Origin of the sequence: Pseudomonas sp. 008 (assembly GCF_016861935.1) — a bacterium.
In the GTDB taxonomy this organism is placed as follows: Bacteria; Pseudomonadota; Gammaproteobacteria; order Pseudomonadales; family Pseudomonadaceae; genus Aquipseudomonas.
Genome location: NZ_BOMA01000015.1, coordinates 1 through 115,343, shown reverse-complemented (window position 1 = coordinate 115,343; position 115,343 = coordinate 1). Strand labels below are relative to the sequence as shown.

106 protein-coding genes (1 of these 106 running past the window's edge) are annotated in these 115,343 nt (G+C 59.0%); 32 read left to right on the top strand and 74 right to left on the bottom strand.

The features are described from left to right. From JUI81_RS25960 to JUI81_RS25950, 3 genes are all read right to left on the bottom strand, one after another. Positions 1–423, bottom strand: partial view of a hypothetical protein gene (locus JUI81_RS25960; protein WP_204125314.1) — the 5' portion only. Its footprint begins 162 nt before the window's first position; only the first 423 of its 585 coding nucleotides appear in the window; its start codon is at positions 421–423; the stop codon falls past the left edge of the window. A 128-nt stretch (positions 424–551) separates the two neighbouring features. Further along, entirely contained in the window at positions 552–899 is a 348-nt protein-coding gene (locus tag JUI81_RS25955; protein ID WP_019581003.1) for a phage holin family protein, read from the bottom strand. Between the two features lie 520 nt (positions 900–1,419). Then, positions 1,420–2,154, bottom strand: coding sequence for an XRE family transcriptional regulator (locus JUI81_RS25950; protein ID WP_026331839.1), 735 nt, complete (start codon positions 2,152–2,154; stop codon positions 1,420–1,422). Positions 2,155–2,353: 199 nt separating this feature from the next. Here JUI81_RS25950 and mutS point away from each other — a divergent pair, with 199 nt between their 5' ends. After that, the gene (mutS, locus tag JUI81_RS25945; RefSeq protein WP_026345675.1) at positions 2,354–4,933 is read left to right on the top strand and encodes a DNA mismatch repair protein MutS; all 2,580 of its coding nucleotides are present in this window, start codon (positions 2,354–2,356) and stop codon (positions 4,931–4,933) included. A 142-nt stretch (positions 4,934–5,075) separates the two neighbouring features. After that, complete coding sequence (fdxA, locus tag JUI81_RS25940) at positions 5,076–5,399, top strand: ferredoxin FdxA (RefSeq protein WP_007940535.1); 324 nt, start codon at positions 5,076–5,078, stop codon at positions 5,397–5,399. 485 nt (positions 5,400–5,884) lie between these two features. On the opposite strand, the gene rpoS is transcribed toward fdxA, so the two are convergent. From rpoS to JUI81_RS25900, 8 genes are all read right to left on the bottom strand, one after another. Continuing rightward, positions 5,885–6,892 carry an RNA polymerase sigma factor RpoS gene (gene rpoS, locus JUI81_RS25935; protein ID WP_007940534.1) on the bottom strand — a complete coding sequence of 336 codons (1,008 nt, stop codon included), beginning with the start codon at positions 6,890–6,892 and terminating at the stop codon, positions 5,885–5,887. 107 nt (positions 6,893–6,999) lie between these two features. Beyond that, positions 7,000–7,857 (bottom strand): peptidoglycan DD-metalloendopeptidase family protein, encoded by an 858-nt coding sequence (locus JUI81_RS25930; RefSeq protein ID WP_026331840.1) that lies wholly within the window; start codon positions 7,855–7,857, stop codon positions 7,000–7,002. A gap of 211 nt (positions 7,858–8,068) precedes the next feature. Beyond that, positions 8,069–8,704, bottom strand: a complete 636-nt coding sequence (locus tag JUI81_RS25925) for a protein-L-isoaspartate(D-aspartate) O-methyltransferase (protein ID WP_172901226.1) — start codon at positions 8,702–8,704, stop codon at positions 8,069–8,071. Between the two features lie 41 nt (positions 8,705–8,745). After that, positions 8,746–9,495, bottom strand: a complete 750-nt coding sequence (gene surE, locus JUI81_RS25920; protein ID WP_018926998.1) for a 5'/3'-nucleotidase SurE — start codon at positions 9,493–9,495, stop codon at positions 8,746–8,748. Then, positions 9,483–10,541, bottom strand: a complete 1,059-nt coding sequence (gene truD / locus JUI81_RS25915) for a tRNA pseudouridine(13) synthase TruD (protein ID WP_019581008.1) — start codon at positions 10,539–10,541, stop codon at positions 9,483–9,485. The genes surE and truD overlap by 13 nt, the downstream gene beginning before the upstream one ends. After that, positions 10,538–11,011 carry a 2-C-methyl-D-erythritol 2,4-cyclodiphosphate synthase gene (ispF, locus tag JUI81_RS25910; protein ID WP_019581009.1) on the bottom strand — a complete coding sequence of 158 codons (474 nt, stop codon included), beginning with the start codon at positions 11,009–11,011 and terminating at the stop codon, positions 10,538–10,540. Before ispF ends, truD begins: the two co-directional genes overlap by 4 nt. A gap of 43 nt (positions 11,012–11,054) precedes the next feature. Beyond that, the gene (fghA, locus tag JUI81_RS25905) at positions 11,055–11,900 is read right to left on the bottom strand and encodes an S-formylglutathione hydrolase (protein WP_019581010.1); all 846 of its coding nucleotides are present in this window, start codon (positions 11,898–11,900) and stop codon (positions 11,055–11,057) included. Between the two features lie 8 nt (positions 11,901–11,908). After that, positions 11,909–13,021 carry an S-(hydroxymethyl)glutathione dehydrogenase/class III alcohol dehydrogenase gene (locus JUI81_RS25900; RefSeq protein WP_018927002.1) on the bottom strand — a complete coding sequence of 371 codons (1,113 nt, stop codon included), beginning with the start codon at positions 13,019–13,021 and terminating at the stop codon, positions 11,909–11,911. Between the two features lie 106 nt (positions 13,022–13,127). On the opposite strand from JUI81_RS25900, the gene JUI81_RS25895 reads away from it, so the two are divergent. Beyond that, positions 13,128–14,024, top strand: a complete 897-nt coding sequence (locus JUI81_RS25895) for a LysR substrate-binding domain-containing protein (RefSeq protein WP_007907183.1) — start codon at positions 13,128–13,130, stop codon at positions 14,022–14,024. A 36-nt stretch (positions 14,025–14,060) separates the two neighbouring features. Here the strand turns inward: JUI81_RS25895 and ispD are convergent, their stop codons facing one another. The 23 genes from ispD to rpsB all read right to left on the bottom strand — a co-directional run bounded on the left by ispD (position 14,061) and on the right by rpsB (position 40,218). Then, positions 14,061–14,768: a 2-C-methyl-D-erythritol 4-phosphate cytidylyltransferase gene (gene ispD, locus JUI81_RS25890; protein ID WP_019581012.1), complete on the bottom strand. Its 708-nt coding sequence runs from the start codon at positions 14,766–14,768 to the stop codon at positions 14,061–14,063. Further along, positions 14,765–15,043, bottom strand: coding sequence for a cell division protein FtsB (gene ftsB / locus JUI81_RS25885; protein WP_007907178.1), 279 nt, complete (start codon positions 15,041–15,043; stop codon positions 14,765–14,767). The genes ispD and ftsB overlap by 4 nt, the downstream gene beginning before the upstream one ends. 170 nt (positions 15,044–15,213) lie before the next feature. Continuing rightward, the gene (eno, locus tag JUI81_RS25880; RefSeq protein WP_007940523.1) at positions 15,214–16,503 is read right to left on the bottom strand and encodes a phosphopyruvate hydratase; all 1,290 of its coding nucleotides are present in this window, start codon (positions 16,501–16,503) and stop codon (positions 15,214–15,216) included. Between the two features lie 157 nt (positions 16,504–16,660). Beyond that, the gene (gene kdsA / locus JUI81_RS25875) at positions 16,661–17,506 is read right to left on the bottom strand and encodes a 3-deoxy-8-phosphooctulonate synthase (RefSeq protein WP_015093773.1); all 846 of its coding nucleotides are present in this window, start codon (positions 17,504–17,506) and stop codon (positions 16,661–16,663) included. A 5-nt stretch (positions 17,507–17,511) separates the two neighbouring features. After that, positions 17,512–19,143: a CTP synthase gene (locus JUI81_RS25870; RefSeq protein ID WP_019581014.1), complete on the bottom strand. Its 1,632-nt coding sequence runs from the start codon at positions 19,141–19,143 to the stop codon at positions 17,512–17,514. 274 nt (positions 19,144–19,417) lie between these two features. Continuing rightward, positions 19,418–20,746, bottom strand: a complete 1,329-nt coding sequence (gene tilS / locus JUI81_RS25865; protein WP_204125313.1) for a tRNA lysidine(34) synthetase TilS — start codon at positions 20,744–20,746, stop codon at positions 19,418–19,420. A gap of 150 nt (positions 20,747–20,896) precedes the next feature. Beyond that, a complete protein-coding gene (locus JUI81_RS25860) occupies positions 20,897–21,844 on the bottom strand; it encodes an acetyl-CoA carboxylase carboxyltransferase subunit alpha (RefSeq protein ID WP_019581016.1) in 948 nt (315 codons plus the stop codon). 150 nt (positions 21,845–21,994) lie between these two features. Continuing rightward, the gene (gene dnaE, locus JUI81_RS25855) at positions 21,995–25,516 is read right to left on the bottom strand and encodes a DNA polymerase III subunit alpha (RefSeq protein WP_204125312.1); all 3,522 of its coding nucleotides are present in this window, start codon (positions 25,514–25,516) and stop codon (positions 21,995–21,997) included. Between the two features lie 82 nt (positions 25,517–25,598). Then, the gene (rnhB, locus tag JUI81_RS25850) at positions 25,599–26,240 is read right to left on the bottom strand and encodes a ribonuclease HII (RefSeq protein WP_019581018.1); all 642 of its coding nucleotides are present in this window, start codon (positions 26,238–26,240) and stop codon (positions 25,599–25,601) included. After that, entirely contained in the window at positions 26,240–27,367 is a 1,128-nt protein-coding gene (gene lpxB, locus JUI81_RS25845) for a lipid-A-disaccharide synthase (RefSeq protein ID WP_019581019.1), read from the bottom strand. The genes rnhB and lpxB overlap by 1 nt, the downstream gene beginning before the upstream one ends. A gap of 2 nt (positions 27,368–27,369) precedes the next feature. Next, a complete protein-coding gene (gene lpxA / locus JUI81_RS25840) occupies positions 27,370–28,146 on the bottom strand; it encodes an acyl-ACP--UDP-N-acetylglucosamine O-acyltransferase (protein ID WP_018927011.1) in 777 nt (258 codons plus the stop codon). After that, complete coding sequence (gene fabZ, locus JUI81_RS25835) at positions 28,143–28,583, bottom strand: 3-hydroxyacyl-ACP dehydratase FabZ (RefSeq protein WP_007940511.1); 441 nt, start codon at positions 28,581–28,583, stop codon at positions 28,143–28,145. Before fabZ ends, lpxA begins: the two co-directional genes overlap by 4 nt. 109 nt (positions 28,584–28,692) lie before the next feature. Beyond that, the gene (lpxD, locus tag JUI81_RS25830) at positions 28,693–29,748 is read right to left on the bottom strand and encodes a UDP-3-O-(3-hydroxymyristoyl)glucosamine N-acyltransferase (RefSeq protein ID WP_028939208.1); all 1,056 of its coding nucleotides are present in this window, start codon (positions 29,746–29,748) and stop codon (positions 28,693–28,695) included. Between the two features lie 3 nt (positions 29,749–29,751). Next, complete coding sequence (locus JUI81_RS25825) at positions 29,752–30,255, bottom strand: OmpH family outer membrane protein (protein WP_007940508.1); 504 nt, start codon at positions 30,253–30,255, stop codon at positions 29,752–29,754. Between the two features lie 45 nt (positions 30,256–30,300). Beyond that, entirely contained in the window at positions 30,301–32,679 is a 2,379-nt protein-coding gene (gene bamA, locus JUI81_RS25820; RefSeq protein WP_019581021.1) for an outer membrane protein assembly factor BamA, read from the bottom strand. Positions 32,680–32,751: 72 nt separating this feature from the next. Further along, positions 32,752–34,104, bottom strand: a complete 1,353-nt coding sequence (rseP, locus tag JUI81_RS25815) for a sigma E protease regulator RseP (protein ID WP_019581022.1) — start codon at positions 34,102–34,104, stop codon at positions 32,752–32,754. A gap of 51 nt (positions 34,105–34,155) precedes the next feature. Continuing rightward, positions 34,156–35,346, bottom strand: coding sequence for a 1-deoxy-D-xylulose-5-phosphate reductoisomerase (ispC, locus tag JUI81_RS25810; protein ID WP_019581023.1), 1,191 nt, complete (start codon positions 35,344–35,346; stop codon positions 34,156–34,158). Further along, positions 35,343–36,149 (bottom strand): phosphatidate cytidylyltransferase, encoded by an 807-nt coding sequence (locus JUI81_RS25805; RefSeq protein WP_028939206.1) that lies wholly within the window; start codon positions 36,147–36,149, stop codon positions 35,343–35,345. The genes ispC and JUI81_RS25805 overlap by 4 nt, the downstream gene beginning before the upstream one ends. Then, on the bottom strand, positions 36,149–36,904 hold the full coding sequence (uppS, locus tag JUI81_RS25800; RefSeq protein ID WP_007940503.1) for a polyprenyl diphosphate synthase: 756 nt from the start codon (positions 36,902–36,904) through the stop codon (positions 36,149–36,151). Before uppS ends, JUI81_RS25805 begins: the two co-directional genes overlap by 1 nt. Positions 36,905–36,918: 14 nt before the next feature. Beyond that, complete coding sequence (frr, locus tag JUI81_RS25795) at positions 36,919–37,476, bottom strand: ribosome recycling factor (RefSeq protein ID WP_007940501.1); 558 nt, start codon at positions 37,474–37,476, stop codon at positions 36,919–36,921. Beyond that, complete coding sequence (gene pyrH, locus JUI81_RS25790; RefSeq protein ID WP_003198235.1) at positions 37,473–38,216, bottom strand: UMP kinase; 744 nt, start codon at positions 38,214–38,216, stop codon at positions 37,473–37,475. Before pyrH ends, frr begins: the two co-directional genes overlap by 4 nt. A 210-nt stretch (positions 38,217–38,426) precedes the next feature. Beyond that, entirely contained in the window at positions 38,427–39,290 is an 864-nt protein-coding gene (gene tsf, locus JUI81_RS25785) for a translation elongation factor Ts (RefSeq protein WP_018927018.1), read from the bottom strand. Between the two features lie 190 nt (positions 39,291–39,480). Beyond that, positions 39,481–40,218, bottom strand: coding sequence for a 30S ribosomal protein S2 (gene rpsB / locus JUI81_RS25780; protein WP_018927019.1), 738 nt, complete (start codon positions 40,216–40,218; stop codon positions 39,481–39,483). A gap of 372 nt (positions 40,219–40,590) precedes the next feature. Here rpsB and map point away from each other — a divergent pair, with 372 nt between their 5' ends. The 7 genes from map (at position 40,591) to JUI81_RS25745 (ending at position 48,970) form a co-directional block, all read left to right on the top strand. Then, positions 40,591–41,373 carry a type I methionyl aminopeptidase gene (map, locus tag JUI81_RS25775; protein ID WP_018927020.1) on the top strand — a complete coding sequence of 261 codons (783 nt, stop codon included), beginning with the start codon at positions 40,591–40,593 and terminating at the stop codon, positions 41,371–41,373. A 45-nt stretch (positions 41,374–41,418) separates the two neighbouring features. After that, entirely contained in the window at positions 41,419–44,121 is a 2,703-nt protein-coding gene (locus JUI81_RS25770) for a [protein-PII] uridylyltransferase (protein ID WP_019581026.1), read from the top strand. Between the two features lie 227 nt (positions 44,122–44,348). Further along, complete coding sequence (dapC, locus tag JUI81_RS25765) at positions 44,349–45,548, top strand: succinyldiaminopimelate transaminase (RefSeq protein ID WP_018927022.1); 1,200 nt, start codon at positions 44,349–44,351, stop codon at positions 45,546–45,548. A gap of 290 nt (positions 45,549–45,838) precedes the next feature. Next, positions 45,839–46,201, top strand: a complete 363-nt coding sequence (locus JUI81_RS25760; protein ID WP_018927023.1) for an ArsC family reductase — start codon at positions 45,839–45,841, stop codon at positions 46,199–46,201. 33 nt (positions 46,202–46,234) lie between these two features. Beyond that, the gene (gene dapD / locus JUI81_RS25755) at positions 46,235–47,269 is read left to right on the top strand and encodes a 2,3,4,5-tetrahydropyridine-2,6-dicarboxylate N-succinyltransferase (protein ID WP_204125311.1); all 1,035 of its coding nucleotides are present in this window, start codon (positions 46,235–46,237) and stop codon (positions 47,267–47,269) included. Between the two features lie 94 nt (positions 47,270–47,363). Further along, positions 47,364–48,569: an aminotransferase class V-fold PLP-dependent enzyme gene (locus JUI81_RS25750; RefSeq protein WP_204125310.1), complete on the top strand. Its 1,206-nt coding sequence runs from the start codon at positions 47,364–47,366 to the stop codon at positions 48,567–48,569. After that, a complete protein-coding gene (locus JUI81_RS25745) occupies positions 48,566–48,970 on the top strand; it encodes a SufE family protein (protein ID WP_019581029.1) in 405 nt (134 codons plus the stop codon). The genes JUI81_RS25750 and JUI81_RS25745 overlap by 4 nt, the downstream gene beginning before the upstream one ends. A gap of 121 nt (positions 48,971–49,091) precedes the next feature. On the opposite strand, the gene tcdA is transcribed toward JUI81_RS25745, so the two are convergent. Beyond that, a complete protein-coding gene (tcdA, locus tag JUI81_RS25740; protein WP_371929203.1) occupies positions 49,092–49,904 on the bottom strand; it encodes a tRNA cyclic N6-threonylcarbamoyladenosine(37) synthase TcdA in 813 nt (270 codons plus the stop codon). A 287-nt stretch (positions 49,905–50,191) separates the two neighbouring features. Here tcdA and JUI81_RS25735 point away from each other — a divergent pair, with 287 nt between their 5' ends. The 4 genes from JUI81_RS25735 to JUI81_RS25720 all read left to right on the top strand — a co-directional run bounded on the left by JUI81_RS25735 (position 50,192) and on the right by JUI81_RS25720 (position 55,356). Further along, a complete protein-coding gene (locus tag JUI81_RS25735; protein ID WP_204125309.1) occupies positions 50,192–52,780 on the top strand; it encodes a glycosyltransferase in 2,589 nt (862 codons plus the stop codon). Positions 52,781–52,922: 142 nt separating this feature from the next. Further along, positions 52,923–54,074, top strand: coding sequence for a succinyl-diaminopimelate desuccinylase (gene dapE / locus JUI81_RS25730; RefSeq protein ID WP_028939204.1), 1,152 nt, complete (start codon positions 52,923–52,925; stop codon positions 54,072–54,074). Next, entirely contained in the window at positions 54,074–54,883 is an 810-nt protein-coding gene (locus JUI81_RS25725) for a putative RNA methyltransferase (protein ID WP_018927030.1), read from the top strand. The genes dapE and JUI81_RS25725 overlap by 1 nt, the downstream gene beginning before the upstream one ends. Before the next feature lie 95 nt (positions 54,884–54,978). Continuing rightward, positions 54,979–55,356, top strand: coding sequence for a hypothetical protein (locus JUI81_RS25720; RefSeq protein WP_018927031.1), 378 nt, complete (start codon positions 54,979–54,981; stop codon positions 55,354–55,356). Positions 55,357–55,476: 120 nt separating this feature from the next. Here the strand turns inward: JUI81_RS25720 and JUI81_RS25715 are convergent, their stop codons facing one another. Further along, positions 55,477–55,686, bottom strand: a complete 210-nt coding sequence (locus JUI81_RS25715) for a cold shock domain-containing protein (protein ID WP_007940478.1) — start codon at positions 55,684–55,686, stop codon at positions 55,477–55,479. A gap of 238 nt (positions 55,687–55,924) precedes the next feature. On the opposite strand from JUI81_RS25715, the gene plsB reads away from it, so the two are divergent. From plsB to cmoB, 9 genes are all read left to right on the top strand, one after another. Continuing rightward, a complete protein-coding gene (gene plsB / locus JUI81_RS25710) occupies positions 55,925–58,420 on the top strand; it encodes a glycerol-3-phosphate 1-O-acyltransferase PlsB (protein ID WP_096479595.1) in 2,496 nt (831 codons plus the stop codon). 175 nt (positions 58,421–58,595) lie between these two features. Beyond that, positions 58,596–58,988, top strand: a complete 393-nt coding sequence (locus JUI81_RS25705; RefSeq protein ID WP_204125308.1) for a hypothetical protein — start codon at positions 58,596–58,598, stop codon at positions 58,986–58,988. A 102-nt stretch (positions 58,989–59,090) separates the two neighbouring features. Next, positions 59,091–59,489, top strand: coding sequence for a YbaY family lipoprotein (locus JUI81_RS25700; RefSeq protein ID WP_018927034.1), 399 nt, complete (start codon positions 59,091–59,093; stop codon positions 59,487–59,489). Positions 59,490–59,544: 55 nt separating this feature from the next. Then, entirely contained in the window at positions 59,545–60,234 is a 690-nt protein-coding gene (locus tag JUI81_RS25695) for a DUF4197 domain-containing protein (RefSeq protein ID WP_007940472.1), read from the top strand. A 273-nt stretch (positions 60,235–60,507) separates the two neighbouring features. Next, positions 60,508–60,918: a hypothetical protein gene (locus JUI81_RS25690; RefSeq protein ID WP_204125307.1), complete on the top strand. Its 411-nt coding sequence runs from the start codon at positions 60,508–60,510 to the stop codon at positions 60,916–60,918. Between the two features lie 165 nt (positions 60,919–61,083). Next, entirely contained in the window at positions 61,084–61,476 is a 393-nt protein-coding gene (locus tag JUI81_RS25685) for a protease inhibitor I42 family protein (protein WP_018927036.1), read from the top strand. Between the two features lie 2 nt (positions 61,477–61,478). Beyond that, on the top strand, positions 61,479–62,114 hold the full coding sequence (locus JUI81_RS25680; protein ID WP_204125306.1) for a lysoplasmalogenase: 636 nt from the start codon (positions 61,479–61,481) through the stop codon (positions 62,112–62,114). Between the two features lie 231 nt (positions 62,115–62,345). Then, positions 62,346–63,125, top strand: a complete 780-nt coding sequence (cmoA, locus tag JUI81_RS25675; RefSeq protein ID WP_018927038.1) for a carboxy-S-adenosyl-L-methionine synthase CmoA — start codon at positions 62,346–62,348, stop codon at positions 63,123–63,125. Continuing rightward, a complete protein-coding gene (gene cmoB, locus JUI81_RS25670; protein ID WP_096479592.1) occupies positions 63,122–64,078 on the top strand; it encodes a tRNA 5-methoxyuridine(34)/uridine 5-oxyacetic acid(34) synthase CmoB in 957 nt (318 codons plus the stop codon). Before cmoA ends, cmoB begins: the two co-directional genes overlap by 4 nt. A 66-nt stretch (positions 64,079–64,144) precedes the next feature. On the opposite strand, the gene tadA is transcribed toward cmoB, so the two are convergent. From tadA to treP, 7 genes are all read right to left on the bottom strand, one after another. Next, positions 64,145–64,642 carry a tRNA adenosine(34) deaminase TadA gene (gene tadA / locus JUI81_RS25665; RefSeq protein WP_019581038.1) on the bottom strand — a complete coding sequence of 166 codons (498 nt, stop codon included), beginning with the start codon at positions 64,640–64,642 and terminating at the stop codon, positions 64,145–64,147. Continuing rightward, a complete protein-coding gene (locus JUI81_RS25660; protein WP_204125305.1) occupies positions 64,642–66,018 on the bottom strand; it encodes a multicopper oxidase family protein in 1,377 nt (458 codons plus the stop codon). Before JUI81_RS25660 ends, tadA begins: the two co-directional genes overlap by 1 nt. A gap of 273 nt (positions 66,019–66,291) precedes the next feature. Then, positions 66,292–66,582, bottom strand: a complete 291-nt coding sequence (locus JUI81_RS25655) for a PTS transporter subunit EIIB (protein WP_019581040.1) — start codon at positions 66,580–66,582, stop codon at positions 66,292–66,294. A gap of 2 nt (positions 66,583–66,584) precedes the next feature. After that, entirely contained in the window at positions 66,585–69,113 is a 2,529-nt protein-coding gene (gene ptsP / locus JUI81_RS25650; RefSeq protein ID WP_204125304.1) for a phosphoenolpyruvate--protein phosphotransferase, read from the bottom strand. A 62-nt stretch (positions 69,114–69,175) separates the two neighbouring features. Next, positions 69,176–70,399 carry a carbohydrate porin gene (locus JUI81_RS25645; protein ID WP_026331842.1) on the bottom strand — a complete coding sequence of 408 codons (1,224 nt, stop codon included), beginning with the start codon at positions 70,397–70,399 and terminating at the stop codon, positions 69,176–69,178. 93 nt (positions 70,400–70,492) lie between these two features. Beyond that, positions 70,493–72,142 carry an alpha,alpha-phosphotrehalase gene (gene treC / locus JUI81_RS25640; RefSeq protein ID WP_204125303.1) on the bottom strand — a complete coding sequence of 550 codons (1,650 nt, stop codon included), beginning with the start codon at positions 72,140–72,142 and terminating at the stop codon, positions 70,493–70,495. A gap of 41 nt (positions 72,143–72,183) precedes the next feature. Then, the gene (gene treP / locus JUI81_RS25635) at positions 72,184–73,626 is read right to left on the bottom strand and encodes a PTS system trehalose-specific EIIBC component (RefSeq protein ID WP_028939197.1); all 1,443 of its coding nucleotides are present in this window, start codon (positions 73,624–73,626) and stop codon (positions 72,184–72,186) included. A gap of 237 nt (positions 73,627–73,863) precedes the next feature. Here treP and treR point away from each other — a divergent pair, with 237 nt between their 5' ends. After that, positions 73,864–74,568 carry a trehalose operon repressor gene (gene treR, locus JUI81_RS25630; protein ID WP_019581045.1) on the top strand — a complete coding sequence of 235 codons (705 nt, stop codon included), beginning with the start codon at positions 73,864–73,866 and terminating at the stop codon, positions 74,566–74,568. A 117-nt stretch (positions 74,569–74,685) separates the two neighbouring features. Here treR and JUI81_RS25625 read toward each other — a convergent pair whose 3' ends face one another. From JUI81_RS25625 to JUI81_RS25605, 5 genes are all read right to left on the bottom strand, one after another. Continuing rightward, positions 74,686–77,406 carry an AAA domain-containing protein gene (locus tag JUI81_RS25625; RefSeq protein ID WP_204125302.1) on the bottom strand — a complete coding sequence of 907 codons (2,721 nt, stop codon included), beginning with the start codon at positions 77,404–77,406 and terminating at the stop codon, positions 74,686–74,688. 200 nt (positions 77,407–77,606) lie between these two features. Continuing rightward, on the bottom strand, positions 77,607–79,184 hold the full coding sequence (gene guaA, locus JUI81_RS25620; protein ID WP_204125301.1) for a glutamine-hydrolyzing GMP synthase: 1,578 nt from the start codon (positions 79,182–79,184) through the stop codon (positions 77,607–77,609). 99 nt (positions 79,185–79,283) lie between these two features. Then, the gene (guaB, locus tag JUI81_RS25615) at positions 79,284–80,753 is read right to left on the bottom strand and encodes an IMP dehydrogenase (RefSeq protein WP_018927050.1); all 1,470 of its coding nucleotides are present in this window, start codon (positions 80,751–80,753) and stop codon (positions 79,284–79,286) included. Between the two features lie 141 nt (positions 80,754–80,894). Next, positions 80,895–81,443: a hypothetical protein gene (locus JUI81_RS25610; RefSeq protein ID WP_018927051.1), complete on the bottom strand. Its 549-nt coding sequence runs from the start codon at positions 81,441–81,443 to the stop codon at positions 80,895–80,897. Between the two features lie 86 nt (positions 81,444–81,529). Then, complete coding sequence (locus tag JUI81_RS25605) at positions 81,530–82,297, bottom strand: sulfite exporter TauE/SafE family protein (protein ID WP_028939195.1); 768 nt, start codon at positions 82,295–82,297, stop codon at positions 81,530–81,532. Between the two features lie 100 nt (positions 82,298–82,397). On the opposite strand from JUI81_RS25605, the gene JUI81_RS25600 reads away from it, so the two are divergent. The 4 genes from JUI81_RS25600 (at position 82,398) to leuA (ending at position 87,631) form a co-directional block, all read left to right on the top strand. Further along, complete coding sequence (locus JUI81_RS25600) at positions 82,398–83,294, top strand: LysR family transcriptional regulator (RefSeq protein WP_028939194.1); 897 nt, start codon at positions 82,398–82,400, stop codon at positions 83,292–83,294. A 73-nt stretch (positions 83,295–83,367) separates the two neighbouring features. Next, complete coding sequence (gene xseA, locus JUI81_RS25595) at positions 83,368–84,747, top strand: exodeoxyribonuclease VII large subunit (protein WP_204125300.1); 1,380 nt, start codon at positions 83,368–83,370, stop codon at positions 84,745–84,747. A gap of 3 nt (positions 84,748–84,750) precedes the next feature. Further along, positions 84,751–85,572, top strand: coding sequence for a peptidoglycan DD-metalloendopeptidase family protein (locus JUI81_RS25590; RefSeq protein WP_204125299.1), 822 nt, complete (start codon positions 84,751–84,753; stop codon positions 85,570–85,572). 379 nt (positions 85,573–85,951) lie between these two features. After that, entirely contained in the window at positions 85,952–87,631 is a 1,680-nt protein-coding gene (leuA, locus tag JUI81_RS25585) for a 2-isopropylmalate synthase (RefSeq protein WP_204125298.1), read from the top strand. Positions 87,632–87,699: 68 nt separating this feature from the next. Here the strand turns inward: leuA and JUI81_RS25580 are convergent, their stop codons facing one another. From JUI81_RS25580 to trmJ, 21 genes are all read right to left on the bottom strand, one after another. Further along, positions 87,700–88,491 (bottom strand): amidohydrolase, encoded by a 792-nt coding sequence (locus JUI81_RS25580; RefSeq protein ID WP_019581054.1) that lies wholly within the window; start codon positions 88,489–88,491, stop codon positions 87,700–87,702. Then, on the bottom strand, positions 88,479–89,627 hold the full coding sequence (locus tag JUI81_RS25575) for a pyridoxal phosphate-dependent aminotransferase (protein WP_019581055.1): 1,149 nt from the start codon (positions 89,625–89,627) through the stop codon (positions 88,479–88,481). The genes JUI81_RS25580 and JUI81_RS25575 overlap by 13 nt, the downstream gene beginning before the upstream one ends. A 186-nt stretch (positions 89,628–89,813) precedes the next feature. Continuing rightward, the gene (der, locus tag JUI81_RS25570) at positions 89,814–91,286 is read right to left on the bottom strand and encodes a ribosome biogenesis GTPase Der (protein WP_018927059.1); all 1,473 of its coding nucleotides are present in this window, start codon (positions 91,284–91,286) and stop codon (positions 89,814–89,816) included. 135 nt (positions 91,287–91,421) lie between these two features. Next, on the bottom strand, positions 91,422–92,573 hold the full coding sequence (gene bamB / locus JUI81_RS25565; RefSeq protein ID WP_019581056.1) for an outer membrane protein assembly factor BamB: 1,152 nt from the start codon (positions 92,571–92,573) through the stop codon (positions 91,422–91,424). Next, positions 92,566–93,207: a tetratricopeptide repeat protein gene (locus JUI81_RS25560; RefSeq protein WP_018927061.1), complete on the bottom strand. Its 642-nt coding sequence runs from the start codon at positions 93,205–93,207 to the stop codon at positions 92,566–92,568. The genes bamB and JUI81_RS25560 overlap by 8 nt, the downstream gene beginning before the upstream one ends. Positions 93,208–93,247: 40 nt before the next feature. Continuing rightward, positions 93,248–94,537 carry a histidine--tRNA ligase gene (hisS, locus tag JUI81_RS25555; RefSeq protein WP_018927062.1) on the bottom strand — a complete coding sequence of 430 codons (1,290 nt, stop codon included), beginning with the start codon at positions 94,535–94,537 and terminating at the stop codon, positions 93,248–93,250. A gap of 37 nt (positions 94,538–94,574) precedes the next feature. Further along, complete coding sequence (ispG, locus tag JUI81_RS25550; RefSeq protein WP_003185136.1) at positions 94,575–95,684, bottom strand: flavodoxin-dependent (E)-4-hydroxy-3-methylbut-2-enyl-diphosphate synthase; 1,110 nt, start codon at positions 95,682–95,684, stop codon at positions 94,575–94,577. Between the two features lie 3 nt (positions 95,685–95,687). Further along, positions 95,688–96,707 carry a RodZ family helix-turn-helix domain-containing protein gene (locus JUI81_RS25545; RefSeq protein WP_019581057.1) on the bottom strand — a complete coding sequence of 340 codons (1,020 nt, stop codon included), beginning with the start codon at positions 96,705–96,707 and terminating at the stop codon, positions 95,688–95,690. Further along, the gene (gene pilW, locus JUI81_RS25540) at positions 96,707–97,465 is read right to left on the bottom strand and encodes a type IV pilus biogenesis/stability protein PilW (RefSeq protein WP_018927064.1); all 759 of its coding nucleotides are present in this window, start codon (positions 97,463–97,465) and stop codon (positions 96,707–96,709) included. The genes JUI81_RS25545 and pilW overlap by 1 nt, the downstream gene beginning before the upstream one ends. A gap of 12 nt (positions 97,466–97,477) precedes the next feature. Further along, positions 97,478–98,626, bottom strand: a complete 1,149-nt coding sequence (gene rlmN, locus JUI81_RS25535; protein WP_028939188.1) for a 23S rRNA (adenine(2503)-C(2))-methyltransferase RlmN — start codon at positions 98,624–98,626, stop codon at positions 97,478–97,480. 28 nt (positions 98,627–98,654) lie between these two features. Then, on the bottom strand, positions 98,655–99,080 hold the full coding sequence (gene ndk / locus JUI81_RS25530; protein WP_018927065.1) for a nucleoside-diphosphate kinase: 426 nt from the start codon (positions 99,078–99,080) through the stop codon (positions 98,655–98,657). Positions 99,081–99,172: 92 nt separating this feature from the next. Next, positions 99,173–99,373 carry a Fe-S cluster assembly protein IscX gene (gene iscX, locus JUI81_RS25525; protein ID WP_007941386.1) on the bottom strand — a complete coding sequence of 67 codons (201 nt, stop codon included), beginning with the start codon at positions 99,371–99,373 and terminating at the stop codon, positions 99,173–99,175. A gap of 14 nt (positions 99,374–99,387) precedes the next feature. Next, positions 99,388–99,729, bottom strand: a complete 342-nt coding sequence (fdx, locus tag JUI81_RS25520; protein WP_018927066.1) for an ISC system 2Fe-2S type ferredoxin — start codon at positions 99,727–99,729, stop codon at positions 99,388–99,390. A gap of 3 nt (positions 99,730–99,732) precedes the next feature. Continuing rightward, positions 99,733–101,595 (bottom strand): Fe-S protein assembly chaperone HscA, encoded by a 1,863-nt coding sequence (gene hscA, locus JUI81_RS25515; RefSeq protein WP_019647769.1) that lies wholly within the window; start codon positions 101,593–101,595, stop codon positions 99,733–99,735. Between the two features lie 51 nt (positions 101,596–101,646). After that, on the bottom strand, positions 101,647–102,168 hold the full coding sequence (hscB, locus tag JUI81_RS25510; RefSeq protein WP_018927068.1) for a co-chaperone HscB: 522 nt from the start codon (positions 102,166–102,168) through the stop codon (positions 101,647–101,649). Between the two features lie 8 nt (positions 102,169–102,176). Further along, positions 102,177–102,500, bottom strand: a complete 324-nt coding sequence (iscA, locus tag JUI81_RS25505; protein WP_007941391.1) for an iron-sulfur cluster assembly protein IscA — start codon at positions 102,498–102,500, stop codon at positions 102,177–102,179. Between the two features lie 34 nt (positions 102,501–102,534). Next, on the bottom strand, positions 102,535–102,921 hold the full coding sequence (iscU, locus tag JUI81_RS25500) for a Fe-S cluster assembly scaffold IscU (protein ID WP_003443374.1): 387 nt from the start codon (positions 102,919–102,921) through the stop codon (positions 102,535–102,537). An 85-nt stretch (positions 102,922–103,006) separates the two neighbouring features. Then, positions 103,007–104,221: an IscS subfamily cysteine desulfurase gene (locus JUI81_RS25495; protein ID WP_007941393.1), complete on the bottom strand. Its 1,215-nt coding sequence runs from the start codon at positions 104,219–104,221 to the stop codon at positions 103,007–103,009. A 50-nt stretch (positions 104,222–104,271) separates the two neighbouring features. After that, a complete protein-coding gene (gene iscR, locus JUI81_RS25490; RefSeq protein ID WP_003227911.1) occupies positions 104,272–104,763 on the bottom strand; it encodes a Fe-S cluster assembly transcriptional regulator IscR in 492 nt (163 codons plus the stop codon). A 184-nt stretch (positions 104,764–104,947) separates the two neighbouring features. Next, entirely contained in the window at positions 104,948–105,724 is a 777-nt protein-coding gene (gene cysE / locus JUI81_RS25485) for a serine O-acetyltransferase (RefSeq protein WP_028939187.1), read from the bottom strand. Positions 105,725–105,726: 2 nt separating this feature from the next. Then, a complete protein-coding gene (gene trmJ / locus JUI81_RS25480) occupies positions 105,727–106,497 on the bottom strand; it encodes a tRNA (cytosine(32)/uridine(32)-2'-O)-methyltransferase TrmJ (RefSeq protein WP_018927071.1) in 771 nt (256 codons plus the stop codon). 146 nt (positions 106,498–106,643) lie between these two features. Here trmJ and suhB point away from each other — a divergent pair, with 146 nt between their 5' ends. Next, positions 106,644–107,462, top strand: coding sequence for an inositol-phosphate phosphatase (gene suhB, locus JUI81_RS25475; protein ID WP_007941397.1), 819 nt, complete (start codon positions 106,644–106,646; stop codon positions 107,460–107,462). Between the two features lie 405 nt (positions 107,463–107,867). Here suhB and rplS read toward each other — a convergent pair whose 3' ends face one another. The 5 genes from rplS to ffh all read right to left on the bottom strand — a co-directional run bounded on the left by rplS (position 107,868) and on the right by ffh (position 111,439). Beyond that, positions 107,868–108,218, bottom strand: a complete 351-nt coding sequence (gene rplS / locus JUI81_RS25470) for a 50S ribosomal protein L19 (RefSeq protein WP_003175895.1) — start codon at positions 108,216–108,218, stop codon at positions 107,868–107,870. A 45-nt stretch (positions 108,219–108,263) separates the two neighbouring features. Beyond that, complete coding sequence (gene trmD / locus JUI81_RS25465; RefSeq protein ID WP_172901170.1) at positions 108,264–109,037, bottom strand: tRNA (guanosine(37)-N1)-methyltransferase TrmD; 774 nt, start codon at positions 109,035–109,037, stop codon at positions 108,264–108,266. Further along, positions 109,019–109,555, bottom strand: coding sequence for a ribosome maturation factor RimM (gene rimM, locus JUI81_RS25460; RefSeq protein WP_019581061.1), 537 nt, complete (start codon positions 109,553–109,555; stop codon positions 109,019–109,021). Before rimM ends, trmD begins: the two co-directional genes overlap by 19 nt. 5 nt (positions 109,556–109,560) lie before the next feature. Beyond that, positions 109,561–109,812: a 30S ribosomal protein S16 gene (gene rpsP / locus JUI81_RS25455; protein WP_003198088.1), complete on the bottom strand. Its 252-nt coding sequence runs from the start codon at positions 109,810–109,812 to the stop codon at positions 109,561–109,563. Between the two features lie 250 nt (positions 109,813–110,062). Further along, positions 110,063–111,439 (bottom strand): signal recognition particle protein, encoded by a 1,377-nt coding sequence (gene ffh / locus JUI81_RS25450; RefSeq protein ID WP_007941401.1) that lies wholly within the window; start codon positions 111,437–111,439, stop codon positions 110,063–110,065. A 210-nt stretch (positions 111,440–111,649) separates the two neighbouring features. Here ffh and JUI81_RS25445 point away from each other — a divergent pair, with 210 nt between their 5' ends. From JUI81_RS25445 to JUI81_RS25435, 3 genes are all read left to right on the top strand, one after another. Then, positions 111,650–112,462 (top strand): inner membrane protein YpjD, encoded by an 813-nt coding sequence (locus tag JUI81_RS25445; RefSeq protein WP_018927074.1) that lies wholly within the window; start codon positions 111,650–111,652, stop codon positions 112,460–112,462. Between the two features lie 12 nt (positions 112,463–112,474). Continuing rightward, a complete protein-coding gene (locus JUI81_RS25440; RefSeq protein WP_204125297.1) occupies positions 112,475–113,707 on the top strand; it encodes a transporter associated domain-containing protein in 1,233 nt (410 codons plus the stop codon). Between the two features lie 252 nt (positions 113,708–113,959). Further along, positions 113,960–115,276, top strand: a complete 1,317-nt coding sequence (locus JUI81_RS25435) for an MFS transporter (protein WP_019581065.1) — start codon at positions 113,960–113,962, stop codon at positions 115,274–115,276. The last annotated feature ends 67 nt before the right edge of the window (positions 115,277–115,343 follow it).

The window sequence follows — 115,343 nt, the reverse complement described above, 5'->3', positions numbered from 1 at the left end:
CCCCGGCAGATTGCGGCCGAGCTGGAATTCGGAAAAAAAGCGCAGGCGGTAGAGCACGCGGCTGCTGTTGATGGAAACCAGTTCGCCGCCGTCGTAGGCGATGACGCTGTAGTCACTGCCGGGCTTGAAACCCACCAGTGCGCGCCACAGTTCGGCGCGCAGGTCGTGCAGTTGATCCAGCGCTGCAGCGGCGTCCGTGGTGTCGAGCACCAGGGTGACTTCGACGCGGTCGCGGATCGGTTGCAGCATCAGGTTTTGCGCCACGCTTTTGCTCGCCACATCGGCGATGGGGACGACGTAGGCGCAAGGCGTGGCGAGCGGGTTGTTGGCTTGCAGGGTGGCGAGGTCGATGCCCGCGGCCACACGATTGGCCAGGGTCGGGCATTGCGCACGCAGTTGCGTGATCAGGGCTGTGATCTTCATGGTTCTTCACCGGGCAATAAAAAACCCGCCGCGGCGGGTTTGAGTGAACGGTACTGGCCGTGGTAAACCCGCGTCCTTGCGGGTCAGTGCGGTATGCACTGTGGATGAAGCTCCTTAAGATTGAGGGCTCAATGATCCTGAGACGGATCGCGCGGTGGCACTTCACAAACGCCAATCCGCTTGGCGGCCCAGCGTTCGTAAAGCCCGATGGCCACGTCCGCCCCGGCCATCGCCGTAAGGCAGCCAAAGGCGCCGGCGGCCCAGATCGACAGGCCCGCGGCGTACAACAGCATGATCGCCGAGACGCCGCAGATCATGCAGGCCCCGGACCGCAGGGCCAGGCGCCGCAGCAGTGACCAGCCCCGGGCGCCCTCCTTGTCGGCGCGCCACATTTCGCCGGACACCCCGCCCGCTACCGCGAGGAGGATGACCAGCCAGATCGGCATGTCCAGCAACGCTTGTTGCTCGTTTGTCATGTCACGCCTCCTGGTGTGATTGATGAGTGATGTGTGTTGGATTCAATCGATGTCTCTTGAGGTAGGCATTCCAAAAAGCCCGGAGCATTCCGGGCTTTTCAGTAATGCGCTCCTTCGCCTTCCTTTAATCCTGTGTCAAAAAGGAAGCTGACTTTTCGGTGCTACTGGCACGGTACGAGTCCATTCAAATTGTTTTTCCGACCGCGGTCCCTGCCCGCCGGATAACTGCTTCTGGTGCTTTACGCTGCACACCCGGGTCAGTTGCCAACCCTCTGAACCGTTGAGGCCGGTTCATCGCTGCCTTTGTGGTGGAACTAAAGAGCTTCGTTTCGAGCCGCTTTGTTGAGCGGCTTGAGACAAAGAATATGCATGGATGCATATACAGTCAATGCATAAATGCATTTATTTATGCACAAGAAATGCACAGGCGCATGAAAGCCCCACAAACAAAGGCGTTGGCGGTTTCCGGCAGGCGAAAAAAAACCCGTCGGGCGACGGGTTTTATCTGACAGCGGTGAGGTTAGCGGGCGTACATGCCCCACCAGAAGACGTGACCAAGGATGACGATTTGCTCTTCCTGGATTTCCTGGAAGCTGTAGTCCTCGTCCGGATGCTCATCGCGATTGAAGCTGCGCAGGCGAATCCCGGTCGGCAGGCGATAAAGCTGTTTCACCCGCAACTGGCCGTTGTGGTTGATGGCGTACAGGTCGCCGTCGATGATGTCGCCAATCCCGCATTTACCGGCATTCACCCCCACCGTGGCACCATCGCGCAGCACTGGCAACATGCTGTTGCCGCGCACGGTCACGCATTTGGCCTGGTCGAACTGCACACCGTTATGTCGCAAACTGCGCTTGCCGAAGCGCAGGCTAGAGCGCTCGCTCTCTTCGATGACGAATCTTCCTGATCCAGCAGCCAATTCAACCTCGCGAAGAAAGGGGACCGACACCTCGTCGTCATCGACAGGCGTATCGTCGTCCCACAGGCTTATGTCCTTGAGTTCCGAATGCAATTGATCGCGCCCGGCGCTGGCGGCCGGCGCGACATCCGCGCGGCCCCGCAATTGATCGGTGCTCACAGCAAAGTATTCGGCAATCTTCGAGATATGTTTATCCGAAGGATCGACGATCTTCCCGCTGAGGATGCGCGAGAGAGTGGATTGAGGCACGCCGGTGCGACGGTGAAGCTCCGTGGGGGAGATCCCGTGCTGATCGAGCAGCGCTCTTAAGACGGTAGAAACATTGCGTTTTTGCATAACGCGAATAGTGCTTGATCTTTTTTCGGAAGACAAATGCCAAATTGCATAATTTGTGCATAGACCCACGAAAAATAGCCTTGAGGCTTTCATGCCTGCGTCGGGCGGACCGCCCATGGTAACCTTGCGCCCATCGCGGAAAAGCCGGGCCGATGCCCCTCCTTTGCCCCACACCTTTCAACGAATTTGCCTATATCCGATGAATAAAGCCGTCTCCGATCTGTCCTCCCACACACCAATGATGCAGCAATACTGGCGCCTGAAGAATCAGCACCCCGACCAGCTGATGTTCTATCGCATGGGCGACTTCTACGAGATATTCTATGAAGATGCGAAGAAGGCCGCCAAGTTGCTGGACATCACCCTGACCGCTCGTGGGCAATCGGCAGGTCAGGCGATTCCGATGTGTGGGATTCCTTACCACGCTGCGGAAGGTTACCTGGCGAAACTGGTGAAGCTCGGCGAATCGGTGGTGATCTGTGAGCAGGTCGGCGACCCGGCCACCAGCAAAGGTCCGGTGGATCGTCAGGTGGTGCGCATTATCACGCCCGGCACGGTCAGCGATGAAGCGCTGCTGGATGAGCGTCGGGACAACCTGATCGCGGCGGTGCTGGGTGACGAGCGTCTGTTCGGTCTGGCGGTGCTGGACATCACCAGCGGCAACTTCACCGTGCTGGAGATCAAGGGCTGGGAAAACCTGCTGGCGGAACTGGAGCGGGTCAACCCGGTTGAACTGATGATCCCGGATGACTGGCCGAAGGATTTGCCGGCGGAAAAACGCCGTGGGGTTCGTCGCCGTGCGCCGTGGGATTTCGAGCGCGACTCGGCGTTGAAAAGTCTTTGCCAGCAGTTCTCCACCCAGGACCTGAAAGGTTTCGGCTGCGAGAACCTGACCCTGGCCATCGGCGCTGCTGGCTGCCTGCTCAGCTACGCCAAGGAAACCCAGCGCACCGCCCTGCCGCACTTGCGCAGCCTGCGTCATGAACGCCTGGACGACACCGTGGTGCTGGACGGCGCCAGCCGGCGCAACCTGGAACTGGATACCAACCTGGCCGGTGGTCGCGACAACACGTTGCAATCGGTGGTCGACCGCTGCCAGACCGCCATGGGCAGCCGTTTGCTGACCCGCTGGCTGAACCGTCCGCTGCGGGATTTGACCGTACTGCTGGCACGCCAGACGTCGATCACCTGCCTGCTGGACCGTTATCGTTTCGAGAAACTGCAACCGCAGCTCAAGGAAATCGGTGACATCGAGCGGATTCTGGCGCGGATCGGACTGCGCAATGCCCGTCCTCGTGACCTGGCGCGTCTGCGCGATGCCCTCGGCGCACTGCCAGAGTTGCAGGTGGCGATGGCCGAGCTTGAAGCTCCGCACATCATTCAACTGGCGACGACCACCAGCACCTATCCAGAACTCGCGGCGCTGCTGGAGAAAGCCATCATCGACAACCCGCCGGCGGTGATCCGTGACGGCGGCGTGTTGAAAACCGGTTACGACAGCGAACTCGACGAGCTGCAATCGCTCAGCGAAAACGCCGGGCAGTTCCTGATCGATCTGGAAGCCCGGGAGAAGGCCCGCACCGGCCTGGCCAACCTGAAAGTCGGTTACAACCGCATTCACGGTTACTTCATTGAGCTGCCCAGCAAGCAGGCCGAATCGGCACCCGCAGACTATATCCGTCGCCAGACCCTCAAGGGTGCCGAGCGCTTCATCACCCCGGAACTGAAAGCGTTCGAAGACAAGGCGCTGTCAGCCAAGAGCCGCGCCCTGGCGCGCGAGAAGATGCTCTACGAAGCACTGCTCGAAGACCTGATCGCCCAATTGCCGCCCTTGCAGGACACCGCTGCCGCACTGGCCGAGCTGGACGTGCTGAGCAACCTCGCCGAGCGCGCACTGAATCTGGACTTGAACTGCCCGCGCTTCGTCAGCGAGCCATGCATGCGTATCAGCCAGGGTCGTCACCCGGTGGTCGAACAAGTACTCACCACACCCTTCGTGGCCAACGACCTGAGCCTCGATGACAGCACCCGCATGCTGGTGATCACCGGTCCGAACATGGGCGGTAAATCCACCTACATGCGCCAGACCGCGTTGATCGTGCTGCTGGCGCACATCGGTAGCTTCGTGCCGGCGGCCAGTTGCGAATTGTCCCTGGTCGACCGGATCTTCACCCGGATCGGTTCCAGCGACGACCTGGCGGGCGGACGTTCGACCTTCATGGTCGAAATGAGCGAAACCGCGAACATCCTGCACAACGCCACCGAGCGCAGCCTGGTGCTGATGGACGAAGTCGGTCGCGGCACCAGCACCTTCGACGGCCTGTCCCTGGCGTGGGCCGCGGCCGAGCGTCTGGCGCAACTGCGAGCCTATACACTGTTCGCCACTCACTATTTCGAGCTGACGGTGCTGCCGGAAGCCCAACCGCTAGTAGCCAACGTGCACCTCAATGCCACCGAGCACAACGAACGTATCGTGTTCTTGCACCACGTGCTGCCTGGGCCTGCCAGCCAGAGCTATGGCCTGGCGGTTGCACAGTTGGCCGGGGTGCCGAGCGAAGTGATCGTGCGTGCCCGTGAACACTTGAGCCGGCTGGAATCCACGGCGCTGCCCCATGAAGTGCCGACGCCGGCCAAAGGCAAATCCGTTGCGCCGCAGCAGAGCGACATGTTCGCCAGCCTGCCGCACCCGGTGCTGGATGAACTGGCCAAACTTGATCTGGATGACCTGACACCGCGCAGGGCTTTGGAAATGCTCTATACATTAAAGACACGGATCTAACGCACTTGCCTGCAAGCTGTTAGAATCTCGCGCGGTTTGGGATGCTGCAGGCTCATAGCCTGGCCTGCAGACTATCGCTCCCGAACCTGGCGACCCCGTCCTGAAGGGGCTCCGCTGCCGCCGCCTGAGGAGAAAATTAGAAATGACCTTCGTCGTCACCGACAACTGCATCAAGTGCAAGTACACCGACTGCGTAGAAGTCTGTCCGGTGGACTGCTTTTACGAAGGCCCGAACTTCCTGGTGATTCACCCGGATGAGTGCATCGACTGCGCACTGTGCGAACCAGAATGCCCTGCCGTGGCCATCTTCTCTGAAGATGAAGTTCCCGCCGGTATGGAAAACTTCATTCAGCTGAACATGGAATTGGCCGAGGTATGGCCGAACATCACTGAACGGAAAGATCCATTGCCCGATTCCGCTGAATGGGATGGCAAGCCAGGCAAGATCGAACACCTCGAACGCTGATTTCCCTCGCGTTCCCGAAAAGGCCCCTTGCGGGCCTTTTTGCTTTTCTGCAGGCAAAAAAAGGGGCGGTTTGACCCGCCCACATTTTTTCCCTATTCCATGTATTCCTTTTCATCGTCCTGATGAATCGCATCCTGCGATGTCCATTCCCCTCTTCCTTGAAGGGCGTGTCTATCCGTCGACACAGTTCAAATACTAGAGGATTCCCCACCAAGAGCAATCGGCCTCCATGGCTGAAATCATCTGTAATATGCTGTTAACTTAATAAAATAAGCATACAAATCAATAGCTTATAAATACAGCATCCTTCGAATAGACAACTACCAGGGTGTAAAAATAATGAACACTTACGAAAGAGTAAGCAAAGACTTACACCACGAGACTACAAACCTGAGGTGGCGCCAATACCAACACACCTTTCATCTTCCCGACAGCAAAAAGCCCCGAACCAGTCGGGGCTCTTTGTTGCCGGTTGAGCGAATGGCTTATTGGAACAGCGACTCACTCGACAGGCCGTTTTTCTCGAGAATCTCCCGAAGACGCTTGAGGCCTTCAACCTGGATTTGCCTGACCCGCTCCCGGGTAAGGCCGATTTCCAGGCCGACATCTTCAAGCGTACTGCTCTCGTGACCTCGCAAGCCGAAGCGGCGTACGACCACCTCGCGTTGCTTGTCGGTCAGCTCCGAGAGCCATTGATCGATGCTCTGCGACAGGTCGTCATCCTGCAACAGTTCACATGGATCGGTCGGGCGGTCGTCGGTCAAGGTGTCCAGCAGGGTTTTATCCGAATCAGGACCCAGCGAGACGTCGACCGAAGAAACCCGCTCGTTCAGGCCAAGCATGCGCTTGACCTCGCCTACCGGTTTCTCCAGCAGGTTGGCAATTTCTTCGGGTGAGGGTTCATGGTCGAGCTTTTGAGTCAGCTCCCGTGCAGCCCGCAAGTACACGTTGAGCTCTTTGACCACATGAATAGGTAGCCGGATGGTCCGGGTCTGATTCATGATCGCGCGTTCGATGGTCTGACGAATCCACCAAGTGGCGTAGGTCGAAAAGCGGAAGCCGCGTTCTGGATCGAACTTTTCCACTGCCCGGATCAGGCCGAGGTTACCCTCTTCGATCAGGTCCAGCAGCGACAGCCCACGATTGACGTAACGCCGGGCGATTTTCACCACCAGCCGCAGGTTGCTTTCAATCATGCGCTTGCGTCCGGCCGGATCACCACTTTGCGACAGGCGCGCAAAATGTACTTCTTCTTCCGGGGAGAGCAATGGGGAAAAGCCGATTTCATTGAGGTACAGCTGCGTGGCATCGAGTGCCCGGGTGTAGTCGATGTACTTGTGTTGCTTTAACGAAGCGGAGTGTCTGGATTTGGCACGAACGGAAGGTGGTGCATCCCCTTCATCATTCGACATCGAATCCATAGCGATGCCGGTCTCCATAAGGAGAACCTCATCGTCGATGTCAAACTCCGGCACTTCTTTACTGAGAGCCATTGTTATAGTCCTTTGGTGAGTTCGACCTCAAGCTCAAGCGGCGCCTTGATCCCTGGCAACGCTGGAGCCTGTTCCCTCTACGTGACGGAACAGGCTTGGCTAACAAATCAACGACGTGGCAGGAACTGCAGCGGATCTACAGGTTTACCTTGTCGGCGAATCTCAAAATGCAGTTTCACCCGGTCTGTACCCGTTGACCCCATTTCGGCAATTGTCTGTCCGACTTTGACCTGCTGCCCCTCCCGAACCAACAGCCTGCGGTTGTGACCGTAGGCACTGACGTAGGTATCGCTGTGTTTGATGATGACTAATTCGCCGTAGCCCCTTAAGCCACTCCCGGCGTATACCACCGTCCCATCAGACGCAGCTAAAACAGGCTGTCCCAAATCTCCGGCGATATCAATTCCTTTATTCAAACTACCGTTTGAAGAGAATTTTCCAATGAGAATGCCACTAGAAGGCCACCCCCAGCCCGTCGGGGCCGGACCGGCAGGAGGCAGTGGAGCGGGTGCCGGTTTGCTGGCGACGGACGGTGCGAGCACCGTTGTACTGGTTGTTGTGCCATTTGCCTGGCGCCGAATTACCGTGGTTTTGCTCGACGACGAAGGCGAGGAACTGGACGAACTCACCACCGCTGTAGGCGTTGAATCGTTGCGACCGTCGAAGCGAATCGTCTGACCCGGATGGATCGTGTAAGGCGTAGGAATGTTGTTCCTTGCCGCGAGGGCTTTGTAGTCCCAGCCGTAGCGAAAGGCGATGGAAAACAACGTGTCCTTGGGTCGAACAACGTACTGGCCGGTGGTTACGGCCGGACGCTGGGCGACCGCATTGTTGCGTTCGACAACTCCCACGCTACTCGATTTGGTGCTGGAGCAACCGACCAGCAAGGTACTCAAGACAAGACCAGTCACCAGACGCTGAAAGCTCGTTATACCCATTCGCTGCGCAACGACTGTGAGACTCACCCGCCGCTCCCTTTGTGGTGGCTGAAAATATGAATTGCCGTGTTTCGGCACGAAATGTCGCAAGTATAACGGGCCGAACAGGCTTTACCTTTAATGAAGCGGATTCGCTTCACGCACATGTTTGCTGCCTGACGATGAATTCCGTTTAACCCATCGATGCCGCTGTAAGACCCGGGCAATCGAAGAGAATTCAGCGCGCTGAAACAAATGCTCAGGCCAGCGGCCCGTTGAGCAGTGGCACAAAACGCACCGCCCCCAGAACACGCCTGGAAAAGCCCTGTTCTTCACGGATGATCAGCATCAATTGTTGAACTTCACCAGAGCCGACCGGAATCACCAGTCGCCCGCCCGGTGCCAATTGATCGAGCAGCGCCTGAGGCACGTCGGTGGCTACGGCGGTAACAATGATGCCGTTGTAAGGCGCCAGCGCCGGCCAGCCTTCCCAGCCATCGCCCCAGCGAAATACCACATTGCGCAGATTCAGCTCCACCAGGCGCTCCTTGGCTCGATCTTGCAGAACCTTGATGCGCTCGACGGAAAAAACCCGCTCGACCAGTTGCGATAGCACTGCTGTCTGGTAACCCGAACCGGTGCCGATCTCCATCACCTTGTCCAACGGACCGGCTTCCAGCAGCAGCTCGCTCATGCGCGCCACCATATAAGGCTGGGAGATGGTCTGGTTATGGCCAATCGGTAGCGCCGTATCTTCATAAGCGCGGTGGGCCAGCGCCTCATCGACGAACAGGTGACGCGGTGTGCGGCGGATGACTTCCAGCACCTTGGCGTTGGACACCCCTTCTTCATAGAGGCGCTGAATCAGACGCTCACGGGTCCGCTGGGAGGTCATCCCGATGCCGCGGTGCAGAATATCGTCTTGTTCACGAGCCATTAGCGCAGCCCCTCCAGCCAGCCATCGAGACTTCTGAAGGCATCATTAAAGGTGCGATCCAGTTGCAGTGGCGTGATTGAAACATAGCCTTGCATCACCGCATGGAAATCGGTGCCCGGGCCGCCATCCTCGGCGTCCCCCGCCGCAGCGATCCAGTAACCGGATTTACCACGCGGATCGACCACTTTTATCGGCGCAGCGGCGCGGGCGCGATGGCCCAGGCGGGTCAGCTGGATACCGCGGATATGCTCCAGCGGCAAGTTGGGAATGTTCACGTTCAGTACCGTGCGCGGTGGTAGATCGAGGTCCGCGTGGGCCTCTACCAGTTTGCGCGCAAAATAGGCCGCCGTGGGAAGGTTCTCCACTTGCCGTGAGACAAACGAAAAGGCAAACGAAGGACGCTCCAGGAAACGTCCCTCAAGGGCCGCCGCCACAGTACCGGAATACAGCACGTCGTCCCCCAGGTTAGCACCCAGGTTAATACCGGAAACCACCATGTCCGGTTCAAACTCCAGCAAGCCGTTAAGGCCCAGGTGCACGCAATCGGTAGGCGTTCCGTTGAGGCTGATAAAGCCATTGGCCAAGGTATGCGGGTGCAACGGACGGTCGAGCGTCAGCGAGCTGCTGGCGCCGCTTTTGTCCTGGTCCGGGGCGATAACCACGCATTCGGTGTAATCCGCCAGCGCAGCATAAAGCGCGGCGAGACCGGGTGCGGTTACCCCATCGTCGTTAGAAATCAGAATACGCATGGGCTGTCCGTCTGCCCCACCGGCACCAGATCGACGAGTTCACGCACCAATACGGTGGCGAAGCATCCGGCCGGGAGGACGAATTCCAGTTGCAGAATGTCAGGCTCGGGATAATGCCACGTCAACCCGCCAATGGGCAGCCGCAGGATGCGACGTTCGTGGCTCATTCCAGCGTTAATCAACCAATCGCGCAGGTCCGCTTCGCGCGCAGCGATTGCCTGCTCCAGTTCATGGACAGCGCCTGACGCCGGCGAGTCACCTTCGCCCCACTGCGGGCCGGTCGGGTGCAAGTCGAGAATCGCCAGACGCGGGTCACTGCACTCGGCTTCACCTGCCGGGAAGAAACTGCGGCTGTCAGTGAACGCCAGCAGATCGCCAACCTGAGCATGCTGCCAGGTACCATCGGCGACGCGTGCCGCCAGCACCTGATTAAACAGAAAACTACGCGCGGTTGAGAGCAGGCGCGAACGCACATTGCGTTGTTCCGGCAGGGCCTTGCGCGCTGCCCAGGCACGGGCGTCGACGACGTTGCCGCCGTCATGCCCGAAACGCTGGGCGCCGAAATAATTGGGAATACCTTGCCTGGCGATCAGTTGCAGACGCTCTTCGATCGCTGCCTTGTCGCCAGCGAACTGGGTCAGGCGCAACGTGAAGCCGTTGGCCGAATGGGCACCGCGTTGCAGCTTGCGTCTGTGCCGACCGGTCTTGAGAATCTTCAGCGTGTCGTTTTCCGCTGCCGACAGGTCTGGATCAGCCTTGCCGGGCAGTTGCACGCTGAACCACTGGCGAGTCAACGCCTGACGGTCCTTGAGGCCCGCGTAGCTGACAGTACGCAATGGCACGCCCGCAGCCTTGGCAATCCGCCGTGCCGCTTCTTCGGTATTCAGACCGCGCTTTTCCACCCAGATCCATAGGTGTTCGCCGTCGCCGCTCAGGGGAATATCGAGGACTTCATCGACCTGGAAATCTTCCGCCGTGGCTTTCAGCACCGCGCTGCCGAGAGCGTCACCATAGGCCCGCGGGCCGAGCAATTGCGCCTCGTTCATGCGCGCAGCAACAAGGCAACGGAGTGCACGGCAATACCTTCTTCGCGACCGACAAAGCCAAGCTTTTCGGTGGTGGTAGCTTTCACGTTCACTTGATCCAACTCAATTTGAAGATCCGCGGCAATCAGCGCGCGCATCGATTCGATATGCGGGGCCATTTTCGGGGCCTGGGCGACGATGGTGTTATCGACGTTGCCGACTTTCCAGCCCTTGGCGTGGATCAGTGCGACGACATGACGCAACAGCGCACGGCTGTCGGCGCCCTTGAATTGCGGGTCGGTATCCGGAAAATGCTTGCCTATATCACCCAGCGCGGCAGCGCCGAGCAACGCATCGCTCAAGGCGTGCAGCAGGACATCACCGTCGGAATGGGCAAGCAGCCCGAAGCTGTGTGCAATCCGCACACCGCCCAGCGTGATGAAATCGCCTTCACCGAAACGGTGCACATCATAGCCGTGGCCAATACGCATAAAAAAACGCCCCGATTTTTGTCAGGGCGTGATTCTACCTGCATTAGGCGCTTAGAGCGCGCGCGTGATGCTGTAAGTGGTCGTCGATGAAACTGGCGATGAAGAAATAGCTGTGGTCGTAGCCCGGTTGCAAGCGCAACGTCAGCGGATGACCAGCCTGTTTGGTCGCCTGTTGCAGGGCTTCAGGCTTAAGCTGGGTGGCGAGAAAATCGTCGCGATCACCCTGATCCACCAGCAGCGGCAGTTTCTCGTCGGCTTCGGCGATCAATGCACAGGCGTCCCACTCGCGCCATTTCGACCGGTCTTCACCCAAGTAACGGGAAAAGGCTTTCTGTCCCCATGGGCAATCGATCGGATTGTTGATCGGCGAGAACGCCGACACCGACTGATAACGCCCCGGATTGCGCAAGGCGCAGACCAGCGCACCGTGGCCACCCATGGAGTGGCCGCTGATGCCACGCTTTTCCGATGCCGGGAAATGCGCCTCGACCAATGCCGGCAATTCCTGCACGACATAGTCATGCATCCGATAGTGCCGCGACCACGGTTCCTGCGTGGCATTCAGATAAAACCCGGCACCGAGACCGAAGTCCCAGGCACCATCCGGATCGCCCGGCACTTCGGGACCGCGTGGGCTGGTGTCCGGTGCGACGATAATCAGCCCCAGCTCGGCGGCCATGCGCATGGCACCGGCCTTCTGCATGAAGTTCTCATCGGTACAGGTCAGGCCAGACAACCAGTACAACACCGGCAGCTTGCCGCCCTGCTCCGCTTGCGGCGGCAGGTACACGGCAAACACCATGTCGCAGCCGAGCACGTCGGAGCGGTGCCGGTAGCGCTTGTGCCAGCCGCCGAAGCTTTTCTGGCAGGAGATATTTTCCAGGCTCATGACCGACCTCAGAAATGGATGACGCTACGGATGCTTTTGCCTTCATGCATCAGGTCAAACGCCTTGTTGATATCTTCCAGGCCCATAGTGTGGGTGATGAAGGTATCCAGCGGGATCTCGCCGGTCTGGGCCATTTCGACATAGCTTGGCAACTCGGTACGGCCACGCACGCCACCGAACGCCGAACCGCGCCAGACACGACCGGTGACCAACTGGAACGGACGGGTGGAGATTTCCTGGCCGGCGCCAGCCACACCGATGATGACCGACTCGCCCCAACCTTTATGGCAGCACTCAAGTGCGGCACGCATCAACTGAACATTGCCGATGCATTCGAACGAGAAGTCGACGCCGCCATCGGTCATGTCGACGATCACTTCCTGAATCGGACGATCGAAGTCTTTCGGGTTCACGCAGTCGGTGGCGCCCAATTGCCTGGCGATTTCGAACTTGGCCGGGTTGATGTCGATGGCGATGATCCGGCCAGCCTTGGCTTTGACCGCGCCGATCACGGCAGACAGTCCGATGCCGCCCAGACCGAAGATGGCGACGGTGTCACCCGGTTTGACCTTGGCAGTGTTGATCACTGCACCGATGCCGGTGGTGACGCCACAGCCCAGCAGGCAGACTTTTTCCAGCGGTGCTTCTTTAGGAATTTTGGCGACAGAAATTTCCGGCAGTACGGTGTACTCGGAAAACGTCGAAGTGCCCATGTAGTGGAAAATAGTTTCGCCCTTGTAGGAAAAGCGCGAAGTGCCGTCCGGCATCAGGCCTTTACCCTGGGTTGCACGAATCGCCTGGCAGAGGTTGGTTTTGCCCGACAGACAGAATTTGCACTTGCCACATTCCGGGGTGTACAGCGGGATCACATGATCGCCCACGGCAACCGAAGTCACACCCTCGCCGATCGCTTCGACCACCGCGCCACCTTCGTGGCCCAGGATCGACGGGAAGATACCTTCCGGGTCTGCGCCCGAGAGGGTGTAGGCATCGGTATGGCAGACACCGGAAGCGACGACGCGCAGCAGGACTTCGCCCGCCTTGGGCATGGCGACATCGACTTCAACGATCTCGAGGGGCTTCTTGGCCTCGAAGGCAACAGCGGCGCGCGACTTGATCATGCTGACTCTCCAGTGAATAAAAACGAGACAAGGAGTGTAATACAGCTGCATACGATGAATAATCGGGACAAAAGCAAAACATTATTGCCATGCAGGGATAATCCTGATGTCCGAAAACCGCTGGGAAGGCATCGACGAGTTCGTCGCCGTGGCCGAGTGCAGCCAATTCACCGCCGCGGCTGAACGCCTTGGAGTGTCTTCCTCCCACATCAGTCGCCAAATCGTAAGACTGGAAGAGCGACTGCAAACCCGCTTGCTCTATCGCAGCACCCGCCGGGTCACGCTGACCGAAGCCGGGCAAACCTTTCTGCAACATTGCCAACGTTTGCAGGACGGCCGCGAAGAAGCGTTGCGCGCTGTCGGCGACCTGACCAGCGAACCCAAGGGCATGCTGCGCATGACCTGTGCCGTGGCCTACGGCGAACGATTCATTGTGCCACTGGTGACTCGCTTCATGGGGCTGTATCCGCAACTGCGTGTCGACATCGAACTGAGCAACCGCCCGCTCGATCTGGTGCACGAAGGGCTGGACCTGGCCATCCGCCTCGGCCGCCTGCAGGATTCAAGATTGGTCGCGACTCGTTTGGCACCACGGCGCATGTATCTGTGCGCCTCGCCGTCCTACCTGGAACGGTATGGTCGTCCACACAGTTTGTCGGAACTGAGTCGCCACAACTGCCTCATCGGCAGCTCGGATATCTGGCAACTGGAACAGAACGGGCGGGAATTTTCCCAGCGAGTACAGGGGAACTGGCGCTGCAACAGTGGGCAGGCGGTGCTGGATGCCGCGCTACAAGGGGTTGGGTTGTGTCAGTTGCCGGACTACTACGTGCTGGAGCACCTGAAAAACGGCGAGTTGATTTCACTGCTGGAAGCCCATCAACCGCCGAACACAGCGGTTTGGGCGCTTTATCCGCAGCAGCGGCATCTGTCGCCGAAGGTGCGCAAGTTGGTGGATTATTTGAAGGAAGGGTTGGCCGAACGGCCGGAGTATCGGGTTTAAGAGCAAAAGATCACAGCCTGCATAGGCTGCGATCTTTTAACGGCGGTTAGCCCAACGCTGGCGCAACCACTCAAGGTCTTCGGGGCGAGTGACTTTGATGTTATCGGATCGACCTTCGATCAAACGGGGTGCCATACCTGCCCACTCCATCGCCGAGGCTTCATCGGTGATGACAGCATCCGCCACCAGGCTATCCGCCAACGCCCGATGCAATGCTCCAAGGCGAAACATCTGCGGTGTATAAGCCTGCCAGATCACACTGCGATCCACTGTTTCCAGCACACGCCCGTGCTTGTCGACCCGTTTGAGGGTGTCGCGCGCAGGCACCGCCAATAGGCCGCCCACCGGGTCGTCAGCCAGTTCACTGAGCAATTTATCAAGATCATCGCGCGCCAGATTCGGTCGCGCGGCATCGTGAACCAACACCCAATCCTCATCGTCAGCACCCTGGGCATGCAGATGCAGCAAGGCGTTGAGCACTGATCCGGAACGCTCGGCGCCGCCTTCAACCCGCTGAATACGCGGATCGGCAGCACAGGCCAGGTTCGGCCAGTAAGGATCGTCGATGGCAAGACTGACCACCAACCCCTTCAGGGCAGGATGATCGAGGAAACAGCCAAGGCTGTGTTCGAGAATAGTGCGCCCACCCAATTGCAAGTATTGCTTGGGACGGTCCGCGGCCATACGGGCACCGACGCCCGCGGCAGGAATCACGGCCCAGAAGGCCGGTAGCGACTCAATCATTGGGCCAACTGGTAAAGGGTTTCACCATCCTTGACCATGCCCAACTCATGGCGAGCCCGCTCTTCAACGGTCTCCATGCCCTTTTTCAACTCACTGACTTCGGCGTCCATCACTCGGTTGCGCTCCAGCAACGCCTCGTTCTCGGCGTGTTGATCCGCAATCTGCTGCTTCAGCTCGGCCACTTGCGCCAGACTGCCATTACCCACCCACAGGCGGTACTGCAGGCCGGCCAGCAGCAAGAGCAAGACGAGGAACAACCAATTGGGACTGCGCATCGAATATCAGGTATCCAGTGAAAAAAGACAGCCATGCCAAACTTTGAAGCTTCTGATAGCACGAAGCCTGGAAGAACCAGGCTTGTGCTCTTAAGGCATCAGATTAGTGGCAAATCCGTCGCTGTCGCGATTTTTCCGACACAATCCGGTGTCTTTTTATCGTTTACCACTCAGCCGCGGAATTCGCTACGGCCGTTGTACTTGGCTTTGCCATTCAACTGCTCTTCGATACGCAGCAGTTGGTTGTACTTGGAAACGCGGTCGGAACGGCACAGCGAACCGGTCTTGATCTGGCCAGCCGAGGTGCCCACGGCCAGGTCGGCAATGGTCGAATCTTCGGTTTCGCCGGAGCGGTGCGAGATCACGGCGGTGTAACCAGCGGCCTTGGCCATCTGGATGGCTTCCAAGGTTTCGGTCAGGGTGCCGATCTGGTTGAACTTGATCAGGATCGAGTTGGCGATCTTTTTGTCGATGCCTTCTTTCAGGATCTTGGTGTTGGTCACGAACAGGTCGTCGCCTACCAGCTGAGTCTTCTCGCCGATCTTGTCGGTGAGGATTTTCCAGCCAGCCCAGTCGGACTCGTCCAGACCGTCTTCGATGGAGATGATCGGGTAACGCTCGGTCAGACCTTTCAGGTAGTCGGCGAAACCTTCAGCAGTGAACACCTGGCCTTCGCCGGACAGGTTGTACTTGCCATCTTCGTAAAATTCGCTGGCCGCGCAGTCCAGGGCCAGGGTCACGTCGGTGCCCAGCTTGTAACCGGCGTTGGCCACGGCTTCGGAGATCACTTTCAAAGCGTCTTCGTTGGAAGCCAGGTTCGGCGCGAAACCACCTTCGTCACCGACGGCAGTGCTCAGGCCACGAGCCTTCAGAACGGCTTTGAGATGATGGAAAATCTCGGTGCCCATGCGCAGACCTTCCGAGAAAGACTTGGCGCCAACCGGCTGAACCATGAATTCCTGGATGTCGACGTTGTTATCGGCGTGCTCGCCACCGTTGATGATGTTCATCATCGGAACCGGCATCGAGTAGACACCCGGAGTGCCGTTCAGGTTGGCAATGTGAGCGTACAGCGGCAGGTCCTGGTCCTGTGCTGCTGCCTTGGCCGCGGCCAGGGAAACGGCGAGGATTGCGTTGGCGCCCAGAGTTGCTTTGTTCTCAGTGCCATCGAGCTTGATCATCGCGTGATCCAGCGCTTTCTGGTCGCTTGGGTCTTTGCCCAGCAACAGGTCGCGGATCGGACCGTTGATGTTGGCTACGGCCTTGAGCACGCCTTTACCCAGATAACGGCTCTTGTCGCCATCACGCAGCTCGAGCGCTTCACGCGAGCCAGTGGAAGCACCGGATGGCGCGCATGCGCTGCCGATGATGCCGTTATCGAGAAGCACGTCTGCTTCCACAGTGGGATTGCCACGGGAGTCGAGAACTTCACGACCTTTGATGTCGACGATTTTTGCCATTGTTGTAAACACTCCAAAGTTGACGAAAACGACGCAGCTGAAGGAAATCTTTTATCGTCGGCAAGTGACAGAAAGCGGGCAGGCTTGCGGACGATAAGGCTCAAGCCCGAGGGCCTGAGCATTTAAACCGTGCGGTACTTTACCGGAGAATTGAGGTTTACGCGGTTTCTACCGTCGGAAAACTCTTCACCAGTTCGTCCAGTGCTTTGAGCTGGGCCAGGAATGGCTCCAGTTTGTCCAGACGCAGGGCGCAAGGGCCGTCGCATTTGGCGTTGTCCGGGTCCGGGTGGGCTTCAAGGAACAGCCCGGCCAGCGACTGGCTCATGCCGGCCTTGGCCAGGTCAGTGACCTGGGCACGACGACCGCCGGCGGAATCGGAGCGACCGCCGGGCATTTGCAGCGCGTGGGTCACGTCGAAGAATACCGGATATTCGAACTGCTTCATGATGCCGAAGCCGAGCATGTCGACCACGAGATTGTTGTAGCCGAAGCTCGAACCACGCTCGCAGAGAATCAACTGATCGTTACCGGCTTCCACGCATTTGTTCAGGATGTGTTTCATTTCCTGGGGCGCGAGGAACTGGGCTTTCTTGATGTTGATCACCGCGCCGGTCTTGGCCATCGCGACCACAAGGTCGGTCTGGCGCGACAGGAAGGCCGGCAACTGGATGATGTCGCAGACCTCAGCGACGACCGCAGCCTGGTCAGGCTCGTGGACGTCGGTGATGATCGGTACGCCAAAGGCTTGCTTGATGTCCTGGAAAATCCGCATGCCCTCTTCCAGGCCAGGGCCACGGTAAGAGGTCACAGAAGAACGGTTCGCCTTGTCGAAACTGGCCTTGAACACGTAAGGGATACCGAGTTTTTCGGTGACCTTTACGTACTCTTCGCAGACCTGCATCGCCATGTCACGGCTTTCCAGCACGTTCATGCCACCGAACAGCACCATTGGCTTGTCGTTGGCAATCTCGATATCGCCTACGCGGATGATCTTCTGCGCCATAAGGTTTACGCCTTCTTCTGGTGTTGAGCCAAAGCGGCTTTAACGAAACCGCTGAACAACGGGTGACCGTCGCGTGGCGTCGAGGTGAACTCTGGGTGGAACTGGCAAGCGACGAACCATGGGTGATCCGGTGCTTCAACCACTTCAACCAGCGCGCCATCACCGGAGCGACCGGAGATTTTCAGGCCGGCATCGATGATTTGCGGCAGCAGGTTGTTGTTCACTTCGTAGCGATGACGGTGACGCTCGACGATCACATCCTTGGCGTAGCAATCGTGCACCAGGGAACCTGGCTCAAGCAGACAGTCCTGAGCGCCAAGGCGCATGGTGCCGCCCAGATCGGACGATTCGGTACGGGTTTCGACGGCGCCGGTGGCATCTTCCCACTCGGTGATCAGACCGACCACCGGGTGACCGCTGGTGCGATCGAACTCAGTGGAGTTGGCATCTTTCCAGCCCATGACGTTACGAGCGAACTCGATAACGGCCACTTGCATGCCCAGGCAGATACCCAGGTATGGAACCTTGTTTTCGCGAGCGTATTGAACGGCAGTGATCTTGCCTTCAACACCACGCAGACCGAAGCCGCCCGGTACCAGAATCGCGTCGACGCCTTCCAGCAGAGCAGTGCCCTGGTTTTCGATGTCTTCGGAATCGATGTAGCGCAGGTTGACCTTGGTGCGGTTGCTGATGCCGGCGTGACTCATCGCTTCGATCAGCGACTTGTAGGCGTCCAGCAGTTCCATGTACTTGCCGACCATGGCGATGGTGACTTCGTGCTCCGGGTTCAGCTTGGCATCAACCACCGCTTCCCACTCGGACAGATCGGCGCTGTCGCATTGCAGGCCGAAACGCTCAACGACAAAATCATCCAGGCCCTGGGAGTGCAGAATGCCCGGGATCTTGTAGATGGTGTCGGCGTCTTCCAGTGCAATCACCGCACGTTCTTCAACGTTGGTGAACTGCGCGATCTTGCGACGCGAAGAAATGTCGATCGGGTGATCGGAGCGGCACACCAGCACGTCAGGCTGCAGGCCGATGGAACGCAGTTCCTTGACCGAGTGCTGGGTTGGCTTGGTTTTGGTTTCGCCGGCAGTGGCGATGTACGGCACCAGTGTCAGGTGCATCAGCATCGCGCGCTTGGCGCCGACTTCGAAACGCAATTGACGGATCGCTTCGAGGAACGGTTGCGACTCGATGTCACCCACGGTGCCACCGATCTCGACCATGGCCACGTCGGCATCGCCGGCGCCCTTGATGATCCGGCGCTTGATTTCGTCGGTGATGTGCGGGATCACCTGAATGGTTGCGCCCAGGTAATCACCACGGCGCTCTTTGCGCAGGACGTGTTCGTAGACACGGCCAGTGGTGAAGTTGTTGTTCTGGGTCATGGTCGTGCGGATGAACCGCTCGTAGTGGCCCAGGTCCAGGTCGGTCTCGGCGCCGTCGTGGGTGACGAACACTTCACCGTGCTGGAACGGGCTCATGGTGCCCGGGTCAACGTTGATGTACGGGTCCAGCTTCAGCATGGTGACCTTAAGTCCCCGCGCCTCCAGGATGGCCGCCAATGAAGCCGAGGCAATGCCTTTCCCCAATGAAGAAACAACACCGCCCGTGACGAATATGTAGCGCGTCATGAAAAACCCTAGAAGTCTGCGTTAAAGCGGTCCGAGCCGCCGGGGAAAGCGAAAGAAGGCCGAAGCCCCCGATCACCTGCATTAATCACAGTGCACCTTTCAAAAAAACCGCCGCGTTGGGACAGACCGGAAGATGAAACACCGGTAGGTTGCTCGCTACACATTTTTTGGAATCGCCCAGCAAAGACTGCTTGGTAATCGGCAACTGCTGCGATTCAGGCGAATCCACAGAAGTTGTATCAAGAAGGGAGCGTAGTCTACCGGAAAGCCCCTTTCAGCTCAAACCTTGATCTTCGATCGGCGGCTGCCAATGCAAATACCAGCCACTGCGCTCACTGCCATTCAGCCCCCGCAGGTTCGCCACCGCCAGCAATTGCTGGTCCCTGTAGACCAGCGGCAATCTGCCACGGGCGAAGCCCGGCACGCCGCTTTCGTTGAGCAAACGCTTCAAGTCACGGTGACCGCGATCGGGCAAATTCATGACTTCTCCGCCCTCACGATAGCGGATCTGCAACGGGCCATCGGGGATCTGTCCGGTGAGTGTGAGCACGCCATTATCCGGTAACGCCAGCAATACCGCGGGATCAGCCCAGGACACAGGGGATGGCGGAGTGCGCAACCATCCACCTGACAACCACCAGAGACGCCCACCAGCGCGATGCAGTTCGCCCGCCGCCAATCGCCAGACCGGACGTGCATCGCCAGTCGCATCGCGCAAATCCTGCCAACCCGACCAATGGTCACTATCCGGCAAAGACGTCAGTGGTTTGAGCCAATGACTCAGGGCATTGCGCTGGCGTGCATCAGAGAGCTTTTCCAGGGGCGCCAGCTCCAGCGACGGCAACCCCAGCCAATCGAAATCACTGACGGTGCCGGCCTGGGCCAGATCAATTTGCGCCAGGTCGTCGAGCAACCCCTGCGCCTCACTCAGATGCGCAGCGCTGCGAGCCATGGTCGCCACTGCTTGAGGCCAGCGCGCGGTCAACACCGGGAACACCTGATGACGCAGGTAATTGCGCGAGAACTGCCGGTCCTGATTCGACGGATCTTCGATCCAGTTCAGCTGATATTCAGTGGCATAGGCCTCAAGCTCGGCGCGAGTGACATCAAGCAGTGGTCGCAGCAGATGCCCATGCCCCAAAGGACGCTCACTCGGCATCCCCGACAAACCTCTCACCCCTGCCCCGCGCATCAGCCGAAACAACAGGGTTTCCGCTTGATCGTCACGGTGCTGACCTGTGAGCAGTACTTCACCGGCACGAGTCGCCGCGATGAAGGCGCCGTAACGCGCATCCCGCGCCGCACGCTCAAGGCTCGCGCCGCGCTCAACCTGAACACGCACAACCTCCAGCGGCACACCCAACGCATCACAGACCGACTGACAATGTTCCGGCCACGCATCAGCCGCAGCCTGCAGGCCGTGGTGGACGTGAATGGCGGTCAACGCCGGCAAGGATTCGGTTTTTGCGAGGTGTGCGAGAAGGTGCAGCAGGACGGTGGAATCGAGACCACCGGAGAAGGCGATGCGCCAGGTCGTGGCGTTGCGCCACGGAGCCAGCCCCTGGAGAAGCCTGGCTGGCAGATCAATCGTCTTAGGGCTCATAGACGTCAGTCGCTTCACATAGACCCATTGTGGGAGCGAGCCTACTCGCGAAGGCTGCTTAACATTCAACATATTTGTTGATTGTTATACCGCAATCGCGAGCAGACGAACGTCGCCCGGCTCTTCCCACATGGCTATAGCGCGATCAGATCAGAGACCGTAGCTCATCAGACGCTCGTAACGACGGGCCAGCAGCGCGTCGTTGTCGAACTTCTTCAGCATCGCCAGTTGCGAGCTCAGCTCGGCGCGGATCGAGGCAGCGGCAGCGGCCGGATCACGATGAGCACCGCCCAACGGCTCGCCGATCACTTTATCGACAATGCCCAGGCCCTTCAGACGCTCGGCAGTGATGCCCATCGCTTCAGCGGCATCCGGGGCTTTCTCGGAAGTTTTCCACAGAATCGAGGCGCAACCTTCCGGCGAAATCACAGCGTAGGTCGAATATTGCAGCATGTTCAGCTGATCGCAGACGCCAATGGCCAGCGCACCACCGGAACCACCCTCACCGATCACGGTGGCGATGATTGGGGTTTTCAGGCGAGCCATGACGCGCAGGTTCCAGGCAATCGCTTCGCTCTGGTTGCGCTCTTCGGCGTCGATGCCAGGGTAAGCGCCCGGGGTGTCGATGAAGGTCAGGATCGGCATTTTGAAACGCTCGGCCATTTCCATCAGGCGGCACGCCTTGCGGTAGCCCTCAGGGCGCGGCATACCGAAGTTGCGGCGAACCTTCTCGCGCACTTCACGGCCTTTCTGGTGACCGATAACCATCACCGGCTTATCGTCCAGACGGGCAACACCGCCAACGATGGCAGCGTCGTCAGAGAAGTGACGGTCGCCGTGCAACTCATCGAACTCGGTGAAGATGTGTTCGATGTAGTCCAGGGTGTACGGACGTTTCGGGTGACGCGCCAGACGCGCGATCTGCCAGCTGGTCAGCTTGCCGAAGATGTCTTCGGTCAGCGTGCTGCTCTTGTCCTGTAGGCGGGAGATCTCATCGCCGATATTCAGCGAATTGTCATTACCGACCAAGCGCAACTCTTCGATCTTGGCTTGCAGGTCGGCGATCGGCTGTTCGAAATCTAGAAAATTCGGGTTCATAGGCGTCCGTCTAGGGTCGCGTCCAAGGGAGCTTGGGCCGGCCGGTTGTCTATTCGCGCCCTACCTTAAGGGACAGGCGCGTTCAGGTCGAGATTAAAAATTCGGGTCGGGATCAGGCGCGTTCCCATGGTAAGGAATGACGCCTGACCGTCAACGGTATTGGAGGAAGACGTTGTCTCGCCCGAACTGGTCACGCAGGGCTTGAATCAAGGCATCCGCCGGGTCGATCCGCCAGGTCTCGCCAAACTGCAACAAGGCCTTCGCATCGGGGCTGGTGTAGTCCATGGTGATCGGGCACGCACCGCGATGACGCTTCAACAACTCGCCCAGCCAGCGTAGCTGATCGCCCTTGAGGTCCTTGGCATGCAACTTCAGGCGCAGGCTTTCGGCCAGGTTGGTGCGCGCATCTTCCATGCTCATCACCCGCTTGACCCGCAACCGCAGGCCACCGGAGAAGTCGTCGTTGCTGACTTCGCCTTCGACCACCACCATCGCATCGGTCTGCAACAGCGACTGCGCGGAATGGAACGCATCGGCGAACAACGAGGCTTCGATCCGACCGGAGCGGTCGTCGAGGGTGATGAAGCCCATCTTGTCGCCCTTTTTGTTCTTCATTACTCGCAGGGCGATGATCATGCCCGCGACCGTTTGCGTGTCGCGAGCCGGTTTCAGGTCGATGATGCGCTGACGGGCGAAGCGACGGATCTCGCCTTCGTATTCGTCGATCGGGTGGCCGGTGAGGTACAGGCCCAAGGTGTCTTTCTCGCCTTTCAGGCGTTCCTTGAGGGTCAGTTCCTTGGCCTTGCGGTGATTGGCGTAGACGTCGGCGTCTTCTTCAACGAACAGACCGCCAAACAGATCGGCATGCCCACTGTCGTGGGTACGAGCGGTTTGTTCGGCAGCCTTGATCGCCTCTTCCATGGCCGTCAACAACACCGCGCGGTTGCGGTCGATGTTGGCCTGATAGGCTTTCTGCTCATCGTGGAAATACGGGCCAAGGCGGTCCAGGGCACCACTGCGGATCAAGCCGTCGAGGGTGCGTTTGTTGATGCGCTTGAGGTCGACCCGCGCGCAAAAATCGAACAGGTCCTTGAACGGCCCGTCTTGCCGCGCCTCGGTAATCGCTTCGACCGGGCCTTCGCCCACGCCCTTGATCGCGCCCAGACCGTAAATGATGCGGCCTTCGTCGTTCACCGTGAACTTGAACTCCGAGGTGTTCACGTCCGGCGCGTCGAGGCGCAGCTTCATGGTCCGCACTTCTTCGATCAAGGTCACGACCTTGTCGGTGTTGTGCATATCCGCCGACAGTACCGCGGCCATGAACGGCGCCGGATAGTGGGCTTTCAGCCACGCGGTCTGGTACGACACCAGGCCGTAGGCAGCGGAGTGGGATTTGTTGAAGCCGTAACCGGCGAATTTTTCTACCAGGTCGAAAATGTTACCGGCAAGGTCAGCATCGATATTGTTGGTGGCGCAACCTTCAATGAAACCGCCGCGCTGCTTGGCCATTTCTTCGGGTTTTTTCTTACCCATGGCTCGACGCAACATGTCCGCGCCGCCAAGGGTGTAACCAGCCATGACCTGGGCAATCTGCATCACCTGTTCCTGATACAGGATGATGCCGTAAGTCGGCGCCAATACCGGCTTGAGGCCGTCGTACTGGTAGTCCGAGTGCGGGTACGCGAGTTCGGCGCGACCGTGCTTACGGTTGATGAAGTCGTCCACCATGCCCGATTGCAGCGGGCCCGGACGGAACAGGGCCACCAGTGCGATCAAGTCTTCCAGGCAGTCGGGCTTGAGCTTTTTGATCAGCTCTTTCATGCCGCGCGACTCGAGCTGGAACACCGCGGTGGTTTCGGCTTTTTGCAGTAGCGTGTAAGTCGGTTTGTCATCCAGCGGGATGAACGCGATGTCCAGCGGCGGTTCGTTGACCTTGGCGCGGTCGCGGTTGATGGTTTTCAGCGCCCAGTCGATGATCGTCAGGGTCCGAAGCCCCAGGAAGTCGAACTTCACCAGACCGGCAGCCTCAACGTCATCCTTGTCGAACTGGGTTACCAGACCGTCGCCCGCTTCGTCGCAATAGATCGGCGAGAAGTCGGTCAGCTTGGTCGGCGCAATCACCACACCACCGGCGTGTTTACCGACGTTACGCACAACGCCTTCGAGCTTGCGCGCCATTTCCCAGATTTCCGCGGCTTCTTCATCGACCTTGATGAAGTCGCGCAGGATTTCTTCCTGTTCGTAGGCTTTTTCCAGGGTCATGCCGACTTCGAACGGAATCATCTTCGACAGACGATCCGCCAGTCCGTAGGACTTGCCCTGCACCCGCGCCACGTCACGGACCACAGCCTTGGCCGCCATGGAACCGAAGGTGATGATCTGGCTTACCGCATTACGGCCGTATTTCTCGGCCACGTATTCGATCACGCGGTCGCGACCGTCCATGCAGAAGTCGACGTCGAAGTCGGGCATGGAAACCCGTTCCGGGTTAAGGAACCGTTCGAACAGCAGGTCATATTCCAGCGGGTCAAGGTCAGTGATCTTCTGCACATAGGCCACCAGCGACCCGGCACCCGACCCACGGCCAGGCCCCACCGGTACGCCGTTGTTCTTGGCCCACTGGATAAAGTCCATCACGATCAGGAAGTAACCGGGGAACCCCATCTGGATGATGATATCCAGCTCGAAATTCAGCCGGTCGACATAAACCTGACGCTTGGCTTCGTAGTCTTCGGTGGTGTCCTTGGGCAGCAGAACGGTGAGGCGCTCTTCCAGACCGTCGAAGGAAACCTTGCGGAAATACTCGTCGATGGTCATGCCATCGGGAATCGGGAAGTTGGGCAGGAAGTGCTTGCCCAGCTTCACTTCGATGTTGCAGCGCTTGGCGATCTCGACTGTGTTCTCCAGCGCCTCAGGCAGGTCGCTGAACAGCTCGGCCATTTCCTCGGCGCTTTTGAGGTATTGCTGATCGCTGTAATTCTTCGAACGCCGCGGATCGTCGAGGGCGCGGCCTTCACCGATGCAAACGCGGGTTTCGTGGGCTTCGAAGTCTTCCTGCTTGATGAAGCGCACGTCGTTGGTCGCCACCAGCGGCGCGCCGATTTTCTCGGCCAGGGCCACTGCACCGTGCAGCTGCTCTTCGTCGTTGGGGCGGTTGGTGCGCTGGATTTCCAGGTAGAAACGATCCGGGAACACCGCCATCCACTCGCGAGCCAGGGTTTCGGCTTCGTCCGGGTTGCCGCCGAGCATCGCCAGACCGATTTCACCTTCTTTCGCCGCCGACAGCATGATCAAGCCTTCGCTGGCTTCGGCCACCCACTCGCGCTCGATGATGATCGAACCATTGCGCTGGCCGTCGATGAAACCACGGGAGATCAGTTCGGTGAGGTTGCGATACCCCGTGGCGTTCATCGCCAGCAGGCTGATCCGGCTCAAGGGGTTGTCCGGATCCTTGTTCGACAGCCACAGGTCGGCGCCACAGATCGGCTTGATCCCGGCGCCCATGGCGGCTTTATAGAATTTGACGAGGGAACACATGTTGTTCTGGTCAGTGACCGCCACGGCAGGCATGTTCATGCCGACCAGGGTCTTGACCAGCGGTTTGATCCGCACCAGACCGTCGACCAGGGAATATTCAGTGTGCAGGCGTAGATGAACGAATGAAGCCGGCATAGTGATCCTGTCTAGAAACTAGAAACGTGAAGACAACAAGGCCCGGATTGTACCGGGCCTTGAGTAAAACATCAGCCTGCGACTAACCCTCGATCAGGTTTTCCCGCGCTTCATACGCCAGGCGTACCGGGGCGAACGAGCGGCGGTGAATCGGTGTCGGCCCCAGACGCGTCAGCGCTTCCAGATGAACGGGCGTCGGGTAGCCTTTGTGGCCACCGATGCCGTAACCCGGGTAAATCAGCTCGAACGCCGCCATTTCACGATCACGGCTGACCTTGGCCAGAATTGACGCCGCCGCAATGGCCGGGACCTTGCCATCACCCTGGATCACCGCTTCGGCGCGCATCGAAAGCTTCGGGCACCGGTTGCCATCAATCATCGCCAGTTTCGGCTGAATGTGTAGCCCTTCGACCGCACGCTGCATAGCCAGCATGGTGGCATGGAGAATGTTCAACTCGTCGATTTCTTCGACTTCGGCACGAGCGATGCACCAGCTCAGGGCTTTTTCGCAGATTTCATCGTAAAGCGCTTCGCGACGGGCTTCGGTGAGTTTCTTCGAATCATTGAGACCAAGGATCGGCCGGCTTGGGTCGAGGATCACCGCCGCCGTCACCACGGCACCGCACAGCGGGCCGCGACCGACTTCATCAACACCTGCCACCAGATCTTCAACTTCATCGACCAGCATAAAATCCAGGCCCAGTTGCTTGCTTGCTTTGCTCATTATGCTCTGCCAATCAGGTTCAGTACCGCGTCCGCTGCCTGATTGGAGGCGTCCAGTCGCAGGGTTCGGTGGATTTCGTCAAAGCCTCGGGTCTGCTCCTCGCCACCTTCGATCAGCGGCGACAGAGTCTGGGCCAGGGCTTCGACTGTCGCATCGTCCTGCAACAACTCTGGCACCAGCAGGCGCTGGGCCAGCAAATTCGGCAACGAGACGTAGGGACTCTTCACCATCCGTTTGAGAATCCAGAACGTCAGCGGTGCCAGGCGATAAGCGACCACCATCGGCCGCTTGTACAGCAATGCTTCCAGGGTGGCGGTGCCCGAAGCGATCAACACCGCGTCGCACGCCGCCAGCGCCAGATGGGATTTGCCGTCGAGCAAAGTCAGCGGCAGATCGCGACCAGCCAGCAGCTCTTCCAACTGGGCCCGACGCTCCGGACTGGCGCACGGCATGACGAATCGCACGCCCGGACGCATGGCCCGCAGGCGCTGAGCAGTGTCGAGGAACAACGCACCGAGGCGCCCGACTTCACCGCCACGACTGCCCGGCATCAGGGCAACCAACGGCCCGTCCGGCAAACCGAGTTCGGCCCGCGCGGCGGCGCGATCGGCCTCCAGCGGGATCGCATCGGCCAGGGAATGCCCGACAAACCGTACCGGCACGCCCTTCTCTTCATAAAATTTAGCTTCGAACGGGAACAGCGTCAGCATCAGGTCGCAACCTTCGCGAATCTTCAGCACCCGCTTCTGTCGCCAGGCCCAGACCGACGGGCTGACGTAATGCACGGTCTTGATCCCGGCCTGACGCAGCTTGAGTTCGATATTGAGGTTGAAGTCCGGGGCATCGATACCGATGAACACGTCCGGCTTCTCGGCGATCAGGTCCGCAACCAGTTTCTTGCGACGGGCCAACAGCTCGCGCAAACGGCCCAGCACTTCCACCAGCCCCATGACAGAAAGGCGTTCCATCGGGAAATACGAGGTCAGGCCTTCGGCCTGCATCAGCGGACCGCCGACACCAATGAACTCGACCGCCGGATGCTGTGCCTTGAGCGCACGCATGAGACCCGCACCCAGAATGTCACCGGAAGCCTCACCCGCCACCAGCGCAATACGCAGATTGGCCATGATTAGCGGGTGATGCCGCGGGTCGAAGACTGGATGGAGTCACGGAACACCGCGACCTCCGGGAACTGCAGCGAGGGTTCGGCCAGCTCGGCGAGCGCTTGCTCGACTGTCAGGCCCTGGCGGTAAACCACCTTGTAGGCACGACGCAGCGCGTGGATCGCCTCTTCGCTGAAGCCGCGACGGCGCATGCCTTCGAAGTTCATGCTGCGAGCTTCAGCGGGGTTGCCGAATACCGTGACGTACGCTGGAACGTCTTTGCCAATGGCAGTGCCCATGCCGGAAAAGCTGTGGGCGCCAATGTGGCAATACTGGTGAACCAGGGTGAAGCCGGACAGGATCGCCCAGTCTTCAACGTGCACATGCCCCGCCAACGCGGTGTTGTTGACCAGGATGCAATGATTGCCGATAACGCTGTCGTGACCGATGTGGGCATAGGCCATGATCAGGTTGTGATCACCCAGGGTCGTTTCCGAACGGTCCTGAATGGTCCCGCGGTGAATCGTCACGCCTTCACGGATGACGTTGTGGTCACCGATGACCAGACGGGTTTCCTCGCCCTTGTATTTCAGATCGGGCGTGTCCTCACCTACCGAAGAAAACTGGTAGATGCGGTTGTGCTTACCGATTCGGGTCGGGCCCTTGAGAATCACATGCGGCCCGATCACTGTCCCCTCGCCGATTTCCACACCTGCGCCGACAATCGACCAAGGGCCGACTTCGACGTCGTCGGCCAGGATGGCCGTCGGATCGATGATTGCGCGAGGGTCAATCAAACTCATAGTTTGCGTTCCGCACAGATGATTTCAGCGGAGCAGACTGGCTTGCCATCGACCGAAGCCTGGCATTCGAACTTCCAGATCTGACGCTTGCAGCTGATGAACTTGGCTTCAAGGATCAATTGATCGCCCGGCAGCACCGGCTGACGGAAGCGCAGTTTGTCGGAGCCGACGAAGTAGTAAAGCGTGCCATCGGCCGGTTTCACGTCGAGCATTTTGAAACCAAGGATCCCGGCAGCCTGAGCCATTGCTTCGATGATCAGTACGCCCGGCATGATTGGATGCGCAGGGAAGTGACCATTGAAGAACGGTTCGTTGATGCTGACATTCTTGTAGGCGCGAATGCGCTTGCCTTCCACATCCAGATCCACGACCCGGTCCACCAGCAGGAACGGGTAACGGTGAGGCAGGTATTCGCGAATCTCGTTGATGTCCATCATTTCGGGGGGAAGCCTATGTAAAGATTGGGAGCGCGCGACTGACGCGCACTCCTCTAGCAAATCAAGGGAGGCAGTCTAGCGGCTGTGCACACTTGATATGGAAATGGTATCAGCCATCTGATGAAGCATTACCGTCAGGGGTCACGTCCCCTACACGCTTTTCCAGCTGTCGCAGACGTCGCGCGATGTCATCGAGCTGACGGATACGTGCCGCGCTTTTGCGCCATTCGGCTGCCGGTTGCATCGCCGTACCGGAAGAATAGGAACCCGGCTCGGTAATCGAGTGGGTCACCATGGTCATCCCGGTCAGGAAAACGTTGTCGCAAATGTCGATATGCCCCACCAGCCCTACGCCACCGGCGAGCATGCAATGCTTGCCGATTTTGGTGCTGCCGGAAATTCCCACGCACGCGGCCATGGCAGTGTGGTCACCAACCTGGACGTTGTGGGCAATCTGAATCTGGTTGTCGAGCTTCACACCATTACCAATGACGGTATCGGCCAGCGCGCCACGATCGATAGCGGTATTTACGCCTATTTCCACGTCGTCTCCGATCGAGACGCCGCCGATCTGGGCAATTTTCTGCCAGATACCTTTCTCGTTGGCAAAACCGAAGCCTTCACCACCGAGCACGGCACCGGATTGAATCACCACCCGTTTGCCGATGCGCACGTCGTGATACAGCGTGACGCGCGGGGCCAACCAGCCACCCTCGCCAATTTCGCAGCGTGCACCGATGAAGCAATGCGCACCAACGGTCACACCGGCGCCAATACGCGCTGCACTTTCGATGACCGCAAAGGCACCGATGCTCGCCGCCGGATCGACCACCGCATCCGCCGCCACTACCGCTGTCGGATGAATACCGGCCGGCGCCTTGGGCTTGGGATCGAACAGATGGGAAATGCGCGCATAGGCCACATATGGATCTGCCACCACCAGCGCATCACCGGCAAAACCTTCAGCATCAGCGGCCTTCAGCAGCACGGCTGCGGCCTGACTGTCAGCCAGGTATTTACGGTATTGAGGATTTGCCAGAAAGCTCAACTGAGCTGGGCCAGCCTCTTGCAAAGTGGCCAGCCCAGTAATTTCTTTCTCCGGGTCGCCACGTAAGGTGGCGCCGAGGAACTCGGCCAGCTGGCCGAGCTTTATAGTCGCTGTCATGGGTTACTTCAGCTGATTCATGCGCTCGATAACCTGGCGAGTGATGTCGTACTGAGGCTTGACATCAATCACTGCGCCACGCTCGAAGACCAGGTCATAAGCACCTTTCTTGATGACTTCTTCCACAGCGCTGTCCAGTTTCGGCTTGAGCTGCTTCAGCATTTCACGGTCGGCAACGGCTTTGGCTTCGTTCAGCTCCTTGGACTGGAACTGGAAATCACGGGCCTTTTGCTTGAACTCGAGCTCCAGACGTTCACGCTCGCCTTGCTGCATCTTGTCGCCACCGGCCATCAGACGGTCCTGGATACCCTTGGCGCTGCTTTCCAGGCTCTTGAGCTTGGTCAGTTGCGGGCCGAATTTTTTCTCGGCATCCACGGCGTATTTCTTCGCCGCATCGGATTCCAGCAGTGCCATCTGATAGTTCAGAACGGCGATTTTCATGTCGGCAAAAGCCGGACCTGCAACCAGCACGGTCGCCAGGAGAACCAATTGAGTCAACTTACGCACGATGCACTCCTACAAAATCCATTGTCATTATCTTGGGTCAGACGCTTAGAACGTCTGGCCGAGGGAGAATTGGAACACTTGAGTCTCGGCATTGCTGTCCGGTTTTTTGACTGGCATCGCCAAGGCGAAGCTCAACGGACCAAGGGCGGTAACCCATGTCACACCGACACCCACCGAACTGGCCATATTGCTCAGGCTGACGTCGTTACACTGAGTGTTGGACTTGGAACCATCGGCGTTGGTGCTCTGCTTGCAAGTCGAATCGAACACATTACCCACGTCCCAGAATACCGAAGTGCGCAAGGAACGCTGATCTTTCACGAACGGCAGAGGGAACAGAACTTCTACACCACCCTGAATCAGGACGTTACCACCAAACGGTAGTGGATCCTGGTCCGGATCGGTTGCGGTGCCCGGGTTCACGCCCCGGCTCGGCGTACTACGAGGCCCGAGGGTGCTGTCCTTGAAGCCACGAACCGAGTTGAAACCACCTGCATAATAGTTTTCATAGAACGGCAAGCCGTCGGTCGAACCATAGCCATCGCCATAGCCCAGCTCGGTGTGGAGGCGCATGGTGTAGTTTTCAGACAACGGCTGGAACAATTGACCGCGATAATCGAGCTTGAAGAACGACAAGTCGCTGCCCGGTGTCGTGGCTTCCGCGGTCAAGCTCTGGGAGTGACCACGGGTCGCCAGTACCCCTTTGTTCAAGGTGGATTCAGACCAACCGGCCGACGCCTTGAAGTTGAGGTACTGATCACCTTCCTTGTTAACGAAGTCGAAGATTTCGTCGACGGTGTAAAGACCCGTCTTGATCTTGTCTTGTTGTGCAGACAAACCAAACGTCAGACGCGAAGTCTCGCTGATCGGGTAACCAACGCTGACACCTGCACCCAGGCTGTCTACGGCGTAGCTGGCTACGTTGACATCGAGGTCTTTGTAGTCGGTCGTACGATAGAAAGCGTTGTAACCCAGGCTCACACCGTCAGCTGTCCAGTAGGGGTCGACATAACCGAAGTTATAACGGCTTTGGTACTGACTGCGAGTCAAGCCGATGCTGACCTTGTTACCGGTACCCAGGAAGTTGTTCTGAGTGATCGAACCACCAAGGATCAGACCGGCGCTCTGGGCGAAACCGACGCTGGCGGTAATCGAACCGGAAGCCTGCTCTTCAACGCTGTAGTTCACGTCAACCTGATCATCGACACCCGGCACGGCCGGCGTTTCGACGTTGACTTCCTTGAAGAAGCCCAGGCGTTCCAGGCGGGTCTTGGATTGGTCGATCAGGTAGGTCGAAGCCCAGCCGCCTTCCATCTGACGCATTTCACGGCGCAGCACTTCGTCTTCGGACTTGGTGTTGCCACGGAAGTTGATGCGGTTCACGTAAGCACGCTTGCCCGGATCGACAGCGAACGTGATATCGACCGTGTGGTCTTCGTCGTGAGGCTGAGGCACGCCGTTGACGTTAGCGAAGGTGTAACCCTCGTTACCCAGGCGGCGGGTGATCAGTTCGGAGGTGGTGGTCATCAACTTGCGCGAGAACACCTGGCCTTTCTGAACCAGCAGCAGGGACTTGACCTGGTCTTCAGGCACTTTCAGGTCGCCGCTGAGTTTCACGTCACGAACGGTGTATTTCTCGCCTTCGTTGACGTTGACGGTGATATAGACGTGTTTCTTGTCCGGGGTGATGGACACCTGGGTCGAAGCGATATCCATATTGATATAGCCACGGTCCAGGTAATAGGAGCGCAGACGCTCCAGGTCACCGGAGAGTTTTTCACGGGCGTACTTGTCATCGTTCTTGAAGAACGACAGCCAGTTGCTGGTCTTGAGTTCGAACAGGTCGATCAGGTCTTCTTCAGGGAAGACAGTGTTGCCCACCACGTTGATGTGCTGGATCGCCGCTACGGTGCCTTCGTTGATGTTGACCTTCAGGGCAACGCGGTTACGCGGCTGCGGCACCACTTCGGTGTCGACGGTAGCCGAGTAGCGGCCCTGAGCGACGTATTGACGCTGCAGTTCGTTACGCACACCTTCGAGGGTCGCGCGCTGGAAGATCTCGCCTTCGGCCAGACCGGACTGTTTGAGGCCTTTCATCAGGTCTTCAGTGGAGATCGCCTTGTTACCTTCGATCTCGATACTGGCGACCGACGGACGCTCGACTACAGTGATGACCAGGACGTTGCCTTCACGGCCCAGCTGGATATCTTGAAAGAACCCGGTTTTGAACAGCGCACGAGTGGATTCCACCAGGCGACGATCATCCGCCTGCTCGCCGACGTTCAACGGCAAGGCACCAAAGACACTACCCGCGGAGACCCGCTGGAGGCCATTGACGCGAATATCAGAGATAGTGAAGGACTCGGCGTGAACTTCGGCGATCATCAATACGGTGAGAACCGCAGTTAGCAGCAGACGTTTCATGAAGTCCTTTCTTATTCCAACTGGCAATAAAAACTGCCGCAAAATGCGGCAGATTCGCAATTCAGCGAAGCGTTACAGTCGACCCAGATCATTGACCAGAGCAAGCAACATCACCCCGACCACCAAACTGATACCGATCTGTATCCCCCAACCTTGCACCCGATCCGACAAGGGACGACCACGCGCCCACTCGATCAGATAAAACAACAAATGCCCCCCATCCAGTACAGGAATGGGCAGCAAATTCAGAACACCCAGGCTAATACTCAGATAAGCAAGGAAATTCAGGAAATCAGCGATGCCCGACTGGGCAGAAGCGCCCGCCACTTTAGCAATGGTTATCGGTCCACTCAAGTTTTTTACCGAGAGCTCGCCGAACAACATTTTCTTGAGCGAGTCGAGGGTCAGCACGCTCATGGTCCAGGTGCGTCGGGCACCCTCCCCAATCGCGGCCACCGGACCGTAACTGACTTCGCGAATCATCTCTGGTGGCCAATCGACCGCTTTCACCCCAGCGCCCAGATAACCACTGGGTGCCTTGCTCTCGCCGCGCGTGGCCAGCGTCACCGGGACGTCGATTTGAGCACCGTCGCGCTCAACGCGCAGCATGATTTTGGTATCCGGATGCAAACGGACGATGTCGACTACTTGCTGCCAGTCATCCAGTGCCTTGCCATCAAGGGCCAACAGACGGTCACCGGCCTTCAGACCCGCAGCCTTCGCTGGCCCTTTCGGATCAATTTCGGCCAGCACCGGCGGCAATGCCGGACGCCAGGGGCGAATACCCAGCGAGTGAATAGGATCCGGCTCGTTAGCACCCTTGAGCCACTTGTCCAGCATCAGCTCACGAGGCGAATCCACGGTGGAGCCCTGTTCGCGGACCAGCACTTGAAGGGAACCGCTCTCGCCCAGGCGGCGGACCAGTTGCAGGTTCACCGCAGCCCAGCCGGAAGTTGGCTCGCCATCGATGGCAATAATTTCCTGCCCCGGGCTCAAACCTGCCCTGGAGGCGATACTGCCGGATTCGACCGCGCCGATAACCGGGCGCACCTGCTCGCTGCCCAGCATTGCCAGAGCCCAGAAAAACACCATCGCCAATAGAAAGTTGGCAACCGGACCGGCTGCCACGATAGCAATGCGCTGACGGACGGACTTGCGATTGAAGGCGTGATCGAGCTGATCGGCCGGCACCTCACCTTCGCGCTCGTCGAGCATTTTCACGTAGCCACCCAGCGGGATGGCGGCAACCACGAATTCAGTGCCTTTGCTGTCGTGCCAGCGCAGCAGCGGCATGCCGAAGCCCACGGAGAAACGCAGCACTTTGACCCCACAGCGACGTGCGACCCAGAAATGGCCGAATTCGTGGAAGGTGACCAGCACGCCCAGCGCTACCAGGGTGCCGACAATCATATAGAGCGCGCTCATCTACTTTCTCCGCAATCCTATCGGTGCTGCATGGGCCAACGTATGCAGCACTTATCGGCCGTGACGACTCAACCATTGCCCGGCCAGTACCCGTGCTTTCGCATCGGCCGTAAACACTGCCTCGAGATCATCAACCGCAACCACAGGCTCGAGGTTCAATACTTCCTCGATAATACTCGCGATTTCCAGATAGCGAACCCGTCCGTCGAGAAAGGCCGCAACAGCCACTTCATTCGCGGCGTTGAGCATGGCCGGCGCGCTATTACCAGCCTCGGCGGCTTGACGCGCAAGGCGCAGGCAAGGGAAACGCTCTTCATCGGGTGCCTGGAAATCCAGGCGAGCGATGGCGAACAGATCCAACGGCGCAACACCCGAGTCGATCCGCTCTGGCCAGGCCAGGGCATTGGCAATTGGCGTGCGCATATCAGGATTACCCAACTGCGCCAGCACCGAACCATCGATATAGTCGACCAGCGAATGAATCACGCTTTGCGGGTGAATCACCACTTCGACCTGAGAGGGCGTAGCGTCGAACAGCCAGCAGGCCTCGATCAGCTCGAGCCCTTTGTTCATCATGCTGGCCGAATCCACCGAAATCTTGCGCCCCATGGACCAATTCGGGTGAGCACACGCTTGCTCGGGGGTAACATGTGCCAGTTCGGCAAGGGGCGTCTGCCGAAACGGGCCACCAGAGGCTGTCAGTAAAATCCGCCGTACACCGACCGCGCCCAAACCACGGGAGAAATCCTGCGGCATGCACTGGAAAATCGCGTTGTGCTCGCTGTCGATCGGCAGCAGTACCGAACCGCTTTTACGCACGGCCTGCATGAACAGCGCACCGGACATTACCAGCGCTTCTTTATTGGCCAAAAGAATCTTTTTGCCGGCCTCGACCGCCGCCAGGGTCGGACGCAAACCCGCCGCCCCGACGATCGCCGCCATTACCGCATCGACTTCTGGATCCGAGGCGATCTGACACAAGCCCTCCTCTCCCACCAGAACACGGGTCGACAGGCCTGCCGCATGCAATTCGTCCTGCAAGCCCCGGGCAGCGCCTGATTCCGGCACGACCGCGAAACGTGGCGCATGACGCACGCAAAGCGCCAGCAGCTCACTCAAACGAGTGAAACCGCTCAAGGCGAATACCTGATAGCGTTCGGGGTGACGGGCGATGACGTCCAGAGTGCTCAGACCAATCGAGCCGGTCGCCCCCAGCACGGTAATCTGTTGTGGGCGACTCACGATGCCGCCATCCACAGCAACACAGCGAACACCGGAATCGCCGCTGTCAGACTGTCGATGCGGTCCAGCACACCGCCGTGCCCCGGCAGCAGATTACTGCTGTCCTTGATCCCCGACTGGCGCTTGAACATGCTTTCGGTGAGGTCGCCCACCACCGAAATGAACACGATGATCGCGGCACCGAACAGGCCCATCAGCATCTGAGCGAAACTCCAGCCCCGCGCAAAACCGACGATTGCCGTGATCACCAGGCTCAGCAGCAAGCCGCCGTACACGCCCTCCCAGCTCTTGCCAGGGCTGACCTGTGGTGCCAGCTTGCGCTTGCCGAAGGCTCGGCCGGAAAAGTACGCACCGATATCGGCGCCCCAGACCAGCACCATCACGGCCATGATCAGCCAGTTGCCCAAGGGCTCCTGCTTGATCAGGATCAGACCTTGCCAGGCCGGCAACAGAATCAACAAGCCGATCGCCAGTTTGCAGGCAGCACTGGCCCAGTGTTCGCTGGACCGTGGATAAGTCAGCACCAGATAGGTGGCCACGCCCCACCAGAGCACCGAGGCGCCCAGCACCCAAGGCGCGAGCCCCGGCAGGATATGCATGACAAACAGCATCAGCGCGACCACAGCTGCAAAAGCAACACGGATCGCCTGGCCAGCAAAACCTGCCAGGCGTGCCCATTCCCATGCCCCCAGCGTCACCACCAGCCCGATAAACAGCGCAAAACCGGACCCTTCAAGCAGGAAAAACCCGCACAGGGCAATCGGCAGCAGAATCAGTGCCGTGATGATTCGTTGTTTAAGCATTAAACCCGGGCTCCAGACTCGACCTGCTCGCTCGTTTTACCGAAGCGACGCTGGCGAGAAGCGAAATCGGCCAGCGCATTGCGCATGGCGTCGTGTTTGAAGTCCGGCCAGAACAGGTCGGAGAAGTACAACTCGGCGTAAGCCAGCTGCCACAGCAGGAAGTTGCTGATGCGATGCTCGCCACCGGTACGGATGCACAAGTCTGGCAACGGCAGATCGCCGGTCGCCAGACAGGTTTGCAACAGCTCGGGAGTGATGTCTTCCGGGCGCAGATGCCCGGCCTGAACTTCGCGCGCCAGACGTTGCGCGGCTTGCGCGATGTCCCACTGACCACCGTAGTTGGCGGCGATCTGCAGGATAAAACGATTGGCGCCGGCAGTCATCGCCTCGGCTTCACGCATGGCAGCTTGAAGCTCCGGATGAAAACGCGAACGGTCGCCGATGATGCGCAAACTGATGTTGTTGTCGTTCAGGCGCTTGGCCTCGCGACGCAGCGCCCTGAAGAACAGATCCATCAAGGCACTGACCTCATCGGCCGGGCGCTGCCAGTTCTCACTGGAGAATGCAAACAGGGTCAATACCTCAACCCCGGACTCCGCACACACCTCGATGACCGCACGAACAGCATCCACACCCGCTTTATGCCCGGCGACACCCGGCATAAAGCGTTTTTTCGCCCAACGATTATTACCATCCATGATGATCGCGACATGGCGCGGCACCGCGGACGGCGCAGTCTGCTTGGTCTTGTCCATTTGAAACTCGACCCTTATACGGCCATCAGGTCTTTTTCTTTTTCCGCCAGCTTAGCGTCGATTTCAGCCACGAACTTCTTGGTCAGATCGTCGATCTCGCCAGTGGCGCGACGCTCTTCGTCTTCACTGATTTCCTTTTCCTTGACCAGGTCCTTCAGCGAGCTGTTTGCATCGCGACGGATGTTGCGCACGGCAACACGGGCATCCTCAGCGACATCACGAGCCTGCTTGGTGAAGCCCCGGCGGGTTTCTTCAGTCAGGGCTGGCATGGAGATCAGCAGCAACTCACCCAGGTTGGTCGGGTTGAGATTCAGGCCAGCGCTACCGATAGCCTTGTCGACCGCGCCCAGCATGTTGCGCTCGAAGGCAACGACTTGCAGGGTACGGGCGTCTTTAACGGTGATGTTCGCCACTTGCTTGATCGGAGTGTCAGCGCCGTAGTACGGAACCATCACGCCTTCCAGAATGCTTGGGTGCGCCTGGCCGGTACGGATACGCCCGAAGTTGTGCGCCAGCGATTCTACGGATTTCTGCATGCGCTCTTTAGCGTCTTTCTTGATTTCGTTGATCATTGTTGAACTTCCTCGATCAGGGTTCCTTCAGCGCCGCCATGTACGATATTCAACAGGGCACCGGGTTTGTTCATATTAAACACGCGCAGCGGCATCTTGTGGTCGCGGCACAAGCAAATGGCCGTCAGATCCATCACACCCAGCTTGCGATCCAGCACTTCATCGTAGGTCAGATGATCGAACTTCTCGGCATGCGGGTCTTTGAACGGGTCAGCGGTGTAGACGCCATCAACCTTCGTTGCCTTGAGCACCACATCGGCATCGATTTCGATTGCGCGCAGGCAGGCAGCCGAATCCGTAGTGAAGAACGGGTTGCCAGTACCGGCCGCGAAAATCACGACTTCCTTGGAGTTCAGGTGGCGCATGGCTTTGCGGCGATCATAGTGATCGGTCACGCCAACCATGGAAATGGCCGACATCACGATGGCCGAGATATTGGCACGTTCCAGCGCATCGCGCATCGCCAGGGCGTTCATCACAGTGGCCAGCATGCCCATGTGGTCGCCAGTGACCCGATCCATACCGGCTGCACTGAGCGCTGCGCCGCGGAACAGGTTACCCCCGCCGATCACCAGACCGACCTGAACACCGATGCCAACCAGCTGGCCAACTTCCAGTGCCATGCGATCCAGAACTTTCGGATCGATCCCGAACTCTTCCGAGCCCATCAGGGCCTCGCCGCTAAGCTTGAGTAGAATGCGTTTATAGCGAGCCTGATAACCACTGCCCTGCTGAGCCATTGCGAATCTCTCCTGCGGCGTATTTTAAAAATTCTTTGCGAGCTGTTTACAGCTGGCGTTCACTCTAGCTTGGCGCTGCTTCAGCGCCATCGGAACATGGCTTTGTAAGCCAGTTCCAAAAGGAAACCAAATAAAATTGGCAACCCCATCTGAAAAGAGGCTGCGCGCGTAAGCGGGCAGCCTCTTCAGGGCGACAGTTAAAAAACCGTCTTATTGCTTGCTGGCAGCCAGCTGGGCAGCAACTTCTTCTGCGAAGTTGTCTACTGGCTTCTCGATGCCTTCGCCTACTTTGAAGTAGGTGAAAGAAACGATTTCAGCACCGGCTTTCTTGGCCAGGTCGCCGACCTTGATTTCAGGGTTCTTGACGAACGCCTGCTCAACCAGGCTCGCTTCAGCCAGGAACTTGCTGATACGGCCTTTGACCATGTTTTCAACGATGTTTTCTGGCTTGCCGGCAATCTTGTCAGCGTTGAGGGTCAGGAACACGCCTTTCTCGCGTTCGATCGCTTCAGCGGAAACTTCCGACGGCAGCAGGAATTCAGGGTTGGTAGCCGCTACGTGCATAGCGATGTCTTTGGCCAGCTCAACGTCGCCGCCCTTGAGAACAACCGCAACACCAATCTTGTTGCCGTGCAGGTAGCCACCAACAACATCGCCTTCAACGCGAGCCAGGCGACGAATGTTGACGTTTTCGCCAACCTTGCCAACCAGAACCAGACGATCAGCTTCACGCGCTTCGATCAGCGGAGCAGCATCGGTCAGTTTGTCAGCGAACGCTTTTTCAATGCTGGCAGCAACAAATGCCTTGAAGTCGTCCTGCAGAGCCAGGAAGTCGGTCTGCGAGTTCACTTCCAGCAGGACGGCGGATTTACCGTCTTCCTTGAGAGCGATTGCGCCTTCAGCGGCAACGTTGCCGGCTTTCTTGGCAGCCTTGATGGCGCCCGAAGCGCGCATGTCATCAATGGCTTTTTCGATGTCGCCGCCAGCCTTGGTCAAGGCCTTTTTGCAGTCCATCATGCCTTCGCCGGTACGCTCGCGCAGTTCTTTGACCAACGCTGCAGTAATCTCTGCCATTTTCAAATTCCTCTTGGATAGGTTTTCAACCATTCCACCCGATCGAACGGGCGATCAATTCTTCCCGAACCACCCTTGTTAGCTGCCGCACGTTACAGATAAAGCAGTGGGCGCCGACAAATGGTTTTCGAGGTGGCAAAAAGGGGGCCAAGCCCCCTTTTTGCTTACTGAGTCAACGCCAGGGCGTCAATTACTCAGCTGCAGCCTGAGTTTCTTCAGCTACGAACTCTACAGTGCCGCCAGCAACATTGTTGCGACCACGGATAACAGCGTCAGCCATCGAACCCATGTACAGCTGGATAGCGCGGATTGCGTCATCGTTGCCTGGGATGATGTAGTCAACGCCTTCCGGGCTGCTGTTGGTATCGACTACGCCGATAACCGGGATGCCCAGCTTGTTGGCTTCGGTGATCGCGATGCGCTCGTGATCAACGTCGATAACGAACAGAGCGTCTGGCAGACCGCCCATGTCCTTGATACCACCCAGGGAACGATCCAGCTTCTCAAGATCGCGAGTGCGCATCAGCGCTTCTTTCTTGGTCAGCTTGGCGAAAGTACCGTCTTCAGCTTGCACTTCAAGGTCACGCAGACGCTTGATGGAAGCACGGATGGTTTTGAAGTTGGTCAGCATGCCGCCCAACCAGCGGTGATCGACGTACGGCGAACCGCAACGTGCTGCTTCTTCAGCAACGATCTTGCCAGCGGAACGCTTGGTGCCGACGAACAGAATCTTGTTTTTGCCCTGGGCCAGACGCTCTACGAAGGTCAGAGCTTCGTTGAACATTGGCAGGGTTTTTTCAAGGTTGATGATGTGAATCTTGTTACGCGCGCCGAAAATGTACTTACCCATTTTCGGATTCCAGTAACGGGTTTGGTGACCGAAGTGCACACCGGCCTTCAGCATATCGCGCATGTTGACTTGGGACATGATAGTTCCTTAATAAGTCGGGTTTGGCCTCCACGTATCCCAATGACCAACCAGCAGCATCAGCTGAAGGCACCCAGGTCATCGTGTCGACACGTGTGTGGATTTAAGCTTTTCAGGGTACCCCGGAAAGCGGCGCATTTTATATCACAAGGCCGGAAAAAACGGAACCCGGATTCTGAAAACCTGGCGAATGCTTTTGATCCCGCCCTTGGAATCCCCCAAGAATGCGCCATCCTATAGAGAGAAGCGATGCACAGAAGCTCAGATTTGCTCTGATCGTCTGGTAGAATTGCGTTTTTCAGGGCCGCGACGATCGTTCGCGCAATGCCCATTTCGTTTTAGAAGGCGCCATTGAGCGCAGAGAGAGCCTGTATGACCGTCACCCTCAAAACCCCAGAGGACATCGCAAAAATGCGGATCGCCGGCAAATTGGCCGCCGATGTGCTGGAAATGATTGCCGATTATGTCAAGCCGGGCGTTACCACCGAAGAGCTGGACCGCATCTGCCACGACTACATCGTCAACGAGCAGAAAGCCATTCCTGCCCCGCTCAACTACAAGGGCTTTCCGAAGTCGATCTGCACCTCGATCAACCACGTGGTCTGCCACGGCATCCCGAACGAGAAGCCGTTGAAGGATGGCGACACGCTGAACATCGACGTCACAGTGATCAAGGACGGCTACCACGGCGATACCAGCCGCATGTTCCACGTTGGCACTGTGCCGGTCTGGGCCGAGCGTCTGTCCCAGGTGACGCAGGAATGCATGTACAAGGCCATCGAACTGGTCAAACCCGGCTGCCGCCTGGGCGATATCGGTGAAGTGATCCAGAAGCACGCGGAAAAGAACGGTTTCTCGGTGGTTCGCGAGTTCTGCGGCCACGGCATCGGCAAGGTGTTCCACGAAGAACCGCAGATCCTGCACTACGGCCGCGCCGGCACCGGCATGGAACTGAAAGCCGGCATGACCTTCACCATCGAGCCGATGATCAACCAGGGCAAGGCCGACACCAAGGTGCTGGGCGATGGCTGGACCGCGATCACCAAGGACCGCAAGTTGTCGGCGCAATGGGAACACACTCTGCTGGTGACCGATACCGGCTACGAGATCTTCACCCTGCGCAGCGACGATACCATCCCGCGCGTTTCGGCCTGATCCCGCCCGCGCCGTTCCCAGCCTTATAGAAAGGAAAGCCAATCGATGCCGCAGGTGGATCCCGAACTCTTCGACCGCGGCCAGTTCCAGGCTGAACTGGCCCTGAAGGCAAGCCCTATCGCTGCTTTCAAGAAGGCGATCCGTCAGGCCCGCGAAGTGCTCGACGAGCGGTTTCGCAGCGGCCGGGAGATTCGCCGGTTGATCGAGGATCGTGCCTGGTTCGTCGATAACATCCTGCAAAAGGCCTGGGAGCAATTCAACTGGAACTTCGAAGCCGACATCGCGCTGGTCGCGGTCGGCGGCTACGGTCGTGGCGAGTTGCACCCCTACTCCGACATCGACCTGCTGATCCTGCTGGACGGCGCCGACCACGAAATTTTCCGTGATTCAATCGAGCGTTTTCTGACGTTGCTGTGGGACATCGGCCTGGAAGTCGGCCAGAGCGTTCGCTCGGTTGACGAATGCGCCGAGGAAGCCCGCGCCGACCTGACGGTGATCACCAACCTGATGGAAAGCCGCACCATTGCCGGTCCCGAGCGCCTGCGCCAGCGCATGCTGGACGTGACCAGCACCGCGCACATGTGGCCCAGCAAGGAGTTCTTCCTGGCCAAGCGCGCCGAGCAGAAAGCCCGTCACCACAAATACAACGACACCGAGTACAACCTGGAACCCAACGTCAAGGGCTCGCCCGGTGGCCTGCGGGATATCCAGACGATTCTGTGGGTCGCCCGTCGTGAGTACGGCACCCTGAACCTGCGGGCCCTGGCCGGCGAAGGTTTCCTGGTGGAGAGCGAGAACGCCTTGCTGGCTTCGTCCCAGGAATTCCTGTGGAAAGTGCGTTACGCGCTGCACATGCTCGCCGGCCGCGCCGAAGACCGCCTGCTGTTCGACCACCAGCGCACGATTGCCGGGCTGCTGGGCTTCGTCGGCAATGACGCCAAGCACGCCATCGAAAACTTCATGCAGCAGTACTACCGGGTGGTCATGAGCATTGCCCAGCTCAGCGACTTGATCATCCAGCACTTCGAAGAAGTGATCCTGGCCCCCGAAGACGAAGCACCGCCGCAGCCAATCAACTCGCGATTCCAACTGCACGACGGCTACATCGAGGCGCGCAACAACAATGTGTTCCGCCGCACGCCGTTCGCCATGCTCGAAATCTTCGTGCTGATGGCCCAGCAGCCGGAGATCAAAGGCGTACGCGCCGACACCATCCGCCTGCTGCGCGAGAACCGTCATTTGATCGACGACGACTTCCGCAACGATATTCGCAATACCAGCCTGTTCATCGAATTGTTCAAGTGCAAGATCGGTATCCACCGCAACCTGCGGCGGATGAACCGTTACGGGATCCTTGGGCGTTATCTGCCAGAGTTCGGCTTTATTGTCGGGCAGATGCAGCACGACCTGTTCCACATCTATACGGTCGACGCGCACACCCTGAACCTGATCAAGCACCTGCGTAAGTTGCAGTACACCCAGGTGTCGGAAAAATTCCCGCTGGCCAGCAAGCTCATGGCCAAACTGCCCAAGCCGGAGTTGATTTACCTGGCCGGCCTGTACCACGACATCGGCAAGGGCCGGCATGGCGACCACTCGGAAATCGGCGCAGTGGACGCCGAAGCCTTTTGTCAGCGCCATCAGTTGCCGATCTGGGACAGCCGCCTGATCGTCTGGCTGGTGCAAAACCATCTCGTAATGTCGACCACTGCCCAGCGCAAGGACTTGTCCGACCCGCATGTGATCCACGATTTCGCGCAGATTGTCGGCGATGAAACCCGCCTCGATTATCTGTATGTGCTGACCGTTGCCGACATCAACGCGACCAACCCGACGCTATGGAACTCCTGGCGCGCGAGCCTGTTGCGCCAGCTCTACACCGAGACCAAGCGAGCCTTGCGTCGCGGCCTGGAAAACCCGGTGGATCGCGAAGAACAGATCCGCCAGACCCAAAGCGCAGCGCTGGACATTCTGGTACGCGGCGGCACCGACCCGGACGACGTCGAGCAGTTGTGGGCACAACTGGGCGATGACTACTTCCTGCGTCACACCGCCGGTGACGTAGCCTGGCACACCGATGCAATCTTGCAGCAGCCGGCCGACGGCGGCCCGCTGGTGCTGATCAAGGAAACCACCCAGCGCGAGTTCGAGGGCGGTACGCAGATCTTCATTTATGCGCCGGACCAGCACGACTTCTTCGCCGTGACCGTGGCGGCGATGGACCAGCTCAACCTGAACATTCACGACGCCCGGGTCATCACCTCCAGCAGCCAGTTCACCCTCGACACCTATATCGTGCTCGACACCGATGGCGACTCGATCGGCGACAACCCGGCGCGGGTCAAGCAGATTCGCGAAGGCTTGACCGAAGCCCTGCGCAATCCGGACAACTACCCAACGATTATCCAGCGTCGGGTGCCGCGTCAGCTCAAACATTTTGCCTTTGCGCCACAAGTGACGATCCACAACGATGCCCAGCGTCCGGTGACCGTGCTGGAACTCAGTGCACCCGACCGTCCTGGGTTGCTGGCACGAATCGGCACGATCTTCCTTGAGTTCGACTTGTCGTTGCAGAACGCCAAGATCGCCACCTTGGGCGAGCGCGTGGAAGACGTGTTCTTCATCACCGACGCCAACAATCAGCCGCTATCCGACCCGTTGCTGTGCAGTCGTTTGCAGGATGCAATCGTCAAACAGCTGAGCGTCAACCAGGAACCCGATATCAAACATTCGCGCATCAGCATCTGAATTAACCCAATCCCCCTGTGGGAGCGCCTGTGGCGAGGGGGCTTGTTGTGGCGAGGGAGCTTGCCCCCGCTGGGCTGCGAAGCGGCCCCAAAACCTACACCGCGATGTATCAGATACACCGCATGCAAAGGTTTTACGACTGCTCCGCAGCCGAACGGGGGCAAGCTCCCTCGCCACAACAAGCCCCCTACACCACATTAGTCCTCCCACATTGAACGAGGCCCCCCATGAACAACGCTCTGAACCAGTTGCAGCCCTACCCGTTCGAAAAGCTCCGCGCCCTGCTCGGCAGCGTCACGCCAAACCCGGACAAACGCGCCATCGCGCTGTCCATCGGCGAACCGAAGCATCGCTCGCCAAGCTTTGTCGCCGAAGCCCTGGCAAGCAATCTGGATCAGATGGCCGTGTACCCGACCACCCTCGGCATCCCGGCCCTGCGTGAAGCGATCGCCGCATGGTGCGAACGCCGTTTCAGTGTTCCAAATGGCTGGCTCGACCCCGCGCGCAACGTGCTGCCGGTCAACGGCACCCGCGAAGCGTTGTTCGCCTTCACCCAGACCGTGGTCAACCGTGGTGAAGACGCGCTGGTGGTCAGCCCGAACCCGTTCTATCAGATCTACGAAGGCGCGGCGTTCCTGGCCGGAGCCAAGCCGCATTACCTGCCATGCCTTGACGAAAACGGCTTCAACCCGGATTTCGACGCTGTTTCGCCAGACATCTGGAAGCGTTGCCAGATCCTGTTCCTGTGCTCGCCGGGCAACCCGACCGGCGCGTTGATCCCGGTTGAAACCCTGAAAAAACTGATCGCCCTGGCCGACGAATACGATTTCGTGATCGCCGCTGACGAGTGCTACAGCGAACTGTACTTCGATGAACAGACCCCGCCACCCGGCCTGCTCAGCGCCTGTGTGGAACTAGGCCGCAAAGACTTCAAGCGTTGCGTGGTGTTTCATAGCCTGTCCAAGCGCTCCAACCTGCCAGGCCTGCGTTCGGGCTTTGTAGCCGGCGATGCAGACATCCTCAAGGGTTTCCTGCTGTATCGCACTTACCACGGCTGTGCGATGCCGGTTCAAACGCAACTGGCCAGCGTTGCAGCGTGGAACGACGAAGTGCATGTGCGGGCCAACCGTGCGCTGTACCGTGAGAAGTACGATGCGGTATTGGAAATCCTCAGCCCGGTGATGGATGTGCAGCGCCCGGATGGCGGTTTCTATCTGTGGCCAAACGTTGAAGGCGACGACGCCGCGTTCTGCCGGGATCTGTTTGCCGAGGAACACGTGACCGTAGTACCAGGCTCCTACCTGTCCCGCGAAGTGGATGGCGTCAACCCGGGAGCCGGGCGTGTGCGGATGGCGCTGGTCGCGCCACTGGCGGAGTGCGTTGAGGCGGCTGAACGGATTCGCGCCTTCATTACCCGCCACAAGTAACCCCTGAATGCCCGTGCCAGGCAATCTGGCGCGGGCACTTCGCATATCAAGTTGCCTGCAATCTTTTCAGCCCCCCTCACCAAAAACCATCGCCAAAAACCATCACCGAGCAGATGCCAACTCAGGCTGTAGAGCTCCAACAACCCCATCCGAAACGCCACCGCCTGCGCTTCTCGCCGAATCGTTGAACACTTCAAACAGACAAACCCGACCACAGCCGACGCGAAACCGTCCGGTCATGGCATAATCCGTCACCTTTTATTTTCAGCACCTGTAAAGGGGGCAATTCCTTGACCGTTTCAAGCAAAACGTTGCACCTTTTCGGCATCAAAGCCTGCGACACCATGAAAAAGGCGCGCACCTGGCTCGATGAACACGCTGTGAGCTATGACTTTCATGATTACAAAGCGGTCGGAATCGACCGTGAACACCTGACCCAATGGTGCGAGGAGCACGGCTGGCAAGTGGTGTTGAACCGTGCAGGCACGACCTTTCGCAAGCTCGACGACGAACGCAAAGCCGATCTCGACCAGCCGAAAGCCATCGAATTGATGCTCGCACAACCCTCGATGATCAAGCGCCCGGTGCTCGATCTCGGTGACAGAACCCTGATTGGCTTCAAGCCAGATATCTACGCGGCGGCACTCAAGTAAGGCAGCCCGTTCCATTTTGTTAGAGGTATCAACATGTCCACTACCCTGTTCAGCCTGGCCTTTGGTGTCGGCACTCAAAACCGTCAAGGCGCATGGCTGGAAGTGTTTTACGCGCAGCCACTGCTCAACCCTTCGGCCGAACTGGTCGCTGCCATTGCACCGGTTCTGGGCTACACCGAAGGCAATCAGGCCATCGCCTTCAGCACCGCTCAAGCCTCGCAATTGGCCGAAGCGCTCAAAGGCGTCGACGCAGCCCAGGCTGCCTTGCTGACCCGTCTGGCCGAGAGCCACAAGCCGCTGGTTGCCACACTGCTGGCCGAAGACGCGCAACTGAGCTCCACGCCTGAGGCTTACCTCAAGTTGCACCTGCTGTCCCACCGTCTGGTCAAGCCGCACGGCCTGAACCTGGCCGGGATCTTCCCGCTGCTGCCAAACGTGGCCTGGACCAGCCAGGGTGCGATCGACCTGTCCGAACTGGCTGAGCATCAACTGGAAGCCCGCCTGCGCGGCGAGCTGCTGGAAGTGTTCTCGGTGGACAAGTTCCCGAAAATGACCGACTACGTGGTACCAGCCGGCGTGCGTATCGCTGACGCGGCACGTATTCGTCTGGGCGCCTACGTGGGCGAAGGCACCACCGTGATGCACGAAGGTTTCGTTAACTTCAACGCTGGCACCGAAGGCCCGGGCATGATCGAAGGCCGCGTGTCGGCTGGCGTGTTCGTCGGCAAGGGTTCGGACCTGGGCGGCGGCTGCTCGACCATGGGCACCCTGTCGGGTGGCGGCAACATCGTGATCAAGGTGGGCGAAGGCTGCCTGATCGGCGCCAACGCCGGTATCGGTATCCCGTTGGGCGATCGCAACACCGTTGAGTCGGGCCTGTACGTGACGGCCGGCACCAAGGTGGCGCTGCTCGACGAAAAGAATCAGCTGGTCAAAGTGGTTAAAGCCCGTGAACTGGCCGGTCAACCTGACCTGTTGTTCCGCCGCAATTCGGAAACCGGTGCCGTGGAGTGCAAAACCCACAAGTCGGCCATCGAACTGAACGAAGCGCTGCACGCTCACAACTAAGCAGAGCGTCAAACGATCACCTTGTAGGAGCGCCGCATCGCTCGCTCCTACAAGGTCAGGCGTACACCCGCCCATGTCACCAGGGCCGAACAACATGATGATTCCTTCTCCCTGGCGCGCCGATTTTCCGGCCATCGCCGCACTGCAACGGCAAGACCAGACCTATCTGGACAACGCCGCCACCACGCAAAAACCTCAAGCCCTGCTGGATGCCCTGGCGCATTACTACGCCAACGGCGCGGCCAACGTGCATCGGGCGCAACACTTGCCCGGCGCCCATGCCACCCAGGCGTTCGAGGACAGCCGCCGCAAAGTTGCGCAATGGCTCAATGCCGGCGATTGCGGGCAGATTATCTTTACCCATGGTGCGACTTCCGCGCTGAACCTCCTGGCCTATGGCCTGGAACACCTTTTCAATCCGGGCGATGAAATTGTCATCAGCGCTCTGGAGCACCACGCCAACCTGTTGCCGTGGCAGCAACTGGCCCACCGTCGCGACCTGAAGCTGGTGATCCTGCCGCTGAATGTCGATGGTTTGATCGACCTGGATGTCGCCGCGCAGTTGATCGGTCCGCGCACCCGTTTGCTGGCGGTCAGCCAGCTGTCCAACGTGCTGGGCGCCTGGCAACCGTTGCCCGCGCTGTTGGCGATGGCCAAGGCACACAACGCGCTGACCGTGATCGACGGCGCCCAAGGCGTGGTTCATGGTCGGCACGACGTGCAGGCACTGGGCTGCGACTTCTACGTGTTTTCCAGCCACAAACTCTACGGCCCCGATGGCCTGGGCGTGCTGTTCGGACGTAACGAAGCGCTGCAACAACTGCGCCCCTGGCAGTTCGGCGGCGAAATGGTGCTGGATGCCAACTACCACGATGCTCGCTTTCGGTCCGCACCGCTGGGGTTCGAGGCCGGTACACCGCCGATCGCCAGTGTGATCGGTCTGGGCGCAACGCTGGACTACCTCGCGGGGCTGGATCAGGACGCCGTGTCCGCCCACGAAGCGGCGCTGCATGACTATCTGCTCAAAGGCCTGGAAGCGCGCAACGGCATTCGCCTGCTGGGCAAACCGCAACTGGCGCTGGCCAGTTTTGTCGTCGAAAGTGTGCATAACTCTGATCTGGCGCATTTGCTGACTGAACAGGGCATCGCCGTGCGCGCCGGTCATCATTGCGCCATGCCGTTGCTCAAAAGCTTTGAACTGGCGGGGGCGATTCGGGTGTCGTTGGCGCTGTATAACAATTCCGAAGACCTTGAGCGTTTTTTCGAAGCACTGGATCAGGCCCTGGAGTTGTTGCGATGACACTGCCCGCGGATGCCGTCACGGCACTGGACACGTTTCAGCAGGCGGCGAGCTGGGAACAGCGGGCGCGGTTGCTGATGCAATGGGGCGACCGTCTGCCCGCGTTGAGCGATGTGGATAAAGTCGACGCCAACCGCGTGCACGGTTGTGAAAGCCAGGTCTGGCTGGTCGGCACGTTGCAGGATGGGCACTGGCAATTCAGCGCCAGCAGCGATGCGCGATTGATTCGCGGGTTGGTGGCGTTGCTGCTGGCGCGGGTCAATGGGTTGTCAGCGGTTGAGTTGCGGCAGGTGGATTTGGCGGATTGGTTCAGTCAGCTGGGGCTGGGTCGCCAGTTGTCCCAGTCCCGTAGCAATGGCTTGAATGCGGTGTTGCAGCGGATGCGTGAGCTAGCGCACTGATCGTTCCCACGCTCTGTGTGGGAATGCCTCCACGGACGCTCCGTGTTCGGCTCTGGAAGGGACGCGGAGCGTCCCGGGCTGGATTCCCACGCAGAGCGTGGGAACGATCGAACCACAACCATCAAACCTGAGGTTTGACCCGATCCGCCGGACGCCGCACGCCCGCCACAATCTTATCCACAGCCTTGGTCGCCGCGACCATGCCAAACGTCGCCGTCACCATCATCACCGCGCCAAAGCCCCCGGCGCAGTCGAGCTTCACGCCGTCCCCGACAAAACTCTTCTGCAGGCAAATGCTGCCATCGGGTTTCGGGTAGCGCAGTTGCTCGGTGGAAAACACGCACGGCACGCTGTAGTGACGGGTCACGGTACGGGAGAAGCCGTAGTCGCGGCGCAATGTAGAGCGCACTTTCGACGCCAGCGGATCGTTGAACGTGCGATTCAGGTCGCAGACCTGGATCAGCGTCGGGTCGATCTGCCCGCCCGCGCCGCCGGTGGTGATGATCTGGATCTTGCGCCGCTTGCACCAGGCGATCAGCGCCGCCTTGGCGTTGACACTGTCGATGCAGTCGATCACGCAATCGATGTTCGGCGTGATGTACTCGGCCATGGTTTCGCGGGTGACGAAGTCCGCCACCGCATGCACCGTGCAGTCCGGGTTGATCCCGCGCAGGCGCTCGGCCATCACCTCGACCTTGGGCTTGCCGACGGTGCTGTCCAGCGCATGCAGCTGACGGTTGACGTTGCTGACGCAGACGTCGTCCAGGTCGAACAGCGATATCTCGCCCACGCCACACCGGGCAACCGCTTCCGCCGCCCAGGAGCCGACACCACCGACGCCGACGATCGCCACATGGGCCGCGCGCAAGCGCTCCATGCCTTCAATGCCATACAAGCGGGCGATACCAGCAAACCGCGGATCTTCTGTACTCATGACCATTACCCCAAAAACCGGCGCGCATTATAGGGCTGTCGGCGGCCAAGAGCATCTTTGCACTATGAACGGCGGTGTCGACTGCTTTAATTGACAAAAAATTGATCGGAATTGGACTACAACGCTCAGGTCAAAGAACTTAAGTCGACCTGGATTGCCCAATGTCGGGCGTTTCCCTGTTCGCTGTACGGTCAGAGAACCTCCAGTGTAGGATGCGCGCCCCTGCCACCTGGCAGCCGGCCGCCAACCGTTCCTTCGTTCCACAGCCTTTGGAACCTGAAAAAGCTATGTCATCGCGTAAATTTGGACTCAACCTGGTAGTGGTTCTAGCAATCGCCGCCTTGTTCACCGGTTTCTGGGCGTTGGTCAATCGCCCGGTCACTGCCCCCAACTGGCCTGAACAGATCTCCGGCTTCTCGTACTCGCCGTTTCAACAAGGCCAGTACCCGCAGAAAGACCAGTATCCGACCGACGATGAAATGCGTCGCGACCTGGAGATCATGAGCAAGCTGACGGACAACATCCGGACCTACTCGGTCGACGGCACGCTGGAGGACATTCCCAAACTGGCGGAAGAGTTCGGCCTGCGGGTGACCCTGGGGATCTGGATCAGCCCGGACCAGGAACGCAACGAGCGCGAGATTCAGCGCGCCATCCAACTGGCCAACACCTCCCGCAGCGTAGTTCGCGTTGTGGTCGGTAACGAGGCGATCTTCCGCAAGGAAATCACCGCTGCCGAGTTGAGCGTGATCCTGGATCGTGTGCGCGCAGCCGTAAAGGTTCCGGTCACCACCTCCGAACAGTGGCACGTCTGGGAAGAAAACCCGAGCCTGGCCAAGCACGTTGACCTGATCGCAGCTCACGTCCTGCCCTACTGGGAGTTCATCCCTGTGGACAAGGCCGGCCAGTTCGTTCTCGACCGCGCCCGTGACCTGAAAAAGATGTTCCCGAAAAAACCGTTGCTGCTCTCCGAAGTCGGCTGGCCGAGCAACGGCCGCATGCGCGGTGGCGCCGATGCGTCGCCGGCAGACCAGGCGATTTACCTGCGCACGCTGGTTAACAAGCTCAACCGCCAGGGTTTCAACTACTTCGTGATCGAAGCGTTTGACCAACCGTGGAAGGCTAGTGACGAAGGCTCGGTGGGCGCATACTGGGGCGTGTTCAACGCCGCGCGTCAGCAGAAATTCAACTTCGAAGGCCCGGTTGTCGCGATCCCGCAATGGCGCGTACTGGCTATCGGCTCGGTAGTGCTGGCGCTGCTGTCCCTGACCCTGCTGATGATCGACGGTTCGGCCCTGCGTCAACGCGGCCGTACCTTCCTGACCTTTATCGCGTTCCTCTGCGGTTCGGTGCTGGTGTGGATCGGTTACGACTACAGCCAGCAATACAGCACCTGGTTCAGTCTGACGGTGGGTTTCCTGCTTGCCCTCGGTGCGCTCGGAGTGTTCATCGTTCTGCTGACTGAAGCCCATGAGCTGGCCGAAGCAGTCTGGACCCACAAACGCCGGCGTGAATTCCTGCCAGTGGTGGGCGATTCGGACTACCGACCGAAAGTGTCGATTCACGTACCGTGCTACAACGAGCCGCCGGAGATGGTCAAACAGACCCTCAACGCCCTGGCCAACCTCGACTATCCGGACTTCGAAGTCCTGATCATCGACAACAACACCAAGGACCCGGCCGTCTGGGAACCGGTGCGTGATTATTGCGAAACCCTCGGCCCGCGCTTCAAGTTCTTCCACGTCGCGCCATTGGCCGGTTTCAAGGGCGGCGCACTGAATTACCTGATTCCGCACACCGCCAAGGACGCCGAAGTGATTGCGGTGATCGACTCGGACTACTGCGTGCACCCGAATTGGCTCAAGCACATGGTGCCGCACTTCGCCGACCCGAAAATCGCCGTAGTGCAATCGCCACAGGATTACCGCGACCAGAACGAAAGCACCTTCAAGAAGCTCTGCTACGCCGAATACAAAGGCTTCTTCCATATCGGCATGGTCACCCGCAACGACCGCGACGCGATCATCCAGCACGGCACCATGACCATGACCCGTCGCTCGGTGCTCGAGGAACTGGGCTGGGCCGACTGGTGTATCTGTGAAGACGCCGAGCTGGGTCTGCGTGTATTCGAAAAAGGTCTGTCGGCAGCGTATTACCACGACAGCTACGGCAAAGGCCTGATGCCCGATACCTTTATCGACTTCAAGAAACAGCGTTTCCGCTGGGCCTATGGCGCGATCCAGATCATCAAGCGTCACACCGCCAGCCTGCTGCGCGGCAAGGACACCGAGCTGACCCGTGGCCAGCGTTACCACTTCCTCGCGGGCTGGTTGCCGTGGGTGGCGGACGGCATGAACATCTTCTTCACCATCGGCGCACTGTTGTGGTCGGCGGCGATGATCATCGTGCCGCAACGGGTCGATCCACCGCTGCTGATTTTCGCGATCCCGCCATTGGCGCTGTTCGTGTTCAAGGTGGGCAAGATCATCTTCCTGTACCGCCGTGCGGTCGGGGTCAACCTGAAAGACGCCTTCTGCGCCGCGTTGGCCGGGCTGGCGTTGTCGCACACCATCGCCAAAGCGGTGCTGTACGGTTTCTTCACCAGCAGCATTCCGTTCTTCCGCACACCGAAAAATGCCGATAACCACGGCTTCTGGGTGGCGATTTCGGAGGCTCGCGAAGAGCTGTTCATCATGCTGCTGCTGTGGGGCGCGGCGCTGGGGATCTTCCTGGTGCAGGGTATACCAAGCAACGACATGCGCTTCTGGGTGACCATGTTGCTGGTGCAGTCGCTGCCGTACCTGGCGGCGCTGATCATGGCGTTCCTGTCGTCGCTGCCTAAACCTTCGGTAGAAGCTGCGCCGGTACCGGCGTAATCCGTTATTAGATAACGTCAAACGGCGGCCTTCGGGCCGCCGTTTTGCTTTAGAATGATCGCCTTTTTCAATGCCAACAAACTCGGTAGGAGCTGCTTCGGCAGCCCCTACATGTTTACCGTGCGCACCTCGGAGTTCTTACATGACGGCCCACGCCGACCTTTCGCCGACCCTTCAACTCGCCATCGACCTGATCCGTCGTCCATCCGTGACGCCGGTCGACGCCGATTGCCAGAAGCAGATGATGCAGCGCCTGGGCGATGCTGGTTTTATGCTGGAGCCGATGCGCATCGAAGATGTGGATAACTTCTGGGCGACCCACGGCAAACATGACGGTCCGGTGCTGTGCTTCGCCGGTCACACCGACGTGGTGCCGACCGGTCCGGTGGCGGCCTGGCAGATCGATCCGTTCAACGCGGTGATCGACGAACACGGCATGCTCTGTGGCCGTGGCGCGGCAGACATGAAAGGCAGCCTTGCGTCCATGACCGTGGCGGCCGAGCGTTTCGTCGCCGACTATCCGGATCACAAGGGCAAGGTCGCGTTCCTGATCACCAGCGACGAAGAAGGCCCGGCCCATCACGGCACCAAGGCTGTGGTCGAGCGCCTTGCCGCCCGCAAGGAACGTCTGGACTGGTGCATCGTCGGCGAGCCGTCGAGCACGACCCTGGTGGGTGACGTGGTCAAGAACGGCCGTCGCGGCTCCCTCGGCGCCAAATTGACCGTGCGCGGTGTGCAGGGCCACGTGGCGTATCCGCACCTGGCGAAGAACCCGATCCACCTCGCCGCCCCGGCGCTCGCCGAACTTGCCGCCGAGCACTGGGACCATGGCAACGATTTCTTCCCGCCGACCAGTTTCCAGATCTCCAACGTCAATTCCGGCACCGGTGCGACCAACGTGATTCCGGGTGATCTGGTGGCGGTGTTCAACTTCCGCTTCTCCACCGAGTCCACCGTTGAAGGCCTGCAAAAGCGCGTCGCCGACATTCTCGACAAGCATGGCCTGGACTGGCACATCGACTGGGCGCTGTCCGGCCTGCCGTTCCTCACCGAGCCGGGCGCGCTGCTCGACGCGGTGTCGGCGAGCATCAAGGACATCACCGGTCGTGACACCAAAGCCTCCACCAGCGGCGGCACTTCAGATGGGCGCTTCATCGCGACCATGGGCACCCAAGTGGTTGAACTGGGCCCGGTCAACGCGACGATCCACCAGGTCAACGAGCGTGTACTGGCGGCCGACCTCGACGTGCTGACCGAAATCTACTACCAGACCCTGATCAAGTTGCTCGCCTGATGCTCGCCTGTCCGATCTGCAGCGAACCGCTGAACGCGGTGGACAACGGCGTGGCCTGTCCCGCCGGGCATCGTTTCGACCGCGCACGGCAGGGTTACCTGAACCTGCTGCCGGTGCAGCACAAGAACAGCCGTGACCCCGGGGATAACCAGGCGATGGTCGAAGCCCGTCGCGACTTTCTGAACGCCGGCCATTACGCGCCGGTGGCCAAGCGTCTGGCGGAACTGGCGGCCGGTTATGCGCCCCAGCGCTGGCTGGACATCGGCTGTGGCGAGGGTTATTACACCGCGCAAATCGCCGAAGCCTTGCCCAACGCCGATGGCTATGCCCTGGACATTTCCCGGGAAGCGGTCAAACGCGCCTGCAAACGCAACCCTGCGCTGACCTGGTTGATCGCCAGCATGGCGCGGGTGCCATTGGCCTCGGGCAGCTGCCAGTTTCTGGCCAGCGTGTTCAGCCCGCTGGACTGGGAAGAAGCCAAACGTCTGCTCAGCCCCGGTGGCGGCTTGATGAAAGTCGGGCCGACCAGCGGCCATCTGATGGAATTGCGTGAGCGGCTGTACGACGAAGTGCGCGAGTACACCGACGACAAGCACCTGGCGCTGGTGCCGGAAGGCATGGCGTTGCAACACAGCGAAACCCTGGAATTCAAACTGACGCTGGTCAATGGTCAGGATCGCGCGAACCTCTTGGCGATGACACCTCACGGCTGGCGCGCCAGTGCCGAACGCCGGACGGCGGTCATTGAACAAGTGGAACCGTTCGAGGTCACCGTTTCGATGCGCTACGATTATTTCGTTCTGCAGTAGTAGTTAGAGAACAACTTTAATTTTTGGTCTTGAGTAAAGGCTCAAGGCCGGCTAAATCCGCGAATGGATTTTTCAGACCCGCAGTGAGGACATCCATGCGCCAACCGGACATCGAGATTTACCTGAAAGACGCCGACGTCGATCACAAAGCCATCGCGGCCTGGCTCGGCGCGGCTCTAGGCCCGTGCACCGACTGGGTTCAGAAAGGCCAGACCTACAAGTGCAAGGCTGGTAGCGTGCCAGTGACCTGGCTGCCCAAAGCCGTAGGAAAATGGAACAGCCTGTACCTGGAAAGCGACCAGACCCCATGGGAAGACGACATCGCTTGCGCCCGCGCTGCATTTGCCGCACTGAACGTCGAAGTGCGTTGTGCGCCGGGTAGCTGGGTCGAGGAAGAAGGTGAGGAAACGGCAGATCGCTGGATTCGCATCAGTGTCGATGGTGAAGAAGAGATCACCTGGAAAACCGCGTAATCTGCGTAAGCATAAATCTGTAGGAGCGAGGCTTGCCCGCGAAGCTTTTAGCGCCAGTGATGACGCCTTCGCGGGCAAGTCGGATCGCCGCACCGCTCGCTCCTACAGGGTTCTGCGGGTTTACAGACCTACAACATCCTCAGCCTGCAATCCCTTCTGCCCTTCCACCACCGCATATTCAACCTGCTGACCTTCAGTCAGCGAGCGATGCCCCTCACCACGGATCGCGCGGTAGTGCACGAACACGTCCACCCCGTCCTGGCGCTGAATGAAGCCATAACCCTTGGCGTCGTTGAACCACTTCACGTTGCCGGTTTCGCGTGTTGCCATCTGTTCATACTCCCTTTTTATTATTGAATGGGCTTTTCGCAGGAAAGCCTTGAGGAACGTCAGCCTGCATCCGACGTCCATTGAAGGGCCTCGGCGACAGACCGCCGAGTATATGACAGGTGCGAAAACTCTCAACAGGAGTTTACTTCGCCGCTTTTTTGCCGATTTTCCGCGAATCCGGCACACTATCGCCCGCCCGAGCAAACGCTCGGTTTTTATTCACTCACGCAGAAGCCGTATGACCCGTTCCCCGTTCCGCCGTCTTGTGTTTGGCACCCTGCGCCGACTGCTGTACCTCTGGGTTCGCTCAGAGACGATCAACCAGTCGTCGTTCACCCTTAACCTCGACCGCAGCCGGCCGGTGTTCTACGTCCTGCAAAATCCTTCGCTGACCGACCTTGCCGTGGTCGATACCGAATGCAGCAAGGCGGGCCTTCCCCGTCCGGTATTGCCGGTATCAGTGGGTGCGCTGGTGGAGCCCGCCGCGTTCTTTTACCTGACACCGGATCCCGACTGGCTTGGCCGTCAGGACAAACGCGGTGCGCCGCCAACCCTGACCCGTCTGGTCAGCGCCCTGAGCCAGAACGCCGCCGAAGACGCGCAGATCATTCCGGTCAGCGTGTTCTGGGGCCAGTCGCCAGACAGCGAGTCGAGCCCATGGAAGCTGCTGTTCGCCGACAGCTGGGCGGTCACCGGACGGTTGCGCCGGTTGCTGAGCATCATCGTGCTGGGGCGCAAGACCCGGGTGCAGTTCTCGGCACCGATCCATCTGCGCGAACTGATCGAACACAACAAGGGCCACGAGCGCACGGTGCGCATGGCCCAGCGGATTCTGCGGGTGCACTTCCGCAATCTGAAAGCCGCGGTGATCGGCCCGGACATTTCCCACCGGCGCAATCTGGTCAAAGGCCTGCTCAACCAGCCGCTGGTCAAGCAAGCGATCCTCGACGAAGCCGAGCGCGAAAACATCTCCCCGGAAAAAGCCAAGGCCCAGGCCTTGCGCTACGGAAACGAAATCGCCTCCGACTACACCTACACCGCGATCCGCTTCATGGAAGTGGTGCTGAGCTGGTTCTGGAACAAGATCTACGACGGGATCAAGGTCAACAACATCGAAGGCGTGCAAAAGGTCGCCCCGGGTTACGAAGTGATCTACGTCCCCTGCCACCGTAGCCACATCGACTACCTGCTGCTGTCCTATCTGTTGTTCCGCAACGGCCTGACCCCGCCGCACATCGCCGCCGGGATCAACCTCAACATGCCGGGGATCGGCGGTCTGTTGCGTCGCGGCGGTGCGTTCTTCATGCGCCGCACGTTCAAGGGCAATCCGCTCTATACCTCGGTGTTCAACGAATACCTGCACACTCTGTTCACCAAAGGTTTCCCGGTCGAGTACTTCGTCGAGGGCGGCCGCTCACGCACCGGGCGCATGCTGCAACCGAAAACCGGGATGCTCGCGATCACGCTGCGCAGCTTCCTGCGTTCGTCGCGCATGCCGATCGTGTTCGTGCCGGTGTACATCGGTTACGAGCGCGTGCTGGAAGGCCGTACCTACCTCGGCGAATTGCGTGGCGCGAGCAAGAAGAAAGAATCGATCTTCGACATCTTCAAAGTCATCGGCGCGCTCAAACAGCGCTTCGGTCAGGTCGCGGTGAACTTCGGTGAGCCGATCAAACTGGCGGAGTTCCTCGACAGCGAACAGCCAGACTGGCGCCAACAGGCACACGGCCCGCAATTCAAACCGGCCTGGCTCAACGAGACCACCAACCGCCTCGGCGAGAAAGTCGCACAGCATCTGAACGAAGCGGCGGCGATCAACCCGGTGAATCTGGTAGCCCTGGCGTTGCTGTCCACCAGCCGCCTGGCCCTGGACGATCGCGCCATGGCGCGGGTGCTCGATTTGTATCTGGCGCTGTTGCGCAAGGTTCCCTACTCGCCGCACACCACCCTGCCGGACGGTGACGGCCGCGCGCTGATCGAGCATGTGAAAGACATGGACCTGCTGTCTGAGCAGAACGATGCACTGGGCAAAATTCTGTACCTGGACGAACAGAACGCCGTCCTGATGACCTACTATCGCAACAACGTGCTGCATATCTTCGCGTTGCCGTCGCTGCTGGCGAGTTTCTTCCAGAGCGCGTCGCGCATGAGCCGCGAGCAGATCCTGCGCTACACCCGTGCGCTGTACCCGTACTTGCAATCGGAGCTGTTCATTCGCTGGACACTGGACGAACTCGATGGCGTGATCGATCAGTGGCTCGAAGCCTTCGTCGAGCAAGGCCTGCTGCGTTTCGAGAAGGACGTGTACCTGCGTCCGGCGCCAAGTTCGCGACATTTCGTGTTGCTGACGCTGCTGTCGAAAAGCATCGCCCAGACCTTGCAACGCTTCTACATGACCGTTTCCCTGCTGCTCAACAGCGGCCAGAACAGCATCAGCGCCGAAGAACTGGAAGACCTGTGCACCGTCATGGCCCAGCGCCTGTCGATCCTCCACGGCCTGAACGCCCCGGAGTTCTTCGACAAGAGCCTGTTCCGTCATTTCATCCAGACAATGCTGGACCTCGACGTGCTGCGCCGCGACGAAACCGGCAAGCTGAGCTACCACGAACTGCTGGGTGAACTGGCCGAAGGCGCGGCCAAACGGGTATTGCCGGCGGAGATTCGTTTGTCGATCCGTCAGGTGGCATTGCATCGCAGTGAAGATGCGGCAGAAACCGATGTGATCACCCCTTAAAGGTAATAAACGGAAAGAACAAGGATGCTCTTTCCGTTTTACACACATCAAGACCGCCATACGCCCCAGAAAACTTTCGCCAAACAAATACCCATATACAACTCTGTACCGTCAAGCACTAAACAACGGTGTTAGCCTTAATGACACGCAGCAACACCTCAACAAGGAAGTTAAAATGACCAAAAAAATAGAAATCCAATACGATCTAAAATATGTACCCTATAATATCGAAAAGCATTTCGCTCTGGAGGAATATCTCTACGAAGTTGCCAGCGACTCGGAAGAAAACCTTATCAGCACATCCTTTGAAGAGAGCCTCGAAGAGGGTGTATCCGGCAGCGGCCTTGAACTAAATCAAGACCCCGAAGATGCGCAAAAAACTTATCGCGTTGTTATGAACATTTGGCAACCTGGCCACAACCAACCAGACGATGGAAGGTATCTGAATCGCACAGATGATCCTGACGCAACCCTAATGGTAAAAGCCGATCATTACTTTACCGTCGACCTGCAAAATAGTGACACGCATCGTGAAGTTGTCTTTCCAGTAGCGTTCTTCATCGTGTAATCACTGGGCAGCGAGCAAACACAACCGAGAATCCAGCGTAAAATTCCGTTAAATTGGTTTTGGCACCAGCATCTTCTGGTGCCTTCGCTACGGAGTTCGACAATGAAGAGACTGTCCATTCTCGCCGTCGCAGCGCTGCTGGGCGCCTGCCAGTCACCGCAGCCGACCGCCAACGCCAGCCTCGACGGAGAAGTGTTCTATCTGCAACGCCTCGCTCTGCCACCGAGCGCGACCTTGGGCGTCAGCTTGCAAGATGTGTCTCTGGCCGACGCACCGGCGGTAGTGCTCGACGAACAGAAAGGCCCGGTCAAAAGCCAGGTGCCGCTGCCGTTTCATCTGAGTTTCGATCCGGCCCAGATCAAACCCGGCCATCGCTATTCCGTCAGCGCGCGCATAGAAATAAATGGCAAACTGATGTTCATCACCACTGAACATCACGCCGTGCAACTTGATGGCAGCGATCCGCAGCCCCTGAAAATCCGTGTGGACGCGGTCCGTTAATTCACTTTTCTGAACCTTCTTTTCTGAACCTTTTTTTCTGAACAAGGAAGCCACCATGCTCCGCCCTACCCTTCGCTTCGCCGGCCTGTGCGCAGGCTTGATGATTTGCGCCAACGCCCTGGCACTGTCACTCAGTGACCTGTCGCAACAAGACGCCACCGGCGGGCTCAAGGACGCCCTGACCCAAGGCGCGCAGCTGGCCGTTAAACAACTGGGCACACCCGGCGGCTTCAGCAACAACCCGGACGTGAAAATCGAACTGCCGGGGAAACTGGGCAAGGTCGCCAAGAAAATGAAACAGTTCGGCATGGGCGATCAGGTCGATCAACTGGAAACCAGCATGAACAAGGCAGCTGAAGCGGCGGTAACGCAGGCTCAGCCGATTCTGGTGGATGCGGTGAAGAAGATGACCGTGGAAGATGCCAAGGGGATTCTCAGCGGCGGCCAGGATTCGGCCACTCAGTACCTGAGCAAAACCAGCCGCGAACAGATCCGCACCAAGTTCTTGCCGATCGTCAAGCAAGCCACCGACCAAGTGGGTTTGGCTCAGCAATACAACGCGTTCGCCGGGCAAGCCGCGACGCTGGGTGTACTGGATGCGAAAAACGCCAACATCGAAAGCTACGTCACCGAGCAGGCGTTGAACGGGTTGTTCGAGATGATTGGCAAACAGGAAGAAACCATTCGCAAGAACCCTGCGGCAGCGGCGACCAGTTTGGCGAAGAAAGTCTTCGGTACGCTGTAATTTTTCAAACGCAACTCATTACACAAAGCCCGCTGATCTGCACAGATTCAGCGGGCTTTTTAGTTTGCTATGCTGCGGCCCCAGATGATCCAGCCCCCTCAAAATTCTCGACTTGCGGCGACTACTTTATATCCAAAAAAACAGTAACCACAGAAAAAACAGTCTAAAAAACTGTCAACTCTGACAGTTCATTTCTCTCCGCCTACTGGGCATGCTGATTGCGAGTGACATTCATCCCGACACTATCCCTCTCTACAACTAAAAGGTTTGGAAATGACTCCGTCCACCATTACCAGCGCAACAACTGGCACTTTTACCGCAACTATCGATGGCAGCGACTTCATTGCGGCCCGCGTCAATATCTATTCAGATGCAGATGACATTCATCATTTCAGTGGCTCGATGGGTAGCGAGTTACCTAATGATGATTTCCAGTCCATTCACATAACCACTAAAAAGGATGTGGAAAACGGATCACATACTTATCCCAAGGGGATTGATACCCTGGTCTGTATCACCAAAAAAGGCCAAATTACCGACAAGGCGAAAATCTCTGTGGGCACCTGCACCGTGGATTTCGATAAGGCCACTCAGCACTTCAAAATGTCTTTTGATGTAAAGGCCGACTACCCTCCTAACCTTCGATTGCACATTAAAGGGAGTTTTGACCTCACTTCGAGTTAGCGATCAGACGTGTGCAACAGGTAAATCGTTGGCATAGCGTCCGGGATTCATAGAAGAATCCTTTGCCGAGCCAACGATTTCACCTGAGACTCAGCCCCTCGTCACAATTTGTCTCATCTTCAGTTATGCTCGCCGTTCGTCGTGAACGCCGGAGCCGCTGATCTTATGTCCCCCACTCGCCTGTTTGTCCCCCTCGCCCTTGCTCTGCTGAGTGCTTGCGCCTCGCAACCGAAACAGAACCTGACCGTGGAAAAACAAAGCGAATGCCCGGCGAAACTGCACAACGGGCAAACCCTGATCCTGACGCTGCCAAGCAACCCGACCACGGGTTACCGCTGGGCGATCCAGGATTCGGCCGGTGGTGTGTTGCGCGCGCTCAGCCCCGAGGTTTACAGCAACCCGGAAGACGCCGGGATCGTCGGCAGTGCTGGCGTCTCGACCTGGCGTTTCCAGGCCTTCGCCACCGGCACTGGCCGCCTGCGGCTGACTTACTCACAACCGTGGGCACCGGAAGTACCGGCGGTGCAAACCTTCGACTGCGCCATCGCGGTTAACTGATCGTGGGCTGGCTGATTCTGGCGCTGATGGGCGCGGTGACCTTTGTGTATGGCCTGAGCGTGCATGCCGCGCTGCTCTGCCTGCTGGTCAAACCGATGCCTGTGCTGGCCCTGCTCGGCTGGTTGCACGATGCACCGCCCAGCGAGTATCGGCGCTGGATCAGCTTGGGTTTGATTTTCTCCTTGGTCGGCGACGTGTTGCTGGCATGGCCGCAAGACTTGTTCGTGTTTGGACTTGGAGCGTTTTTGCTCGCGCATCTGGCGTATCTGAAGGCTTACTTGAGCGATTGCCGGCGTCTGGCTGTGTTGCCGCTGATCCTCGCCTTCGGCGTGGGTGCCGTGCTGCTGGGGATTCTGATTTCCAATGGCTTGGGGCCGCTGCTGGTCCCGGTGATCGTCTACGGCCTGGCCATCAGCGCCATGCTCTGGCGCGCCCTGGCCCGACTCGGCACCGATGTGCCCAAACGCACGGCGCTGCTGGCGGCGGCGGGCGCGGTGGCGTTTGTGTTTTCTGACAGTGTGATTGGCATTAACCGGTTTGTGATGCCATTTCATGCCGCGCCTTACGTGATCATTCTGAGTTACTGGTTGGGGCAATGGGGGATTGCGGCGTCGGCGTTCACCCAGCGGCAACGCTAACCCTGTGGCGAGGGGGCTTGCCCCCGTTGGGCTGCGCAGCAGCCCCAAACCCAGCCGCCGCATCCTTTCAAATTAATTGCATCTACCCGCTTTACGACGGCTACGCCGCCGAACGGGGCGATGCGGCGTTCCGACAAGCCCCCTCGCCACAAAAGCCCCTTCGCCCTTCAAATTGCATCAACCAGCCGGTTTATCAGCAAACCCGCGCATCCCCGCGCCAAGTTGGCTAAAATGCCGGCCTTTTCCACCTACACCGCTGGAACCGCCGTGAGCAAAGAATCCGATCGCCTTTTCGCCCAGCCTTTGGCCCAGGTGCCTGACTTCGCCTTTAACGAGGACGTGGTGCGGGTGTTCCCGGACATGATCAAGCGCTCGGTGCCGGGTTATCCGACCATCGTGGAAAACCTCGGCGTGCTCGCCGCGCAATTCGCTCAGCCAAACAGCGTGCTCTACGATTTGGGCTCGTCGCTGGGTGCCGTGACCCAGGCCTTGCGCCGCCACGTGCGCACCGACGGCTGCCGCGTCATCGCTGTGGATAATTCCGCGGCCATGGTCGAGCGTTGCCGCGAATACCTCAACGGCCAGGACTCGATGTTCCAGGAGTTGCTGCCGGTGGAAGTGATCGAAGGCGATATCCTTGCCCTTGAATTTCAGCCCGCCTCGGTGGTGGCGCTGAACTTCACCCTGCAATTCATCGCCCCGGACCAGCGCACCGCGCTGCTCGCGCGCATCCGCCAATCGCTGTTGCCCGGTGGCGCGCTGATTCTCTCGGAGAAGCTGCGCTTCAATGACCCCGAAGAACACGCGCTGCTCACTGACCTGCACGTGGCCTTCAAACGCGCCAACGGCTACAGCGAACTGGAAATCGCCCAGAAGCGCAGCGCCATCGAAAATGTCATGAAGCCCGACAGCCTCGAAGAACATCGCGAGCGCCTGTTGGCCGCCGGTTTCTCGAAAGTCGTGCCGTGGTTCCAGTGTCTTAACTTTGCCTCGTTGATTGCCTTGCCATGATTGATTTGTCCCCCCTCGCCCGCCGTCTGGCCGGTACTCCGCTGGCCGAATGGGCCAACACCCTGCAAGTGCAACTCGACAAGAAAATGGAAAAAGGTCACGGCGACCTGGAACGCTGGCAGAGCGCACTGGATGCGTTGCCGAAGATCCAGCCGAGCGAAGTCGACTTGTTGAACGGCCTTAAGCTGGACACCGATTGCAACGACGAAACCCGTGCACAAATGCGCACCGCGCTGATGGGCTTGTCACCTTGGCGTAAAGGGCCGTTTGACCTGTTCGGCGTGCATGTCGACACCGAATGGCGCTCGGACTGGAAATGGTCCCGAGTGGCTCCGCATCTGGACCTGAAGGGCAAACGCATCCTCGATGTCGGCTGCGGCAACGGCTATTACATGTGGCGCATGCTCGGTGCTGGGGCCGACAGCGTGATCGGTGTCGACCCCAACTGGCTGTTCTTCTGCCAGTTCCAGGCAGTGCAGCGTTACCTGTCCGAACCCAATGCCTGGCACCTGCCCTTCCCTTTCGAAGACCTGCCGCCGAATCTGGAAGGGTTCGACACGGTGTTTTCCATGGGTGTGTTTTACCACCGCCGTTCGCCGATCGAGCATTTGCTGGCGCTGAAGGATTGTCTGGTCAAGGGTGGTGAACTGGTGCTGGAAACGCTGGTGATCGAAGGCGATCAACAGCAGGTATTGGTGCCGGAAGACCGTTACGCACAGATGCGCAATGTCTGGTTCCTGCCGTCGGTGCCGGCGCTGGAGCTGTGGCTGCGTCGCGCCGGGTTCAGCGATGTGCGTTGCGTGGATGTGAGCATGACCACGGTCGAGGAACAACGCGGGACGGAGTGGATGAAGTATCAGTCGTTGAGCGACTTCCTTGACCCGGATGATCACAGCAAAACGATCGAAGGGCTGCCGGCGCCGATGCGTGCGGTGATTGTTGCCCGCAAATAAAAGCCTATTGCCCAGGCATCGAAAAACCTGTGGGAGCGGGCAAGCCCGCTCCCACAGGATCAGTGTTTAGTCTGAAGGTTTTGCTCTTCGGGCCTTGAAGAACTCGCTCAACACCGCCCCACACTCCTCGGCCAACACCCCGCCTTCGTACAGCACCCGGTGATTCAAAAAGCCCTGGGTAAAAAACTGCCCCTGGCTCTGCACAATTCCGGCCTTGGGCTCCAGCGCGCCATACACCACCCGTGCAATCCGCGAATGCACGATCAGCCCGGCGCACATGCTGCACGGCTCCAGCGTCACGTATAGCGTACTGCCCGGCAGGCGATAGTTGCTGGCGGCCTGGGCGGCGGCGCGGATCGCGACCATTTCCGCGTGGGCGCTGGGGTCGTTGCCACTGATCGGGCAATTGAAACCGCGCCCGATGATTTCACCGTCCTGCACCAGCACCGCGCCCACCGGCACTTCACCCAGCGCCGCACCTTGGGCGGCAAGGGCCAGGGCTTCGCGCATGAAGTCACGATCACGGCTACGGTCGATAATCGCTGCGGGGCGTATCTGCCGCATCACGCCACCTCGATGGCGGCCATCAGGCCGGTTTCCATGTGGTCGATCACATGGCAGTGGAACATCCAGACGCCCGGGTTATCCGCCACCAGCGCCACTTGCGCGCGCTCGTTCTTGCCCAACAGGTAAGTGTCGGTGAAGTACGGGATAACCTTGTGCCGGTTCGAGGCAATGACTTTGAAGCTCATGCCATGCAAATGTATCGGGTGCTGATACTGAGTCATGTTCTTCAATTCGAAAATATAGCTTTTGCCCTTTTCGAGCTTGGCAATCGGTCGGTCGGCGCAGGTCTTGTCGGTGATATCCCAAGCCTTGCCGTTGATCTGCCACAGGCTGGGCGGCTTGCCATTGTCGACGTTAACCGACACCGAGCCCACCCATTCAAAATTGAAGTTGAGTTTCTCGGCATTGGCCAGGTCTGGCTCGGCCACCGGGTTGGCGGGCAGTGCCGGCGGCCACTCGGTCGGCGCGTCGGTATTGGCCACTGAGCGCAAGGTGCCCAGGCGTACCGGACCGTTGCGCAGGGACAGTTCTTCGCCGGCCGGCGGAGCCTTGATGGCCAGGCAAATGCGCATGCCCGGGCCGAGCCAGTATTCCTTGCCCAGTGGGCGCGGTTCGATGGGATTACCATCCAGCGCATAGATCTGCGCTTCGACGCCGGGGATGTTGAGGCGATAAGTCAGGGTGTTGTCGAGGTTGAGCAGGCGTACGCGGGTGATCTGCCCGGCAGGCAAGTCGATCACCGCTTGCGAGATGCCATTGATGGTCGACAGGCGCCCGGCCGTACCGCCACGGGCCGCTTCACGAGGAATGCTGAACGGCACGAAAGCGCCTTCTTCATCGACATGCCAGCTCTTGAGGCTCAAGGTCTTTTCGTACTTGAAACCGGTGGGCTCGCGCTCTTCGATGATCAGCGGACCGACCAGCCCGCGACCGAGTTCTTCGCTGCTGTTCACGTGCGGGTGATACCAGTAGCTACCGGCGTCGGGCACGCGGAATTTGTAGTCGAAGTATTCGCCCGGCAGCACCGGCAATTGCGACACGTAGGGCACGCCGTCCATTTCCAGCGGCAGACGGATGCCGTGCCAGTGAATGGTGGTCGCCACTGGCAAGTGGTTGATGAAGCGCACCCGCAGCCATTCGCCCTGACGCACACGCAACTCAGTGCCCGGCGCCGAGGGGCCGAACGCCCAGGCCTCGGTCTTGTGCCCGGCTACCAGTTCGACGTCCAGCGGTGCGGCGATCAGCTCATAGTCATGGCCGGCCTCAGCGTCGGCCATCTTGCCCAGCCAGTAACGCGACGCGCCACCGGCCCCCACGCCAACCACCACAAGACCGGCCAGACCACCGAGTATTTGTCGACGGGTAAAGGACATGAACTCAACTACCTCACGTATCAGCCACAGGCGCGGTGCCTGCAAAAGGCGAATACGATACACCTGCGGATGAGAAACAGTAAGGGCAACGCGGCGGATGGGCGCAGTCAACGTAAGGCTGACAACGCATCTGTGGCGAGGGGGCTTGCCCCCGTTCGGCTGCGAAGCAGTCGTAAAACCATCCGGCGTGGTGTGTCTGATGCAGTGCGATTGAAGGGTTTGGGGCCGCTTCGCGACCCAACGGGGGCAAGCCCCCTCACCACAAAGGTCCGGTTATGGCTGTAGACCGGTGAGCAGATGCACCACTCCACCGTCCAACATCATGACGCCTGGCACTCCAGCCGCCGTCAACGCCTGCCGATCCATCCGCGCCACATCCCGTAACTCCACCCGCATCCGGGTCAGCGCCACGGGCTGATGCGACTTGAGGTTATCCACACCGCCCAGTGCGGCCACGACATTCGGTGCCAGACCGGAAACGGCTTGAGCTACCGCTTTCGACTCATCCACTACCAGATCCGGGGTCAACGCTTTCCAGAACGCCCGCTGTATTTTCTCGAACATGCTCAGTTCTCCAGAACCAGTGAAGTATCGACCGTCGCCTCGTGGTGCAGCCGCAATGCCTCGCGCACCTGCCCGGCACTTTCCAGCCCCAGCACTTGCTGGGCAATGGCCTGACAGTCCAGCAGGTCCACTTCGCGAACCGCCGCCTTGATCGCCGGAATCAGCGGCACGCTCACCGACAACTCATCCACGCCGAGCCCCAGTAACAGCGGCACCGCCAGATGTTCCGAAGCCAGGGCACCGCACACACCGACCCATTTGCCATGAGCATGAGCGGCTTTCACAGTACCGGCGATCAAGCGCAGCACCGATGGATGAAAGCTATCAGCCTGGCTGGCCAGCCGCGGGTGATCGCGGTCCATGGCCAAGGTGTATTGGGTCAGGTCGTTGGTACCAATGGAGAAGAAATCCACCTCGGGCGCAAACAGATCCGCCATCAGCGCCGCTGCCGGCACTTCGATCATGATCCCCAGTTTCGGCAGTTCCGTGAGCCCTGCTGCCAGCGCTTCCTCTTCAAGCAGCTGACGGGCCAGCCGCAACTCCGACAACTGCGTGACCATCGGCAACATGATGTGCAAGCGAGCCAGCCCGGCGCTGCTCAGGATCGCCTTGAACTGATCGCGCAACAGCTGCGGACGCTCCAGGCACAAACGAATGCCGCGCATGCCCAGGAACGGGTTGGCTTCGCGGTCCATCGGCACGTAGGCCAATGGTTTATCGCCGCCGACATCCAGGGTCCGCACCACCAGACTGCGCGCTGGCCCCAATGCTCGGGCGATAGCGCTGTAGGTGGACGCTTGCTCGTCATGGCTCGGTGCATGGTTGCGATCCAGATACAGAAACTCCGAACGCAACAGACCGACGCCTTCGCCGCCCAGTGTCATGGCCTGTTCCGCTTCGGCCAGCGAAGCGATATTGGCGGTGATTTCAACGTGATGACCATCGCGGGTACAGGCGGCCAGCGCGGCATTTTCCCGTTCGTATTGCTGGCGTTTCTTTTGTCGCTGACGATTGGCTTGCAACTGCTCAATGGCTACCCGCTCGGGATCCAGCTGCAACTCGCCTCTGTCGGCATCGAGCAAAACCCGGGTGCCATTGGCCAGTGCCAGCACCTGAACCGGCAAACCGCAGATCGCCGGCAAGCCGAAGGCCCGGGCGAGAATCGCCACGTGGCTGGTGGCGCCACCGCCGACCGTCGCGAACCCCAGCACCTTGCGCGTGTCCAGGCCAGCTGTCTGGGAGGGCGTCAGTTGCTCGACAATCAGAATCGCCCCTTCCGGCAACTCCATCGCCTGATCCTCCACACCGAGAATCAACTTGAGTACCCGTTGACCCACGTCGGCCAAATCCGCTGCCCGTTCGGCCAGCAAGGCATTGCCCAGTTTTTTGAACAAGGTAGCCGTCGACTCGGTGGCCGCCCGCCAGGCGAAAGCGGCGCTTTTGCCGGCGTCGATCAGCGCCAGGGCCTGATCCAGCAGGCTTGGGTCTTCGAGCAGTTCCTGATGCGCCTTGAAGATATCTGCCTGGGCGTCACCCGTGGCCTGGTCACGCAACTGCTGCAGGTCCAGGACCGCCGTCGCCAACGCCTGGGACAGGTGCTCGCGCTCAACTTGCGCGCCCCGACCGGATTCAATGACTTCAAGGGTCTGCTGCGCGATCTGCACCACCTGACCAAACGCCGACCCCGCCGATGCACAGACGCCGTGCAACACCTTCAGCGATGAAGCATCAGTCGCAACCGTCTCAACCTCTGCCATCACTGTCACGGCTTCTCCGCACCCGGCGGCCAACAACTCGACCAGGGTCTTGATCGCCACTTCGGCATCCGCGCCCGCCGCGCTGACTTGCACGATGTCGCCGTGAGCGGTCTGCAACGCCATGATCGCCACCAGGGATTTGGCGTTCGCGCTGTCCTGCTGTTTATGCAGACAAATACTCGCCGAAAAACCTTTCGCCGCCTGGGCAAACACCGCCGCAGGGCGGGCGTGCAAGCCATTGAGATTGGGCAGCGTCAGCGGTTTTGAGAACAGTGCCTCGCCCTCCTCCGGCTCATCGGCCGCTACTTCAGACGGATTCAAGCTCAGCAACGGCTGACCGTTTTGCACCACCCCCGTTTCAGGGGCCAGCCAGGTAAACGGCTCGCCGCTGACCACCAGCATCAAGGTCAACAAACTGCGGGCGTTCAAGGCAATGTAATCGGCATCGAACTCGATCAGCGCCTCCCCCACCTCAACCCGCTGACCTTCCTCCACCAACCGGGTGAAGCCCTTGCCGGCCAGGTTCACAGTGTCGAGGCCAATGTGCATCAACACCTGCACGCCGTTGTCGTCGGTGATGCTGACGGCATGCCCGCTGGCCTGCACATTGCTGATCACTCCAGCCAGCGGTGCGCACAAGGTGGACGAGGTCGGGTCGATGCACAGACCGTCACCGATCACGCGACTGGAAAACACCTGATCGGGCACTTGGTCCAGCGGCATCAGCACGCCGGACAAGGGTGCCAGCAATTGCAATTGTTGGGGTGTGGCCATGACGTCACCTGCTGTTTTGTTCTTTGAAGTGCCGATGGAGCGCGAGGCCCCGACAGCATCGCTTATTTCCACCAATACTCGACCTGCAATCCGACGTTCGAACCATGCCGCGCCGTGCCGAAGGCGCCGGTGTCGGATAACGCCGAACCTGCAGCCAGTTCATTGGCCGCCCGTTTGGCTGCCTCGTTCCAGCTGGCATAGGTGTAATACAGACGCACCTCGGGGCGCGCCCAGAATTCCGGGCCCTTGGGCGACCAGGTCGGGGCGATGGTGAACTTGCTCAGTTTGCGCGTGCCGCCGGTGGCCTCGACCTGATCGTGGCCCAGTTCGGTCACCAGTTTGATTTGCTCGGTGATCGCATAGGCCGGGCGAATCCCGAGGGAAATCCAGTTCTGGTCGGCGCCGTCCGGGCGAATGTCCTTCTGATAAACCGCCTCGACCTGCCCGCCGAAGCGCGGCGTCACTTGCCAGTCGAAGAACTCCACCACGCGATAGCTTTTACTGCTGTCGTCCAGCTTCACGTTACCGGTATAGCCCAACCCCGTGCCGGGGCCTTCGCCGTACTGAAAGGCCAGTTTGTTCTTGCCGCCCAGAAAACCTTTCTGCACATGCTGGGTGGTGATCGCCCAGCCACGATGAGCGTCGCGGCTGTCGGGTTTGTCGATGTAGCTCAAGCCGAACTCCAGCTCACCGCCGGGGTTGGTGTTGAAGCCGGAGACGTTGAAATCGTGACGGTTGATGTAGTCCTTCTGGTACAGGTTGTCCTTGCGCGAGAAGGCGTAGCTGTACTTCAGATCACCGATCAGCACGTCTTCGATACCGCCGCCGGTGGCGCTCTGATTCCAGTAGTAGAAATCGGAAATATGGATGTCGTTACGTTTGTAGTAACGCCGACCGGCCCACAGCGAACCACCATTGAGGCTGGGCATGTTCGACCATTGCGCATACAGCTGCGGCATGCGCACCGAGCCGTTGTCACCATTGAACGTCAGGTTGCGGTCGTACTGGTTATACAGCGAAGCCATGCCGTCGACACTGAGCACCGAACCGTCGTCCAGCGTGAACAGGTCCTGACGCAATTCCAGCTCAGCATACTGTTCACATTCGTTGCCCAACCGGTATTTGGACTGCGCGCCCGGCAATTGAAAGCACGACTGCGAACTGCTGTTGACCGAGGTGCCGACACCGCTACGCAAATAGCCGGCGAACTCCAGCGCCTGGGCCGAGAACGGTAATCCAAGGCACACACCCGCAACTGCAAGACTGCGATTTATTGTTGTTTTCAAGAACCACCTCATTATTTTTATTGTGTGATGCAGCAAAACCGGCGCGCAAAACTCCCCTGCGCAGTGTTCTGCGTGTTGTTCGAAACAGTGTTTTTAAATGTTGGTCAGGTGCAGAACGAACGACTCATAGGGCCTTAAAAAGACCTGCCGATGCCGTGGCGGACAGTCCGGGTAATTGCTGATCACCAGACGTTGTGCCATCGCTTCGCTGATCACCTCCGGCGGCAGATCAACTTCGCACGGTGTGCCATAGAAGTTGTTCAGCACCAGCAAACGCTCACCATTGCCTTCACGCACGTACGCCCAGATTTGCGTGTGTTCAGGCAACAACTGCCGGTACACGCCATCGGACATCAGCGCTTCACTGCGGCGCAGGGCAATCAGCTGACGGTAGTGATGCAGCACCGAATCCGGGTCGTCGAGTTGGTGGGCGACGTTGATTTGCGCGGCATTGGCCGGCACTCCGATCCACGGCTCGACAGCGCTGAAACCGGCGTTCGGCTCGGCGCTCCAGTGCATCGGCGTGCGACTGTTGTCCCGGGACTTCTGCATGATCGCCGCCATGTTGTCGGCGTCGCTGGCACCGGCCTCGCGCTTGAGCCGGAAGATGTTCAGAGTCTCGACATCGCGGTACTGATCGATGTGATCGAACCCCGGATTGGTCATGCCCAGCTCTTCACCTTGATACACAAACGGCGTTCCCTGGAGGAAATGCAACGCGGTGCCGAGCATCTTCGCCGACACCACCCGATGCTCGCCGTCATCACCAAACCGCGAAACCACCCGCGGCTGGTCGTGGTTACACCAGAACAGCGCGTTCCAGCCACCGCCGGCCTGCATGCCGGTCTGCCAGTCGGAGAGGATGCGCTTGAGTTCGAGGAAATCGAAATCGGCGCGAATCCACTTTTGCAGGTTCGGGTAATCAACCTTCAAGTGATGAAAATTAAAGGTCATCGACAGCTCTTTCGACTCCGGCCGCGAGTAGCGAATGCAGTGTTCCAGACTGGTGGACGACATCTCGCCGACGTTGATCAGGTCATGACCTTCGAACACTTCGCGGTGCATCTGCTGCAAGTACTCATGGACGTTCGGGCCATCGGTGTAAAAGCGTCGACCGTCAGTGTTGTCCTCAGGGAAATCCGCCGGTTTGGAAATCAGGTTGATCACATCCAGACGGAAACCGCCCACGCCTTTGTCGCGCCAGAATCGCATCATCTTGAAGACTTCAGCGCGCACCCTGGGGTTGTCCCAGTTCAGGTCGGCCTGCGTGTGGTCGAACAAGTGCAGGTAATACTGGCCGGTCTGGGCTTCGTACTCCCAGGCCGAACCGCCGAACTTGGATTCCCAGTTATTCGGCTGGTCGCGCCAGATATAGAAGTCGCGGTAAGGGCTATCGAGGCTGCTGCGGGCCTGCTGGAACCAGGTGTGTTCGATCGAGGTGTGGTTGACCACGATGTCGAGCATCAGCTTGATCCCGCGCTTGGCGGCTTCGGCAATCAGCAACTCGCAGTCGGCCATGGTCCCGTAACTCGGGTCGATGGCGTAGTAATCGCTGATGTCGTAACCGTTGTCACGCTGGGGCGAACGCAGGAACGGCGTAATCCACAGGCAATCGACACCCAGCCAGTGCAGGTAATCGAGCTTGGCCACGACGCCGAGCAAATCCCCCGTGGGGTTGCCGGCGTGGCTGTGAAAACTCTTCGGGTAGATCTGGTAGATCACCGAACGTTGCCAGTCTTGCATGGCGGATTCCTTTTTGAATAGGTACTGGCGAATGCGATCTATCAGGCGACCCGATACCCGGGCCGGACAATCTTCATGCTCAACCCGCAGGTCAAAACAAACGGCACGACCATGGCAATCACCATCCCGACCACGAACATCGGGATGAACTGCGGGATGATCGAGATGAAACCGGGCAAACCGCCAACGCCGATCGCCGAGGCCTGGACCTTGTTCAGCGATAGGAAGACGCAGCCCAGGGCCGAGCCGATCAGGGCCGCATAGAACGGAAACTTGTAGCGCAGGTTGACCCCGAACATGGCCGGTTCGGTGATGCCGAAGTAGGCAGAAATCGCCGAGGTCGAGGCCATGCTTTTGTCCCGCACACTGCGGGTCATGTAGAACACCCCCAGTGCCGCGCTGCCTTGTGCGAGGTTGGACATGACGATCATCGGCCAGATGAACGTGCCGCCCTGGGTGGAGATCAGTTGCAGGTCGACTGCGAGAAACATGTGGTGCATGCCGGTGATCACCAGTGGTGCGTAGAGCAGGCCGAAAATCGCCCCGCCAACCATCGGCGCCAGGTCGAACAGGGTGACCACGCCTTCAGTGATGAGAATCCCCAGATGGCGGGTCACCGGACCAATTACCGCCAGCGCCAGCACACCGGTGACGACGATGGTGGTGATCGGCACCACCAGCAATTGCACCGCGTTAGGCACCCGCGCCCGCAGCCACTTTTCGATGACGCTCATCACATAGGCCGCCAGCAGGATCGGCAAGATTTGCCCCTGGTAACCGACTTTCTCGATCTGGAACACACCGAGGATGTCGAAGTACGGCAGGCTCTGCCCCTCAAGCCCGGCCACCGCTTTGCCGTAGTTCCAGGCATTGAGCAGATCCGGGTGCACCAGCATCAGGCCGAGCACAATGCCGAGGATTTCGCTGCCGCCAAAGCGCTTGGCCGCCGACCAGCCCACCAGCGCCGGAAGGAACACGAAGGACGTGTTGGCCATCAGGTTGATCAGGCTCCAGAGCCCGTCCAGCGTCGGATAGGCGTCCAGCAGGGTCTTGCCCTCGATGAACATGCCCTTGGCGCCGATCAGGTTGTTGATGCCCATCAACAGGCCGGCAATGATCAGCGCCGGGAGAATCGGCATGAACACATCGGAAAACACCCGCACCAGTCGCTGCATGGCGTTGATCTTGTCGGCGCTTTTCTGTTTGACGTCGGCGATGGTCGAGACGGCGAGACCGGTCTGTCGGCGCAGCTCGGCGTAGACCTTTTCCACTTCGCCGGGGCCGATCACCACCTGGAACAAGCCGCCGGTATAGAACGAACCCTTGACCAGATCGATCTGGTTCAGCGTGGCGCTGTTGACCAGGCTCGGGTCCTTGAGGGCCAGGCGCAGCCGTGTGACACAGTGCGCGGCCTGCTCGAGGTTGTCGCTGCCACCGAGGCTATGCAGCAGCTCGGTGACGATGTTCGGATAGTCATGGCTCATGCTTGTTCTTCCGCTGTAGTTTTTTGTTATTGGCAGCACGCCGAAGCGAAAAATACTCGTCTGTACGAGTTAAAGCAATAACTCGTACAGACGAGTTTGATTTTGTTTATCCTGAACCCGACAGGCGGCGATATTTCCTACCTCCGAAGTCAAAGAAACCCAAAGCCGCATGGACAAACCCCTACCCTGCCCTTAAGGTTCAAAACCTTGAGCACAACGCGGCACAGAGCCATCCCCATGAGTAAATACAACCAGATCTACAGCGATCTGCTTGCCAGCATTACCACCGAACGTCTGGAACGCGGCGCCCGATTGCCTTCCGAAACCGAACTGATGGACAGCTATCAAGCCAGTCGCGGCACCGTGCGCAAGGCCATCGAGCAATTGCAGGAGCGCGGTTTCGCCCAGAAAGTCCACGGAAAAGGCACCTTCGTGCTGTCCACCAACCCGATCGAGTTTCAGCTCGGCGGCATCGTCAGCTTCCAGGAAACCTACCCGCGACTGGGCAACGACGTCAGCACCGAAGTGGTCGAATTCACCCAGATTCCCCTCGAAGGCCCGCTGCTCGAACACATCAAGGCGGCTGAAGGTAGCCTGATCACGCGGATCAAGCGCGTGCGGCGGATCGACGGCAAACGCGTGATCCTGGACATCAACCATTTCGTTAGCGACGTAATTCCCGGCTTGTCCCGCGAAATCGCCGAGCACTCGATCTATGCCTTCATCGAGCAAACCCTGCAACTGCAGATCGCCTACGCCCAGCGCACCATCGAAGCGGTGCCGCGCAGCAAGGACGACCAGCAACACCTGGACCTCGACGGCCAGAGCCATGTGATTGTGGTCAGTAACCAGACATTCCTGCAGGATGGGCGGCAATTCGAGTACACCGAGTCGCGGCATACGCTGGATAAGTTCTACTTCTCCGACATTGCCCGGCGCTGAAACGCAAAAGGCCGTATGAACTCACGTTCACACGGCCTTCCGGGTGTCACGGACGATCAGTGACAGCCGGGATTCCTCAGTCTCGAATTGATTATTCAATCAAAACCATAAAAGTATTTAAACCGGCGAGAGTTCGCGATTTTCATCATGAACACTGCTGGTCCATTGAGCCAAAGCTGCCGCCAGCTTTTCTTCAATATGGCTCTCGATGGTTCGCAAGCGCAGCAACGGGATATTGCATTTTTGCAGAATGCTGTTTTTCAGGGCATCTCGTTCGGCCTGTTCAGGCTCATCATGAGAGCCCCCATCAACCTCGATGACGCCCAGAGGTTTTTTCCCTACCTTGAAATAAAGCACGAAATCACAGCTGGCCTTGTTTTTCATGAGCGCCAGTTCCTGTGCCGTCAAAACTTCATTGGCGACCGAGACCAGTTGTATCAACTCAATCTGAGTGTGAAACATCACCGATCGGTAGGCATCCTGAGCAAGCGTTTCACGAAGTAGCTGCGCCACTATCTGTTCTGATTTGAACGATGAGTCATTCGGCCGAAGTCTTGCGTTAAGACGCTCAAGCGATTGGTCGTATTCTTTGTAGAGCAGGTCGAAGGCTGATATCACGGGTGCGCGGTGGAGCTGCCCTTGTTCCGCGTAGTATTCGATGTATCGCACCAGCGCGGCGATATGCCCGTTGTTCGCCGTGAAGACATCATCCCCTGTGACCAGGGTGAATCGATTCCTGGCCCGTGATACAGCCACATTGACCATGCGTGGGTCATCCACGAAATCCAGACGTTCCTGGGGTACGCGCTTCTTGTCCAGTACGGTGGAAAAAACAATTTCGTCGCACTCTCTGCCCTGGAACTTGTGCACGGTGTCCTTGACGAAATCCGCTGGCAAAAGCGTACCCGAGAGCGTGGCCTGTGCCCTGAAAGGTGCGATGAAGCCCCTGCCGTCTTCGCCCGTCCATGCACACTCGCCCTCCCCCTCAAGCATTGCCAGCAGCGAATCCAGCTCCCTGAGATTGGTGTTCTTTCGAGTGTGATTACCCTTGGCGGTAACGAGCAGCGACAACGGTTTTTCCCCGAGGTCTTGCGTCATCGGAACCAGCTGGTTGTCGTAAAACTGCTGATTGCAGAACTGAATGATTCGCGGGTGACAGCGATAATGCTCTTTCAGGAGCGTCACCGGGATCGAACCATCGAATACTCCGATGCACGAATCGAGCAGGCTGTACTTGTCGCAATCGTAGAAGTCCTTGGGCGCAGGTAAACCCAGTTGCGCCGGGATGTGTGCCAGCTGTTTTCTATCACCAACGATGATCAGATTCTTCGCGCAACCCAGCGCCAATATTCCCGGGATGATGTCCTGTTGCGAAGCCTCGTCGATGATGACGTAATCAAGCAAGGCACCACTGGCGAGAGAGTTGACGATCGAGTGCGTGCTGCTGGAAATGATTGGATAGCGCTTCACGAATCCATCGAACTGGCGCTTGTAAGACTTGGCATCAAAGGGTTCAGAGTCTGGCACATGCTGATGCAAGTGCTGCTTCAGGTAGTTCATCGAAACGCTCGTCAGCTCATCCAGCAGCGCCTGGTAATTGCCGAGTCGCAACGTTTCCTGGTGGGCGGCCAGTAGGGTTTTTCTTTCCAGCAGCGCTTTGTCGTAATAGTGAAGCTGCAGGCCATAGAACACCGATTTGCGCTTTTCCCAGTTATCGAATGGTTTCGTGCGCACAATCCTGAAATTGAACAGCAGCTCGATCCGGTCCTTGAGCCTGACGTGCCTGCCCGCAAGATGTGTCAGGTAGGCCATCAGGTCGGCCGACTTTTGCGGGGAGAGCTTGTACTTGTCCAGAGCGAGCACCTGCACGGCGTTTTCCTGCTGCCATTGCAAGAGATAGCGACGCTCGACCTCCAGCTCGGCGATTTCAATCTGCAGCTGGGCTACCGCGTTGCGGGTATGCAGATAGCGCTTGAGCTGTTGCAACACGCCCTGGATGCGCTCCATCGAGGGCGCGGCGTCGGGCTCTGCCGATGGTTTTGGGGCAGGGTTGGCGAAGAATGCCTCTCGGTTGCTTTTGCTACCCAACGTGGCAACCAGATAATCCAGCCCGGACTTGCCCAGTTTTTCGCAGACGTTCCCAACGGCCGCATTGTTGTTGGAGACCACCGCCACGTTTTTTCCACGCAACAGCAGATTGGCGATGATATTCAGAATGGTCTGCGTCTTGCCGGTGCCGGGAGGCCCTTCGATCAGACTGATCTGCGATGCGAACGCGCGTTCGACTGCTGCAAGCTGGTTTTCATTGATGCCAAAAGGGAAGATGAAATTTCCCGCCTGCTCCTGCCTGCCATTGTGTCCCTTGCAGTAGGCGTGCAATGCCGTATCCGCGCAGGGAGGTAGTGCGTCGAGCTGGCGCAACACATTTTGGGCGATCTCCTTGTCCGTCGACGCTGCATGATCGACGCGGGCAGTAGCCACAGAATGGAAATAGCGGAAGGTCGACTCGTCCTTCATGTCCGTCGGCGTCACAAGCTCGATAGAGTCCATCTTGAACACGTAACTAGCCGCGCTTGAGGAATACTGAACGACGGCATATTTCTCGCCGTAGATCACAGCTTTCTCAACGGCGCTTACCACTGAGCTGCCTTTTTTTCGCAGAAGCTGGCCTTTCACCTCTCGAGTGGGAACGACCTCGCAGTCACCCAGCGGGCTAGGAAAACTCTTGCCGGAGGGAAAGTGGCAAGTCAGCGAGAATCCACCGCTCCCGTCACTCTTTATTGTCCAGTCGTTGATCTGACGGGTCTTGTCTATACCGCGCACGCTGATGGAAACCATATATCCCTTACGCAGGCCCGTTCAAAGCCTGTACACATCCATGTTGTCGGAGTCCGAATCTTTTGATTCGACAAGTTTGACACTATTTTGAAATCACCCTTTGTCCGGGCACCAGCTTCCAGTTGGTGCGTCGAACAGACTGATGTAAACGTTTCCTTCAGATGCGACAAGGGCGCTTCTCAGCGCCCTTGTCGTTCAACTTATTCCCACTCAATCGTCGCCGGCGGCTTGCTCGACACGTCGTAGGTAACGCGGGAGATGCCTTCGATTTCATTGATGATGCGGCCGCTGACGGTTTCCAGCAGTTCGTAAGGCAGGTGTGCCCAACGCGCGGTCATGAAGTCGATGGTTTCCACGGCACGCAGGGCAACGACCCAGGCGTAACGACGGCCATCGCCGACAACACCAACCGATTTCACCGGCTGGAACACCACGAACGCCTGGCTGACCTTGTGGTACCAGTCGGCCTTGCGCAGTTCTTCGATGAAGATGTGGTCGGCACGACGCAGCAGGTCGGCGTATTCCTTCTTCACTTCACCGAGGATCCGCACGCCCAAGCCCGGACCCGGGAACGGGTGACGGTAGACCATGTCGTACGGCAGGCCGAGTTCCAGGCCCAGACGACGGACTTCGTCCTTGAACAGCTCGCGCAGCGGTTCAACCAGCTTGAGGTTCATTTCTTCCGGCAGGCCACCCACGTTGTGGTGCGACTTGATCACGTGCGCCTTGCCGCTTTTCGCGCCAGCCGACTCGATCACGTCCGGGTAGATGGTGCCTTGGGCCAGGTACTTGATGTTGTCCAGCTTGCAGGATTCGGCATCGAACACGTCGATGAAGGTACGGCCGATGATCTTGCGCTTCTTCTCTGGATCGGACTCGCCAGCCAAGTTGTTGAGGAACTGGTCCTCGGCGTTGGCGCGGATCACTTTGACGCCCATGTTCTCGGCGAACATGGCCATCACTTGCTCGCCTTCGTGCAGACGCAGCAGGCCGTTGTCGACGAACACGCAGGTCAGCTGATCGCCAATGGCCTTGTGCAGCAGCGCGGCAACCACCGAGGAGTCCACGCCGCCGGACAGGCCGAGCAGTACGTTGTCGGTGCCGACCTGGGCACGGACCTGGGCGATGGCATCTTCGGCAATCTTCGACGGCGTCCACAGGGCTTCACAGCCACAGATGTCGAGGATGAAGCGCGACAGGATGCGACCGCCCTGCTTGGTGTGGGTCACTTCCGGGTGGAACTGCACGCCGTAGTAGGCACGGTCATCGTTGAACATGCCGGCAATCGGGCAGCTCGGGGTGCTGGCCAGGACGTGGAAGTCTTCCGGCATCTTGGTGACCTTGTCACCGTGGCTCATCCAGACGTCGAGGCCGAACAGGCCATCGGCGTCGATATGGTCTTCGATGCCGTCGAGCAGGCGGCTCTTGCCGACCACGTCAACACGGGCGTAACCGAACTCACGTAGGTCGGAACCTTCAACCTTGCCGCCCAGTTGCTCGGCCATGGTCTGCATGCCATAGCAGATACCGAAGACTGGCACGCCCAGGTCAAACACCGCTTGCGGGCAGCGAGGGCTGTCGGCTTCGTGCACGGACTCGGGGCCGCCGGCGAGGATCACACCTTTTGGTGCGAATTCGCGAATGGCTTCCTCGTCCATGTCGAACGGATGCAGTTCGCAGTAAACGCCGATTTCACGCACGCGGCGGGCGATCAGTTGGGTGTACTGGGAACCGAAGTCGAGGATCAGGATGCGGTGAGCGTGAATGTCGAGGGCCATGATTCAGTCTCGTCTAAGTAATTCAGAAACAGTCGTGATTCAGAAACAACTCGGGGCTGAATAGAACAGCCCCGGTTGCTTAACGATTTGCTTGAAGCTTCAACCTACGCGGTAGTTTGGCGCTTCTTTGGTGATCTGTACGTCGTGGACGTGGGACTCAGCCATGCCAGCGCCGGTGATCCGCACGAACTCAGGCTTGGTGCGCATTTCTTCGATATCGGCGCTGCCGGTGTAGCCCATCGAGGAACGCAGACCGCCCATCAGTTGATGGATGATGGCGCTCAGGGTGCCCTTGTAAGGAACACGCCCTTCGATGCCTTCCGGAACCAGCTTCTCGGCACCCGCGGAGGAGTCCTGGAAGTAACGGTCGGAGGAACCTTGAGCCTGGGACATGGCGCCCAGCGAACCCATGCCACGGTAAGCCTTGTACGAACGGCCCTGGAACAGTTCGATCTCGCCCGGCGCTTCTTCAGTACCGGCGAACATCGAGCCCATCATCACGCAGGAGGCACCGGCCACGATGGCCTTGGACAGGTCACCGGAGAAACGGATGCCGCCGTCGGCGATCAACGGAACACCGGTGCCTTCAAGGGCAGCGGCAACGTTGGCGATGGCACTGATTTGCGGAACGCCGACACCAGCGACGATACGGGTGGTGCAGATCGAGCCTGGGCCGATACCGACCTTGACTGCGTCAGCGCCGGCTTCGGCCAGGGCCTTGGCGGCAGCGCCGGTGGCGATGTTGCCGCCGATGACCTGCACTTCAGGGAAGTTCTGTTTGACCCAGCGAACGCGGTCGATCACGCCTTTGGAGTGACCGTGGGCGGTGTCGACCACCACCACGTCAACACCGGCATGGACCAGGGCAGCTACACGGTCACCGGTGTCTTTACCGGTACCGACTGCAGCGCCAACGCGCAGACGACCTTGATCGTCCTTGCTGGCCAGCGGATAAGCCTTGGCTTTTTCGATGTCGTTGACGGTCATCATGCCTTTGAGGGCGAATTTGTCGTCGACGATCAGCACGCGCTCGATGCGGTGCTTGTGCAGCAATTCACGCACATCATTCTTGTTGGCGCCTTCCTTGACCGTGACCAGACGCTCTTTAGGCGTCATCACTTCACGGACGCTGACGTCCATGCGGTTTTCGAAACGCACGTCACGGGAAGTGACGATGCCGACCAGGTCGCCATCGTGCAGTACCGGAACGCCGGAGATGTTGTGCAGGCGAGTCAGTTCGAACAGTTCACGCACCGTGGCATCGGCCTCGATGGTGATCGGGTCCTTGACCACACCGGCTTCGTAACGCTTGACCTTGCGCACTTCGGCAGCTTGCTGCTCGATGGTCATGTTCTTGTGGATGATGCCGATGCCACCTTCCTGAGCCATGGCGATTGCCAGACGGGCTTCAGTAACGGTGTCCATAGCGGCGGAAACCAGTGGAATATTCAGCTCGATGCCACGGGTAAGGCGGGTCTTGAGACTGACTTCGTTAGGAAGCACCTCGGAATAACCGGGCACTAGGAGAATGTCGTCGAATGTCAGAGCTTCTTGGCTGATACGCAGCATCGCGGGGGCTCCCGAGCGGGAAAATGGAAGCGCGCCATTATAGTCAGACACCCCCTCGGGTTCAATGTAAAACTCTGTCTATTATTGGCATTACTGACATACGGAGAAACATTGTCCCCCATAGGGGACCGACGCCGGCATTTAGAGTTCGACTTTGACCCAACTCACGGGCTGATCCAGCCAATCGGCAAACTCATCGATAAAGTCCTGCTTGAACCCGGCCTCGAGCCAATTGTTGAAGATGAACCCCAGGTTGGAAAAGCCGCATTCCTGCAAAAACAGAAAGCCGTTGATGTCGTCTTCATGCCCGCACTCAGGGCAGGTGAAGTTATCGGTGCGCCCCGGCATCCAGTCTTCCAGGCTTTCGAACAGCGCTTCGCCGATCTCCTTGCGGCACTCGGCGCAGCCGGCTTCTTCGAGAAAACCCTTGGCCGGTGTATAGATGCAACGCTTGGTGATGATCTCCAGCCCATTGATCGGCTCGCCGAACGGCAGCGCTTCAGGGTGCAGGACCACGGCGCGGGCGCCGTCGGCGATGGCGTGGGCCATGTGATTGCCGGTGCGGCCACAGGTGGTCAGCTCTTCTTTAATGATGTTCTTGCGCACCAGCCACCGCACGACCGCCCGGGCCCGGGGTTCGTGTACCGGCAGTGTGGAGATTTTCGGGACAATGATGCTTTGCGAATTCATGGTGCAAGCCTACTGCGTCAAATGGATGTTGCTGCGGTGCGCCGATTGTCAGGGCGGCCGGCAGCTTAATCCCTGACGAAATCCGGTCAAGTACTCAAATAACGCCCAACCAAGGCAATCCCGCTGGCCAGCACCAGCCAGGTCACCAGCCGCACGAAAGCCTCGCGGGACAATTTCATGATCAATCGCCGACCGATCCACAGCCCCAGCGCCATCGCCGGCAACAAACACAGCGCCAATACCAACAAGGGTAGCTCGGCATATACACCGGCGACGGCAAACAGGCTCAAACGCACCACGGTGCTGCAACTGATCAACGCACTCTGGGTGGCCCGGGCCTCGTCCTTGGGCAACCGACTGTTCAAATAGATCGCATACAAAAAACCACCACTGCCAAATAGCGCCCCGAACATCCCGCCCACCGTGCCCATCGGCACCGCCCAACCCGCGGACAATTGCCTCGGACGGGTTTTAATCCACAAGCTGTAAATCGCATAGGCGCTGATAAACAACCCCATCAACAGCAGCAATACATCGGATTTCAGGTTCAGCAGAAAGATCACCCCCAACGTGCAACCCACCGCCATGCACGGCAGCAGTCGCAGCAATTCGGACCGCTCTACATTTCGGCGCGAGGGCAGCAGATTGCCGAACGCGGCGACGAAATCCAGCAGCACCAACAGCGGCACGATTTTCGACAGTGGCATGAACAGAATCAGAATCGGCCCGGCCACCAGCGCGGTGCCAAAACCGGCAATGCCGAACACGATGTAGGCCAGGGCAACACCCAATCCGATCACCAACCAATCCACCACACCCCACGGCCATTGGCTCAACAACTCCAGCACATTCATCGACACGGCTTCCTTTTATTCCTGTGATGACTTTAGCCAGCGCCGGGCGTTGCGACTAATATCTTCAAAATTGATCACCCATCTCAAAAAGGCATACCTGGTGCTTTCAACCCGCCAATTGCGTTACTTCGTGGAAATCGCCGAGAGCGGCAGCTTCAGCGCAGCGGCCGAACGACTGTTTATTGCTCAGTCAGCCTTGAGCCGGCAGATCAAGGACATGGAAACCCGCCTGCAAACGCCACTGTTCGAACGCACCGCCCGCCAGCCCCGCCTGACGGCAGCGGGTGAAGCCTTTTTGCCTCGGGCCAGAAACCTGCTGAACGAACTGACCAAGGCCAGCGAAATGGCCACTCAAGTGGGCACTGGTCAACTGGGCGTCTTGCGCCTGAGCCATTCCAGCACCGTACCCATGAGTGGTCGACTGCTGCGCGGGATCAGCGTTTATCTGGATCTGCATGCCGGGGTGTCGATGGACATCGTCAAGCTGTCCTCGGAGGCACAACTGGAAGAGTTGGCCGAAGGTCGCCTGGATGTGGGTCTGTTGCGCCTGCCGGTGCTGCGTCAACGTGAAGGGGTGCAGATTGTTCCGCTGTACAGCGAGCGTCTGTTGCTGGCAGTGCCGCCGAATCATCGGCTGGCTGTGGAAAAGCCCGCACACGGCATCGATCTGGCACGGTTGAAGGATGAAGCGTTTATTTCCATCCCTCATCCACAGCGTGGCGGCCTGAGCTATCTATCTGCCGAGTTGTGCATGCGCCAAGGGTTCTTTCCCCAAGCGGCTCGGGTGGTGTCACGCAAAACCACGCAACTGCAATTGATCCAGGCCGGGTTCGGCATCGCGCTGTTACCGGAATCGATGCAGGACATTGCGCCGCCGGATATCCATTTTCTCCCCTTGGCCGATCCGGATTGCCACAGCACCGTCGCCCTCGCCTGCCGGCAAGATCCCACCGCGCTGGTTCAGCAATTCGTTGAACACTTCACTCGATTGCCGTAGCAATGCCCGCTCCCACAAGGGATTTACACTGGCTCATGGAGATTGATCGCCGAATGCCTTTAAACTGCGCCCCATGATTAAAGATCCCTTTGCAAGACTCGGCCTGGACCGGGAAGTCCTGACTGTCAGCCAGCTCAACGGCCGCGCGCGGGTGTTGCTCGAAGACGTGTTCAGCAACATCTGGGTCGAAGGCGAAATCTCCAACCTCGCCCGCCCGGCGTCCGGCCATGTGTACTTCACCCTCAAGGACAGCGGCGCCCAGGTGCGTTGCGCACTGTTCCGGCAGAACGCCGCGCGGGTTCGCCAGGCGCTGAAGGATGGCCTGGCGGTCAAGGTTCGTGGCAAGGTTTCGCTGTTTGAAGGCCGTGGTGACTACCAACTGATTCTCGACACCGTGGAGCCGGCCGGTGATGGCGCCCTGCGTCTGGCCTTCGATGCTTTGAAGGAAAAACTCAGCGCCGAAGGCCTGTTCAGTGCCGAACGCAAAGTGCCGCTGCCGGCACATCCACAACGCATCGGCATCATCAGCTCGCCCACCGGCGCGGTGATCCGCGACATCATCAGCGTATTCCGCCGCCGTGCGCCGCAGGTGCAACTGACGCTGATCCCCACCGCAGTACAAGGCCGCGAAGCCACCGCACAGATTGTCCGTGCGCTGAAGCTGGCGGACGCCCGTGGTTTCGATGCGTTGATCCTGGCCCGTGGCGGCGGCTCGCTGGAAGACCTCTGGTGTTTCAACGAAGAAGCCGTGGCCCGCGCCGTGGACGCCTGCGTGACGCCGATCGTCAGCGCCGTCGGCCATGAAACCGACGTATCGATCAGTGACTTCGTGGCCGACGTTCGCGCGCCGACGCCGTCCGCCGCCGCCGAACTGCTGGCGCCGGACTCCAGCGATCTGGTGCGTCGGGTCGAAAGCCTGCACCGACGACTGGTGATGCGCATGCGTGACCGCTTGATGCGCGATCGGCTGCGTCTGGAAGGCATCTCTCGCCGCTTGCGCCATCCCGGTGAACGCCTGCGTCAGCAAGCGCAACGCCTGGATGATCTGGACATGCGCCTGCGCCGCGCCTTCGAACGTAGCCTCAATACCCGTCGCGAACGCTTGATCCGTCTGGAAACCCGTCTCGCCGGGCAGCATCCCGGGCGACAACTGGCGATGCTTCGCCAGCGCCTCGACAGCCTCGCCGAGCGCCTGCCTCGGGCCATGCGCGAAGGGCTTAAATCCCGTCGCCTGCAATTGCAAAGTCAGATGCAGACGCTGCATGTGGTCAGCCCGTTGGCGACCCTCGCTCGTGGCTACAGCATTCTGCTGGACGAGCGCGGCAACGCGATCCGCAGCGCCGCGCAAACCCACACCGGCCAGCGCCTGAAAGCCAAACTGGGCGAAGGCGAGCTGCAAGTGCGGGTCGAAGACAATCACCTGACACCTGTCACCCTTTCTTTACTGGATTGATCCATGCCGCGTTTTTTCGCTCCGCTGCTATTGCTGTGCCTGACCTTCAACGCCCATGCCGACAGTTACATCACCCGTCTGTTGAACAAACCGGTACCGGGTGGCGTAGCCGTGGTGGATCTGGGCAGCTCTGCCCAGGCGCCAAAAGCCAGCTATCAAGGCAGACCGGTACTGGTGGTCAAGGAACAGAACAACTGGCTGGCCATCGTCGGCGTGCCGCTGACGGTCAAACCGGGCAGCCAGTCGCTGAGCAGCGGTGGCCGCAACCTGAGCTTCACCGTCGGCAACAAGAAATACCCGGAACAGCACATCACCCTGAAGAATACGCAGCAGGTCAATCCGAACCCGGAAAATCTCAAGCGCATCGAAGGCGAGTTGGCCGAGCAGATCCGTGCCTACCGCAGCTTCAGCCCGAATACCCCAAGCAACCTGTTGCTGGACAAACCGGTCAATGGGCCGTTGTCGAGCAAGTTCGGCGTGCGCCGCTTCTTCAATGGCGAAGAACGCAATCCCCACGCGGGCCTCGACTTTGCAGTGCCCGCCGGCACGCCGATCAAAACCCCGGCCGCCGGCAAGGTAATCCTGATCGGGAATTACTTCTTCAACGGCAATACGGTGTTCGTCGACCACGGCCAGGGCTTTATCAGCATGTTCTGCCACATGTCGAAGATCGACGTGAAAGTCGGCCAGCAACTGGCGCGTGGTGAGGTGGTCGGGAAAGTCGGCTCAACTGGCCGCGCGACCGGGCCGCATATGCACTGGAACGTCAGCTTGAACGATGCGCGGGTGGACCCGGCGATTTTCATTGGTGCGTTTCAGCCATAAGCAGTGGTTGAGGTTGATGGCCTCTTCGCGGGCGCCGCTGACCTGAACTACACCGCCAACCTCCAATTGCGCATCACTCAAACCTCTCGCAAAAATAAAAACAATCGCTGCCATTCCAAGCAATAAAATCGCGACAAACTATATTTTTCGACTATTCCTCTCAAAGTTTTTCGACTGCTTGCCATCCTTTCCCCCCGCGGTTAGGGTTGAAGACATGAAAACCTCTCACACCCTCATTCAGCTCCGCCAGCACCGCAGCCTGTGCCTCGTCAGTGCACGACTGCCAGGCTGAATCGCGGTGCCTCGTCTGATGCTTTACCAGAACATTTGATCCACCGGCAGGCCGCCTTTTTTCGGCCCACACAATAAGGATTTTCCAATGAGCATGCTCAAAGACCCGTCTTCGAAATACCGCGCGTTCCCGACCATCAACCTGCCGGACCGCACCTGGCCATCGAAGACCATCACTGCAGCGCCGATCTGGTGCAGTTCGGACCTTCGTGACGGCAACCAGTCGTTGATCGAGCCAATGGATGCGGTCAAGAAGCTGCGTTTCTGGAAGACCCTGGTGCAGGTCGGCGTGAAAGAAATCGAAGCCTCGTTCCCGGCCGCTTCGCAAACCGACTTCGACTTCGTGCGTACCCTGATCGAAGGCGGCCACATCCCGGACGACACCACCATTCAGGTGCTGACCCAGGGCCGTGAAGACTTGATCGCGCGCACCTTTGAATCCCTGCGCGGTGCCAAGAAGGCCATCGTTCACCTGTACAACGCGACCTCCCCTTCCTTCCGCCGCATTGTCTTCAACCAGGACAAGGACGGGATCAAGGCCATCGCCGTGAACGCCGCCAGGCTGTTCGTCAAATATGCCGCCCAGCAGCCGGACACCGAGTGGACCTTCGAATACTCGCCAGAAACCTTCAGCGCCACCGAACTGGAATTCGCCAAGGAAGTCTGCGACGCGGTGATCGAGGTGTGGAACCCGACGCCTGAGCACAAGGTGATCCTCAACCTGCCCGCCACCGTCGAATGCGCGACCCCGAACATCTATGCCGACCAGATCGAATGGTTCGGTCGTCACATCAACCGTCGTGACAGCGTGATCATCAGCCTGCACACCCACAACGACCGTGGCACCGGCGTGGCCGCCACCGAGCTGGGCCTGATGGCCGGCGCCGACCGTGTCGAAGGCTGCCTGTTCGGCAACGGCGAGCGTACCGGTAACGTCGATCTCGTCACCGTGGCATTGAACCTCTACACCCAGGGCGTCAACCCTGAGCTGGATTTCTCCGACATCGATGGCGTGCGCAAAGTCGTCGAAGAGTGCAACCAGATTGCGGTGCACCCACGTCACCCGTACGTCGGCGACCTGGTTCACACCGCGTTCTCCGGCTCGCACCAGGATGCAATCCGCAAGGGCTTCGCCCAGCAGCAACCGGACGCCCTGTGGGAAGTGCCGTACCTGCCGATCGACCCGGCCGACATTGGCCGCAGCTACGAGGCGGTGATTCGCGTCAACAGCCAGTCGGGCAAGGGCGGTATCGCTTACCTGCTGGAACAGGAATACGGCATCAGCTTGCCGCGCCGTATGCAAATCGAGTTCAGCCAGGTCGTGCAGCGTGAAACCGATCGCCTGGGCCTGGAGATGACCGCCCAGCAGATCCACGCGCTGCTGCACAGCGAGTACTTGCAGGCCAACACCCCGTACGCGCTGGTCAGCCATCGCCTGCAGGAAGAAAACGGTCACAGCGCCGTGGAAGTCGAAGTTTCCAGCAAGGGTCAGGGCGAAACCAACCTGCACTGGCGCGGCAAGGGCAACGGTGCCCTGGAAGCACTGGTGGCCGGCCTGCCGATCCCGGTGGAAATCATGGACTACAACGAACACGCCATCGGCGCGGGCACCAATGCCAAGGCTGCGGCCTACATTGAATTGCGGGTGAATGGTGAGCGTGCGGTGCATGGCGTCGGCATCGACGAAAACATCACCACTGCCAGCTTCAAGGCCCTGTTCAGCGCACTGAACCGCTCCCTGAGCCAGCCGGAAGCGAAAGCGGCGTAAGCTTCGCTGCAAATGCAAAAGGCCCCTGGGTGAGAACCTCGGGGCCTTTTTTGTTGATCAACGATCGATCAGGTGAACTCGAAGGTATCCGCATCCAGATTCGCCGGGAACCGTGTGCGATACGCCGCCAGTTCCGCCGCGTCCAGTACGACCTTGAACACACCATCGGCATCACCTGCACCGAGCAGCGTCTCGCCCTGAAAATCCAGGACCTGACTGTCACCGGTATACGCAAAGCCTTTGCCATCGGTACCGATACGGTTCACCGCCGCCACATAGCAGAGGTTTTCGATCGCCCGTGCCGGCAGCAATCGGTTCCAGTGCTGACGCCGTGCGCCCGGCCAGTTGGCGGTGTACAGCAGCAAGTCAGTGTCTTGCGGATCACGACTCCAGACCGGGAAGCGCAGGTCGTAGCAAATCAGCGGCCGTACTCGCCACCCCTTCAATTCGAACTGCACCTGACGCTCGCCCGGGGTGTAGTGGTTGTTCTCCCCCGCCATGCGGAACAGGTGACGCTTGTCGTAGTGCCACACCTCCCCGTCCGGCCGTGCCCACAACAGACGGTTGCGATGGCTGCCGTCAGCCGCCTGGACGATGATGCTGCCGGTCACCACCGCGCCCAGCTTCGCTGCCTGAGCCCGCATCCATTTACTGGTGGGGCCATTTTCCGGCTCGGCGAGGGCTTCCGACTCCATGGAGAAACCGGTGGTGAACATCTCCGGCAGGATGATCAGGTCCGCGCCACGAGCCTGTTCCAGCAGCGGCTCGAAATGCTCCAGATTGGCCTGACGATCGTGCCAGGCCAGGGTGGTCTGGATCAGCGCAAGATTCAGATTGGGCAGAGTACTCAGATCACGCATAGTTTTGCCGCTGCTTCACGCAGGGTCTCCTCACGCTTGGCAAAGCACAGACGCACCAGGCGCTGGCCTTCAGGTGGAGTCTGGTAGAACACCGAGATCGGAATGCTCGCGACGCCATGCTCGCGGGTCATCCACAGCGCCATCTCGACGTCATTGAGGTCCGGGCGAATCTGCGAGTAATCGACCAACTGGAAATAAGTACCGGCCACGCGGGTAAAACTGAAGCGCGACGGCGTCAGCAGATCGCAGAACAGATCACGCTTGGCCTGATAGAAGCCCGGCAGCTCTTCGACGTGTTCCGGGTGCTCGGCCATGTAATCGGCCAACGCGTACTGCAACGGCGTCACGCCGCAGAAACTGACGTACTGGTGCACCTTGCGCAGCTCCGCGCTAAGGGCCGGCGGCGCCACGACATAACCGGTTTTCCAACCGGTGACGTGGTACGTCTTGCCGAACGAACTGACCACGAAAGCGCGCTGATACAACTCTTCATGGGCCAATACACTGGCGTGAGACACACCGTCGAACACCAGGTGTTCGTAGACTTCGTCGCTGATCACATAGATGTCGCGGTCGCGGATCAATGCCGCCAACTGATCCAGCTCGGCACGGCTGATCAGCGCACCGCTTGGGTTGTGCGGGGTATTGAGGATGATCATCCGCGTGCGCGGGCTCAGGGCTTCGGCAAGCTTCTGGAAGTCGATGGCGAAGTCCTTCAGGCCGAGTTGCACATGCACACAGCGACCACCGGCCAGCTCGACCGAGGGCTCGTAGCTGTCGTAGCACGGATCGAACACGATCACTTCATCGCCGCTGTGGATCACCGCCTGAATCGCGCAGAAGATCGCCTGGGTCGCGCCGGGGGTGACCGTCACTTCGCTGTCGGCATCAACATGCGCGCCGTAGCTGCGAGCGATCTTCGCCGCGATCTGCTGACGCAACGCCGGCAAGCCGGTCATCGGCGAATATTGATTGTGGCCACTGGCGATATGCCGACCGACCGCATCGCGCAGGGCCTGCGGACCGTCGAAATCGGGAAAACCCTGGGACAGATTGATCGCTCCGGTTTGCGCCGCGAGCTGAGACATCTGCGTGAAGATAGTGATGCCGACATTCGGCAGCTTACTGGTGATCATCGGTGATTCCCTGGGCTACACCCGGCTCTAACGGCGGCACGGGAGAGCCCGAGGATAGCCCAAACGACGCCCACAAAAAAAGGGCGCCAACCGGCACCCTTCTTCTAATGTACACCGCATAACTTGTGGCGAGGGAGCAAGCTCCCTCGCCACAACAAGCCCTCACAAAAAGAGTGAGGCCTTGAATCAGCGCTTGTCGCGGCGCTTCTTGTCGGCCTTTTTGTGGTGCGACATCAAACGACGCTTCTTGTTGACCTGACGGTCGGTGAGCGAGTTCTTGTTGCCTTCGTACGGGTTCTCGCCGCCCTTGAACTCGATGCGGATCGGCGTACCGACCAGCTTGAGCACACGACGGTAAGTGTTTTCCAGGTAACGGACGTAAGACTTCGGCACCTTCTCGATCTGGTTACCGTGGATCACAATGATCGGCGGGTTCGCACCACCCAAGTGGGCATAACGCAGCTTGATCCGGCGGTTGTTGACCATCGGTGGCGCGTGCTCGCCGACCGCATCTTCCAGAATCTGGGTCAGGCGGTTGGTCGGCCAGCGGGTGACCGCGGACTTGAACGAGTTCTGTACCGACGCGTAGAGATTACCTACGCCAGTGCCGTGCAGGGCCGAGATGAAGTGAATGTCGGCGAAGTCGACGAAGAACAGTCGACGTTGCAGCTCGACCTTCACGAAGTCGCGCTCGCTCGGCGTCATGCCGTCCCACTTGTTGATCGCGATCACCAGCGCACGACCGGCTTCAAGGGCAAAGCCCAGCAGGTTGAGGTCGTGATCCACCACGCCTTCGCGGGCGTCCATCACGAAGATCACCACGTTGGCGTCTTTGATCGCCTGCAGGGTTTTGACCACGGAGAACTTTTCGACTTCTTCGTGAATCTTGCCGCGCTTGCGCACACCAGCGGTGTCGATCAGCGTGTACTTCTCGTCGTTACGCTCAAACGGGATGTAAATACTGTCGCGGGTGGTACCGGGCTGGTCATACACGATCACCCGGTCTTCACCGAGCATGCGATTGACCAGAGTCGACTTGCCGACGTTCGGACGGCCAATGATGGCGATCTTGATACCGTCTTTTTCGCTTGGGCCAGGAATGCGCTTGGCTTCCTCACCTTCGGCAACGATCTCTTCCTCTTCGCCTTCTTGCGGTTCTTCTTCGTCTTTCGGGAAGTCGCTCAGGGCGATTTCCAGCATCTGGGTGATGCCACGACCATGGGCACCGGCGATCGGGATCGCGTGGCCCATGCCCAACGGGGCGAATTCGGCGCGGGCCATTTCAGGGTCGATGTTGTCGACCTTGTTGGCGACCACATAGGAACGCTTATTACGCTTGCGCAAGTGCTCGGCGATCATCTGGTCGGCGGCGGTAAAACCGGCCTTGGCATCTACCAGGAACAGAACGACATCCGCTTCTTCAATGGCCAGCAGCGACTGCTCGGCCATTTTTTCGTCCATACCGTGCTCGTCACCGGAGATACCACCAGTGTCGACCAGAATGTAGGAACGCCCTTGCCACTTGGCCTCACCGTATTGGCGATCACGGGTCAGACCGGACAAGTCGCCGACAATGGCGTCGCGAGTCCTGGTCAGGCGGTTGAACAAGGTGGACTTGCCGACGTTCGGTCGGCCCACCAGGGCGATTACGGGAACCATGCGGCTCTCCACTTCGTTATTTCAGAAAATACAAAAGCCGCTGCGAGGCAGCGGCTGGTGCTCGGGGCAGCGCTTGAAAGCGCTGCGAGCCTTGCAGAACAAGGCCGCTTGGGGGTTAAACCCCAAGCATAGTCTTTACTTGATGGTCAGGGCTTCCAGTTTGCCGCTGTTGCCATACACATAAATCGTGTCACCTACCACCAGCGGACGGGCACGCAGGCCGTCGCTGTCGATGCGCTCGCGGCCGACGAAACGACCGTCCACCTGACTCAGCAGGTGCAGGTAACCTTCCAGGTCACCGACTGCAACGTAGCTGGAGAACACTTCCGGAGCCGACAGTTGACGGCGGGCCAGCGAATCGTTGCTCCACAATGCAGTGGTGGAACGCTCGTCGACGCCTTCAACAGTGCCCGAAGACAGGCTCACGTAGACGCTGCCAAAACCCTGGGCGACGCCGGCATAACTGGAAGCATCACGCTGCCAGAGCTGACGACCGCTTTCCAGGTCCAGTGCCGCGACGCGCCCCTGGTAGCTGGCGACATACAGTGTACCGCCGGACAGCAGCAAGCCACCGTCGATATCGACCACACGCTCCAGCTCCGAACGACCTTGTGGAATCGCTACACGCTGTTCCCAAACCGGCACGCCGTTGGACACATCAAGAGCAACCACTTTACCGGTCGACAGGCCAGCCACCGCGAGGCGGTTGGTGACGATCGGTGCGCTGGTGCCGCGAAGGGTCAGGACCGCTGGCGTGCTGTCGTACAACCAGCGCTGGTTGCCGGTGGAGGCATCCAGACCGATCAGACGGTCATCCTGGGTCTGAACCACAACAACGTCACCGTTGGTGGCCGGTGGTGCGAGAACTTCGCTGGTCACGCGAGCGCGCCATTTCTCTTCACCGCTGCTGGCATCCAGGGCAACGATTTCACCCTTGAGCGTGCCGATCATGACCAGACCGTAACCCACGCCAACGGCGCCGGAGACAGGCAGCTCGAGATCTTTCTTCCACTTGACGTCGCCATTGCTGCGATCCATCGCCATCACCACACCGGTGACGTCGGCGGCATAGATGGTATCGCCATCGATCGCCGGAACCAGCATGTTGTAGGTTTCGCCCTGACCGTTACCGATCGAACGACTCCACTGCTTGTGCAGAACCACTTCTTCTTTGAAGTCGGTCAGCTCGGCCGGTGGCAACTCTTTTTTGCTGTTGCTGCTGCAACCCGCGGCCAGAATGGCCAGAGCCAGCAATGCTGCATGTTTCCAACGGATCACGTCACGCATCCCCTTTGGCCAGGTCGTCCAGCTTGATTTGTAGGCCACCGACCGCCGCTTCATCCGACAGTGCCGCCTTGGCTTTTTGATACGCAGCGTTCGCTTCGTCGGTACGACCCAGTTGCACCAGCAGGTCACCCTTGAGTTCTTCGCGAGTGGCCAGGAAGGCCTTATCGGCATCGCCTTCGAGCAGTTTCAGGGCTTCATCGACCTTGTTCTGCGCGGCCAGCACCTGCGCCAGGCGCTGACGGGCGATTTCACCGAGTGCCGGGTTGGCCGGTTTGTCGACAATGGCTTTCAGCTCGCTGGCAGCGTCGTCCAGCTTGCCGCTGTCGACCGCGACTTTCGCCACGAACAGGCTGCCGTATTGCGCGTAGGCAGTGCCGCCGAACTCGCTGTTGAGCTTGCCGGCCAGATCCGAAACACGTGCAGCATCAGGCTTGCCGTCAGGCGTCAGCGTGGTTTCCAGCAATTGCTGGTAGAGAATCGAGGCGCCTTGCGACTGATTGCTCTGATACTTCTGAAAGGCCTGCCAGCCGAACACGATGACCAACGCCAACAGACCGCCAGTAACCAGGGGCTTGCCGTTGCGTGTCCACCACTCCTTCAACTCCGCCACATGTTCGTCTTCGGTACTCGACACCCCAATACTCCTTAATCGCTAAATCGGCTGTTTGACAGCTTCAACCCTGCACGACGCAGGTGGCCAGGTGTGCAGCAAGCGCATCCCAGGCAATGCTTTGTTGTTCGCCCTGGCCACGCAGGGGTTTGAAACCTACCACTTGCTGGGCCATTTCGTCGTCACCGAGGATCAATGCGTACAGCGCACCGCTCTTGTCGGCCTTCTTGAACTGGCTTTTGAAGCTGCCGCCCCCGGCATTGATTTGCAGGCGCAGGTTGGGCAGTTGATCACGAACACGCTCGCTCAGGGTCAGACCGGCCAGCTCGGCGGCTTCACCGAAGGCGCAGAGGTAGACGTCAACCTGACGGGAGATCTCTTCGGGGATCTGCTCCAGGGTTTCAAGCAGCAGCACCAGACGCTCGATGCCCATGGCGAAACCGACGCCTGGGGTCGGCTTGCCGCCCATCTGCTCCACCAGACCGTCGTAACGACCACCGGCACATACCGTGCCTTGGGCGCCCAATTGGTCGGTGACCCATTCGAATACGGTCTTGCTGTAGTAATCCAGCCCGCGAACCAGCTTCGGGTTGATCACATAAGGAATGCCGGCGGCGTCCAGGCGAGCCTTGAGGCCCTCGAAGTGCACGCGGGATTCTTCGTCGAGGTAGTCGGCCATTTTCGGCGCGTCGGCCAGCACCGCTTGAGTGTCGGCGTTCTTGGTATCCAGGACCCGCAGCGGGTTGGTCTTCAGACGGCGCTGGCTGTCTTCGTCCAGTTGATCCAGGCGAGCGGTCAGGTACTCGACCAGTGCTTCGCGATAACGACCACGGGATTCGGCAGTGCCCAGGCTGTTGAGTTCGAGCTTGACCGCATCGCGGATACCCAGCTCGCCCCACAGGCGCCAGGTCAGCACGATCAGCTCGGCGTCGATGTCCGGACCGTCGAGGTTGAAGACTTCACAACCAATCTGGTGGAACTGGCGATAACGGCCTTTCTGCGGACGTTCGTGGCGGAACATCGGGCCGATGTACCAGAGCTTCTGCACCTGGCCGCCGCCGGTAATGCCGTGTTCGAGCACCGCACGCACGCAGGCCGCGGTGCCTTCAGGACGCAGGGTCAGGGAATCGCCGTTGCGGTCTTCGAAGGTGTACATCTCTTTTTCGACGATGTCGGTCACTTCACCGATGGAGCGCTTGAACAGCTCGGTGAACTCGACGATCGGCATGCGGATCTGCTTGTAACCGTAGTTATCCAGCAAACGCGAAACGGTGCCCTCGAAATGACGCCACAGGGGAGTCTGTTCGGGCAGGATGTCGTTCATGCCACGGATGGCTTGCAGAGACTTGCTCACTTTAAATCCTTAAATTCGTTCGGCTCTTTAGTCAGGCTCAGCCGCGAGCGATTACAGCAGCGTCGGCTTCGACCTTTTCGGCCGCTTTCTGGCGGATCAAGCGTTCAAGCTCATCCACCAGATTGTCATTCGTCAGTTTCTGCGACGGCTTGCCGTCGATGTAAATCAGGTTTGGCGTGCCGCCGGTCAAGCCGATATGAGCTTCCTTGGCTTCGCCCGGCCCGTTGACCACGCAACCGATTACCGCGACATCCAGCGGCACTAGCAAGTCTTCGAGACGCCCTTCCAGCTCGTTCATGGTTTTGACCACATCGAAGTTCTGCCGCGAGCAGCTCGGGCAGGCGATGAAGTTGATGCCACGGGAACGCAGGTGAAGGGATTTGAGAATGTCGTAGCCGACTTTCACTTCCTCGACCGGGTCGGCCGCCAACGAGATGCGAATAGTATCGCCAATCCCTTCGGCGAGCAGCATACCGAGGCCCACGGCGGATTTCACTGTGCCTGAACGCAAACCACCGGCTTCGGTGATGCCCAGGTGCAATGGCTGGACGATTTCCTTGGCCAGCAAGCGGTAGGCTTCAACTGCCATGAACACGTCGGAAGCTTTTACGCTGACCTTGAAGTCCTGGAAATTCAGGCGTTCGAGGTGTTCGACGTGACGCAGGGCAGACTCGACCAGCGCGGCCGGAGTCGGCTCGCCATATTTCTTTTGCAGGTCTTTTTCCAGGGAACCGGCGTTCACGCCGATACGGATTGGAATCCCGCGATCACGGGCGGCATCGACCACCGCACGTACGCGGTCTTCACGACCGATGTTGCCTGGGTTGATGCGCAGGCAATCGACCCCCAGTTCGGCTACGCGCAGAGCGATCCTGTAGTCGAAGTGGATGTCGGCCACCAACGGCACCTTGACCAGTTGCTTGATCTTGCCGAAGGCTTCGGCGGCGTCCATGTCCGGCACCGAAACCCGAACGATATCGACGCCAGCGGCTTCCAGACGATTGATCTGGGCCACGGTGGCGGCCACGTCATTGGTGTCGCTGTTGGTCATGCTCTGCACAGCGATGGGCGCATCGCCGCCAACAGGCACGTTACCGACCCAGATTTTCCGGGATTCGCGACGCTTGATTGGAGATTCGCCGTGCATGACTTATTGACCTAACTTCAGGCGAGCAGTCTCGCCACTGGTGAACGGAGCGACATCAACTACCTGCCCGTTGTAGCTGACCTGCGCGCCACGGGCGAAGCCCAGACGCACGGCAAAGGGCGGCTTGCCGCTGACGGAAACACTATCGCCTTTACGCTTGAGACCACTCAACAACACTTTACCCGTGCCGTCGGTCACTTGAGTCCAGCAATCGGCGCTGAATTGCAGTTGAACCTGGCCCTGGCCCGCAACCGGAGCTGCTGGAGCAGCAGCTGCAACGGCCGGCGCAATCGGAGCCGTCGCAACCGCTGCCGGTACAACGGCAACAACTGGCGCTGCCGGTGTCGCGATAACCGGAGCAGTATTGTGGGCCGGAGCCGCAGGTGTTGCTACCGGGGCTGCTGGAGCGGGTGTTGGCGCCGGCGCGCTTGCTTCAGCGTTGACAGGCTCCTCAGCCTGCGGCAACGCCAGAGGCGTTTCACCTTCAGACTCACCTTGCGCAACCGCCTGGTCTTCCGGCTCGTCCAGCGGATGGATCTGGGTGGTGCCATCGGCGCCTTCGACTTCAACGTGTTCCGGAGCCAGGCTGACCAGGTCCTTGGTGCGCAATGAAGTTTGATCCTGCCACCAGACAAAACCACCACCAATCACCGCGATCAGCAACAGCAGACTGACAATTCGCAAAATGGTGTGGGAAACCCGAACCGGCTCTTCGATACGCCCCAGGCTGTGGACGTTGCTGCCCTGGGAGTCGGTGCCAGTGGATTGGTCGAACTGCTGAACCAGAACAGCCTGGTCCATGCCCAGCAATTTGGCGTACGCGCGAATATAGCCACGAGCAAAGGTGTGGCCAGGCAGCTTGTCAAAAGCGCCGGCTTCCAGATTACTCAGGGAATTGACGGTGAGGTTGAGCTTGAGGGCCACTTCGGCCAGCGACCAGCCATTGCTTTCGCGGGCCTGGCGCAAAGTCTCACCGGGGTTAACGCGATTCGCTGCTACAACTTCGGGATGCGCCGCTTTCATCATTGCTCCGACAGGTATTGCTGATATTCCGGCGTACCGGGATAGAGTCGTTTTAATTGCAGGCCATAACTGGCGGCCTTGTCGCGATCTTCAAACACTTTTGCCAGTCGAACGCCGAGCAATAGACTACGTGCATTTTGCTCGGTGAGCAGGCTAAAACGATCGTAATAGTCACGCGCGGGCACATAATGCCTGTCTTCGAATGACAACTCAGCCATTTCCAGCAAGGCACGTGGCTGTTGGCGGTTCAAACGCAGGGCTTTTTCCAGTTGCTGGCGAGCCAGGTCACGCTGGCCCAGCTTTGAAGCGGTCATGCCGAGGTTCTCGAAAACCCGCGAACGCTCAGGATACAGAGTATCGGCGGCGGCCTGTTCAAAGCGCTCGTACGCCTCTTTGTAACGTTTTTCTTCGAACAGAAAACTGCCGTAGTTGTTCAGGATTCGCGCATCGGCGGGACGGGAAGACAGTGCCTTGCGAAAATGCTGATCGGCCAGTTCCGGCTCCATCTCGGCCTGGAACACCAGCCCCAACGCCGCGTTGGCGTCAGCATCCGAGTCATCCAGTTCCAACGCCTTCTTCAGCGGGACCTTGGCGCGCTCGGTCATGCCCTGCTGCAAGTACCCCAGGCCCAGCTGCACGTAGGCGGCACGCGCTTCATCACGGCCCTTGCTGGTCTTCATCGGGTTGAAATCGCCCGACAGGACACAACCAGCACACAGGCTGGCCAACAGCACAAGCAGCGCGAAGCGCAGGGACATAGAGATCCTCTCTTAATTATTGTTCGCAGCGTTTTGCGGCATATCGTTGTCGGCGCTCAACTCACGCACGGCGATATAACGTTCGCTGCGACGGGTGCGATCCAGCACCTGCCCTACCAACTGGCCACACGCGGCATCGATGTCTTCACCGCGGGTGGTACGCACGGTGACGTTGAAGCCTGCATGGTGAAGCTGATCCTGGAAACGGCGAATCGCATTGTTGCTCGGACGCTCGTAACCGGAGTGCGGGAACGGGTTGAACGGAATCAGGTTGATCTTGCACGGAACATTCTTGAGCAACTCGATCATTTCGACCGCGTGTTCGACCTTGTCGTTGACGTCCTTGAGCAAGGTGTACTCGATGGTCAGTACGCGCTTTTCGCCCAGGGACGACATGTAGCGCTGACACGATTCCAGCAGCATCTTAAGCGGATACTTCTTGTTGATCGGCACCAATTGGTTACGCAATGCGTCATTCGGTGCGTGCAGGGACAACGCCAGGGAAACATCGATGTGCTTGGACAGCTCATCGATCATTGGCACCACACCCGAAGTCGACAGGGTTACGCGGCGCTTGGAGATGCCATAGCCCAGGTCATCCATCATCAGATGCATGGCGGCCACGACGTTGTCGAAGTTCAGCAGCGGCTCACCCATGCCCATCATCACCACGTTGGTGATGGCACGGTCGACGGTTGCCGGGACGCTGCCAAAGGATTTGTTGGCAATCCACACCTGGCCGATGACTTCGGCGGCGGTGAGGTTGCTATTGAAACCTTGCTTGCCGGTGGAGCAGAAACTGCAGTCCAGGGCACAGCCTGCCTGGGACGAAACGCACAAGGTGCCGCGTTTGCCCTGGGGAATGTAAACGGTCTCGACGCAGCTGCCGGACGCCACGCGCACCACCCACTTACGGGTGCCGTCGCTGGAGATGTCCTCGCTGACCACTTCCGGACCACGAATTTCAGCAACAGCCTTGAGCTTTTCGCGCAAGGCCTTGCTGACGTTCGTCATGGCGTCGAAATCATCGACACCAAAGTGGTGAATCCATTTCATTACCTGACCGGCACGGAAACGCTTCTCCCCGATTGAGTCGAAGAATTTTTCCATTTCCTGTTGAGTCAGACCCAGCAGGTTGGTTTTTACAGTCGATGTAGTCATGGATTCACCTTCACTCTTAAGCCAATGCTTAGCGAGTGGTTACTTCAGTAGCTGCGAAGAAGTACGAGATTTCGCGAGCAGCAGCGGCTTCGGAGTCCGAACCGTGTACGGCGTTGGCGTCGATGGAATCAGCGAAGTCAGCGCGGATGGTGCCAGGAGCAGCTTCTTTAGGGTTGGTAGCGCCCATCAGCTCACGGTTCAGAGCGATAGCGTTTTCGCCTTCCAGAACCTGAACGACAACCGGACCGGAAATCATGAAAGCAACCAGGTCGTTGAAGAAGCCACGAGCGCTGTGCTCAGCGTAGAAGCCTTCAGCTTCGGCTTTGGACAGTTGCTTCAGTTTCGAAGCTACAACGCGCAGGCCTGCTTTTTCGAAACGAGTGGTGATCTCGCCGATGACATTTTTAGCAACAGCGTCAGGCTTGATGATGGAGAAAGTACGTTGAACAGCCATGGTGTAACTCCAGAAACGGTAATTTGCGAAAAATTAAACCCGCGAATTATACGCGGGTTCTTTGGTATTGCCTAACTGCGTACGGTGCAGACTCAGTCTGCTTCTTCGATCCAGGCGGCCTGAATGGCTTCAAGCACCTTCTCGCCACCGCGTGTCGGATCATCACTGAACTCCGGCAATGCCAGCACCCACTGGTGCAGATCGACGAAGTTCACGTAACGCGGGTCCACATCCGGCTTTGACTCAGCCAGCTGGATCGCGATTTCCAGCACATCAACCCATTTCAGGCTCATGAAAGTTCCTTGAATCAGTGCGGCGCTTCGGCGGCATGGTTGAGCGAGTACTTCGGAATTTCGACGGTCAGGTCTTCAGTCCCGACTTTTGCCTGACAGGCCAGACGCGACTGGGCTTCCAGCCCCCAAGCCTTATCAAGATAGTCTTCCTCCAGCTCATCAGCCTCTTCCAGCGAGTCGAAACCCTCACGAATGATGCAGTGACAAGTGGTGCACGCGCAGACGCCGCCGCAAGCGCTTTCCATCTCGATATGGTGTTCATGGGCCAGCTCGAGAATGGATATGCCGGGCTCAGCCTCCACAACCATGCCTTCCGGGCAGAACTTCTCGTGTGGCAGAAAAATGACCTGCGGCATCAATTATTCCTCGATTTCATTCAGATTGCGCCCCGCCAGAGCGGCTTTCACTGTCGAGTCCAGGCGGCGGGCAGCAAAGGCATCGGTCACTTGCGACAGACGTTTGGTCTGCTGCTCAATGGCGTAACCATCGGTGCCTTTCATCAATTCGGTCAGTTCCTGCATCTGCAATTCGATGACCATGCGCTCTTCGGCGTCGAGCAAGCGTTCGCCGTCGACATCCAGAGCACCCTGCACTGCTTCGATCAGGCGCTGGGCATCGACCTGCTGTTCACGCAATACGCGGGCGACCTTGTCGTCATTGGCGTGCTGGAACGAATCCTTGAGCATTTTGGCGATTTCGCCGTCGGTCAGGCCGTAGGACGGTTTGACCTGAATGCTGGCTTCGACACCCGAACCCAATTCGCGGGCCGAGACACTGAGCAGACCGTCGGCGTCGACCTGGAAGGTCACGCGAATCTTCGCCGCACCAGCAACCATCGCTGGAATACCGCGCAATTCGAAGCGTGCCAGGGAGCGGCAGTCGCTGATCAACTCACGCTCGCCCTGCAATACGTGGATCGCCATGGCCGACTGGCCGTCTTTATAAGTGGTGAAGTCCTGGGCCCGGGCGACAGGGATGGTGGTGTTGCGCGGAATCACCTTCTCCATCAGGCCGCCCATGGTTTCCAGCCCCAGGGACAACGGAATCACGTCGAGCAACAGCAGTTCGCCGCCGTCACGCTTATTGCCAGCCAGGGTATCGGCCTGGATCGCGGCACCGATGGCCACGACTTGGTCCGGGTCGATTTCGGTCAGCGGTTCGCGACCGAAGGCTTGCGCAACGGCTTCGCGAACGCGCGGTACGCGAGTCGAGCCGCCGACCATGACCACCGCATGAACGTCTTCCAGCTCAATGCCGGAATCACGCACCGCACGACGACAGGCTTTCAGGCTGCGAGCAACCATTGGCTCGATCAGCGCATTGAACGCTTCACGGGTCAGCCCGGCCTTCCAGTCGCCATACGCGACTTCGACGGACGAGGAATTGGTCAGGGCTTCTTTGGCCGCACACGCGGTTTGCAGCAGATTGCGCTGCTCGCCCGGATCGAGGTCGGCCGACAGACCGGCACTCTCGATGATCCAACCAGCAATGGCGTGATCGAAGTCATCGCCACCCAAAGCGCTGTCGCCGCCGGTAGCCAGCACTTCGAACACACCGCCGGTCAGACGCAGAATCGAAATATCAAAGGTGCCGCCGCCCAGGTCATAAATGGCAACCAGGCCTTCAGCCTGTTGATCCAGACCGTAAGCCACCGCAGCAGCGGTCGGCTCATTGAGCAAGCGCAGCACGTTCAGGCCGGCCAACTTGGCCGCATCCTTGGTGGCTTGACGCTGAGCATCATCGAAATAGGCCGGAACGGTGATCACTGCGCCGACCAGTTCGCCACCCAAGGTCGCTTCAGCGCGCTGACGCAGCACCTTGAGGATATCGGCGGAGACTTCGACCGGGCTTTTCGGGCCTTGCACCGTGTCGATGAACGGCATGTGCGACTCGCCGTCGACAAAACGGTACGGCAGCTGATCGCCCAATTGCTTGACGTCGGACAAACCACGTCCCATCAAGCGCTTGACTGACAGCACAGTGTTCAGAGGATCGGTAGCGGCAGCCAGTTTGGCCGATTCGCCGACTTCGACGCGATCGGCGTGATAGCGCACGGCAGACGGCAGGATAACCCGCCCTTGCGCATCGGCCAGAGGCTCGGAAAGACCACTGCGCAATGCAGCGACCAGCGAATTGGTAGTGCCCAAGTCGATCCCCACAGCCAGACGACGCTGGTGCGGTTGAGGACTTTGGCCGGGTTCGGCGATCTGCAGTAGGGCCATCGTGATCAGGACTTATCTGTATATCAGGCGTGCGACCGGAGCGGCACTGGGTTAATCGTCGAGGCGCTCTTCTAACTGGCGCACTTCGTAGGTGAGCTTGTCGAGGAACTGCATGCGCCGCATCAGGCGTTCGGCCCGTTCGCGTTGCGCCGCATCATTCCAGCAAGCTGCGAAGCTTTGGTTCAGTTCATCCTGAGCTGCCTTGAGGCGGCGCTTGAACGTGGCAATACCCGCCATGTCGGCGCTGTCCTGCAGATCTTCGAGCTCTTCACGCAACTCCATCTGCTGCAGAAGAAACTCCGGATCATGCACCGTGACCTCCAGCGGCAACTCGCCACCACTCAATGCGAGCAAGTATCGCGCGCGCTTGGGGGGGCTTTTGAGCGTCTGGTAGGCCTCGTTGAGGCTCGCGGATTGCTCGAGCGCCAGCCGCTGCTCACGCTCGGAAGCGTCGGCAAAGCGGTCCGGATGAACGCCGCGCGCCAACTCACGGTAGCGCGTAGCCAGCTGATCGAGGTCCAGATTGAAACTCGGTTGCAGCTCAAATAAAGCGAAATGACAAGGAGTACCCACGAGCAGCCTCAGATGTTGAAGCTTTCGCCGCAGCCACACTCACCGCGTACGTTGGGGTTGTTGAACTTGAAGCCTTCGTTCAACCCTTCCTTGACGAAATCAAGCTCGGTGCCGTCCAGGTACGCCAGGCTTTTCGGGTCGATGATCACTTTCTCGCCGTGACTTTCGAACACTTGATCGTCCGCGCCTACCTCGTCGACAAACTCCAGCACATAGGCAAGGCCGGAACAGCCCGTGGTGCGAACACCCAGACGAATCCCATCACCCTTGCCGCGCCCGTTGAGGGAGCGTCGCACGTGTTGAGCAGCCGCTTCTGTCATGCTGATAGCCATCGGTGACTCCTTACTCGTCGCCAAATCTTGAAAGTCAGATCAAGCCTTTCTTCTGCTTGTAGTCGCGAACGGCCGCCTTGATGGCGTCTTCAGCGAGTACGGAGCAGTGAATTTTCACTGGCGGCAGGGCCAGTTCTTCGGCCAGTTGAGTGTTCTTGATGGTCTCTGCTTCATCCAGAGTCTTGCCTTTCATCCACTCGGTCGCCAGGGAGCTGGAGGCGATCGCGGAACCGCAACCGTAGGTCTTGAACTTGGCGTCTTCGATGATGCCTTGCTCGTTGACCTTGATCTGCAGACGCATCACGTCACCGCACGCCGGAGCGCCGACCATGCCGGTGCCGACATCAGGATCTTCTGCATCCATCTTGCCGACGTTGCGCGGGTTCTCGTAGTGGTCGATGACCTTTTCGCTGTAAGCCATGATTCTTAATCCTCACTCATCAGGAGTCGCTCTTGAAACCCTGCAAATCGTGGATTCGCAGGGCCCGGTTGCGGCGACTTGAATATCAGTGTGCCGCCCACTCGATTTTCGAAATGTCGACGCCGTCTTTGTACATGTCCCACAGCGGCGACAGAGTGCGCAGCTTGGTGACGGCCTCGCAGACTTTCTGCGCGGCGTAGTCGATTTCTTCTTCGGTGGTGAAGCGACCGAAGGTGAAGCGAATCGAGCTGTGTGCCAGTTCGTCGTTGCGGCCCAGGGCGCGCAGAACGTACGAAGGCTCAAGCGATGCCGAGGTGCAGGCCGAACCCGACGAAACCGCCAGATCCTTGAGCGCCATGATCAGCGACTCGCCTTCGACATAGTTGAAGCTCAGGTTCAGGTTGTGCGGTACGCGGGCGGTCATGCTGCCGTTGACGTACAACTCTTCCAGGCCTTCAACCTGTTTGAAGAAACGGTCGCTCAGCGCTTTGATGCGTGCATTCTCGGCAGCCATGTCTTCCTTGGCCACACGGAACGCTTCGCCCATGCCGACGATCTGGTGAGTCGCCAGGGTGCCGGAACGCATGCCACGCTCGTGACCGCCGCCGTGCATGGTCGCTTCGATGCGCACACGCGGCTTGCGGCTGACGTACAGCGCGCCGATGCCTTTAGGGCCATAGGTCTTGTGGGCAGAGAACGACATCAGGTCAACTTTCAGTTTCGACAGGTCGATCTCGACCTTGCCGGTGGACTGAGCAGCGTCGACGTGGAACAGAATACCCCGGGAGCGAGTCAGCTCACCGATGGCAGCGATGTCGTTGATGGTGCCGATTTCGTTGTTCACGTGCATGACCGATACCAGAATGGTGTCGTCACGCAGGGCAGCTTCGACCATTTCCGGAGTGACCAGGCCATCTTCACGAGGATCGAGGTAGGTCACTTCGAAACCTTCACGCTCCAGTTGGCGCATGGTGTCGAGGACAGCCTTGTGCTCAATCTTGGTGGTGATCAGGTGTTTGCCTTTGGTGGAGTAGAAATGCGCCGCACCCTTGATTGCCAGGTTGTCGGACTCGGTGGCACCGGAGGTCCAGACGATTTCACGCGGGTCGGCGTTAACCAGGTCAGCGACCTGGCGACGAGCGTTCTCGACGGACTCTTCGGCTTTCCAGCCGAACACGTGGGAACGGGACGCCGGGTTACCGAAGTTTCCGTCGACCAGCAGGCATTCACTCATCTTTTGCGCGACACGCGGATCAACCGGGGTGGTCGCAGAGTAATCAAGGTAAATCGGCAATTTCATGGACTATCTCCTAAATCAGGCTGGCTGGCGTGCCGCTAGCTCTTTGGCTGTCATTCGACGGCGGACGCTTCAATCTTGTCCAGGCGTGGCGCCTTGCTGTTGCAACGACGCTGGTCCTGACGCTGGGCTACTTCTTGCACCTCACGGCGAGTTACAAGGTCAGCCAAGCTGATACCGCTCAGAAATTCGTGAATCTGCAGGCTAAGATCGCACCACAAATGGTGAGTCAGACAGGTGTCGCCGGAATGGCAATCGCCCTGGCCCTGGCACTTGGTTGCATCGACCGATTCGTTGACCGCATCGATTACCTGGGCGACCTGGATGCCCTGCATGTCGCGGGACAATTGGTAGCCACCGCCCGGACCGCGAACACTGGACACCAGATTGCTACGACGCAATTTGGCGAAAAGCTGCTCGAGGTAGGACAGGGAGATGCCTTGGCGCTCGGAGATATCGGCCAGGGACACCGGCCCGTGCTGCGCGTGTAACGCCAGGTCAAGCATGGCGGTCACGGCGTATCGGCCTTTTGTAGTCAGTCGCATGGACAATTACCACGGAGTTCGGAATGGGGCGAGTATGCAATTCCCGAGTATTTAAGTCAACTATAAGACCTAGCGCATTACTCAGGTTTACCCGCAAAAGAGCGCGCGCATCATAGCAGGGTCTGCGGCGCAATGGCACACCAACCAGCGCGGTGCAAATGCCTGAATGCGACCCTGCCGTGAATCAGCTGGCCTTGCTTTCGTCCTTGCCCTTCACACAGGCAAAGTCTTCTTCACGCAGTTCAGGCAGATCCTTGGCACAGTAATTACTGCCCAGATCCTTCAGCGCTCCACACATACCCTCCAGACGCCCATCGACCGCCTGCAAGTGATCGAGCAACTGACCGATCGCCCGGGCCACCGGGTCCGGCATGTCTTCGCCGACACCGTAGGCATCGAAGCCGATCTTCTCGGCCATGGCCTTGCGCTTGGCATCCTGCTCATCGTCGGACTTGACGATAATCCGCCCCGGAATCCCCACCACCGTCGCACCCGGCGGAACTGCCTTGGTGACCACGGCATTGGAACCCACCTTGGCCCCGGCACCGACAGTGAATGGGCCGAGCACCTTGGCGCCGGCACCAACCACCACACCGTCCTCCAGGGTCGGGTGACGCTTGCCCTTGTTCCAGCTAGTGCCACCGAGGGTCACGCCCTGATAAAGGGTGACATCGTTGCCGATCTCGGCAGTCTCACCAATAACGATGCCCATGCCATGGTCGATAAAGAAGCGACGACCGACCTTGGCCCCCGGATGAATCTCGATCCCGGTCAACCAGCGACCGAAGTTCGACACCAGCCGCGCCAGCCATTTCAGCTCTGCGCGCCACAGGAGCGACGACAGGCGATGGATCCAGATGGCATGCATGCCTGGATAGCAGGTCAGGACCTCAAAAGCATTACGCGCTGCCGGGTCACGATGAAAAACACTTTGGATATCTTCACGCAAACGCTCGAACATCATTAATCCTTCCGCTTTAGAAGCTCGCCACGGGCCGCCTTCTGGGTTTCCGTGAGGATGCCACGCAATATATTCATTTCCGCCCGGCTGACCGAGCTGCGTCCGTACAACCGGCGCAGGCGCGCCATCAAGTGCCGTGGTTTTTCCGGATCGAGGAATTCGATGGCCACCAGGGTTTGCTCCAGGTGCTCATAGAATCGCTCCAGCTCATCCATGGTCGCCAGCTCACCACTCTTGGTGGACGCCACTTCTTCCTTCTCGACCTTGCTCGGCTGACCTTGGGCCGCCAGCCAGGACATGCGCACTTCATAGCTCAACACCTGCACCGCCGCCCCGAGGTTCAGCGAACTGAACTCGGGGTCTGATGGAATGTGCACGTGATAATGACATCGCTGCAGCTCTTCGTTGGTCAGGCCGGAATCTTCACGACCGAACACCAATGCGATCTCGGCGCCCTGCCCCGCTTCCTCGACCACCCTTGCACCGCACTCACGGGGATCGAGCAACGGCCAGGGAATGCGACGATCACGAGCACTGGTACCCAGCACCAGATTGCAGCCGACCAAGGCATCTTCCAAGGTGGCGACGACTTGCGCGTTTTCAAGGATGTCCCCGGCGCCGGACGCACGCGCATCGGCCTCGTGGTGCGGGAACAACCGCGGCTCGACCAGCACCAGTCGCGACAGGCCCATGTTCTTCATGGCACGCGCAGCACCGCCGATATTTCCGGGATGACTGGTATTGACCAGGACGACACGAATGTTTTGCAGCAAGGGAGGCGCTCTCGAACATTGAATGAGGGAGCCGAATCTTACAGCTCCTCCTACCGTTAAGCCATGAAAGCGAACGTCGACCTTCTCCTGTAGAAACTTTCTGATAGAATGCCCGGCTTTCTTTAACAACCTTAGGTGACACATCCATGCAGCCCATGCTGAATATCGCGCTGCGCGCCGCCCGCAGCGCCAGTGAATTGATCTTCCGCTCCATCGAGCGCCTGGATACCATCAAGGTCGACGAAAAAGACGCCAAGGATTACGTATCCGAGGTGGATCGCGCCGCCGAACAGAAAATCATCGACGCACTGCGCAAGGCCTACCCGAATCACTCGATCATGGGTGAAGAAACCGGCCTGCACGCCGGCACCGGCATCGAAGGCGAAGAATACCTGTGGATCATCGACCCACTGGACGGTACCACCAACTTCCTGCGCGGCATTCCTCACTTCGCTGTCAGCATCGCCTGCAAATACCGCGGTCGCCTGGAACATGCTGTTGTTCTGGACCCGGTTCGCCAGGAAGAATTCACCGCCAGCCGTGGTCGCGGCGCTCAACTGAACGGTCGTCGCCTGCGCGTCAGCGGCCGTACCAGCCTGGACGGCGCCCTGCTGGGTACCGGCTTCCCGTTCCGTGACGACCAGATGGACAACCTCGACAACTACCTGGGCATGTTCCGCGCCCTGGTTGGCCAGACCGCCGGCATCCGCCGCGCCGGCTCGGCAAGCCTCGACCTGGCCTACGTGGCTGCCGGCCGTTTCGACGCCTTCTGGGAGTCGGGCCTGTCCGAGTGGGACATGGCTGCAGGCGCCCTGCTGATCCAGGAAGCCGGCGGCTTGGTGAGCGACTTCACCGGCGGTCACGACTTCCTCGAAAAAGGCCACGTTGTTGCCGGCAACACCAAGTGCTTCAAGGCAGTACTGACAGCGATCCAGCCGCACCTGCCAGCTTCGCTGAAGCGCTAAGCGCCCAAGCCCAAGCCCAAAAAGCCGCAGCACTTAAAGCAAACGCCCCGACTGGTTCGGGGCGTTTTCTTTTGTGCGACTAATACGACCAAGTTAAGCCGTAACGCAATCCGTAGCAGCTGGCGAAGCCTGCGTTCGGACGCAGCAGTCGCATAATCAGAGATTACGGCACGCCAGACAGACCGCATTAGCCGGATTCACGACTGCTTCGCAGCCGGACGCAGCCTCGCTGGAGCTCGACAGCTGCTACAGCCAGACGCAGCCTTCGGCAGCAGCTACAGAAAGAGCGCCGCAGTTTTTTTATATATGCAGCCATAACGAAAAATGCCCCGCATCTTTCGATACGGGGCATTTTCTTGAAAAGCCAACCTGAGCAGGCCAGCTTTTCGGCATCGGAAGCTGGACTTAAGCCAGTTTTTCCTTGATGCGAGCTGCTTTACCGGACAGGTCACGCAGGTAGTACAGCTTGGCTTTACGTACGTCACCGCGACGCTTGACAGCCATGCTGTCGATTTGCGGGCTGTAGGTCTGGAAAGTACGCTCTACGCCAACACCGTTGGAGATTTTACGAACGGTGAAAGCACTGTTTACGCCGCGGTTACGCTTGGCGATAACTACGCCTTCGAACGCTTGCAGACGCGAACGATCGCCTTCCTTCACTTTCACCTGAACGACAATGGTGTCGCCCGGGGCAAAGGTAGGGATCTCTTTAGTCATCTGCTCTGCTTCGAGTGCAAGGATGATTTTGTTAGTCATGCTGTGCTCCTAAGGTAAATCGTCGGATCTACCATCGATACGTTGTTAACTATCGTCCCGCTCGCGGATGTATTCCTCGAGCAGCTTCTTCTCTTCTCCAGAAAGCGAGCGGCTTTCCAGAAGATCGGCGCGTCGTTCATAGGTCCGACCAAGGGACTGCTGTAAACGCCAACGCCGGATGTGCGCGTGATTGCCACTTAGCAATACGTCGGGAACACGCTGATCCGCATACACCTCCGGTCGGGTGTAGTGCGGGCAATCCAGCAAACCATCCGTAAAGGAATCTTCCTCAGCGGAGTCCGCATGCCCTAAAGCTCCAGGCAGCAGTCGTGTAACCGCATCGATCAGGACCATCGCCGGCAGCTCGCCGCCAGACAGTACATAGTCGCCAATCGACCACTCTTCATCGACATGAGCATCAATAAAACGCTCGTCAATGCCTTCATAGCGGCCAGCAATCAGGATCAATGCATCCAGATTCGCCAACTCGCGTACCGCCGACTGTGTCAGTTGACGGCCTTGGGGGGACAGGTAAATTACCTTCGCCGCCTCCCCGGCTGCTGCCTTGGCCTGAACCAGAGCATCTTCCAGGGGCTTGATCTTCATCACCATGCCCGGACCACCGCCAAATGGGCGATCATCCACAGTGTGATGTCGATCCGTCGTGTAGTCTCGCGGATTCCAACAGGTAAGCTGCAACAGCCCCTGCTTCACCGCCCGACTGGTGATGCCGTACTCGCTGATGGCGGAGAACATCTCGGGAAACAAACTGATCACTTCTACGCGCAGGTTAGCCACGTTTAGAAGTCCGCATCCCATTCCACCTTCATCTCGCCCGCTGCCAGATCGACGGCCAACACGCATTGCTCGGTATACGGCAACAGGCGTTCACGATCATCCAGGCTGCCAGCGCAAGGCTTGACCACCATTACATCATTGGCGCCGGTTTCCAGAAGATGATCGATTTTCCCGAACAATTGCCCGTGAGTATCGATGACCTTCAGACCTTCCAGCTGGTACCAGTAGTACTCGCCATCGGTCAATTCAGGGAACAGGTTGCGCGGCACGCAGATCTCATAACCAGCCAGAAGACGAGCTTCTTCACGATCATCAAGACCCTTGAGCTTTGCGACCAGGAACTTGTCGTTCCCGCGTCCGCTGACCAGCTCGACCTGTTTTACGTTGCCTTCGCGCCTGAGCGTCCAGGTTTTGTAGTCCAACAGGTTTTTAATCGGATCAGTAAAGGAATACACCTTCACTTCGCCGCGAACGCCGTGAACAGAATAAATCTTGCCGATAACGATCAAATCATCAGCAACAGCTGGCGTCGCGTTCATATTGCTCAGGCCGCAGCCTTAGCAGATTCCTTCAACAACTGAGCAACGCGCTCAGAAGGCTGTGCACCAACGCTCAGCCAGTAGGCTACGCGCTCTTGGTTCACGGACAGACGAACTTCTTGACCACGAGCAACAGGGTTGAAGAAACCAACCTGTTCCTTGTGCGAACCGTCACGCGGGTTGCGGCTGTCGGTTACGGTCAAGTGGTAAAACGGGCGCTTTTTGGAGCCGCCAAGGGCAAGACGGATTGTTAGCATGTGAACATCGTTCCTGTAGTCGGTGCTGCAAATCTAAATGCACAGCGGGCATAGGTGCCCGAAAGGCCGCATATTCTAAGGAATATCCGGACTTTTGCAAATGTCTTTTTCCGGCGCCTATCGGCGTGCCATCCAGATTTGCTATAGAGCCATCGTTGAAGATGGCCAGTCAGCTCCCGCCAAGCGCGGGTTTGCTGGAGATCCCACGTCCGTGTGGGGCTGCGCCGACATGACTGCCGGCGCGGATTCTTTACATTTTTGGCATGCCGCCGCCGGGCAACATACCGCCCATGCCGCGCATCATTTTGGCCATTCCGCCTTTCGCGGAGAATTTCTTCATCATCTTCTGCATCTGCTTGTGCTGCTTGATCAAGCGACCGATGTCCTGCACCTGGGTGCCGGAACCCATGGCGATCCGGCGCTTGCGCGAACCACTGATCAGCTCAGGGTCGCGGCGCTCGGCCGGGGTCATGGAATTGATGATGGCTTCCATCTGCTTGAATTGCTTCTCTGCCGCGCCTTGGGCATTGCCCATCTGCGCCAGGTTCACACCACCGATATTCGGCAGTTTGTCCATGAGGCCGCCGAGGCCGCCCATGTTCTTCATCTGTTGCAGCTGATCGCGGAAGTCTTCGAGGTCGAAGCCCTTGCCCTTCTTCAGCTTCTTGGCCAGTTTGTCGGCCTTGTCCTTGTCGAGGGTCGCTTCAGCCTGTTCGATCAGGCTGAGCACGTCGCCCATGCCGAGGATGCGCGATGCGATACGCTCAGGATGGAACGGCTCGAGCGCTTCGCTCTTCTCGCCCATGCCGATGAACTTGATCGGCTTGCCGGTAATGGCACGTACCGACAGTGCGGCACCGCCACGGGCATCACCGTCGACCTTGGTCAGGATCACACCGGTCAGCGGCAATGCATCACCGAAGGCCTTGGCCGTGTTGGCGGCGTCCTGGCCGGTCATGGCATCGACCACGAACAGAGTTTCGACTGGATTGATCGCAGCGTGCAGCGCCTTGATCTCGCCCATCATCTCTTCGTCGATGTGCAAACGACCGGCGGTGTCGACAATGACCACGTCGATGAATTTCAGCTTGGCTTCTTTAATAGCCGCTTGCGCGATGTCGACCGGCTTCTGGCTCAGGTCAGACGGGAAGAACGTCACGCCGATGTCGTTGGCCAGGGTTTCCAGCTGCTTGATCGCCGCCGGACGGTAAACGTCCGCGGACACGACCATGACCGACTTCTTTTTGCGCTCTTTAAGGAAGCGCGCCAGTTTGCCGGCGGTGGTGGTTTTACCCGCACCCTGCAAACCGGCCATCAGAACCACGGCCGGTGGAACGGCGCTCAGGTTCAGGTCTTCGTTGGCTGCGCCCATCAGGCTTTCGAGTTCGGCCTGGACGATCTTCACGAAGGCCTGGCCCGGCGTCAGGCTGCGGGACACCTCGGTGCCGACAGCGCGCTCCTTGACCGAATTGACGAAGTCTTTGACCACCGGCAAGGCGACGTCGGCTTCGAGCAACGCCATGCGCACTTCACGCAGGGTGTCTTTGATGTTGTCTTCGGTCAGCTTGGCCTTGCCGGTGACATGGCGCAGCGTCTGCGAGAGACGGTCGGTTAAGTTTTCAAACATTGCGCGATCCTTTCAGGCCCTGTGTAGACCGGGATAATGGCGGCCCAGACCGGAATCAACATGTGCTCGGCGAGCCTGCGGCGTGGGCAGGTCGCGGATTATAGCGAAGACTGCGTCTGGCGGACACCTCGCCGTCAGCTTGTATAGTCTTTCGTGCCGTATGGGTTCTATGCCAAACTCAACGCCTTTCGGGCCTGCCTAACAGGATTTATGCTCCCCTTGTCACCCAGCTTGCTTACCACTCTCGCCGCCGCCTGCTTATATGCCGCTGCGACCTTCTATCAAGGCACTCGCCTGGCCACCGGCGCCAAGGCGAACAAGCGCCTGCTGGTCACGCTCGGCGTACTGGCCGTGCTGGCCCACAGCGCCAGCCTGATCAGCTATCTGCTGACTCCGGTCGGCCTGGCCCTGGACTTTTTCAGCGCCGCCAGCCTGATTGCCGCAGCGGTCATTGCCCTGACCCTGCTGGCCTGCTCACGGATTCCAGTGGAAAACCTGCTTGTATTGCTGTTCCCGCTGGGCGCCGCAACAGTGTTGCTGGCACAGTTCGCCCCCGCCGGCACGGTGCAGGTCATCGACGAAGAGCCAGGCATTCTCGCCCACATTCTCTTGTCGATCCTCGCTTACGGCATGTTCACCATCGCGGTGTTCCAGGCCTTGCTGCTGCTGGTTCAGGACCATCAGCTCAAGCACAAGCATCCGTCCGGGCTGATCAAGAACTTCCCGCCGCTGCAAACCATGGAAAGCCTGCTGTTCGGTTTCCTCTGGGCCGGCTGGAGCCTGCTGTCGTTGTCGCTGATTTCCGGCTGGCTGTTCGTCGAGAATCTGTTCGCCCAGCACCTGGTGCATAAAACCCTGCTGGCGTGCCTGGCCTGGATCGTGTTCAGCGTGCTGCTCTGGGGACGCAACCGTCTCGGCTGGCGCGGACACAAAGCCATCCGCTGGACCCTTGCCGGTTTCTGCCTGCTGATGCTGGCGTATTTCGGCAGCAAGCTGGTCCGCGAATACATTCTGCACATCTGACGGGCGGCATTAATGGACGACTTGCCCATAGGGCCGATGCTCGCGGTGCTGGCCCTGCTGATTTTATGGTCGGGGCTGTTTACCGCCATCGAAGTTGCGCAACAGCAATTACTGGCCCAGCGCACGGCCTCGCGCTCCAGCGACAAGCCCGTGGCCAAGCTGAGCTTCCCGCTCAACAGCCTGATCCTCTGCAACACCTTGTGCCGCGCGCTGGTGGTGGTCATCAGCACCTTGCTGGCGATGTTCATCTGGGCACAAAACGGCCCCTGGATAGCCTGCCTCGGTGCCGGCGCAGTGTTGCTGGTGTTCGCCGACTACCTGCCACGCGCCCTCGCCGCACGCTATCCGGATGCCGTCCTGGCCTTGGGCAACACACTGCTCGGCATACCGTTGAAAATCGTCTATCCCGCCGCATGGCTACTCAATGGCATCAGCCAACTGCTGATGCGGCCATTCGCCCGCAAAATCAACGTGGTGCAGCAAAGCGAAGACGAGGCACCGGCAGATCGGCACGACGATCACGAACACGCGGCCTATCGCCCACTGTCAGGTATCCACGCACTGGATAACATCACGGTCAACGATATTCTGGTGCCACGCAGCGACGTCGACGGGATCAATCTGGACGACCCCCTCGAAGAAATCATCGAGCAACTGCGCCACAACAAGCGCACCCGCCTGCCGGTATTCCACAGCGACATCAACCAGGTTGAAGCGGTACTCAACACCCGACAGATCCGTCATTTACTGCCGGATTCAAGCCTGACCGTGGAAGCGCTGCTGGCGGCCAGTCACGAACCGTACTTCGTGCCGGAAAGCACACCGTTGCAGCTGCAATTGCTCAACTTCCACAAACAGCAGCGGCGCTTGGGCATGGTGGTCGACGAGTACGGGGAAGTACTGGGTATCGTGACCCTGGAAGATATTCTCGAAGAAATCGTCGGAGAGTTCGAAAGCCAGCACAGCCTGGATAACCCGCACATTCACCCGCAGGCCGATGGCCGACTGGTGATTGATGGCGCAGCGTCCATCCGCGAGCTGAACAAGAGCCTCGGCTGGCATTTGCCCAGCGATGGTCCGAAAACCCTCAACGGCCTGGTGACCGAGGCGTTGGAGACGATTCCGGACAGTGCGGTGTGCCTGAAGATCGGACGATACCGGCTGGAGATTCTGGAGACTGAAGAGAATCGCGTCACGCGCGTGCTGATCTGGCATACCAGCTCAGCGCCTGCGCTTATCCGTTAATGGGTTAAAACAACCGCCCCTCTTGTTCGATAGTTAGCCACCTTCCTATAATCGAGCCGGCTTACCCAAGCCTCCCACCGAACCACATGCTTACCCCGCATGCAGCAGGTTCCGGCCAGATCTTCGACAACATCCGTACCACTGCGGCGATTGTTCCTACCTTGAACAGCGACCGTGTCTCAACCCACATCCCTGGGTATTCGACCATAATAATTCGCTCCACTGGGGCACATGACTGTCAGGGATAACGACATGACGACCAGCACAACGTTCAGCGACACCGCGCCTGCCCAACCGACGAACTCCGCCACCCGCGTGGCTACCGCGAGTTTCATCGGCACGGCCATCGAGTTCTACGACTTCTACGTCTATGCCACCGCCGCAGCATTGGTGATCGGCCCGGTGTTCTTTCCGCAAACCTCCGGCACCGCGCAGATGCTGTCGGCATTCCTCACCTTCGGCATCGCTTTCCTTGCGCGGCCGCTGGGTTCGGCGCTATTCGGCCATTTCGGTGACCGCATCGGGCGCAAATCGACACTGGTTGCGTCCTTGCTGCTGATGGGTGTGTGCACCACGCTGATCGGCGTACTACCGGGGTACGACAGCATTGGCGCCTGGGCGCCGATCCTGCTTTGCGTACTGCGCTTCGGCCAGGGCCTGGGGCTGGGCGGCGAATGGGGCGGCGCCGCATTGCTGGCCACGGAGAACGCGCCCAAAGGCAAGCGCGCCTGGTTCGGCATGTTTCCGCAACTCGGCCCATCGATCGGTTTTCTGGCGGCCAACGGCCTGTTCCTGACCCTGGCCATGAGCCTGAACGACGAGCAATTCCGTTCGTGGGGCTGGCGGATTCCGTTCCTGCTCAGTGCCGCACTGGTAATGGTGGGCCTGTACGTACGCCTCAAGCTCCACGAAACCCCGGTGTTCGCCAACGCCGTGGCTCGCCAGGAGCGGGTGAAAATTCCGTTGGTCGAGCTGTTCAGCCAATACTGGGCACCGATGCTGCTGGGCGCCGGGTCGATGGTGGTGTGCTATGCACTGTTTTACATCTCGACAGTGTTTTCGCTGAGTTACGGTGTGTCGACGCTTGGCTACACCCGGGAAACCTTTCTCGCCCTGCTGTGTTTCGCGGTGCTGTTCATGGCCGCAGCGACACCGCTGTCGGCTTGGGCCAGTGATCGTTTCGGGCGTAAACCGGTACTGATCATCGGTGGCGTGCTGGCGATTCTGTCCGGATTCTTGATGGAACCGCTGCTGACCCATGGCTCGACCTGGGGTGTGGCGTTGTTCCTGTGCATAGAACTGTTTCTGATGGGCGTGACGTTTGCACCGATGGGCGCGCTGCTGCCGGAGCTGTTTCCGACCCACGTGCGCTATACCGGCGCATCGGCTGCTTACAACCTGGGCGGTATTGTCGGCGCCTCGGCGGCACCGTTCTTTGCGCAGAAACTGGTGGCGATGGGTGGTTTGAGTTATGTCGGCGGGTATGTGTCGGGGGCGGCGGTGCTGAGCCTGATAGCGGTGCTGTGCCTGAAGGAGACACGCAATAACGATTTGAATCGGGTTGCCTGAAGCCAAAAGCTTCGCGGGCAAGCCTCGCTCCTACGGGTCATTTGTCGAACGCACTTGCGTCTTGACG

Bases quoted from the DNA above. Each gene is read 5' to 3' on its own strand.
- plsB (WP_096479595.1), top strand. From the start codon at position 55,925: ATGACCCGTTCCCCGTTCCGCCGTCTTGTGTTTGGCACCCTGCGCCGA.
- JUI81_RS25445 (WP_018927074.1), top strand. From the start codon at position 111,650: ATGCTCCCCTTGTCACCCAGCTTGCTTACCACTCTCGCCGCCGCCTGC.
- pyrH (WP_003198235.1), bottom strand. From the start codon at position 38,216: ATGGCTCAGCAGGGCAGTGGTTATCAGGCTCGCTATAAACGCATTCTA.
- JUI81_RS25685 (WP_018927036.1), top strand. From the start codon at position 61,084: ATGTCCCCCACTCGCCTGTTTGTCCCCCTCGCCCTTGCTCTGCTGAGT.
- bamA (WP_019581021.1), bottom strand. From the start codon at position 32,679: ATGAAACGTCTGCTGCTAACTGCGGTTCTCACCGTATTGATGATCGCC.
- kdsA (WP_015093773.1), bottom strand. From the start codon at position 17,506: ATGGCGCAGAAGATCATCCGCGTAGGCGATATCGAGATTGCCAACGAC.
- leuA (WP_204125298.1), top strand. From the start codon at position 85,952: ATGAGCATGCTCAAAGACCCGTCTTCGAAATACCGCGCGTTCCCGACC.
- JUI81_RS25700 (WP_018927034.1), top strand. From the start codon at position 59,091: ATGAAGAGACTGTCCATTCTCGCCGTCGCAGCGCTGCTGGGCGCCTGC.
- lpxD (WP_028939208.1), bottom strand. From the start codon at position 29,748: ATGACAGCGACTATAAAGCTCGGCCAGCTGGCCGAGTTCCTCGGCGCC.
- dapD (WP_204125311.1), top strand. From the start codon at position 46,235: ATGTCCACTACCCTGTTCAGCCTGGCCTTTGGTGTCGGCACTCAAAAC.
- JUI81_RS25435 (WP_019581065.1), top strand. From the start codon at position 113,960: ATGACGACCAGCACAACGTTCAGCGACACCGCGCCTGCCCAACCGACG.
- ffh (WP_007941401.1), bottom strand. From the start codon at position 111,439: ATGTTTGAAAACTTAACCGACCGTCTCTCGCAGACGCTGCGCCATGTC.
- JUI81_RS25705 (WP_204125308.1), top strand. From the start codon at position 58,596: ATGACCAAAAAAATAGAAATCCAATACGATCTAAAATATGTACCCTAT.
- dnaE (WP_204125312.1), bottom strand. From the start codon at position 25,516: ATGCCGGCTTCATTCGTTCATCTACGCCTGCACACTGAATATTCCCTG.
- JUI81_RS25495 (WP_007941393.1), bottom strand. From the start codon at position 104,221: ATGAAATTGCCGATTTACCTTGATTACTCTGCGACCACCCCGGTTGAT.
- ftsB (WP_007907178.1), bottom strand. From the start codon at position 15,043: ATGCGCAGTCCCAATTGGTTGTTCCTCGTCTTGCTCTTGCTGCTGGCC.
- tadA (WP_019581038.1), bottom strand. From the start codon at position 64,642: ATGCGGCAGATACGCCCCGCAGCGATTATCGACCGTAGCCGTGATCGT.
- ptsP (WP_204125304.1), bottom strand. From the start codon at position 69,113: ATGGCCACACCCCAACAATTGCAATTGCTGGCACCCTTGTCCGGCGTG.
- iscU (WP_003443374.1), bottom strand. From the start codon at position 102,921: ATGGCTTACAGCGAAAAGGTCATCGACCACTACGAGAACCCGCGCAAC.
- rnhB (WP_019581018.1), bottom strand. From the start codon at position 26,240: ATGAGCAAAGCAAGCAAGCAACTGGGCCTGGATTTTATGCTGGTCGAT.
- ispG (WP_003185136.1), bottom strand. From the start codon at position 95,684: ATGCACGGCGAATCTCCAATCAAGCGTCGCGAATCCCGGAAAATCTGG.
- rimM (WP_019581061.1), bottom strand. From the start codon at position 109,555: ATGAACGCGACGCCAGCTGTTGCTGATGATTTGATCGTTATCGGCAAG.
- rpsP (WP_003198088.1), bottom strand. From the start codon at position 109,812: ATGCTAACAATCCGTCTTGCCCTTGGCGGCTCCAAAAAGCGCCCGTTT.
- JUI81_RS25860 (WP_019581016.1), bottom strand. From the start codon at position 21,844: ATGAACCCGAATTTTCTAGATTTCGAACAGCCGATCGCCGACCTGCAA.
- iscX (WP_007941386.1), bottom strand. From the start codon at position 99,373: ATGAGCCTGAAATGGGTTGATGTGCTGGAAATCGCGATCCAGCTGGCT.
- treP (WP_028939197.1), bottom strand. From the start codon at position 73,626: ATGAGCCATGACTATCCGAACATCGTCACCGAGCTGCTGCATAGCCTC.
- mutS (WP_026345675.1), top strand. From the start codon at position 2,354: ATGAATAAAGCCGTCTCCGATCTGTCCTCCCACACACCAATGATGCAG.
- guaB (WP_018927050.1), bottom strand. From the start codon at position 80,753: ATGCTGCGTATCAGCCAAGAAGCTCTGACATTCGACGACATTCTCCTA.
- JUI81_RS25715 (WP_007940478.1), bottom strand. From the start codon at position 55,686: ATGGCAACACGCGAAACCGGCAACGTGAAGTGGTTCAACGACGCCAAG.
- JUI81_RS25625 (WP_204125302.1), bottom strand. From the start codon at position 77,406: ATGGTTTCCATCAGCGTGCGCGGTATAGACAAGACCCGTCAGATCAAC.
- JUI81_RS25545 (WP_019581057.1), bottom strand. From the start codon at position 96,707: ATGAAAGCGGCGCATCCCGAAGTTGTAGCAGCGAATCGCGTTAACCCC.
- cmoA (WP_018927038.1), top strand. From the start codon at position 62,346: ATGCCGGCCTTTTCCACCTACACCGCTGGAACCGCCGTGAGCAAAGAA.
- frr (WP_007940501.1), bottom strand. From the start codon at position 37,476: ATGATCAACGAAATCAAGAAAGACGCTAAAGAGCGCATGCAGAAATCC.
- pilW (WP_018927064.1), bottom strand. From the start codon at position 97,465: ATGTCCCTGCGCTTCGCGCTGCTTGTGCTGTTGGCCAGCCTGTGTGCT.
- JUI81_RS25900 (WP_018927002.1), bottom strand. From the start codon at position 13,021: ATGATCAAGTCGCGCGCCGCTGTTGCCTTCGAGGCCAAGAAGCCCCTC.
- rlmN (WP_028939188.1), bottom strand. From the start codon at position 98,626: ATGACTACATCGACTGTAAAAACCAACCTGCTGGGTCTGACTCAACAG.
- JUI81_RS25955 (WP_019581003.1), bottom strand. From the start codon at position 899: ATGACAAACGAGCAACAAGCGTTGCTGGACATGCCGATCTGGCTGGTC.
- lpxB (WP_019581019.1), bottom strand. From the start codon at position 27,367: ATGGCCAATCTGCGTATTGCGCTGGTGGCGGGTGAGGCTTCCGGTGAC.
- JUI81_RS25770 (WP_019581026.1), top strand. From the start codon at position 41,419: ATGCCGCAGGTGGATCCCGAACTCTTCGACCGCGGCCAGTTCCAGGCT.
- JUI81_RS25440 (WP_204125297.1), top strand. From the start codon at position 112,475: ATGGACGACTTGCCCATAGGGCCGATGCTCGCGGTGCTGGCCCTGCTG.
- iscA (WP_007941391.1), bottom strand. From the start codon at position 102,500: ATGGCTATCAGCATGACAGAAGCGGCTGCTCAACACGTGCGACGCTCC.
- guaA (WP_204125301.1), bottom strand. From the start codon at position 79,184: ATGGCCCTCGACATTCACGCTCACCGCATCCTGATCCTCGACTTCGGT.
- JUI81_RS25750 (WP_204125310.1), top strand. From the start codon at position 47,364: ATGATGATTCCTTCTCCCTGGCGCGCCGATTTTCCGGCCATCGCCGCA.
- JUI81_RS25610 (WP_018927051.1), bottom strand. From the start codon at position 81,443: ATGAATTCGCAAAGCATCATTGTCCCGAAAATCTCCACACTGCCGGTA.
- cmoB (WP_096479592.1), top strand. From the start codon at position 63,122: ATGATTGATTTGTCCCCCCTCGCCCGCCGTCTGGCCGGTACTCCGCTG.
- suhB (WP_007941397.1), top strand. From the start codon at position 106,644: ATGCAGCCCATGCTGAATATCGCGCTGCGCGCCGCCCGCAGCGCCAGT.
- lpxA (WP_018927011.1), bottom strand. From the start codon at position 28,146: ATGAGTTTGATTGACCCTCGCGCAATCATCGATCCGACGGCCATCCTG.
- uppS (WP_007940503.1), bottom strand. From the start codon at position 36,904: ATGGACAAGACCAAGCAGACTGCGCCGTCCGCGGTGCCGCGCCATGTC.
- JUI81_RS25925 (WP_172901226.1), bottom strand. From the start codon at position 8,704: ATGACCTCCCAGCGGACCCGTGAGCGTCTGATTCAGCGCCTCTATGAA.
- ispD (WP_019581012.1), bottom strand. From the start codon at position 14,768: ATGATTGAGTCGCTACCGGCCTTCTGGGCCGTGATTCCTGCCGCGGGC.
- JUI81_RS25950 (WP_026331839.1), bottom strand. From the start codon at position 2,154: ATGCAAAAACGCAATGTTTCTACCGTCTTAAGAGCGCTGCTCGATCAG.
- hscA (WP_019647769.1), bottom strand. From the start codon at position 101,595: ATGGCCCTACTGCAGATCGCCGAACCCGGCCAAAGTCCTCAACCGCAC.
- xseA (WP_204125300.1), top strand. From the start codon at position 83,368: ATGATTAAAGATCCCTTTGCAAGACTCGGCCTGGACCGGGAAGTCCTG.
- JUI81_RS25805 (WP_028939206.1), bottom strand. From the start codon at position 36,149: ATGCTTAAACAACGAATCATCACGGCACTGATTCTGCTGCCGATTGCC.
- JUI81_RS25580 (WP_019581054.1), bottom strand. From the start codon at position 88,491: ATGCGTGATCTGAGTACTCTGCCCAATCTGAATCTTGCGCTGATCCAG.
- JUI81_RS25655 (WP_019581040.1), bottom strand. From the start codon at position 66,582: ATGTTCGAGAAAATACAGCGGGCGTTCTGGAAAGCGTTGACCCCGGAT.
- fdx (WP_018927066.1), bottom strand. From the start codon at position 99,729: ATGCCGCAGGTCATTTTTCTGCCACACGAGAAGTTCTGCCCGGAAGGC.
- der (WP_018927059.1), bottom strand. From the start codon at position 91,286: ATGGTTCCCGTAATCGCCCTGGTGGGCCGACCGAACGTCGGCAAGTCC.
- fdxA (WP_007940535.1), top strand. From the start codon at position 5,076: ATGACCTTCGTCGTCACCGACAACTGCATCAAGTGCAAGTACACCGAC.
- map (WP_018927020.1), top strand. From the start codon at position 40,591: ATGACCGTCACCCTCAAAACCCCAGAGGACATCGCAAAAATGCGGATC.
- JUI81_RS25690 (WP_204125307.1), top strand. From the start codon at position 60,508: ATGACTCCGTCCACCATTACCAGCGCAACAACTGGCACTTTTACCGCA.
- JUI81_RS25575 (WP_019581055.1), bottom strand. From the start codon at position 89,627: ATGATCACCAGTAAGCTGCCGAATGTCGGCATCACTATCTTCACGCAG.
- dapC (WP_018927022.1), top strand. From the start codon at position 44,349: ATGAACAACGCTCTGAACCAGTTGCAGCCCTACCCGTTCGAAAAGCTC.
- rpsB (WP_018927019.1), bottom strand. From the start codon at position 40,218: ATGTCCCAAGTCAACATGCGCGATATGCTGAAGGCCGGTGTGCACTTC.
- dapE (WP_028939204.1), top strand. From the start codon at position 52,923: ATGACGGCCCACGCCGACCTTTCGCCGACCCTTCAACTCGCCATCGAC.
- tsf (WP_018927018.1), bottom strand. From the start codon at position 39,290: ATGGCAGAGATTACTGCAGCGTTGGTCAAAGAACTGCGCGAGCGTACC.
- JUI81_RS25660 (WP_204125305.1), bottom strand. From the start codon at position 66,018: ATGTCCTTTACCCGTCGACAAATACTCGGTGGTCTGGCCGGTCTTGTG.
- ndk (WP_018927065.1), bottom strand. From the start codon at position 99,080: ATGGCTGTTCAACGTACTTTCTCCATCATCAAGCCTGACGCTGTTGCT.
- trmD (WP_172901170.1), bottom strand. From the start codon at position 109,037: ATGGGATGCGGACTTCTAAACGTGGCTAACCTGCGCGTAGAAGTGATC.
- fabZ (WP_007940511.1), bottom strand. From the start codon at position 28,583: ATGATGGACATCAACGAGATTCGCGAATACCTGCCTCACCGTTACCCG.
- treR (WP_019581045.1), top strand. From the start codon at position 73,864: ATGAGTAAATACAACCAGATCTACAGCGATCTGCTTGCCAGCATTACC.
- tcdA (WP_371929203.1), bottom strand. From the start codon at position 49,904: ATGAGTACAGAAGATCCGCGGTTTGCTGGTATCGCCCGCTTGTATGGC.
- fghA (WP_019581010.1), bottom strand. From the start codon at position 11,900: ATGAGCCTGGAAAATATCTCCTGCCAGAAAAGCTTCGGCGGCTGGCAC.
- JUI81_RS25720 (WP_018927031.1), top strand. From the start codon at position 54,979: ATGCGCCAACCGGACATCGAGATTTACCTGAAAGACGCCGACGTCGAT.
- JUI81_RS25605 (WP_028939195.1), bottom strand. From the start codon at position 82,297: ATGAATGTGCTGGAGTTGTTGAGCCAATGGCCGTGGGGTGTGGTGGAT.
- rpoS (WP_007940534.1), bottom strand. From the start codon at position 6,892: ATGGCTCTCAGTAAAGAAGTGCCGGAGTTTGACATCGACGATGAGGTT.
- JUI81_RS25735 (WP_204125309.1), top strand. From the start codon at position 50,192: ATGTCATCGCGTAAATTTGGACTCAACCTGGTAGTGGTTCTAGCAATC.
- JUI81_RS25695 (WP_007940472.1), top strand. From the start codon at position 59,545: ATGCTCCGCCCTACCCTTCGCTTCGCCGGCCTGTGCGCAGGCTTGATG.
- JUI81_RS25870 (WP_019581014.1), bottom strand. From the start codon at position 19,143: ATGACGCGCTACATATTCGTCACGGGCGGTGTTGTTTCTTCATTGGGG.
- tilS (WP_204125313.1), bottom strand. From the start codon at position 20,746: ATGAGCCCTAAGACGATTGATCTGCCAGCCAGGCTTCTCCAGGGGCTG.
- JUI81_RS25895 (WP_007907183.1), top strand. From the start codon at position 13,128: ATGTCCGAAAACCGCTGGGAAGGCATCGACGAGTTCGTCGCCGTGGCC.
- eno (WP_007940523.1), bottom strand. From the start codon at position 16,503: ATGGCAAAAATCGTCGACATCAAAGGTCGTGAAGTTCTCGACTCCCGT.
- iscR (WP_003227911.1), bottom strand. From the start codon at position 104,763: ATGCGACTGACTACAAAAGGCCGATACGCCGTGACCGCCATGCTTGAC.
- bamB (WP_019581056.1), bottom strand. From the start codon at position 92,573: ATGCGTGACGTGATCCGTTGGAAACATGCAGCATTGCTGGCTCTGGCC.
- rplS (WP_003175895.1), bottom strand. From the start codon at position 108,218: ATGACTAACAAAATCATCCTTGCACTCGAAGCAGAGCAGATGACTAAA.
- JUI81_RS25745 (WP_019581029.1), top strand. From the start codon at position 48,566: ATGACACTGCCCGCGGATGCCGTCACGGCACTGGACACGTTTCAGCAG.
- rseP (WP_019581022.1), bottom strand. From the start codon at position 34,104: ATGAGCGCGCTCTATATGATTGTCGGCACCCTGGTAGCGCTGGGCGTG.
- cysE (WP_028939187.1), bottom strand. From the start codon at position 105,724: ATGTTCGAGCGTTTGCGTGAAGATATCCAAAGTGTTTTTCATCGTGAC.
- JUI81_RS25590 (WP_204125299.1), top strand. From the start codon at position 84,751: ATGCCGCGTTTTTTCGCTCCGCTGCTATTGCTGTGCCTGACCTTCAAC.
- treC (WP_204125303.1), bottom strand. From the start codon at position 72,142: ATGCAAGACTGGCAACGTTCGGTGATCTACCAGATCTACCCGAAGAGT.
- surE (WP_018926998.1), bottom strand. From the start codon at position 9,495: ATGCGTATTCTGATTTCTAACGACGATGGGGTAACCGCACCCGGTCTC.
- ispF (WP_019581009.1), bottom strand. From the start codon at position 11,011: ATGCGTATTGGCCACGGCTATGATGTGCACCGTTTCGGTGAAGGCGAT.
- JUI81_RS25725 (WP_018927030.1), top strand. From the start codon at position 54,074: ATGCTCGCCTGTCCGATCTGCAGCGAACCGCTGAACGCGGTGGACAAC.
- truD (WP_019581008.1), bottom strand. From the start codon at position 10,541: ATGAACGAGGCGCAATTGCTCGGCCCGCGGGCCTATGGTGACGCTCTC.